The organism is Fulvimarina fulva (genome assembly GCF_039652615.1).
GTDB lineage: Bacteria > Pseudomonadota > Alphaproteobacteria > Rhizobiales > Rhizobiaceae > Fulvimarina.
The window spans coordinates 1-111,913 of sequence record NZ_JBDJAC010000012.1 but is presented as its reverse complement, the minus strand read 5'-3'; the positions used below and the strand labels follow the sequence as shown (position 1 = coordinate 111,913).

112 protein-coding genes (1 of these 112 cut by a window edge) are annotated in these 111,913 nt (G+C 63.5%); 76 read left to right on the top strand and 36 right to left on the bottom strand.

What is annotated here, in order from left to right; all coding sequences use genetic code 11:
- Both ABDX79_RS15940 and ABDX79_RS15935 read left to right on the top strand, forming a co-directional pair.
- Window positions 1-301, top strand: the 3' portion of a protein-coding gene (locus ABDX79_RS15940; protein WP_346221293.1) for a putative pterin-binding protein. The gene continues 212 nt to the left of window position 1, outside the view; only the last 301 of its 513 coding nucleotides appear in the window; its start codon lies off the left edge, out of view; the stop codon is at window positions 299-301.
- 20 nt (window positions 302-321) lie between these two features.
- Window positions 322-1,494 (top strand): GGDEF domain-containing protein, encoded by a 1,173-nt coding sequence (locus ABDX79_RS15935; RefSeq protein ID WP_346221292.1) that lies wholly within the window; start codon window positions 322-324, stop codon window positions 1,492-1,494.
- 68 nt (window positions 1,495-1,562) lie between these two features.
- Here ABDX79_RS15935 and ureC read toward each other — a convergent pair whose 3' ends face one another.
- On the bottom strand, window positions 1,563-3,275 hold the full coding sequence (gene ureC / locus ABDX79_RS15930) for an urease subunit alpha (protein WP_346221291.1): 1,713 nt from the start codon (window positions 3,273-3,275) through the stop codon (window positions 1,563-1,565).
- 334 nt (window positions 3,276-3,609) lie between these two features.
- Between ureC and ABDX79_RS15925 the strand changes: the two genes are divergently transcribed.
- From ABDX79_RS15925 to typA, 3 genes are all read left to right on the top strand, one after another.
- Window positions 3,610-4,083, top strand: a complete 474-nt coding sequence (locus ABDX79_RS15925) for a hypothetical protein (RefSeq protein WP_346221290.1) — start codon at window positions 3,610-3,612, stop codon at window positions 4,081-4,083.
- A 418-nt stretch (window positions 4,084-4,501) separates the two neighbouring features.
- Window positions 4,502-5,068: a hypothetical protein gene (locus tag ABDX79_RS15920; protein WP_346221289.1), complete on the top strand. Its 567-nt coding sequence runs from the start codon at window positions 4,502-4,504 to the stop codon at window positions 5,066-5,068.
- A gap of 241 nt (window positions 5,069-5,309) precedes the next feature.
- Window positions 5,310-7,136 carry a translational GTPase TypA gene (gene typA / locus ABDX79_RS15915; RefSeq protein WP_346221288.1) on the top strand — a complete coding sequence of 609 codons (1,827 nt, stop codon included), beginning with the start codon at window positions 5,310-5,312 and terminating at the stop codon, window positions 7,134-7,136.
- 99 nt (window positions 7,137-7,235) lie between these two features.
- Here the strand turns inward: typA and ABDX79_RS15910 are convergent, their stop codons facing one another.
- Complete coding sequence (locus tag ABDX79_RS15910) at window positions 7,236-7,820, bottom strand: Uma2 family endonuclease (RefSeq protein WP_346221287.1); 585 nt, start codon at window positions 7,818-7,820, stop codon at window positions 7,236-7,238.
- A 239-nt stretch (window positions 7,821-8,059) separates the two neighbouring features.
- Here ABDX79_RS15910 and mnmG point away from each other — a divergent pair, with 239 nt between their 5' ends.
- The 4 genes from mnmG (at window position 8,060) to ABDX79_RS15890 (ending at window position 12,716) form a co-directional block, all read left to right on the top strand.
- On the top strand, window positions 8,060-9,955 hold the full coding sequence (gene mnmG / locus ABDX79_RS15905; RefSeq protein ID WP_346221286.1) for a tRNA uridine-5-carboxymethylaminomethyl(34) synthesis enzyme MnmG: 1,896 nt from the start codon (window positions 8,060-8,062) through the stop codon (window positions 9,953-9,955).
- A 91-nt stretch (window positions 9,956-10,046) separates the two neighbouring features.
- A complete protein-coding gene (gene rsmG / locus ABDX79_RS15900; protein WP_346221285.1) occupies window positions 10,047-10,691 on the top strand; it encodes a 16S rRNA (guanine(527)-N(7))-methyltransferase RsmG in 645 nt (214 codons plus the stop codon).
- 259 nt (window positions 10,692-10,950) lie between these two features.
- Complete coding sequence (locus ABDX79_RS15895) at window positions 10,951-11,736, top strand: ParA family protein (RefSeq protein WP_346221310.1); 786 nt, start codon at window positions 10,951-10,953, stop codon at window positions 11,734-11,736.
- Window positions 11,733-12,716, top strand: coding sequence for a ParB/RepB/Spo0J family partition protein (locus ABDX79_RS15890; RefSeq protein ID WP_346221284.1), 984 nt, complete (start codon window positions 11,733-11,735; stop codon window positions 12,714-12,716). Before ABDX79_RS15895 ends, ABDX79_RS15890 begins: the two co-directional genes overlap by 4 nt.
- A gap of 165 nt (window positions 12,717-12,881) precedes the next feature.
- On the opposite strand, the gene ABDX79_RS15885 is transcribed toward ABDX79_RS15890, so the two are convergent.
- From ABDX79_RS15885 to ABDX79_RS15870, 4 genes are all read right to left on the bottom strand, one after another.
- The gene (locus ABDX79_RS15885; protein ID WP_346221283.1) at window positions 12,882-13,139 is read right to left on the bottom strand and encodes a hypothetical protein; all 258 of its coding nucleotides are present in this window, start codon (window positions 13,137-13,139) and stop codon (window positions 12,882-12,884) included.
- A gap of 143 nt (window positions 13,140-13,282) precedes the next feature.
- A complete protein-coding gene (locus ABDX79_RS15880; RefSeq protein ID WP_346221282.1) occupies window positions 13,283-13,891 on the bottom strand; it encodes a LysE family translocator in 609 nt (202 codons plus the stop codon).
- A gap of 95 nt (window positions 13,892-13,986) precedes the next feature.
- Complete coding sequence (locus tag ABDX79_RS15875; protein ID WP_346221281.1) at window positions 13,987-15,948, bottom strand: putative bifunctional diguanylate cyclase/phosphodiesterase; 1,962 nt, start codon at window positions 15,946-15,948, stop codon at window positions 13,987-13,989.
- Entirely contained in the window at window positions 15,945-16,454 is a 510-nt protein-coding gene (locus ABDX79_RS15870) for a putative pterin-binding protein (protein ID WP_346221280.1), read from the bottom strand. Before ABDX79_RS15870 ends, ABDX79_RS15875 begins: the two co-directional genes overlap by 4 nt.
- 524 nt (window positions 16,455-16,978) lie before the next feature.
- Here ABDX79_RS15870 and ABDX79_RS15865 point away from each other — a divergent pair.
- Genes ABDX79_RS15865 through ABDX79_RS15850 form a run of 4 tightly spaced genes read left to right on the top strand, consistent with a single transcriptional unit; the run spans window position 16,979 to window position 20,401 of the window.
- On the top strand, window positions 16,979-18,091 hold the full coding sequence (locus ABDX79_RS15865; RefSeq protein ID WP_346221279.1) for an ABC transporter ATP-binding protein: 1,113 nt from the start codon (window positions 16,979-16,981) through the stop codon (window positions 18,089-18,091).
- The gene (locus ABDX79_RS15860; RefSeq protein WP_346221278.1) at window positions 18,088-18,732 is read left to right on the top strand and encodes an ABC transporter permease; all 645 of its coding nucleotides are present in this window, start codon (window positions 18,088-18,090) and stop codon (window positions 18,730-18,732) included. Before ABDX79_RS15865 ends, ABDX79_RS15860 begins: the two co-directional genes overlap by 4 nt.
- Complete coding sequence (locus ABDX79_RS15855) at window positions 18,729-19,454, top strand: ABC transporter permease (protein WP_346221277.1); 726 nt, start codon at window positions 18,729-18,731, stop codon at window positions 19,452-19,454. Before ABDX79_RS15860 ends, ABDX79_RS15855 begins: the two co-directional genes overlap by 4 nt.
- A 32-nt stretch (window positions 19,455-19,486) precedes the next feature.
- On the top strand, window positions 19,487-20,401 hold the full coding sequence (locus ABDX79_RS15850; RefSeq protein ID WP_346221276.1) for an ABC transporter substrate-binding protein: 915 nt from the start codon (window positions 19,487-19,489) through the stop codon (window positions 20,399-20,401).
- Between the two features lie 100 nt (window positions 20,402-20,501).
- On the opposite strand, the gene ABDX79_RS15845 is transcribed toward ABDX79_RS15850, so the two are convergent.
- The 3 genes from ABDX79_RS15845 to ABDX79_RS15835 all read right to left on the bottom strand — a co-directional run bounded on the left by ABDX79_RS15845 (window position 20,502) and on the right by ABDX79_RS15835 (window position 22,668).
- A complete protein-coding gene (locus tag ABDX79_RS15845) occupies window positions 20,502-20,864 on the bottom strand; it encodes a hypothetical protein (RefSeq protein ID WP_346221309.1) in 363 nt (120 codons plus the stop codon).
- A gap of 182 nt (window positions 20,865-21,046) precedes the next feature.
- A complete protein-coding gene (locus ABDX79_RS15840; RefSeq protein ID WP_346221275.1) occupies window positions 21,047-22,060 on the bottom strand; it encodes a glutaminyl-peptide cyclotransferase in 1,014 nt (337 codons plus the stop codon).
- A 71-nt stretch (window positions 22,061-22,131) separates the two neighbouring features.
- The gene (locus ABDX79_RS15835; RefSeq protein WP_346221274.1) at window positions 22,132-22,668 is read right to left on the bottom strand and encodes an SRPBCC family protein; all 537 of its coding nucleotides are present in this window, start codon (window positions 22,666-22,668) and stop codon (window positions 22,132-22,134) included.
- A gap of 227 nt (window positions 22,669-22,895) precedes the next feature.
- Here ABDX79_RS15835 and ggt point away from each other — a divergent pair, with 227 nt between their 5' ends.
- A complete protein-coding gene (gene ggt, locus ABDX79_RS15830) occupies window positions 22,896-24,677 on the top strand; it encodes a gamma-glutamyltransferase (RefSeq protein WP_346221273.1) in 1,782 nt (593 codons plus the stop codon).
- Window positions 24,678-24,979: 302 nt separating this feature from the next.
- Here ggt and ABDX79_RS15825 read toward each other — a convergent pair whose 3' ends face one another.
- Window positions 24,980-25,465 carry a MarR family winged helix-turn-helix transcriptional regulator gene (locus tag ABDX79_RS15825; RefSeq protein WP_346221272.1) on the bottom strand — a complete coding sequence of 162 codons (486 nt, stop codon included), beginning with the start codon at window positions 25,463-25,465 and terminating at the stop codon, window positions 24,980-24,982.
- A gap of 117 nt (window positions 25,466-25,582) precedes the next feature.
- Window positions 25,583-26,485, bottom strand: coding sequence for a histone deacetylase family protein (locus ABDX79_RS15820; RefSeq protein ID WP_346221271.1), 903 nt, complete (start codon window positions 26,483-26,485; stop codon window positions 25,583-25,585).
- A gap of 292 nt (window positions 26,486-26,777) precedes the next feature.
- Between ABDX79_RS15820 and ABDX79_RS15815 the strand changes: the two genes are divergently transcribed.
- Together ABDX79_RS15815 and ABDX79_RS15810 are read left to right on the top strand one after the other, a co-directional pair.
- On the top strand, window positions 26,778-28,070 hold the full coding sequence (locus ABDX79_RS15815) for an MATE family efflux transporter (RefSeq protein ID WP_346221308.1): 1,293 nt from the start codon (window positions 26,778-26,780) through the stop codon (window positions 28,068-28,070).
- A gap of 134 nt (window positions 28,071-28,204) precedes the next feature.
- The gene (locus ABDX79_RS15810) at window positions 28,205-28,558 is read left to right on the top strand and encodes a DUF427 domain-containing protein (protein ID WP_346221270.1); all 354 of its coding nucleotides are present in this window, start codon (window positions 28,205-28,207) and stop codon (window positions 28,556-28,558) included.
- A gap of 117 nt (window positions 28,559-28,675) precedes the next feature.
- Here the strand turns inward: ABDX79_RS15810 and ABDX79_RS15805 are convergent, their stop codons facing one another.
- Both ABDX79_RS15805 and ABDX79_RS15800 read right to left on the bottom strand, forming a co-directional pair.
- Window positions 28,676-29,596, bottom strand: a complete 921-nt coding sequence (locus ABDX79_RS15805; RefSeq protein WP_346221269.1) for a YfdX family protein — start codon at window positions 29,594-29,596, stop codon at window positions 28,676-28,678.
- A 133-nt stretch (window positions 29,597-29,729) separates the two neighbouring features.
- Window positions 29,730-30,035, bottom strand: coding sequence for an Rdx family protein (locus ABDX79_RS15800; RefSeq protein ID WP_346221268.1), 306 nt, complete (start codon window positions 30,033-30,035; stop codon window positions 29,730-29,732).
- Window positions 30,036-30,157: 122 nt separating this feature from the next.
- On the opposite strand from ABDX79_RS15800, the gene ABDX79_RS15795 reads away from it, so the two are divergent.
- The 15 genes from ABDX79_RS15795 (at window position 30,158) to ABDX79_RS15725 (ending at window position 45,911) form a co-directional block, all read left to right on the top strand.
- Window positions 30,158-31,117 (top strand): ion channel, encoded by a 960-nt coding sequence (locus tag ABDX79_RS15795; RefSeq protein ID WP_346221267.1) that lies wholly within the window; start codon window positions 30,158-30,160, stop codon window positions 31,115-31,117.
- 104 nt (window positions 31,118-31,221) lie between these two features.
- Entirely contained in the window at window positions 31,222-31,584 is a 363-nt protein-coding gene (locus tag ABDX79_RS15790; RefSeq protein WP_346221266.1) for an ArsR/SmtB family transcription factor, read from the top strand.
- The gene (locus ABDX79_RS15785) at window positions 31,581-32,102 is read left to right on the top strand and encodes an arsenate reductase ArsC (protein ID WP_346221265.1); all 522 of its coding nucleotides are present in this window, start codon (window positions 31,581-31,583) and stop codon (window positions 32,100-32,102) included. Before ABDX79_RS15790 ends, ABDX79_RS15785 begins: the two co-directional genes overlap by 4 nt.
- A gap of 23 nt (window positions 32,103-32,125) precedes the next feature.
- Window positions 32,126-32,842 (top strand): MIP/aquaporin family protein, encoded by a 717-nt coding sequence (locus ABDX79_RS15780; protein WP_346221264.1) that lies wholly within the window; start codon window positions 32,126-32,128, stop codon window positions 32,840-32,842.
- 34 nt (window positions 32,843-32,876) lie between these two features.
- Complete coding sequence (gene arsC / locus ABDX79_RS15775; RefSeq protein ID WP_346221263.1) at window positions 32,877-33,293, top strand: arsenate reductase (glutaredoxin); 417 nt, start codon at window positions 32,877-32,879, stop codon at window positions 33,291-33,293.
- Window positions 33,290-34,021: an arsenical resistance protein ArsH gene (arsH, locus tag ABDX79_RS15770; RefSeq protein WP_346221261.1), complete on the top strand. Its 732-nt coding sequence runs from the start codon at window positions 33,290-33,292 to the stop codon at window positions 34,019-34,021. The genes arsC and arsH overlap by 4 nt, the downstream gene beginning before the upstream one ends.
- A 285-nt stretch (window positions 34,022-34,306) precedes the next feature.
- Window positions 34,307-37,282, top strand: coding sequence for an isoleucine--tRNA ligase (gene ileS, locus ABDX79_RS15765; protein ID WP_346221260.1), 2,976 nt, complete (start codon window positions 34,307-34,309; stop codon window positions 37,280-37,282).
- A gap of 204 nt (window positions 37,283-37,486) precedes the next feature.
- Entirely contained in the window at window positions 37,487-38,167 is a 681-nt protein-coding gene (locus tag ABDX79_RS15760; RefSeq protein WP_346221307.1) for a hypothetical protein, read from the top strand.
- A gap of 88 nt (window positions 38,168-38,255) precedes the next feature.
- Window positions 38,256-39,320: a D-alanyl-D-alanine carboxypeptidase family protein gene (locus tag ABDX79_RS15755; RefSeq protein ID WP_346221258.1), complete on the top strand. Its 1,065-nt coding sequence runs from the start codon at window positions 38,256-38,258 to the stop codon at window positions 39,318-39,320.
- 142 nt (window positions 39,321-39,462) lie between these two features.
- Window positions 39,463-40,512, top strand: coding sequence for a cytochrome c oxidase subunit II (locus ABDX79_RS15750; RefSeq protein WP_346221257.1), 1,050 nt, complete (start codon window positions 39,463-39,465; stop codon window positions 40,510-40,512).
- An 86-nt stretch (window positions 40,513-40,598) separates the two neighbouring features.
- A complete protein-coding gene (gene ctaD / locus ABDX79_RS15745; RefSeq protein WP_346221306.1) occupies window positions 40,599-43,136 on the top strand; it encodes a cytochrome c oxidase subunit I in 2,538 nt (845 codons plus the stop codon).
- A 15-nt stretch (window positions 43,137-43,151) separates the two neighbouring features.
- Window positions 43,152-43,532 (top strand): hypothetical protein, encoded by a 381-nt coding sequence (locus tag ABDX79_RS15740; RefSeq protein ID WP_346221256.1) that lies wholly within the window; start codon window positions 43,152-43,154, stop codon window positions 43,530-43,532.
- Window positions 43,532-44,215, top strand: coding sequence for a cytochrome c oxidase assembly protein (locus tag ABDX79_RS15735; RefSeq protein ID WP_346221255.1), 684 nt, complete (start codon window positions 43,532-43,534; stop codon window positions 44,213-44,215). Before ABDX79_RS15740 ends, ABDX79_RS15735 begins: the two co-directional genes overlap by 1 nt.
- Entirely contained in the window at window positions 44,212-45,519 is a 1,308-nt protein-coding gene (locus tag ABDX79_RS15730; RefSeq protein WP_346221254.1) for a c-type cytochrome, read from the top strand. Before ABDX79_RS15735 ends, ABDX79_RS15730 begins: the two co-directional genes overlap by 4 nt.
- Window positions 45,520-45,593: 74 nt before the next feature.
- The gene (locus tag ABDX79_RS15725) at window positions 45,594-45,911 is read left to right on the top strand and encodes a hypothetical protein (protein ID WP_346221253.1); all 318 of its coding nucleotides are present in this window, start codon (window positions 45,594-45,596) and stop codon (window positions 45,909-45,911) included.
- On the opposite strand, the gene ABDX79_RS15720 is transcribed toward ABDX79_RS15725, so the two are convergent.
- The gene (locus ABDX79_RS15720; RefSeq protein ID WP_346221252.1) at window positions 45,908-46,501 is read right to left on the bottom strand and encodes a hypothetical protein; all 594 of its coding nucleotides are present in this window, start codon (window positions 46,499-46,501) and stop codon (window positions 45,908-45,910) included. The genes ABDX79_RS15725 and ABDX79_RS15720 overlap by 4 nt on opposite strands.
- Window positions 46,502-46,576: 75 nt before the next feature.
- Here ABDX79_RS15720 and ABDX79_RS15715 point away from each other — a divergent pair, with 75 nt between their 5' ends.
- The gene (locus ABDX79_RS15715) at window positions 46,577-46,984 is read left to right on the top strand and encodes a metallopeptidase family protein (protein ID WP_346221251.1); all 408 of its coding nucleotides are present in this window, start codon (window positions 46,577-46,579) and stop codon (window positions 46,982-46,984) included.
- Between the two features lie 33 nt (window positions 46,985-47,017).
- Here ABDX79_RS15715 and minE read toward each other — a convergent pair whose 3' ends face one another.
- From minE to ABDX79_RS15695, 4 genes are all read right to left on the bottom strand, one after another.
- A complete protein-coding gene (gene minE, locus ABDX79_RS15710; RefSeq protein WP_346221250.1) occupies window positions 47,018-47,284 on the bottom strand; it encodes a cell division topological specificity factor MinE in 267 nt (88 codons plus the stop codon).
- A complete protein-coding gene (minD, locus tag ABDX79_RS15705; protein WP_346221249.1) occupies window positions 47,281-48,096 on the bottom strand; it encodes a septum site-determining protein MinD in 816 nt (271 codons plus the stop codon). The genes minE and minD overlap by 4 nt, the downstream gene beginning before the upstream one ends.
- Window positions 48,097-48,139: 43 nt before the next feature.
- Window positions 48,140-48,925 carry a septum site-determining protein MinC gene (gene minC / locus ABDX79_RS15700; protein WP_346221248.1) on the bottom strand — a complete coding sequence of 262 codons (786 nt, stop codon included), beginning with the start codon at window positions 48,923-48,925 and terminating at the stop codon, window positions 48,140-48,142.
- 229 nt (window positions 48,926-49,154) lie between these two features.
- Window positions 49,155-49,601, bottom strand: coding sequence for a nucleoside deaminase (locus tag ABDX79_RS15695; RefSeq protein WP_346221247.1), 447 nt, complete (start codon window positions 49,599-49,601; stop codon window positions 49,155-49,157).
- A gap of 181 nt (window positions 49,602-49,782) precedes the next feature.
- On the opposite strand from ABDX79_RS15695, the gene ABDX79_RS15690 reads away from it, so the two are divergent.
- From ABDX79_RS15690 to ABDX79_RS15670, 5 genes are all read left to right on the top strand, one after another.
- Window positions 49,783-51,729, top strand: a complete 1,947-nt coding sequence (locus ABDX79_RS15690) for a pseudouridine synthase (protein WP_346221246.1) — start codon at window positions 49,783-49,785, stop codon at window positions 51,727-51,729.
- A 3-nt stretch (window positions 51,730-51,732) separates the two neighbouring features.
- On the top strand, window positions 51,733-52,290 hold the full coding sequence (gene rsmD, locus ABDX79_RS15685; RefSeq protein WP_346221245.1) for a 16S rRNA (guanine(966)-N(2))-methyltransferase RsmD: 558 nt from the start codon (window positions 51,733-51,735) through the stop codon (window positions 52,288-52,290).
- A gap of 149 nt (window positions 52,291-52,439) precedes the next feature.
- The gene (locus ABDX79_RS15680) at window positions 52,440-53,984 is read left to right on the top strand and encodes a M16 family metallopeptidase (protein ID WP_346221244.1); all 1,545 of its coding nucleotides are present in this window, start codon (window positions 52,440-52,442) and stop codon (window positions 53,982-53,984) included.
- A gap of 92 nt (window positions 53,985-54,076) precedes the next feature.
- Entirely contained in the window at window positions 54,077-55,396 is a 1,320-nt protein-coding gene (locus ABDX79_RS15675) for a M16 family metallopeptidase (protein WP_346221243.1), read from the top strand.
- A gap of 8 nt (window positions 55,397-55,404) precedes the next feature.
- Entirely contained in the window at window positions 55,405-56,319 is a 915-nt protein-coding gene (locus ABDX79_RS15670) for a patatin-like phospholipase family protein (RefSeq protein WP_346221242.1), read from the top strand.
- A 23-nt stretch (window positions 56,320-56,342) separates the two neighbouring features.
- Here the strand turns inward: ABDX79_RS15670 and ABDX79_RS15665 are convergent, their stop codons facing one another.
- Window positions 56,343-57,383, bottom strand: a complete 1,041-nt coding sequence (locus ABDX79_RS15665) for a DNA topoisomerase IB (protein ID WP_346221241.1) — start codon at window positions 57,381-57,383, stop codon at window positions 56,343-56,345.
- A gap of 206 nt (window positions 57,384-57,589) precedes the next feature.
- Here ABDX79_RS15665 and ABDX79_RS15660 point away from each other — a divergent pair, with 206 nt between their 5' ends.
- Entirely contained in the window at window positions 57,590-57,811 is a 222-nt protein-coding gene (locus ABDX79_RS15660; RefSeq protein WP_346221240.1) for a hypervirulence associated TUDOR domain-containing protein, read from the top strand.
- 65 nt (window positions 57,812-57,876) lie between these two features.
- On the opposite strand, the gene ABDX79_RS15655 is transcribed toward ABDX79_RS15660, so the two are convergent.
- Together ABDX79_RS15655 and ABDX79_RS15650 are read right to left on the bottom strand one after the other, a co-directional pair.
- Complete coding sequence (locus ABDX79_RS15655; RefSeq protein ID WP_346221239.1) at window positions 57,877-58,167, bottom strand: hypothetical protein; 291 nt, start codon at window positions 58,165-58,167, stop codon at window positions 57,877-57,879.
- An 88-nt stretch (window positions 58,168-58,255) separates the two neighbouring features.
- Window positions 58,256-60,154 (bottom strand): monovalent cation:proton antiporter-2 (CPA2) family protein, encoded by a 1,899-nt coding sequence (locus ABDX79_RS15650; RefSeq protein ID WP_346221238.1) that lies wholly within the window; start codon window positions 60,152-60,154, stop codon window positions 58,256-58,258.
- Between the two features lie 109 nt (window positions 60,155-60,263).
- On the opposite strand from ABDX79_RS15650, the gene ABDX79_RS15645 reads away from it, so the two are divergent.
- The 6 genes from ABDX79_RS15645 (at window position 60,264) to lpxK (ending at window position 65,928) form a co-directional block, all read left to right on the top strand.
- Window positions 60,264-61,619 carry a TldD/PmbA family protein gene (locus tag ABDX79_RS15645; RefSeq protein ID WP_463671187.1) on the top strand — a complete coding sequence of 452 codons (1,356 nt, stop codon included), beginning with the start codon at window positions 60,264-60,266 and terminating at the stop codon, window positions 61,617-61,619.
- Window positions 61,620-61,627: 8 nt separating this feature from the next.
- Entirely contained in the window at window positions 61,628-62,437 is an 810-nt protein-coding gene (locus tag ABDX79_RS15640; RefSeq protein WP_346221237.1) for a 3'(2'),5'-bisphosphate nucleotidase CysQ, read from the top strand.
- Between the two features lie 92 nt (window positions 62,438-62,529).
- Window positions 62,530-62,763 (top strand): DUF4170 domain-containing protein, encoded by a 234-nt coding sequence (locus ABDX79_RS15635; RefSeq protein WP_346221236.1) that lies wholly within the window; start codon window positions 62,530-62,532, stop codon window positions 62,761-62,763.
- Window positions 62,764-62,789: 26 nt separating this feature from the next.
- Window positions 62,790-63,578 (top strand): lysophospholipid acyltransferase family protein, encoded by a 789-nt coding sequence (locus tag ABDX79_RS15630; protein ID WP_346221235.1) that lies wholly within the window; start codon window positions 62,790-62,792, stop codon window positions 63,576-63,578.
- The gene (locus tag ABDX79_RS15625) at window positions 63,575-64,906 is read left to right on the top strand and encodes a 3-deoxy-D-manno-octulosonic acid transferase (RefSeq protein WP_346221234.1); all 1,332 of its coding nucleotides are present in this window, start codon (window positions 63,575-63,577) and stop codon (window positions 64,904-64,906) included. The genes ABDX79_RS15630 and ABDX79_RS15625 overlap by 4 nt, the downstream gene beginning before the upstream one ends.
- Complete coding sequence (gene lpxK, locus ABDX79_RS15620; protein WP_346221233.1) at window positions 64,903-65,928, top strand: tetraacyldisaccharide 4'-kinase; 1,026 nt, start codon at window positions 64,903-64,905, stop codon at window positions 65,926-65,928. Before ABDX79_RS15625 ends, lpxK begins: the two co-directional genes overlap by 4 nt.
- A gap of 22 nt (window positions 65,929-65,950) precedes the next feature.
- Here the strand turns inward: lpxK and ABDX79_RS15615 are convergent, their stop codons facing one another.
- Window positions 65,951-66,163 carry a DUF2093 domain-containing protein gene (locus tag ABDX79_RS15615; protein ID WP_346221232.1) on the bottom strand — a complete coding sequence of 71 codons (213 nt, stop codon included), beginning with the start codon at window positions 66,161-66,163 and terminating at the stop codon, window positions 65,951-65,953.
- 272 nt (window positions 66,164-66,435) lie between these two features.
- On the opposite strand from ABDX79_RS15615, the gene ABDX79_RS15610 reads away from it, so the two are divergent.
- Window positions 66,436-67,386 carry a calcium/sodium antiporter gene (locus ABDX79_RS15610; RefSeq protein ID WP_346221231.1) on the top strand — a complete coding sequence of 317 codons (951 nt, stop codon included), beginning with the start codon at window positions 66,436-66,438 and terminating at the stop codon, window positions 67,384-67,386.
- Between the two features lie 9 nt (window positions 67,387-67,395).
- On the opposite strand, the gene mutL is transcribed toward ABDX79_RS15610, so the two are convergent.
- Complete coding sequence (gene mutL, locus ABDX79_RS15605) at window positions 67,396-69,336, bottom strand: DNA mismatch repair endonuclease MutL (protein WP_346221230.1); 1,941 nt, start codon at window positions 69,334-69,336, stop codon at window positions 67,396-67,398.
- 226 nt (window positions 69,337-69,562) lie between these two features.
- Here mutL and ABDX79_RS15600 point away from each other — a divergent pair, with 226 nt between their 5' ends.
- The gene (locus tag ABDX79_RS15600) at window positions 69,563-70,141 is read left to right on the top strand and encodes a hypothetical protein (protein ID WP_346221229.1); all 579 of its coding nucleotides are present in this window, start codon (window positions 69,563-69,565) and stop codon (window positions 70,139-70,141) included.
- 13 nt (window positions 70,142-70,154) lie between these two features.
- Here the strand turns inward: ABDX79_RS15600 and ABDX79_RS15595 are convergent, their stop codons facing one another.
- Entirely contained in the window at window positions 70,155-70,595 is a 441-nt protein-coding gene (locus ABDX79_RS15595; protein ID WP_346221228.1) for a Fur family transcriptional regulator, read from the bottom strand.
- Window positions 70,596-70,794: 199 nt separating this feature from the next.
- Here ABDX79_RS15595 and ABDX79_RS15590 point away from each other — a divergent pair, with 199 nt between their 5' ends.
- The 5 genes from ABDX79_RS15590 to ABDX79_RS15570 all read left to right on the top strand — a co-directional run bounded on the left by ABDX79_RS15590 (window position 70,795) and on the right by ABDX79_RS15570 (window position 75,628).
- Window positions 70,795-71,697 (top strand): metal ABC transporter substrate-binding protein, encoded by a 903-nt coding sequence (locus ABDX79_RS15590; RefSeq protein WP_463671186.1) that lies wholly within the window; start codon window positions 70,795-70,797, stop codon window positions 71,695-71,697.
- Window positions 71,682-72,578, top strand: a complete 897-nt coding sequence (locus tag ABDX79_RS15585; protein ID WP_346221227.1) for a manganese/iron ABC transporter ATP-binding protein — start codon at window positions 71,682-71,684, stop codon at window positions 72,576-72,578. The genes ABDX79_RS15590 and ABDX79_RS15585 overlap by 16 nt, the downstream gene beginning before the upstream one ends.
- Window positions 72,575-73,459, top strand: a complete 885-nt coding sequence (locus tag ABDX79_RS15580; protein ID WP_346221226.1) for a metal ABC transporter permease — start codon at window positions 72,575-72,577, stop codon at window positions 73,457-73,459. The genes ABDX79_RS15585 and ABDX79_RS15580 overlap by 4 nt, the downstream gene beginning before the upstream one ends.
- Window positions 73,460-73,464: 5 nt before the next feature.
- Entirely contained in the window at window positions 73,465-74,337 is an 873-nt protein-coding gene (locus ABDX79_RS15575; RefSeq protein WP_346221303.1) for a metal ABC transporter permease, read from the top strand.
- Window positions 74,338-74,494: 157 nt separating this feature from the next.
- Window positions 74,495-75,628, top strand: a complete 1,134-nt coding sequence (locus tag ABDX79_RS15570; RefSeq protein ID WP_346221225.1) for a carboxylate-amine ligase — start codon at window positions 74,495-74,497, stop codon at window positions 75,626-75,628.
- A gap of 5 nt (window positions 75,629-75,633) precedes the next feature.
- On the opposite strand, the gene ABDX79_RS15565 is transcribed toward ABDX79_RS15570, so the two are convergent.
- Together ABDX79_RS15565 and ABDX79_RS15560 are read right to left on the bottom strand one after the other, a co-directional pair.
- Complete coding sequence (locus tag ABDX79_RS15565; protein ID WP_346221224.1) at window positions 75,634-76,887, bottom strand: serine hydrolase domain-containing protein; 1,254 nt, start codon at window positions 76,885-76,887, stop codon at window positions 75,634-75,636.
- A gap of 147 nt (window positions 76,888-77,034) precedes the next feature.
- Window positions 77,035-77,568 (bottom strand): O-acetyl-ADP-ribose deacetylase, encoded by a 534-nt coding sequence (locus tag ABDX79_RS15560; RefSeq protein WP_346221223.1) that lies wholly within the window; start codon window positions 77,566-77,568, stop codon window positions 77,035-77,037.
- A 236-nt stretch (window positions 77,569-77,804) separates the two neighbouring features.
- On the opposite strand from ABDX79_RS15560, the gene ABDX79_RS15555 reads away from it, so the two are divergent.
- Window positions 77,805-79,085 (top strand): DUF3422 family protein, encoded by a 1,281-nt coding sequence (locus tag ABDX79_RS15555; protein ID WP_346221222.1) that lies wholly within the window; start codon window positions 77,805-77,807, stop codon window positions 79,083-79,085.
- A 255-nt stretch (window positions 79,086-79,340) separates the two neighbouring features.
- Here ABDX79_RS15555 and ABDX79_RS15550 read toward each other — a convergent pair whose 3' ends face one another.
- The 3 genes from ABDX79_RS15550 to groES all read right to left on the bottom strand — a co-directional run bounded on the left by ABDX79_RS15550 (window position 79,341) and on the right by groES (window position 81,912).
- Entirely contained in the window at window positions 79,341-79,640 is a 300-nt protein-coding gene (locus ABDX79_RS15550) for a hypothetical protein (protein WP_346221221.1), read from the bottom strand.
- 237 nt (window positions 79,641-79,877) lie between these two features.
- Window positions 79,878-81,530 carry a chaperonin GroEL gene (gene groL, locus ABDX79_RS15545; RefSeq protein WP_346221220.1) on the bottom strand — a complete coding sequence of 551 codons (1,653 nt, stop codon included), beginning with the start codon at window positions 81,528-81,530 and terminating at the stop codon, window positions 79,878-79,880.
- 85 nt (window positions 81,531-81,615) lie between these two features.
- Entirely contained in the window at window positions 81,616-81,912 is a 297-nt protein-coding gene (gene groES / locus ABDX79_RS15540) for a co-chaperone GroES (protein WP_346221302.1), read from the bottom strand.
- Between the two features lie 270 nt (window positions 81,913-82,182).
- Here groES and ABDX79_RS15535 point away from each other — a divergent pair, with 270 nt between their 5' ends.
- From ABDX79_RS15535 to ABDX79_RS15490, 10 genes are all read left to right on the top strand, one after another.
- On the top strand, window positions 82,183-83,043 hold the full coding sequence (locus ABDX79_RS15535; RefSeq protein ID WP_346221219.1) for a TIGR01459 family HAD-type hydrolase: 861 nt from the start codon (window positions 82,183-82,185) through the stop codon (window positions 83,041-83,043).
- Window positions 83,043-84,032: a bifunctional riboflavin kinase/FAD synthetase gene (locus tag ABDX79_RS15530; RefSeq protein ID WP_346221218.1), complete on the top strand. Its 990-nt coding sequence runs from the start codon at window positions 83,043-83,045 to the stop codon at window positions 84,030-84,032. Before ABDX79_RS15535 ends, ABDX79_RS15530 begins: the two co-directional genes overlap by 1 nt.
- Complete coding sequence (locus ABDX79_RS15525) at window positions 84,029-84,742, top strand: SDR family NAD(P)-dependent oxidoreductase (protein ID WP_346221217.1); 714 nt, start codon at window positions 84,029-84,031, stop codon at window positions 84,740-84,742. The genes ABDX79_RS15530 and ABDX79_RS15525 overlap by 4 nt, the downstream gene beginning before the upstream one ends.
- Window positions 84,739-85,473 carry an SDR family NAD(P)-dependent oxidoreductase gene (locus ABDX79_RS15520; protein ID WP_346221216.1) on the top strand — a complete coding sequence of 245 codons (735 nt, stop codon included), beginning with the start codon at window positions 84,739-84,741 and terminating at the stop codon, window positions 85,471-85,473. Before ABDX79_RS15525 ends, ABDX79_RS15520 begins: the two co-directional genes overlap by 4 nt.
- A 187-nt stretch (window positions 85,474-85,660) precedes the next feature.
- Window positions 85,661-87,193 (top strand): acyl-CoA carboxylase subunit beta, encoded by a 1,533-nt coding sequence (locus tag ABDX79_RS15515; RefSeq protein WP_346221215.1) that lies wholly within the window; start codon window positions 85,661-85,663, stop codon window positions 87,191-87,193.
- 135 nt (window positions 87,194-87,328) lie between these two features.
- Entirely contained in the window at window positions 87,329-88,246 is a 918-nt protein-coding gene (gene yghU / locus ABDX79_RS15510; RefSeq protein ID WP_346221214.1) for a glutathione-dependent disulfide-bond oxidoreductase, read from the top strand.
- A gap of 480 nt (window positions 88,247-88,726) precedes the next feature.
- The gene (locus ABDX79_RS15505) at window positions 88,727-89,587 is read left to right on the top strand and encodes an Abi-alpha family protein (RefSeq protein WP_346221213.1); all 861 of its coding nucleotides are present in this window, start codon (window positions 88,727-88,729) and stop codon (window positions 89,585-89,587) included.
- 3 nt (window positions 89,588-89,590) lie between these two features.
- Window positions 89,591-91,594 (top strand): acetyl/propionyl/methylcrotonyl-CoA carboxylase subunit alpha, encoded by a 2,004-nt coding sequence (locus tag ABDX79_RS15500; RefSeq protein WP_346221212.1) that lies wholly within the window; start codon window positions 89,591-89,593, stop codon window positions 91,592-91,594.
- A gap of 166 nt (window positions 91,595-91,760) precedes the next feature.
- Window positions 91,761-93,989, top strand: a complete 2,229-nt coding sequence (scpA, locus tag ABDX79_RS15495) for a methylmalonyl-CoA mutase (RefSeq protein ID WP_346221211.1) — start codon at window positions 91,761-91,763, stop codon at window positions 93,987-93,989.
- Window positions 93,990-94,016: 27 nt separating this feature from the next.
- Window positions 94,017-95,012, top strand: a complete 996-nt coding sequence (locus tag ABDX79_RS15490) for an NADPH:quinone oxidoreductase family protein (RefSeq protein ID WP_346221210.1) — start codon at window positions 94,017-94,019, stop codon at window positions 95,010-95,012.
- Between the two features lie 24 nt (window positions 95,013-95,036).
- On the opposite strand, the gene rirA is transcribed toward ABDX79_RS15490, so the two are convergent.
- Window positions 95,037-95,486 (bottom strand): iron-responsive transcriptional regulator RirA, encoded by a 450-nt coding sequence (gene rirA / locus ABDX79_RS15485; protein ID WP_346221209.1) that lies wholly within the window; start codon window positions 95,484-95,486, stop codon window positions 95,037-95,039.
- 157 nt (window positions 95,487-95,643) lie between these two features.
- Here rirA and murB point away from each other — a divergent pair, with 157 nt between their 5' ends.
- A complete protein-coding gene (murB, locus tag ABDX79_RS15480) occupies window positions 95,644-96,681 on the top strand; it encodes a UDP-N-acetylmuramate dehydrogenase (protein ID WP_346221208.1) in 1,038 nt (345 codons plus the stop codon).
- A gap of 46 nt (window positions 96,682-96,727) precedes the next feature.
- Here murB and phnF read toward each other — a convergent pair whose 3' ends face one another.
- The gene (phnF, locus tag ABDX79_RS15475) at window positions 96,728-97,498 is read right to left on the bottom strand and encodes a phosphonate metabolism transcriptional regulator PhnF (protein WP_346221207.1); all 771 of its coding nucleotides are present in this window, start codon (window positions 97,496-97,498) and stop codon (window positions 96,728-96,730) included.
- Window positions 97,499-97,650: 152 nt separating this feature from the next.
- Between phnF and phnG the strand changes: the two genes are divergently transcribed.
- The 3 genes from phnG to ABDX79_RS15460 are packed head-to-tail and all read left to right on the top strand — an operon-like array spanning window position 97,651 to window position 99,853.
- Window positions 97,651-98,136, top strand: a complete 486-nt coding sequence (phnG, locus tag ABDX79_RS15470) for a phosphonate C-P lyase system protein PhnG (protein WP_346221206.1) — start codon at window positions 97,651-97,653, stop codon at window positions 98,134-98,136.
- Window positions 98,136-98,741 carry a phosphonate C-P lyase system protein PhnH gene (phnH, locus tag ABDX79_RS15465; protein ID WP_346221205.1) on the top strand — a complete coding sequence of 202 codons (606 nt, stop codon included), beginning with the start codon at window positions 98,136-98,138 and terminating at the stop codon, window positions 98,739-98,741. Before phnG ends, phnH begins: the two co-directional genes overlap by 1 nt.
- A gap of 5 nt (window positions 98,742-98,746) precedes the next feature.
- Entirely contained in the window at window positions 98,747-99,853 is a 1,107-nt protein-coding gene (locus ABDX79_RS15460; protein WP_346221204.1) for a carbon-phosphorus lyase complex subunit, read from the top strand.
- 14 nt (window positions 99,854-99,867) lie between these two features.
- On the opposite strand, the gene ABDX79_RS15455 is transcribed toward ABDX79_RS15460, so the two are convergent.
- Entirely contained in the window at window positions 99,868-100,032 is a 165-nt protein-coding gene (locus ABDX79_RS15455) for a hypothetical protein (RefSeq protein ID WP_346221203.1), read from the bottom strand.
- 56 nt (window positions 100,033-100,088) lie between these two features.
- Between ABDX79_RS15455 and ABDX79_RS15450 the strand changes: the two genes are divergently transcribed.
- The 10 genes from ABDX79_RS15450 to phnN all read left to right on the top strand — a co-directional run bounded on the left by ABDX79_RS15450 (window position 100,089) and on the right by phnN (window position 108,594).
- The gene (locus ABDX79_RS15450; protein WP_346221202.1) at window positions 100,089-100,949 is read left to right on the top strand and encodes an alpha-D-ribose 1-methylphosphonate 5-phosphate C-P-lyase PhnJ; all 861 of its coding nucleotides are present in this window, start codon (window positions 100,089-100,091) and stop codon (window positions 100,947-100,949) included.
- Window positions 100,946-101,725: a phosphonate C-P lyase system protein PhnK gene (gene phnK, locus ABDX79_RS15445; RefSeq protein WP_346221201.1), complete on the top strand. Its 780-nt coding sequence runs from the start codon at window positions 100,946-100,948 to the stop codon at window positions 101,723-101,725. The genes ABDX79_RS15450 and phnK overlap by 4 nt, the downstream gene beginning before the upstream one ends.
- Complete coding sequence (gene phnL, locus ABDX79_RS15440; RefSeq protein ID WP_346221200.1) at window positions 101,725-102,456, top strand: phosphonate C-P lyase system protein PhnL; 732 nt, start codon at window positions 101,725-101,727, stop codon at window positions 102,454-102,456. The genes phnK and phnL overlap by 1 nt, the downstream gene beginning before the upstream one ends.
- Window positions 102,456-103,094, top strand: coding sequence for a DapH/DapD/GlmU-related protein (locus ABDX79_RS15435; protein ID WP_346221199.1), 639 nt, complete (start codon window positions 102,456-102,458; stop codon window positions 103,092-103,094). Before phnL ends, ABDX79_RS15435 begins: the two co-directional genes overlap by 1 nt.
- A 199-nt stretch (window positions 103,095-103,293) precedes the next feature.
- Window positions 103,294-104,157, top strand: coding sequence for a phosphonate ABC transporter ATP-binding protein (phnC, locus tag ABDX79_RS15430; protein WP_346221198.1), 864 nt, complete (start codon window positions 103,294-103,296; stop codon window positions 104,155-104,157).
- Between the two features lie 56 nt (window positions 104,158-104,213).
- Window positions 104,214-105,230 (top strand): phosphonate ABC transporter substrate-binding protein, encoded by a 1,017-nt coding sequence (gene phnD / locus ABDX79_RS15425; protein WP_346221197.1) that lies wholly within the window; start codon window positions 104,214-104,216, stop codon window positions 105,228-105,230.
- A gap of 115 nt (window positions 105,231-105,345) precedes the next feature.
- Window positions 105,346-106,170, top strand: a complete 825-nt coding sequence (gene phnE, locus ABDX79_RS15420; protein WP_346221196.1) for a phosphonate ABC transporter, permease protein PhnE — start codon at window positions 105,346-105,348, stop codon at window positions 106,168-106,170.
- 31 nt (window positions 106,171-106,201) lie between these two features.
- Window positions 106,202-106,891: a DUF1045 domain-containing protein gene (locus ABDX79_RS15415; protein ID WP_346221195.1), complete on the top strand. Its 690-nt coding sequence runs from the start codon at window positions 106,202-106,204 to the stop codon at window positions 106,889-106,891.
- A complete protein-coding gene (locus ABDX79_RS15410) occupies window positions 106,884-108,017 on the top strand; it encodes an alpha-D-ribose 1-methylphosphonate 5-triphosphate diphosphatase (protein WP_346221194.1) in 1,134 nt (377 codons plus the stop codon). The genes ABDX79_RS15415 and ABDX79_RS15410 overlap by 8 nt, the downstream gene beginning before the upstream one ends.
- Complete coding sequence (phnN, locus tag ABDX79_RS15405; RefSeq protein ID WP_346221193.1) at window positions 108,007-108,594, top strand: phosphonate metabolism protein/1,5-bisphosphokinase (PRPP-forming) PhnN; 588 nt, start codon at window positions 108,007-108,009, stop codon at window positions 108,592-108,594. Before ABDX79_RS15410 ends, phnN begins: the two co-directional genes overlap by 11 nt.
- Before the next feature lie 14 nt (window positions 108,595-108,608).
- Here phnN and ABDX79_RS15400 read toward each other — a convergent pair whose 3' ends face one another.
- The 4 genes from ABDX79_RS15400 to ABDX79_RS15385 all read right to left on the bottom strand — a co-directional run.
- Entirely contained in the window at window positions 108,609-108,791 is a 183-nt protein-coding gene (locus ABDX79_RS15400) for a hypothetical protein (RefSeq protein WP_346221192.1), read from the bottom strand.
- 164 nt (window positions 108,792-108,955) lie between these two features.
- Window positions 108,956-109,999 carry an AbrB family transcriptional regulator gene (locus tag ABDX79_RS15395; RefSeq protein WP_346221191.1) on the bottom strand — a complete coding sequence of 348 codons (1,044 nt, stop codon included), beginning with the start codon at window positions 109,997-109,999 and terminating at the stop codon, window positions 108,956-108,958.
- A gap of 2 nt (window positions 110,000-110,001) precedes the next feature.
- The gene (locus tag ABDX79_RS15390; RefSeq protein ID WP_346221190.1) at window positions 110,002-111,537 is read right to left on the bottom strand and encodes a tripartite tricarboxylate transporter permease; all 1,536 of its coding nucleotides are present in this window, start codon (window positions 111,535-111,537) and stop codon (window positions 110,002-110,004) included.
- A gap of 11 nt (window positions 111,538-111,548) precedes the next feature.
- A partial coding sequence (locus tag ABDX79_RS15385; RefSeq protein ID WP_346221189.1) for a tripartite tricarboxylate transporter TctB family protein occupies window positions 111,549-111,913 on the bottom strand: 365 nt, incomplete at its 5' end.

The following is a 111,913-nucleotide window of genomic DNA, read 5'->3' as shown; positions in this document are numbered from 1 at the left end:
CGGCGAGACGGCACATGTCGAAGGCCCGTCAATCGCCGATCTTGTGCGCAGCGTGGACCCGAAAGGCGAGGCGAAGAGGATCGAGATTGAGGCCCTGGACGGTTTTGTGGTCGCCGCCGATATCGAACAGCTCGTTGCCGATGGAGCGATCCTCGCCCTTCGTCAGGACGGCGAACTTCTGCCCGTGTCGCGTAAGGGCCCTGCCTTCCTGATGTTTCCCTTCGATGATCGGCCCGATGTGAAGGACCAGTTTCGCTTCGGCCAGTGCATCTGGCAAATAACACGTATCGAACTGTCATGATCCGAGGTCTGTCGAAGACTTTGGGCCGGTTTGACCGCCTGACCGGAACGCTGCTCGTCGCGACGATCGTCTGCGCGGGGTTTGCCGTTGCCACCAGCATCCGCCTTCAGCTGAACCAGCAGAAGATCATCGAAATCTCGAATTACAATCTTCAATATTCCTATGCGCGCACGCAGCTCGAAATCATGCGGCTCCAGGGCGCCATTCGGGATATCATCGGCGACCGCACCAACCTGACGAAGGCGAGCCTGCAACTGGCGGTTCTCGAAGGCCGGGTCGAGACGATACCACCGCGGCTGGGTTCCCGGGATATACCCGAGGCGGTGGAAGCGCGCGAAAGCCTCAGGACGTCGCTCGAGCGGATCAAGCCGCTCCTGCCGCTTCTTTCTCAGCCGGATCGGGCGCGTGCGGTTCTCGACCATCTCGATGACCGGGTCCGGGAATTCACGCGGCTCGGCGCCATCGCCAATTCGCGGCAGACGGAGCTCGCGAGCTATGAGCGGGACGTGCTTGCGAGCACGATGGTCTGGCTCAGCGTCAACCTGTTCGTTCTTTGCGCGATGGGCTTCCTGCTTCTCGTCATCGTCTTCAAGCAGCGACGACATCTTGGTCGGCTCGCCGTCACGGACCCGTTGACCGGCCTTGCCAACCGGGCCGCCATTCAGGGCTGGGTCTCGCCCGGCGGGCGGGCCACGAACCTTTCGCTCGCGATCGTCGACGTCGACCATTTCAAGTCGATCAACGACGAGTTCGGCCATGCGGCGGGCGACGAGCTTTTGCAGCTGATCGCCGATATTCTGAAACGCCATGCGGGCGAGGGCGCTCTGCCGGCCCGGATAGGCGGCGACGAGTTCGTCGTGCTCTTCGTCGGAGCCGGGGCGCAGGCGGCGGCAGAGCGCTGCTCGGCAATTACCGAAACCTTCCGCAAGGAGGCGCGCCTCCTTGGATTCACCGAAGTGGATCTCAGCATCGGCCTTGTGCAAGGCCTTGCGCGGACCGGCGACGACCTGCGCCCGCTCATGCAAGAGGCCGATGCTGCGATGTACAAGGCCAAAGAGGTGGGTGGAAGCCGACGGCAGGCGCGAGGCGACCGGGCGCGGCGCGGTCCGCTGCGCATCGTTCCGGGCGATATCGTCGTGGCGGACGAGGCTTCAAACGGGTCGCCGACGCCGACGCCGATGATGAGCGCCTGAGCCTTTTTTAAAGGGAAAACGGGCGGGCTCCGTCTCCTCGTCTTGCCTCGCGCGGCCCGCGCCCCCGATCAGAACAGGAAGTAGCGCTGGGCCATGGCGAGTTCCTTCGCCGGCTCGCAGGTGAGGAGTTCGCCATTGGCGCGCACCTCGTAGGTTTCCGGATTGACCTCGACTTCCGGCGTCATGTCGTTCAGCACCATGGAGGCCTTGGAGATGCCGCCGCGCGTGTTTTCGACGGCAAGGAACGTCTTGTCGCAGCCGAGCTGTTCACGCAGGCCCGCATCGAGTGCGGCCCGTGAGACGAAGGTCGCGCCGGTTGCGCCGACTGCCTTGCCGAAGGCGCCGAACATCGGGCGGTAATGCACCGGCTGGGGCGTCGGTATGGAGGCGTTGGGATCGCCCATGGGGGCGGCCGCAATCATGCCGCCGATCAGCACCATCATCGGTTTGACACCGAAGAAGGCCGGGTCCCACAGCACGAGATCGGCCCGTTTGCCGACCTCGATCGAGCCGATTTCCTTCGACATGCCCTGCGCGATCGCCGGATTGATCGTGTATTTCGCCACATAACGGCGCGCGCGCAGATTATCGTTGTCACCCGTTTCGTCGGGAAGGCGTCCCCGCTGGCGCTTCATCTTGTCGGCCGTCTGCCATGTGCGGATGATCACCTCGCCGACGCGGCCCATGGCCTGGCTGTCGGATGCGATGATCGAGAAGGCACCCATGTCGTGCAGGATGTCTTCGGCGGCGATCGTTTCCTTGCGGATCCGGCTTTCGGCAAAGGCGATGTCCTCGGGGATCGAGGCGTCGAGGTGGTGGCACACCATGAGCATGTCGAGATGCTCTTCGAGCGTGTTCACCGTGTAGGGCCGCGTCGGATTGGTGGAGGAGGGGAGGACATTGGAAAGGCCGCAGACCTTGATGATGTCCGGCGCATGGCCGCCTCCTGCGCCCTCCGTGTGGAAGGCGTGGATCGTGCGGCCCTTGAAAGCGTCCACCGTGTTCTCGACGAAGCCGGACTCGTTGAGCGTATCGGTATGGATCAGCACCTGAATGTCGTAATCGTCGGCGACGGAAAGGCAATTGTCGATCGCCGCCGGCGTCGTGCCCCAGTCCTCGTGCAGCTTCAGCGCGCAGGCGCCGCCCTTGATCATTTCTTCAAGTGGAGCGGGAAGCGAGGCGTTGCCCTTGCCGGAGAAACCGATATTCATTGGAAACCCGTCGACCGCCTGCAGCATCCGCCCAAGGTGCCACGGCCCCGGCGTGCAGGTGGTCGCGAGCGTGCCATGAGCCGGGCCCGTGCCGCCGCCGAGCATGGTGGTGACGCCGGAAAACAGCGCTTCCTCGATCTGCTGGGGACAGATGAAGTGGATGTGGCTGTCGAAGCCGCCGGCGGTGACGATCTTGCCTTCCGCCGCGATCGCCTCCGTGCCGGGGCCGATGACGATGTCCACATTCGGCTGGGTGTCCGGGTTGCCGGCCTTGCCGATCTTGACGATCCGCCCGTCCTTGAGCCCGATATCGGCCTTGTAGATGCCCGTATGGTCGAGGATAAGCGCATTGGTGACGACCGTATCGACCGCGCCGTCCGCCCGCGAATGCTGGGACTGGCCCATGCCGTCTCTGATCACCTTGCCGCCACCGAACTTCACCTCCTCGCCATAGGTGGTGAGGTCCTTTTCCACCTCGATGAAGAGCTCCGTATCGGCGAGCCGCACCTTGTCGCCGGTGGTGGGGCCGAACATTGCGGCATAGGACGAGCGGGAGATTTTGGCGGGCATGGCATGCACCTCGTCGAGAGTATGGGACGCTCGCCGATCCCAAGGCGCTTGCCTGAGGCGCTCCGTCGAGCCGGCGAGTACCGCCCGAAGCGGCGGAGGGGTTGAACTTTGTCGGCCCGCAAAGGCCCTTGATGCGAAAGGTTAGCGCCAATCGGCGTGGCGAGGAAAGGGTGTGGTTTCAAAGCGGTTGCCTAAAGACAAGGCAGCCGTGCCTGTGTTTGGAGCGCTGCGGCGCGCCCGGCCTGAGGCCTCATGCTCGAATTGCGTTGCGCCGAAGACGAACGCGGTTATGCTAAGCATCTGACACCATTTTCAAAAATCGATGTCGTCACCCATGTTTGCTCGCCTGTTCTCCCAACTTGCCATCTGTTCCGGCGCCATTTTGGCCGTCGGACTTTTTTCCGGTGAAAGCCTTGCCCAGCCTTATGGACCGGGCCCTGCCGGCACCTTGCCGGGGACCTCGATGGCCGGCGCGCGGATCGTCGGCGCGCCGACGCAATCGCCTGGAATAGAAGGCGCGCGCATCTTCGGAGACACGAATGCCGAACGCCAGTTCGGCAAGCCCTTCAACGACAGCTATCTGCGGCCGAAGGTGATCCAGCCCGAAGCCGGCAATTCGGCCGCGAGACAGGCGGTCGAAGGCCGCTCCGATCTCAATGGCATTTCGGCGGGAAGATTTGCCCGTGAGGGGGCCACCGCGATCGGCCGCAGCAGCGTGACGCGCGGACAGAGCATGGGGCGCCGTCCGGTCGCGCCGCAGCCGAAGGGCCATCCGGCGCGCGGCGGCCGGGCGATCATCCGGCGGTGAAGGCGCTCCGCAATCCGGTCGATCGTCCCACGCGCCCCACCTGAAGCCGGAAGAATACGGCGCACGGCACTTTGCTCGATTTCGGCAAGTCAGGTTAATGTTGCCCGCTCGATCACGAAGCCTTTTGAACGAAGGCGTTTATCCTCTCTGAGCGGCCCTGTCCGCGGTTCTTCCAAAAGCCAAAAAATCCATTTATTTCAGATATTTGTAATGACGCTCTGGCTTTCGGAACGAAGCCAGCGATGACGAAGCGCCGATTGAGACCATGCTCCGAGGGGCGGCGGCACGTTGAGGCGAGCACCGTGTCGTGACCTGTGCAAGGGCCGGGAAAGCGCTGGAAAGGACTGACTTTGCTTGATTTCCGGGTGAAAACCCGCACATTGGTCGACGACGCCAATCGATCGGTGGATTTCAAGCCATGCGTTCCGTTTCCAGCATATCCCTCATTGCCCTCGCAATCGCGGGATCGCTCGCTGCACTGCCTGCGGGCGCGCAGACGCTCGGCAATCCGTCGTCGGGAGCTGGTTCGACCACCGGTTCCTTCGGCACAGGCACAGGGACGACCTCCGGGTCGTTCTCGTCCGGTATAGGCGGCAGCTCGCTTGAGAACAGCGGCGCAGCCGGCGGTCTCGACTCCATGCCGGAGCCCAATATCGGCTCTTCAGGCTCCTCCGGTATCGGCTCGGAGTCCGCGATCGGAAGCAACACCACGGAGCAAGCGACGGAAGGATCGTCCACGATCAACTCGGTCAATTCAGGCGACTTTGCCCGTTCCGGCAATATCGGCACCTCCGACGTGACCGGTTTCGGCGGTGAGGAGAACTCGTTGGCCTCTTCAGGCGGGAGTGGGCAGTCCTATACGCCAGGCGCCGGGAATGCGGCGCAGTATCGGATTTCTTCGCCGCCCGTTGGTATCGATCTCTCGGCCATCCGCGCTGGCCTGCGCAATGCGCCGAGCGCAACCCCGAAGGCCAGCGGGGACTGACTCCAAAAACTCCGCGATCGCGAAGCGACGAACCGTCTTTCGAACGGGCTTTGCGTGATCTCGCAAGCGAACGCGATCGTGACCCTTTCGTGACAGGGGCCATGACGCCTTTCGCAGATGCGAAATATGCTGTATAGACGCGTTCAAACAACAATCGAGCGGCACTCCGGTCGGGGCGACATTCTCGCAGCCCGGCCTTTTCGTTCGTTGATATCTTATTCGTACCTGATCCGGTGACATCATGAAGCTCCGCAATATCGCGATCATCGCGCACGTCGACCATGGCAAGACGACCCTCGTGGACAAGCTCCTCGCCCAGTCGGGCACCTTCCGCGAGAACCAGCGCACCGAAGAGCGCGCCATGGACTCCAACGATCTGGAAAAGGAGCGTGGCATCACGATCCTCGCCAAGGCGACCTCGGTGGAGTGGAAGGACACCCGGATCAACATCGTCGACACGCCGGGCCACGCCGATTTCGGCGGCGAGGTCGAGCGTATTCTCAACATGGTGGATGGCGCGGTGATCCTCGTCGATGCCGCCGAGGGCCCGATGCCGCAGACCAAGTTCGTGCTCGGCAAGGCCTTGAAGGTCGGTTTGAAGCCGATCGTCGCGATCAACAAGATCGACCGCTCGGACGAGCGCCACAAGGAAGTTCTCGACGAGATCTTCGATCTGTTCGTTGCGCTCGATGCGAGCGAAGAACAGCTCGATTTCCCGGTTCTCTATGGGTCTGGTCGCGGCGGCTGGCTGGCTTCTGAGCCGGACGGACCGCAGGATCAGGGTCTGACGCCGCTCTTCGATCTCATCCTCGACCACGTTCCGGAGCCGGACACGGCGAACGTCAACGAGCCGTTCAAGATGATCGGCACGATCCTCGAAGCCAACCCCTTCCTCGGTCGTCTGATCACGGGCCGCATCCAGTCCGGTTCGATCAAACCGAACCAAGCGGTCAAGGTTCTCTCGCGGGACGGCTCGCAGATCGAGACCGGCCGCATCTCGAAGATCCTGGCCTTTCGTGGGCTCGATCGCGTGCCGCTGGAATCGGCCCAGTCCGGTGACATCGTCGCGATCGCGGGCCTCTCCAAGGGCACCGTCGCGGATACCTTCTGCGACCCGTCCGTTACCGAGCCGCTGGAAGCCCAGCCGATCGATCCGCCGACGGTGACGATGAGCTTCATCGTCAACGACTCCCCGCTGGCCGGAACCGAAGGCGACAAGGTGACGAGCCGCGTCATCCGCGATCGTCTCCTGAAGGAGGCCGAAGGCAATGTGGCGCTGGAGATTACCGAGGCGGCGGACAAGGATTCGTTCTACGTGTCCGGACGCGGCGAGCTTCAGCTGGCCGTCCTGATCGAGACCATGCGCCGTGAAGGCTTTGAACTCGGCATCTCGCGCCCGCGCGTCGTCATGAAAGAGGGCGAGAACGGCCAGATGCTGGAGCCCATCGAAGAGGTCGTCATCGACGTCGACGAGGAGCATTCCGGCGTCGTCGTGCAGAAGATGAGCGAGCGCAAAGCCGAGATGATCGAGCTCCGCCCCTCGGGTGGCGATCGTCAGCGGCTGGTCTTCCACGCCCCGACGCGTGGCCTGATCGGCTATCAGTCGGAACTTCTCACCGATACGCGCGGCACGGCGATCATGAACCGCCTGTTCCACTCCTATCAGCCTTTCAAGGGCGAGCTCGCGGGCCGCAACAACGGCGTTCTGATCTCCTCGGAAGACGGTGAGAGCGTCGCCTACGCGATGTTCAATCTTGAGGATCGCGGTCCGATGGTGATCGATGCGGGCGTCAAGGTCTATGCCGGCATGATCATCGGCATCCATACCCGCGAGAACGATCTGGAAGTGAACGTTCTGAAGGGCAAGAAGCTCACCAATATGCGTGCGTCCGGCAAGGACGAGGCCGTGAAGCTGACCCCGCCGATCCGCATGACGCTGGACCGGGCTCTTTCCTGGATCCAGGACGACGAGCTGGTCGAGGTGACGCCGAAGAACATCCGTCTTCGCAAACTCTATCTCGACCCCCACGAACGCAAGCGCTTCGAAAAGGCCCGCAAGGCGGCCTGATCGGATTTCGCAAGAGACAAGAGGGCAGGGTGCTTAAGAGCATCCTGCCCTCGCTCGCGCGTTTCACGTGAAACATTATATTTCAGAAGGAATGGCCCATCAGGGTTTCGGCGGGTCCGAAAGTTCCGCGCCGGCATAGATTTCCGAAAGCGGCAGCTCGATCCCCGCTCCGGTCAGCGCCAGCACCCGATCCATCTCGTTCGTGATCTCCGTCTGCCATGCTTCGTCTTCTGACGTGCGAGAGACATGGATGACGCCGACGAATTTCGGCTCGACGATCACGATATGTCGCATCGTCGGAACGTGCTTGTACTTTTCGAGCTTGCGGATGCGATCGAAGTCCCGCGTCGTCGGCGACAACACCTCGAAGACGACGGTTGGCGATTTCGCCTTGAAGTCTTCCGGACCGGTCGGACCGCAATCGATGCCGACATCCGGTCTCCTGACCTGATTGGGAAGCGTTTCGACGGAACCGTCTGCCGTAAAGGTCTCGCATGGCGAGCCGGAGAGGCGTCGCTCCAGTGCGACTATGATCTTGACGACCATTCGGTCATGACGACGGGAAACTCCCGTCATCATCTTGAGCGGGAAGCCGCCGACGAGTTCATAGCGTTCGCTCTGTCCCTGCTGCCAGGCAAAGAACTGCTCTTTCGTCCAGGGCTCGAAATCTCGAAGGCTACTCATCGCTCGCTCCATGGGCGGCCATCCCGTTGCCGCCATAGTCGAGCATCACTATAGAGGGTGGCAAGGCGAAATTGAATGCGCGAGACGAACGCCGAAACGATGCTGTTTCCCGCCGTTTCGTGAGATCCTATGCGTAGACTATCGGCTGCAGCCGATCGCCGCAGATGAATTCGAGACCATGAACAACGGCGCTCCTCAATCGTCAGAAGGCGGACGGGAAGCGCCGACGGGACAGTGACATGACCAATCCGCACGCCCATCACGGCTTTCCCGAATGCGCAGACGTCGTCGTTATCGGCGGCGGCCATGCCGGCTGCGAGGCTGCGAGCGCTGCCGCGCGGTTTGGCGCGGATACGGTTCTCGTCACTCACCGCTTCGATACGATCGGCGCCATGAGCTGCAATCCGGCGATCGGCGGGATCGGCAAGGGCCATCTCGTGCGCGAGATCGATGCGCTTGGGGGACTGATGGGGGAGGTCGCGGATGCGGCCGGGATTCAGTTCCGCATGCTCAACCGGTCCAAGGGACCCGCTGTGCACGGGCCGCGAACCCAGGCCGACCGCAAACTCTATGCCGGGGCCATGCAGGCGAAGATCGCTGGTCATGACAATCTTTCGGTCGTGGAGGGTGATGTCTTCGACCTGGACCTCGATCCGGATGGCAGTGTTCAGGGCGTGATCTTCGCCGATGGGCGACGCTTGGCCTGCGGCTCCGTGGTGCTGACGACGGGCACGTTTCTCTCCGGCCTCATCCATATCGGCATGCAGCGGATACCCGCAGGCCGAATGGGAGAGGACCCTTCCGTCGGTCTTTCAGGAACGCTGAAGCGCCTCGGTCTCTCGCTGGGCCGGCTCAAGACGGGCACCCCCGCGCGGCTTGACGGGCGCACGATCGATTGGGCGAGCATAGAAAGCCAGGCAGCGGACGATGAGCCGGTACCCTTTTCCTATCTGACGGACCGGATCACCAACCGGCAGATCGCATGCGGCGTGACGCGCACGACGCCCGAGACCCATCGCGTCATTCGCGACAATATCGGTCAGTCTGCCCTTTATTCCGGGCAGATCGAGGGGGTCGGTCCACGCTACTGTCCATCCATCGAGGACAAGATCGTCAAGTTCGGCGATCGCGACGGCCATCAGGTGTTTCTGGAACCGGAAGGGCTCGACGACCACACCGTCTATCCGAACGGGCTGTCGACCTCTTTGCCCGAAACGGTTCAGCTCGCCTTCCTGCGCTCGATTCCGGGCCTCGAAAAGGTGGAGATTTTGAAGGCCGGCTATGCGATCGAGTATGATCACGTCGACCCGCGCGAACTCGACCGGCATCTTGCCGTGCGAAAGGCGAGGGGGCTTTATCTCGCAGGCCAGATCAACGGCACGACGGGCTATGAAGAAGCCGGCGCCCAGGGCTTGTTAGCCGGCTTAAACGCTGCGTGCTTTGCCGGGAAAGCCACGCCTGTCGCGGTCGGCCGGGCCGACGCCTATCTCGGCGTCATGGTGGACGACCTGACCCGGACGGGCGTCACCGAGCCCTATCGCATGTTCACATCGCGCGCCGAATTCCGCCTCTCCCTTCGTGCCGATAATGCCGATCGCCGTCTGACGCCGCTCGCGATCGAACTGGGTATCGCAGGGGCGGAGCGGACGGAGCGCTTCCTGAGAAGCGAGGAGGATCTGGCAAAGGCACGCGCGCTTCTGGAGGAGCGGACGCTGACGCCGAACGAAGCTGCACGGCACGGTCTCTCCCTCAACAAGGATGGGCGCCGCCGTTCGGCCTGGCAGCTGTTGTCGCAGGCTGACATCGATCTGGGCCGGCTTTCGGCGATCTGGCCGGAGCTTTCTGAGATCGCGGGCAACACCCGCGCCCGCACCGCGATCGAGGCTGCCTATGATGTCTATCTGGAACGCCAGAAAAAGGATCAGGATCGGCTGCGCCGCGACGAGAACCGGATGATCCCCGCCGATCTCGATCTCGACCGTCTTCCGGGCCTCTCCAATGAGCTGCGCCAGAAGCTTGCGGCTCGGCGTCCGCAGACGCTTGCGGAAGCCGAGCGGATCGACGGCATGACGCCGGCGGCGCTCGCTCTCATTCTGGTTGCGATCCGCCGGAGCGAAGTCAAGCATGCGGCCTGATCATTCGCGCAGAACCAGCGAGAGCCGATCGCCTTCGACGCGCACTCAACCGGCTGCCACGTCCTCACCACGCGCGCCCAAATCTCTCGGTATGGAACCGGAAGAGCTTGCGCGCCTGCAGGCAGAGGATCGCGCGGGGTTCTGCGAACGCTTAGATGTTTCACGTGAAACACTTCAAAAACTCGATCGCTATGTCGCCATGCTGACTGAGTGGCAGACGCGGATGAACCTCGTCGCGCCGTCCACGCTCGGACATGTCTGGGAGCGGCATATCGCTGATTCGCTGCAGCTCGATGCATTGCTTCCGCCGTTCGAGACGGGCTGCGATCTCGGCTCCGGCGGCGGTCTGCCGGGCATCGTGGTTGCAATCATGCGGCCGGATGCGAAGGTGCATCTGGTGGAAAGCGTGGGCAAGAAGGCGAGTTTCCTTCGTGCGGTCGCCGATGATCTCGGCCTCAACACCCATGTCCATGCGCGGCGGATTGAGGCTTCGGGACAGGCGCTGAAGCGCTCCGAGGTGGTCACGGCACGGGCACTTGCAGCGCTCGACAAGCTCTGCGGGCTCGTCTCGCCCCATATCGAACCGCAGACGCGCTGCTTTTTTGCCAAGGGCGCGAGCCATGAGTCGGAGATCGCGGCGGCACGTGAGCGTTGGTCTTTCAACCTCAAGATCCATGGCTCGTCCCTCGCCGAGGGGTCCGTCATCCTCGAACTGAGTGAGATCCGGGCGCTTTGACCAGTGTCTCTTTCCTCAAAGGCGAAGGGGAATCCGGGCGATAAACGGTGGATGACGCTGCGTCCGGGATTTTGTCGCAGTTTGATGGCGGCTATGGTTTTTGATTGAAGACCGGTAAAACGAATGGCGGCATGGCATCATCGAATCCGATGTTGTAGAGCCACCTTGCGAATGAGACCGAGGACGCCGCGCTTGTCCAGCCAGCTTGCGGCCAGGAATTCAATCCTTGGTCTGGACCGATGAGGACGATGAAAACGCCATGCGCGTCATCACGATAGCCAATCAGAAGGGCGGAGTGGGCAAGACCACCACGGCCATCAATCTGGCGACGGCGCTCGCCGCCATCGGCAAGCGGGTGCTGCTCGTCGATCTCGATCCCCAGGGCAATGCCTCGACCGGGCTCGGCGTCGAGAAGGACGATCGCGAGGTCTCCTCCTACGACGTTCTCACGCAGCGGGCCTCGATCGAAGAGGCCGCGATCCCGACCGTCGTGCCCGAACTCTCGATCATCCCCTCGACGCTCGATCTTCTTGGCCTCGAAATGGAAATCTCCAGCGCCGACCGGCGGGCCTACCGGCTGCGTGACGCGCTGCGCCAGCATGAAAAGCAAAGCGACCGGTTCGACTTCGTGCTGATGGATTGCCCGCCATCCCTCAACCTTCTGACCATCAATGCGATGGCCGCCGCCGATTCCGTTCTGGTGCCGCTGCAATGCGAATTCTTCGCGCTGGAGGGCCTCAGCCAGCTTCTTCAGACGGTGGAAGAGGTCCGTGACGGCCTCAACCCGGCCCTCGATCTCCACGGCATCGTGCTGACCATGTTCGACGGGCGCAACAATCTGGCGGCGCAGGTGGTGCGGGATGTGCGCGCCTATATGGGCGAGAGCGTCTACCAGACCGTGATTCCGCGCAATGTGCGCGTTTCGGAGGCGCCGTCCTTCGGCAAGCCGGCCATTCTCTACGATATGAAATGTCCTGGCAGCCAAGCCTATATCGCGCTGGCTTCCGAGGTCATCCAACGTGAAAAGAGGCTTGCGGCGGCATGACGAAGGCACCCCAGCAGGCTGTCCGCAAAGACGACGGAACGACAGGAATGAGCGAAGATCGATCACGCCAGCGCCTCGGCCGGGGACTTGCTGCTCTTATCGGTGGCGGGGAGACCCATAGCGGTTTCCAGCCGAGCCGCCGCGAGCGTGAAGAGGCGGTGAGTCCTGACCGGCAGGTGCCGGTGGACGCGGTCTTTGCCAATCCCAACAATCCTCGCCGCACCTTCAGCGAAGAGGATATCGCCGATCTCGCCCAGTCGGTGAAGAAGCACGGCATCGTGCAGCCGCTTCTGGTGCGCCCGAACCCGGACCAGCCGGATACCTACGAGATCGTCGCCGGCGAGCGCCGCTTCCGGGCGGCGAAGGCAGCGGGTCTGGAAAATATTCCTGTTGTCGTGCGCGATATCGACGATCGCCAGTCAATCGAGATCGCTCTCATCGAGAACGTCCAGCGCACCGATCTCAATGCAATCGAGGAAGCGCTGGCCTATGAGCGGCTGATCGACGAGCACGGCTATACCCAGGCCGATCTCGCCGAGGCGCTGGCCAAGAGCCGCAGTCATGTGGCCAACATGCTGCGCCTGCTGAACCTGCCCGATGCGGTTCGCAAGATGGTGGTGGACGGCGAGCTGTCGGCGGGCGCCGCGCGCACGCTGATCGGCTCGGACGATCCGGAGACGGTGGCGCGGCTCATCGTCAAGGATGGTCTCAGCGTCCGCGAGGCCGAGGCGATCGCCCGGGAAACCTCGCATGCCAATTCCGGCGAACCGGTCAACGATCTCGGCGAGGGCGCGGATGCGCCCTCCGCCCGAAATCGGACGACGTCGGCGGAAATGGCGGATATCGAGCAGCGTCTTGCCGATCATCTTTCGATGAATGTCACGTTGAAGGGCAAGCGGTCCAAGGGGAGCCTGAAGATCGACTATCGGTCACAGGAGGAGCTGGACGCGATCCTGGAGCGGTTGGGGCTGGCCGAATAGTCCCCCGCTTACCGCAAGGCCGGTTGTTTGGTTTGTCGTGTCGCGTGAGGCCAGTCGGCGCGATGGCTTAACGAACCCCATGCCCTCTATTCGGTCGAGCGCTCCGAACGCTGCTGCGGCTCGAGATCGACACTCGAAAGCGATGCGTTCGAATGACGGACGATATCAGCGGTAGCAGCCGATCGAGCGCATGATCTCGATCACCTGCTCGCGCGACGAGCAGAGATTCTCGCACGGAATGCCGTCATTATCTCGATCGGCCCCCCGGTGCCGGCCTGCACACCAGTTTTCCACGGCTTGCCGACAGGTCGAATAGTCGGTGCATCGCGCAGCGAGGGCTGGTGCGGCGCTCGACATCAGTGTGAGCGCGGCGAGGGCAACCCGCAGGAGACGGGCTTTGCGGGGTGCGTCGGATATCGGCATGGGGATGGTGCTTTCGATGCGTCTGATGAGAACTCAACCTAAAGACGCATCTGGACTTAGACAATCGCAAAGAGTGTTCGCAATCAAACCCATCTAACACGGATTGCGAGTGAAGCCGCTGGAATGAAATCCGTTTGATCGCTTCAGGCGACCAGCATCCAGATGGAGACACCCGCCAAGAGGAGTGCGAAGACCCGATTGAGCCGGCGGGCACGGCGCGGATTGCGCCAGCGCGCGGCCAGCCGGTCGGAAAGGGCGGCATAGAGCGAAAAGGCCGCGCAGTTGTTGAGGGTAAAGAGGATGCTGATCGCAAGAATGCGCGCGGTATCGCCCGATCCCGGCGTAAGGAACTGGGAGAACATCAGCCCGATGATGACATAGGCCTTCGGATTGAGGATGAGGAGGATGGCACCATCGAGGGCATTTGCCGGTTGTGCCTCGCCGCTCTCTCCAGATGCCGCACCTGCTTTCCACAGGCCGAAGGCGAGCCAGATAACATAAGCGCTGCCCGCATAGCGGATGAACTGGAAGAGGCTAGGCGCCATACCAGCCATCTGGCCAAAGCCGAGCCCGATGGCGAGCGTCACGATAAGGGTCGCGACATGGTAGCCGAGATTGGCGGGGAGGGTGGCCGCGAAGCCGAACCGGGCCCCGTTCGCGGAGAAGAACAGATTGCCCGGCCCGGGACTATAGGCCAGTGGTGCGAGGAAGATCAGAAGTGGAAGGGCGAGATCGGTCATGTCCAGAGACAAGCTGGCGATAGCCTGCCTGGCCACCCGGATTTACGGCCCGGTCTCGGATACCGGCCTCATGCCCAATCCGTTGGTTTCGAAGAGGTCGGCCGGTCTCACGCCGCATGGGCGACACGCGAGCCTCTCGCGCCTTTGCCTCTGGATTGTGTCGGGCAATTTGGGTCTCGCATGGCCAGATTAAACTGCGCCGTTGCGAGGAATGTCTCCACGTCGGCTTGGCGCATCGGCTTGGCGAAGAGATAGCCCTGACCATGGGTGCAACCGGCACTTATCGCGAGCGCCAGATGCTCGTCGGTCTCGATGCCCTCGGCAACGATGTCGGAGCCGATATCCGTTCCGAGGCTGCAAATGGCCCGAACGATCGCCTGGGCGTTGCAGGGGCTCGCCAGGGCCGAGACGAAGGATTTGTCGATTTTGATCTTGTCGAAGGTATGATCGCGCAGATAGCTCATCGAAGCATATCCCGTGCCGAAATCGTCGAGTGAGATCGCAACGCCCATCGCCTGAAAGGCTTTGACGATCTCCTGGGAATGATCGCCGCGCACGAGGACGCTCTCGGTGATTTCCAGCGTCAAACGCGCTGGATCGATACCATATTGCTGAAGAAGACCGCGAACGGTCTCGACGAGAAGCGGATCATAGAGCTGCATTGCCGAGACATTGACGCTGACGCTGATCGCCTCCGGCCAACGCGCCGTCTCCGCGATGGCCTGCTCCAGCACGAATCTGCCGATGCGCAGAATCTCCCCTTCTTCCTCGGCCAGGGGAATGAAGACGTCGGGTGACACCGGGCCCAGATCGGGATGGTCCCACCGAAGGAGGCTTTCGAAGCTCTGGACGCGGCCGGTCGATAAATCGACGATCGGTTGATAGACGAGGAACATCTGACCGCCATCAATGGCGGAACCGAGGTCGCGCAACAGGCATTTGCGGTCGCCGGATTGGCGCAGAAGGGTGTCGGATGCGACGACCACCTTGCCGCGCCCGGTTCGCTTGGCTTCATACAGCGCGACATCGGCATTCGACATGACCGCTTCGATGTCGTGTGCCTTTACGCTCGATGATGCGGCAATGCCGATCGAAAGGGACGATCGTTCGGTTTCCGGGTGATAGGCGCAGTGCTGCCGGAACTGGCGCTCGATCATGTGACAGAGGCCGACGAGACGCGACTGGGCGGAGGCGCCCGAAGCGAGAATCGCGAATTCGTCGCCGCCAAGGCGCAGGGCGTAGTCTTTCTTGCCGATCGCTGAGGTGAGGAGGGCGCTCAGAGAGCGCAGCACCTCGTCGCCTGCCGCATGGCCATTCAGATCGTTGATCTCCTTGAAGCGGTCGATATCGATCGCCGCGAAGGCGACTTCCTGGGCTTTCTCGACAGCCGGAATCATGGCCTTGAGCGCTGCGCGATTGGCAAGCCCGGTCAGGTCGTCCGTCAAGGCCTGGCGCGCAAGGCGCCGCTTCTGAAGAAGCAGGACCACGGTCAGCGCGACACCCAGCGCCGCGAGGCCAAAGGTGAACATGCTGACGTAGGACATCAGGCGGGCAAGACTCTGACGACGTTCCTCGATGACGTCACCCTGGAGAACATTCGCGAGCATGGCGATGCGGCCATGCTCACGTGCATGGCGATTGAATGTCTCCCACCAAGCCTTTGTCTCCGCCTCGCTGAGTTCGACCGCGCTTTGCGTGAATTGGGCAAGGGTCGTATCCAGTTTGTCGATCGTGGCCTTTGCCAACGGGAAAGGTTTGGAGCCAATCTCGGACGGCAGCGTCTTCAGCCTTGTTTTCAGCACGCCGAGCTGTGTCTGAATGGCGGGAGACGACAGAATGTCCGGTCCCTTGTGCTCTGCAATCAGGTCGCGAAGCTGAAGGATCTCGACTTCGCCACGCGTGAAGTCGAAGGTGGCGTCATAGCTCCCCGCCTTCATGATTTCGCCTTGGTAGCGCCGCACCAGAATATAGTTCGCGATCGCTTGGACCGTGATGATCAGCGCGGTCAGGAAGATCAGGCCAAGGAACTTGTCCCGTGTTATTCTGCGGGCGAAGCCGTTCGCGTTCATGCGGCCTCGATTTCCACGAGCTGCCAGACGCAGCGCGAATAGTGCATCTGGTTATTCATCTCGGGATGCTCGGAGAACGGGAAGACGATGAAGACCGGACCCTTGTTGTCGATGGACAGAAAGGCGTCGTTCTCCTTGATCGCGAAGACTGCGCCGCTGTCGCGAAAAAACGAGACCGTACCCGTCGCCAAATAGTCGTTCACCGCCGTCAGATAGAGGTCGTCCGACGGATCGACATCGTCTCCCAGAAGATCGTCGATCGTAGGCCCGGTAAAACGGGTGGGCTCACCGTGCCACGGTGTTTTGGTGAGGATGCTTTTTTGGGGAAGCGCCGCAAGTTCCTGCTGCGTGCGTTCGCTCACGATGGCGCCGCCCTTGCGGACCTTCAGTGAGGGCAGATCAAAGGTCTGCATCTGTGCGTGCGCCTGATTGAGCAGCGGGAATGCGGTGCAGGCGGCGGTTGAGACAAGAGCCATGATAGCACCGCGTCGCGTGATAAGGGCCATGATGACTGTTCCTGCGAAAGAGTTGCTTCTACTCGCGCAGTTTTGATTGGAGAGTATTAAGATCGTTTTTCCAACGAAGCTTTACGGAACGTAAAATCACTTTCGTCGCAATCGATAAGGCCGCTTTGCAGATGAGATGGTTATCGTCACGCGATTTGGGGTTTTCATCAAGCGCGTTTCCATCGCTTTTCTCCCCACATTGTTGACGCGTGCGGTTGCGAAGACCCCAAGCACTCAAAGGATGGCCGTCTCAATGACCCGTCTCCGGCTGTCCGGCGACGACGCGCTGGCATTCGATAGGGTTCGGCGTGTTCAGCTGAGAGTGTTTTCAAGGCTGCGACAGGATGGCCCAAAATCCCTTTGTACGGTGGAAAACTTCGCGAGCGGCCATATCATTCCGCGGATAGGCCGGCGAGAAGTCCTCGCTTGCGCCCCCCGCAGTGATCGGCCCTTGTCCCTTTATCAGGTGCAGATGGTCACGGTTTTGTGCAAACGCCCATGTGAACGGCACAGAGACGGTAGCGATGATTGCATTCGAAGGCGTGACGAAGCTCTATGACGGCAAAGCCGCCGTCGCCGATCTCGATCTCGTCGCGCCCACCGGCAAGCTCACCGTTCTCGTCGGCCCGTCAGGCTGCGGCAAGACGACCACGCTGCGGATGGTCAACCGTCTGATCAAGCCAACATCCGGCCAGATCACGCTCGATGGTGAACCAACCAACGCCATGAACGTCTCGCGGCTGCGCCGGCGGATCGGCTATGTGATCCAGCATGCCGGCCTGTTTCCCCATCGCACAGTCGCCCAGAATGTCGCGGCGACGGCGCGTCTTGCCGGCATATCGCGCGGTGACGCCCGCAAGCAGGCGATGGACCTACTCGAAAAGGTCGGGCTCTCCGTCGATCTCGCCGACCGTTTCCCCTGGCAGCTTTCCGGTGGGCAGCAGCAGCGCGTCGGCGTTGCGCGGGCGCTCGCCGCGGACCCGAAATTCATGCTGATGGACGAGCCGTTCAGTGCCGTCGATCCCATCGTCCGCGCCCAGCTGCAGGACGAGTTCCTGCGCCTGCAGCGCGAGATGGGCAAGACGATCATCATGGTCACCCATGATATCGACGAGGCGCTGAAGCTCGGCGATCAGGTGGCGGTGCTGCGCGAGGGCGGCAGGCTTGCCCAGGTTGCCTCGCCGCAGGAATTGCTCTCGCGACCGGCCGATGGCTTCGTCGCCGATTTCGTCGGACGCGACCGGGGCTATCGCCGGCTCGATTTCGCGGCGATGGGCGAGGATCTTTCCCTGGCACGCGAGCCTGTCGGCTCGCTTGGCATGGCGCCGGACGAGGCGGCGGCGATCGCTCTCGACGACTGGCTGCTCGTCACCGACGATGACGATCGGCCGATCGGCTGGGTTCGTCCAAAGGAGCTTCGGGCGCCGATCCGGGACGGCGATCTCAACCTCTCGGCAACGCTCGCAACGGCCGGCGGCACCATGCGCCATCTTCTCGACGCGGCGCTGAGTTCGCCCTCGGGGCGCGGCGTGGTCGTCGAGGAGACCGGCTCCCTTCGGGGCACGATCGCCCTGTCCGATCTCGTGTCCCATCTGGGGCAGGGGAGCGTGACGACGCTTTCGAGGGCGAGCGCATGAATCTCGACTGGCTCCTGCGCGAGCACGACATGATCTTCGATCTGTTCCTGCGCCATCTCTGGCTTTCGGTCGTGCCGGTGGCGATCGGACTCGCCCTCGCCCTGCCCATCGGCTGGGCCGTTCAACGCAGCGGCCGCTGGAAGGGTCCGATTCTCAATCTGGTGGGCCTTCTCTTCACCATTCCTTCGCTCGCTTTGTTCGTGCTTCTGCCCTGGTTTCTCGGAACCCGGATCCTTGACCCGATCAACGTCATCGTCGCGTTGACGATCTATGTGCTGGCGCTTCTGGTCAGGACCGTGAGCGATGGACTGGATGCCGTTTCACGTGAAACATTGCAGGCGGCAAACGCCATGGGCTATCGGCCCCTGCGCCGTCTTCTCACGGTGGAGCTGCCGCTTGCGATCCCGGTGATCTCCGGTGGCCTTCGCGTTGCCCTTGTCTCCAACATCTCCATCGTCTCGGTTTCGGCCCTTGTCGGCACGCGCCAGCTCGGCTCTCTCTTCACGCAAGGCCTGCAGCTGCAGTTCCTGACGCCGATCATCGCCGGGATCGTCCTCAGCGTCTTCCTGGCGGCAACCCTCGACGCAATGGTGCTCTATACCTCGCGTCGCCTGACACCCTGGGAGCGGCGGCCCTCGTGATCCTCTTCAACTGGCTTCTCGATCCGGCCAACTGGTCCGGCCCATACGGTGTCCCGACGCTCGTCTTCGAACATATCCTCTATACGCTCGCCGCCATGCTCGCGGCGGCGATCATCGCCATGCCGGTCGGGCTTTTCGTGGGCCATACCGGGCGCGGCGAGCTCGTCATCGCGGGGGCTGCGAACGTGTTGAGGGCGCTGCCGAGCCTCGGGCTCATCGTTCTTCTCGTCATCCTGTTCGCGCCGGTCTTCGCCTCCGATCTCGCCTTCGTCGTGCCGAGCCTCATCGTGCTGGTGCTTCTGGCGGTGCCGCCGATCATGACGGGAACCTATTCGGGCATCGCCAATGCCAACAAGGCGGCGGTCGATGCGGCGAAGGGCATGGGCTACACGCCGATGCAGGTGCTGATGCGGGTGGAACTGCCTTGCGCCCTGCCGCTGATCTTCTCGGGGCTGCGTAGCGCGACCCTGCAGGTGATCTCGACGGCAACGATCGCCGCCTATGTTTCCCTCGGCGGCCTCGGCCGGCTGATCATCGACGGGCGAGCCCAGAACGATTACAGTCAGATGGCCGCCGGCGCGATCCTCGTCGGTCTTCTGGCGCTTTTCGTCGATCTTTTCATCGAGCTCGTCGCCACTCTTTCGGTATCGCGCGGCCTGACACGCCAAGAGCCTCGCGGCATCATCCGCTGGGGGCGCCGCCTCAATCCCTTTCGCACCTGAACACCAGAACCAGAACCGGAGCTTTTGTGCCCATGTCGTCCATCACTCGCAGCGCGGTCTTCGCGCTTTCGCTCTTCACGGTCCTGCCCGCCTTCGCGCAGGACAACAACCCCCTTGCCGCGCCCCCGTCCGAGGGCTCGTCGGGCAGCCAGACGGTGATCGTCGGCTCGGCCGATTTCCCCGAGAGCCAACTTCTGGCGACGATCTATGCCAAGGCCCTTCAGGCCGATGGCCTGGAGGTGCAGACGCGCCTCAATATCGGCAGCCGCGAGGTCTACATCCCGGCCCTGCTCGATGGCTCGATCGACCTTCTGCCGGAATATGCCGGCGCGCTTCTCAGCTATTTCGACAAGGACTCCTCGGCCCATGCGCCTGCGGAGGTGACGGAAGCCCTCGGCAAGGCGCTTCCCGACGGCATCACCATGCTGACGCCGTCGGACGCCCAGAACAGCGACACGCTCTCCGTGACGCGGGCGACGGCGAACGAATACAATCTCACGACCATCGAGGATCTCAAGCCTGTCGCCGGTGAGATGGTCGTCGGAGCGCCGCCGGAATGGCGGACCCGTCATGAGGGACTCGCCGGCCTTCAGGAGGTCTACGGCATCGATTTTCAGTCCATGAAGCCGCTGGATGTCGGGGGCCCGCTGACCGTCTCGGCTCTCGCCAACGGCCAGGTTCAGGCGGCGAACCTCTTCTCCACCGATCCGGCGATCGCCGAGAACGATTTCGTGGCGCTCGAGGACAACAGGAATCTCTTCTCGGCCCAGAACATCGTTCCGGTCATCAATGAGAGCAAGCTGACGGACGAGATCCAGTCGGTACTCGACGAGGTCTCCGAAAAGCTCACCACGGAGGATCTGGTGGTCATGAACGGCCGCCTCGCCAACCACGAGGGATATGATGCGGTGGCCGAAGACTGGCTGTCCGAGAACGGCATGAACTGATCTCGACGCAACATAAGCGACACGTCAAATCAAAGGCCGGCCATTCGGGAGAATGGCCGGCCTTTGTCGTTCGAATGGTCTGATTTGCTGACGCCGCGCGCTACTCGAAGCAGCGGATCTCGGCTTCCGCCTGAGCCCGTCTCAGATTGCCGACGGATTCTTTTGCCTGGGCGCTCGACTTGAAGAGAACGCCCTTTTCGCCGGTGACCTGTCCCATGGAGAGGAAGGTCGAGGCATCGACATAGTCCTTGTAGGAAATCAGCGAGGCGACGACGTCGAAGGAACAGGAGCACTGTTCGAGCGCCGTGCGGGTCTGGCCGTTCGTCGCCATGCAGCCGAAGACGTAATCGGCGGAGACGACCGTCGGGTAGTCGGCGGTCGAGGCGCTTGGCGTTTGACCCGGCAGGACGGGGCTCGCCGGGCCGCCGGACCCGACGACGGTCGAACGCGGGGCCGTCGCCATGCCCGGTTGCTGCTGGGCCCCCGGCCGAGTGTTGGGCTGCGAGTTGGGCTGAGGGTTCGTTGCCCCCGGCTGGACGCTGGTCGCCCCTTGCGCAAAGCCGGAGGCGGTCGGGGCGAGGATCAGCGCGGATGCGCCCGCAAGAGCGAGGGCTGCCCGCAAGGAGGCCCGTCTGGTCGATGATGTCATTTGTCCGTTCCCTTTTCATGCGGCTTGCCGGCGATGAAGTTTCCGAAGGCGCGCGGACCGCTGCCGACGTCGATGGTGGCGGTCACGTCGAGCGTTTCGGTGTCGACCCTGGCAAGGGTGTTGTCGAACCAGTTGGCGACATAGACGAAGCGGCCGTCGGCGCTCGCCTCGATGCCCTCGGGATATTCGCCGATGACGATCTCGTCGATCGGCTCGAAGGTTTTCGCGTCGAAGACCGAGAGCGTTCCGCCATATTGATCCGTGACGAAGACGCGTTCGTTGGCTTCGGCCGCCGCGTAAGGGTGGGAGCCGACGGGCACCGTCGCGAGGGTCTCGTGGGTGGCCATGTCGATCACCGTGACGTCGTCGCTGCCGACATTCACCGCATAGACACGGGCCTGATCGGGCGAGATCGTGACGCCGAAGGGCCGTTCGCCGACGCTCACGCGGGCCTTGGCCTCTCCGGTCGCGGTCTCGATGAAGGAGACCTGATTGGAATCCCGGTCGGCGGTGACGACCGTGGTGCCGTCCGCCGAAACCGCGACGCCTGAGGGCGATTCACCGGTCTCGAATTTCCCCGTCACTGTCCTCGTTTCAGGATCGACGACGAGCAGGGAATGGGAAAACCAGTCGGCAACATAGACCGGGCTGCCGGTAGGATGGACCGCGATGCCGAGCGGCCCGCCGCCGACATCGATCTCCGGCAGGGCCTTGCCCGTTTTGAGATCGATGACGCCGACCGCCTTCGCCTCGGGACGCGAGACATAGGCGAAGCGATCGGAAATCGCGATGCCCGCCGGCTTGCCCGGCATCTCGACAGAGCCTGTCACCGCCATGGTATCCAGATCGACGATCGAGACGGTCTCACCGTCCTGATTGGTGACGAAGGCCCGCTCTCCTGAAAGAGCAGGCCCAGTCACCGCGATCGCGGCAGCGAGCGTCAGGATCCCGAGAGCGAAATGCGACAAGACGGAATCGACATTTCGCTCCGAGACTTTGTTTTTCCGCATGATGTGATCCGAAAAGTCCTGCAACTTTTCGGCATCATGCTCGAGAGCTCGCGCCGCGATGGCCTTGCGGATCACGATCCGGATTCGACGGTCTTTTTCAGGCCGTCGAGACCCTCGGTGATATACGCGTTGACGCCTTCGACAGCGGCTTCGTCGTTGAGGTCGGCCGGCGGATCATTGTTCGGATAGCCGCGATAGAAGGCCGCGCTCCAGGTGACTTCCGAGGTGCCGTCGCTGTCGCCCGGTTTCACCATCACATTGGACGAATAGTTCGTCGCCGGGATCACCTTGATGTTCGTATGGCCGACGAATGTGCCGAAGCGCATGCGGTCCGCGTCGTAGCGCGACAGCTCTTCTTCCATCGTCTCACCGGACTTGTAGGTGATCGTCCGGACCGAACCCTTGTTGTTTCCATCGGTCGCCTCGACCGATTCCACGAGCGGATCCCAGGACATGTCCGTGAAATCGCCGAGAACCGCCCAGACCTTTTCGGGCGCGGCGTTGATCTCGATGCTTTCGCTCGTCTTCTGGCGCGTGGGACCATGGGCGAAGGCGATGGACGGGATGACCACACAGGCGGCCGCGATACTCAACAAACGTCTGGACACGTATTCCTCCTCATTGGGCTGACGGCGCGGGACCAGATTTCCACCTTTTGACCCGGCGCCGATGCTGCGGCGGACAATATCGGCAAAGTGGCGGCGAAGAAAAGGCGAAGGGTTCAAATCCTCACGGGATCGGGAAGATATCCGCTCAACTCCGTCCTTGACGCCGTCGGCCTCACGGTGAACCCTCCCGACGTCCGGCCTGCCGCCGGTTCTCGAAAGGGTCCGCCATGCGCCTTCCAAACTGCCTTCGCCAGGCAGCCCTTGCCGTTCTGATCGCCGGGACCGTGCCCGCCTTCGGGCAGGATCAGTCGAGCGATCGGGTGCAGCCCGAACAGGGCACGGCCTCCGCGAGCGTGGCGGACGGGAAACGCGAGGCGGTCCGGGCGGGCAAGCATATGGTGGTCGCCGCCAATCCGCTGGCCGCCGAGGCCGGTCTCAAGATGCTGCGCGCCGGCGGCAACGCCATCGATGCGATGGTCGCGACCCAGTTCGTTCTTGGGCTCGTCGAACCCCAGTCATCGGGTGTCGGAGGCGGCGCATTTCTCGTCTATTTCGATGGCGAGGACGGCGTGCTGACGACCTTCGACGGCCGCGAGACCGCCCCGGCGCTCGCGACGCCGACGCTTTTCCTCGATGAAGCGGGTGATCCGCTCCAGTTCTTCGATGCCGTGGTCGGCGGACGCTCGGTGGGAACGCCCGGCACGGTGATGCTGATGGCGGGCGTTCACGAGCGCTATGGCAAACTTGACTGGCGCACGGTTCTCGAGCCGGCGATCGAGCTGGCCCTTGAAGGCTTCGAGGTCTCCCCGCGACTTGTCGGAGCGATCGCCGACGACGAGGAGCGTTTGTCGCGCTATCCGGGAACGCGCAGGTACTTCTTCCATGGCGATGGAACGCCGCTTCAGGCAGGCGAGCGGCTGACAAACGTGCCCTATGCGGCAACGCTCCGACTGATCGCGGAGGAGGGACCGAATGCCTTTTACCGCGGGCCGCTGGCCGACAAGATCGTCGAGACGGTTCGCGGCGCTAAGGGCAATCCCGGTGTTCTGTCCCGTTCCGACCTCGAAAACTACCGGATCGTCGAGCGCGAGCCGGTCTGCGTGACCTATCGCGCGCACGAGGTCTGCGGCATGGGGCCGCCGTCCTCCGGCGCGCTCACCGTCGGCCAGATCCTGAAACTGGTCGAGCCCTTCGATCTCGCCGGTCTTGGCTTCATGAACGCCGAGAGCTGGCGCGTCATCGGCGAGGCCTCTCGGCTCGCCTTTGCCGATCGCGGCCGTTACATCGCCGACACCGATCATGTGGCCGTGCCCGTGAAGGGCCTCATCGACGAGGACTATCTGAGCGAGCGCTCGGCGCTGATCGAGGACGGGGGCATTCTGGGCGAGAGCGCCGTCCAGCCCGGAAATCCGCCCTGGGATCATGCGCGGCTGCAGGGCGACGACGCCTCGATCGAACTGCCCTCGACGAGCCATATCTCGATCGCCGACGAAGACGGAAACGTCGTCTCCCTGACGACCACGATCGAGAACGGCTTCGGCTCGCGTTTGATGGTCGGCGGCTTCCTGCTCAACAACGAGCTCACCGACTTCTCCTTCAAGACCCACGAGGACGGGATGCCGATCGCCAATGCCGTGGCGCCGGGCAAGCGGCCACGTTCCTCCATGGCGCCAACCATTGTCATGCGAGAGGGCCGGCCCGTCTATGCCGTCGGATCGCCCGGCGGCAGCCGCATCATCGGCTATGTGGCGCAGGCGCTGATCGGCCTGATCGACTGGGATCTCGATCCGCAAGGGGCGGCGAGCCTGCCCCATCTCGTCAACCGGTTCGGCGTTTATGATGTGGAGGAGGACAGCGAGGCAGCCGATCTTGCAGCTCCGCTCGTTGAGCTCGGCTACGAGGTGACCGTGCGCGATCTCAATTCCGGCCTTCACATCATCGAAATGACGCCGGAGGGATTTGTCGGCGGGGCAGATCCCCGGCGGGAGGGCGTCGCGATCGGCGACTGAGGCTTTCTGCCGCAAGCTCCCGCGACGTTCCGATAGCCAGCGTTCGCCTTGTTTGACCTACCGCCGGCAGCTTCGGCGGCGGTTGGGTCGTCCGGTGAAACTAAGCCGGCTTAAACCGAGGCTTCTCGAAAGCATCACTTCGAAGAACCGCGCGGCGGTTGAGCGTTCTTCAAATCCGCTATCACGAAGTGATCAAGCGGATTTCGTAACAGTGAGAAATTCGATGGGTCGAGATCGACGGTTCGCTCTCAATGATCTTGATTGCTCAAGATGGCGTCCGAAACCTCATGAACGGTCCGCCGTCATGATCTCACATCGCTGTAGCGTGTTCGGGCCTTTTGGGGCGCACTATAGGGGCCTGGCTCGCAGAGATTGTCCGACATCTTCAGCAGCATGGACAGGAACAGTTTCTGTTGCTCCTCGTCGAAATCCTTGAGGGCCTGTCGCAGGACATTTTGGCCTAGACCCAGGATTTCCTCCTGCTTCGAGCGCGAATGGGCCGTGAGGTAAAGACTGCGCAGCCGGCGGTCGTGGGCTTCGGTGCGCCGTTCGATCAAACCGAGGTCGACGAGGCGATCGACCTGACGCGAGATCGTCATGGCATCGAATTCGAGCTGGGCACCGAGCTCCGACTGGGCAATGCCCTCCTGAGCATAGATCCGGCTCATGATCCGGATCTGTGGCCAGGTCATCTTCATATCGCTGAAAGCATGTTCGAACGCTTCGCGCAACAGACGTGCCGCATCCACCAATGCGAGACTAATCCGCTGATTTACAAAGAGATCCATCACGCCTCCCTCAACGCCATTATTATAACTAATGCAGTATTAATAATACTACAAGACAGTCCGATCCGCAGATAGACTACGTGTGATGCTCTGCCTAGACGCATTGTTCACAAATGGTCAAGTGAAGCTCATTGCAATTCGATGAATGATCGTGTGGCGACGGGCCAGCGTCTCTATATCCCGCGAATAACCGCCCCCGATGACGCAGGCGACCGGAACTCGCCTGTCGCGAAAATACCCGATGACCTGCCGGTCGCGTTCGGCGAGCCCCTCGTCGCTCAAGGCAAGGCGGCCGAGCCGGTCGTCCGTGTGGGGATCGACGCCGGCATTGTAGAAGACGAGGTCGGGTTTTGCCTGTTCGAAGGCTGACTTTAGCGCAGGCATCAGCGCGTCGAGATAGGCGGCATCCCCCGTGCGGTCGGGGAGAGGGAGATCGAGGTCCGAGACGGCTTTTTCGGGCGGATAGTTCTTCTCGCCATGAACCGAAAAGGTGAAGACGCGGGGATCGTCCGCGAAGATCCGCGCGGTGCCGTCGCCCTGATGGACGTCGCAGTCGACGATCAGGATCTTCGACACGTCGCCATCGGCAAGAAGCACTTTGGCCGCAACCGCGACATCGTTGAAAACCGAAAACCCGGCGCCGCCTGACCGGCTGGCATGGTGGCTGCCACCGGCCGTGTTGCAGGCAAGACCCTCGCCGAGGGCAAGGCGGGCCGTCAGCACGGTCCCGCCGGTCGCGGTGCGCGAGCGAAGGGCGACGGACTGATCGACCGGAAAGCCGATCGCCTTTTCGAACGCCGCCGGCACGTTCGCGCCCAGCACCTGATCGACATAGCGCGCATCATGGGCCAGCTGCAGCCAGGCCGGCAGGGCGGGCGCCGGAATGAAGAAGCCGTTCGGTCCCGACAGGCCATCCTCGACGAGGATCTGCGCGAGACGGGAGAATTTCGACATGGGAAACCGATGGGCTTCGTCGAAATGGGCGTCGAAGGCGGGATGGTGAACGATCGGCAGGCTCATGGGGCCTCAGATAGCGTTTCCTTGGACGCGGCCGAACTGTGGCATCGCGGCGCGCCGGATGATGCTGATGGTGCCATGCCGGACAGGGCGGAATGCCGGGCGTCCGTCACCCTATCTACGGTGACGTCAGGTCTTGAGATGCACCGCTACCGCAAGAGACCGTCGCTCGCTATAACGGCGCCGGTTGCGTTGCGAATGGAATGGTGAAGCCTTGGCAGAATCGAGCGAAGACAGTGGGGGCGTCGCACACGGTTCTTCGCAGCGCACGCGCCCCTTCACCGTCACCAACCGCATGGTCTGGGCGATCACCATTCCCATGACCTTCGCCTTCCTGACGACGCCGCTTCTTGGCCTGACGGATGTCGCGGTCGTCGGCCGTGTCGGCGATGCGGCGGCCCTCGGCGGCTTGATGGTCGGCGCGCTGATCTTCGATTTCGCCTTCGCCACCTGCAATTTCATCCGCTCGGGAACGACCGGCCTCACGGCGCAGGCCTTCGGCGCGGACGATGGACGGGAAGGGCAGGCCGTGTTCTGGCGCGCGACGATCCTCGCCCTCGGGATCGGGATCATCCTGATTCTCGCAGAGCCGCTGGTCGTCTGGCTTGGCCTTCTTGCGGTCTCGCCCGGAGAGGCGGTGGCGGGCACCGTGCGGGAATATGTGTTCGTACGGATGTTTTCCGCGCCCTTCGCGCTGATGAACTACGCGATCCTCGGCTATGTGCTCGGCCTTGGGCGGGGCACTTTGGGGCTTGCGCTGCAGATCGTCGTCAATGGCGTCAACATCGCCCTGTCTGTGCTGCTCGGTCTCGTCTTCGGCTGGGGCATTTTCGGGGTCGCGCTGGGGACGGTCTGCGGCGAGGCGGCGGGCGCGCTCGTCGGCCTGATCATCGTTCTTCGCGGTTTCGAGCCGAGCGAGAAGCCCTCGCTCCAGCGGGTTCTCGATCGCACAGGGTTTTCGCGAATGATCGGGGTCAACCGGGATATCATGATCCGCTCCTTCTGCCTCCTGTCCGCGTTTACCCTCTTTGCCCGCTTCGGTGCGGGGTTCGGCGCGGTGACGCTTGCGGCGAACGGCATCCTGATGAACTTCTTCCTGGTCGGCAGCTATTTCCTCGACGGCATGGCGACCGCCTCCGAGCAGCTTGCAGGACGCGCGATCGGCGCGAACTGGCGGCCGGCCTTCGAGCGGACCGTGAAGCTCACCATCTCATGGGGCTTCATGCTGTCGGGTATCATGGCAGTCATCTTCCTTTTCGGCGGCGAGGCGCTGATCGCCTTCCTGACGACCGACACGGCCGTGCGAGAGGAGGCGTCGATGTTTCTCGTCTTTGCAAGCCTGACGCCAGTCGCCGGCACGCTCGCCTTCATCATGGACGGCATCTTCATCGGCGCAACATGGTCGCGGACCATGAGGGACATGATGCTGGCTTCGCTCGCGGTCTTCGTGGTCGGAACCTATTTGCTGGTGCCAGTCTTCGGCAATACGGGACTTTGGGTGATGATGCTCGTGTTTCTCGGCTCGCGTGGCCTGTTGCTTCTCGCCCTGATGCCGCGCAATCGCGACCGGGCCTTCGCCGGCGCGTGAGCCACTCCGTCAGGTCGGGGCGATCCAACGCCGCAGGCGATGCAGCATTCGGTCGCGGTGCGGAACGATGCGGGGAAGGCGGGCCTTCAACTGGCACGACAAACGCCGAACCAAAGCGAAGAAAGGATGCTGCGATGAAGAATACGAACGAGCGGATCACGATCGAAAAGGCCAAGGGCCCGGTCAACGTCACCTTCAATGGTGCGGTGCTGGCCAGCACCCGTGACGCGCTGATCCTGCGCGAGACCGGCTACGACCCGGTCTACTATGTCCCGAAGGACCATGTCGCCATGGCTTTCCTGAAGGAGAGCGACACGGTAACGACTTGCCCCCACAAGGGCGATGCCCGCTACTGGAACATTTCCGCCGAGGGACAGGCAGCCCAGGACGCGGTCTGGGCCTATGACGAGCCCCATGCCGATGTGAAGGACATCGCCGGCACGGTTGCGTTCGATCGCTCGAAGGTGACGATCGACGACGGTGCGTAAGCGCCTTCGAAATTCGCTTTCGCCGAGCTGTCCGACCGATTCCGTCTTGCTCACAAAAGAACGGCGGGGGATGCCCGCCGTTCTTGAGGTTTGCCCTGTAAACCGGGGTTAGCCAGCTTAGTTGTTGGTCGACGAGGACCGAGACTGCGTGTCGCCGGTCTTGCTCATTGCGGTCTTCTGGGCGGACTGACCATTCATGGCCGACGAATGGTTCTTGCTGTCGCTGGCGTTTGCCGCGTGATCGTTCGACTGGGGAACGCCGATCGCGTCGGCTTCGGCAATCACGATGCTGTCCTGGACCTTCTTCAGATCGAGGTTCGCCTCGTAGAACTTGCCTGCGTTCAGATCCGACTGGGCCTGCTGAACGTCTTGCATGGTCTGGTCGAGCGGCACCAGAGCGACCGCGAAGGAGACGTCGACGCCGGCAAGCTTGAGCTGCTCGTTGGCCGTCTTCATATCGCCGTTCTTCATCGCCTTGTTGGCGTCCTGAAGCGCCTTCGCATTGGCGTCGGAGACCTGATAGTCGGCGCCCAGCATCACCTGTCCGTCGATCGGCAGCCAGGTCTTGGTCTGGTCGGACGAATTCGTGTTCGACGCCGTGTCGTTGGACGATCCGGTCTTCGTGCTGTCGGACGACTTGCCGTTCGCGCTCTGATCCATCTTGGCGTTCGACATGCTCTGCGAGCCCTGGTTCATCGGCATCTTCAGCTGGCTTGCGGCCTTGTCGAACGTGCTGCCATCCGTCTGGGCCGTCTTCAGCTGGCTAACGGCCTTGTCGACGAGCGATTTCGCCTGATCGGTCTTGCCGTCGAAGATGGCGAGGCGTGCCGTCTGGATATTGCGGAAGGCCTGGAAGCCGTCCTGCGAGAGTTTCTGAAAATCCCTGGCGGCCTGGATATCGGCCTTCGAGTTGGAGGCGCTCTGGTCCATGCTCTGGGTGCTGGTCTGGGACGCCGCGGTCGACGATGCCGCATATGCGGCAGGGCTGAAGGCGGTTGCACCGGCGAGAGCGATAGCGATTGCAGCTGTCTTGAACATGGGATTGTTCCCTTTGTCGCCGGATCGGCTGCGGGGTCCCGTCTCTGGGGCCGGGCTCAAGTCATCCGACACCGCAATAACCGCGCCATGCTGTCTAGGTTTCGTTACAAACAGGTCATGACCGATTTGTAATTCACGCCCGTCCCGGCCGGTCGCTGTGGCCGAGATCGCGGTCCGGATCGAGCCGGTCGCGCACGCGCTGCTTCAGGATCTTGGCCTCGGGAAAGCCGCCATCGGCCTTCCGCTCCCAGAGCGTCTCGCCCTCATAGGTGATCTCGAAGTGTCCGCCGGTGGAGGGGCGCAGGGTGACACCGCCAAGATCCGCTCCGAAGGTCGAGAGCAGTTCCTGGGCCATCCAGGCGGCCCGCAACAGCCATTGGCACTGGGTGCAATAGAAAATCTCGATCTCGGGCCGGGCCGGGTGGTCATCGTGGCGCATCGGCGTATCTCCCTTTTTAAGGCGAAGCTGGGGCTTATCCCTCTTAAGTCTCAATATCAGCGATGCGGCGCCAGTGCTGACCGAAGGCAACGGCGCTCTCGAACGTGGATGAAAGAAACCGGATGACGAATTCCGAGACCGGTGACCGGAATGAGAGCGACGAGACGGAGACCGAGGGCGACGAGGCGACGGTTGAAAACGACTCCCTGAAGGCCGGAGACGAGGAAAAGCCCGCAGACGAAAATTGTCCGGACGAGGATGAAGAGGCTGAAGAGGGCGCGGACGGCAGCGAGCCCGTGCGCGAGACCCGGCGGACCGCGTTCGGTCGCATACGCCTCAAGCTTCGCAAGCTCTATCACGGGCGCAGCCGGCCCGCGGTTCGCTTCCAGGCCATCATCCTGTGCGTCGACCTTGCCATCATCGCGCTCTTCGTCGTCTCGCCGATCATTCGGGGAACGCAATATTTCCTGCCGATCGATTATGCTGTCGCCGTCATTCTCGCGCTCGACATCGCCGCGCGGGCGATCGCGACCCGGAACCTCACGCGCTGGGCCCGGCAGCCCTTCGTGCTGCTCGACATCCTCATCCTCGTCACGCTGGTCTTTCCCCAAACCTTCATCAATTTCGGCTTCCTTCGCATCGTCCGGCTCTGGTCGCTGTCGCGCAGCGGCATGCTGTGGCGGCCCCTGAGGCGCTCGAAATACGCCGAATACGAGCTGGCGCTGAAGGCGGTCGTCAACCTCGTCACCTTTCTCTTCCTGGCGACCGGGTTCATCTACACCTTCTTCTTCCGCCAGACCTCCGGGCTCGAAGGCTATCTCGACGCGCTGTATTTCACCGTCGCCTCCGTGACGACGACGGGCTATGGCGACATCACGCTCGATGGCCCCGGCGGAAAGCTGACCGCGATCATCATCATGATCATCGGGATCTCGCTCTTCTTCAATCTGGCGCAGGCCGTCTTCAAGCCGCCCAAGGTGCAGTACCAATGCCCCAATTGCGGTCTTCAGCGGCATGATCCCGATGCCGTGCACTGCAAGGCCTGCGGCGAACAGCTGAACATTCCGAACCCGGAAGATTGAGACGCGGAACCGCCGGACGCCGGACGGGCAACAGACCCGGAAGACGGGTCTCTCGGTCGTAAGTTCAAGTTGCAATCCTACAAGGATACTTGTAGGGTTAGTGTATGGAAACCGCGCGCACCGTCGAACAGCTGGCAGCCCTTGCCCATACCGATCGCCTTTCGGCGTTCCGCCTTCTCGTCGGCGAGGGGCCTGAAGGCATGGCGTCCGGTGCGATCGCCGAGGCGCTGGATATCGCACCGACCCGCATGAGCTTTCATCTGGCGACGCTCGACCGCGCCGGGCTTCTCCAATCCCGGCGGGACGGCCGGCACATTCGCTATGCGGCGAATTTCGAGGCGATGCGCGGGCTCCTGGCTTTTCTCACGAAGGATTGCTGCGGGGGCAGGCCGGAGATTTGCGGCTATGGCGGAGAACCGTTCGAAGCCGCGTCGTCCTGCGACACCCGAAAGGCCACCGCGCGATGAGGAACGTCCTCTTTCTCTGCACACACAACTCGGCGCGCTCGGTGCTGGCCGAGGCCGTGATGAACGCCGAATGCGAGGGCCGGTTCGATGCGTTCTCGGCCGGCAGCAGCCCCGGCGGCAGGGTTCATCCGGTGGCGCTCGAGGTGCTGAGGGAGGCCGGTTATTCGACGGCGGGCCTCGCCTCGAAATCCTGGGATACCTTCGCCGAGCGGGATGCGCCGGACATGCATTTCGTCATCACCGTCTGCGATAATGCGGCTGGTGAGAGCTGCCCGGTCTGGCCGGGCGCGCCGGCCCATGGCCATTGGGGCATCGCCGATCCCTCACGCGCCGAGGGGAGCGAGGACGAACAGCGGGCGGCGTTCCGCGCTGCGCTTGCGCAGATCGAGGCGCGCATTCTCGCCTTCCGGTCCTTGCCAGTGGAGAACATGACCAAGAGCGCCCTCCGCTACGCGATGGAAACGATCGGCACGATGGAGGGCGCAAGCCCCATGGCCGCCAATCCCGAATGGGACTGACAGGAAGGGGCGACCGGACGACGATGAGCGACAAGCCGACATTCGATATGCCGCGCCGGCTCACCGCCGAAGCGCTCGGCACCGGCATTCTCGTCGCGGCCGTGGTCGGTTCGGGCATCATGGCCGAACGCCTGACAGAAGATGTGGCGCTGGCGCTTCTTGCCAACACGATCGCGACGGGGGCGATCCTCGTCGTTCTCATCACCGTTCTCGGGCCGATCTCCGGCGCGCACTTCAATCCGGCCGTCACCCTCGCAATGGTCCTGAGGGGTGCGATCGGTGGGCGGGCGGCACTGGCCTATGTCGCCGTTCAGATCGTCGGCGGCATCGTTGGCGCAGTCGCGGCCCATCTGATGTTCGAGCTTCCGCCGCTGATGCTGTCCGGCCATGTGCGGACCGGGCCCTCCCAATGGTGGGCGGAGATCGTCGCGAGTTTCGGCCTCGTCGGCTTCATCCTCGGCGGGCTTCGCTTTGCCCCGCACACGATCCCCTGGCTGGTCGGGCTCTTCATCACCGCCGCCTACTGGTTCACCGCCTCGACGAGCTTCGCCAACCCGGCCGTCGCGATTGCGCGCGCCTTTACCGACACCTTCTCCGGCATCCGCCCGCTGGATGTGCCGGGCTTCATCCTCGCCCAATGCGTGGGCGCGGTGCTTGCCGTCATCCTCTTCGAATGGCTTCTCAATCCCGGCCAGAAGCTGACCATCCGCTTTTCGATGGCAGCCGATAAGCCGGACTAAGGCGGCGCTTTTGTCTGCAAGAATGGACTGATCCATGACCGTCACGATTTACCACAACCCGAAATGCGGCACCTCCCGCAACGTGCTCGCCATGATCCGCGAGGCCGGCGAAGAGCCGGAGGTGATCGAGTATCTCGAGACCCCGCCGAGCCGGGAGCGCCTCGTGGACCTCCTCGGCAAGATGGAGATGACGCCGCGCTCGCTGCTTCGCCAGAAGGGCACGCCCTATGACGAGCTGGGCCTTGGCGACGAGAGCCTGACGGACGATCAGCTGATCGATGCGATGATGGCCCATCCGATCCTCATCAACCGGCCGATCGTGGTGACGGAGAAAGGCGTGAAGCTCTGCCGTCCTTCCGAAACGGTGCTGGAGCTCCTGCCCGAGGGGGCGGTCCGAAATTTCACCAAGGAAGACGGCGAAGTGGTCGTTCCGGGCGGGGCGAAGTCATGACCTTCGATGACATCACGGTGGCCGACCTTCCGAATATCGACCCCGACCAGCTGACGCCGATCGACCCCGCGCTCTATGCGCCGGCGGACGATCCGGGTCATCCGCCGCGCATTCTCCTTCTGCACGGCTCGACGCGGGAGCGTTCCTATTCGCGGCTGCTGAAGGAAGAGGCCGGCCGGCTGCTCGCCTGGTATGGCTGCGAAGTGAGAAGCTTCGATCCGTCCGGCCTGCCGCTTCCCGACGACGCGCCGGTCGATCATCCGAAAGTCGCCGAACTGCGGGAGCTTGCCCAGTGGGCCGAGGGAATGGGCTGGTTCAGCCCCGAGCGGCACGGCGCGATGAGCGGCATCATGAAGGCGCAGATCGACTGGATTCCCCTGTCGCTCGGCGCGGTGCGGCCCTCCCAGGGCAAGACCCTCGCGCTCTTTCAGGTCTGCGGTGGATCCCAAAGCTTCAACGCGGTCAATCAGATGCGCATTCTCGGCCGCTGGATGCGCATGGTGACGATCCCCAACCAGTCCTCGGTCGCCAAAGCCTTCAACGAGTTCGACGAGGCCGGCCGCATGCTGCCGTCCGCCTATTACCGGCGGGTGGTGGATGTCTGCGAGGAACTGGTGAAGTTCACCTATATGACCCGCGCCCGCTCGGCCGCCCTGACGGATCGCTATTCCGAACGGGTGGAAAGCGCCGAGGAACTGTCGAAGCGCGTGAACCAGAAGGCCATCTGAGCACGCCGCGCCGACATCTTCTGTCAGGCGGGCACGGCAACCATGTTCTTTTCAAGCGCGCCCGCCCTTGCTAAAGGCTGGGCTATGTTAAAGCTGCGCGCGATCATTCACTCGATACGAATTAGCCGCCCGGCCCTCTGAACGCCGCCCGACAAGAGCGACGAGGGACCGGGACGAAGCCGCGCGTGATCTGCGTCCTCAAGCCGGCGCAGCGAGATATTTTCCATGCGCCATGAGCCGCCCCAGATGCGAGACGTGGCCGCGAATTCGGATCGAAGACAAACCATGAGCGAGACGAAGACCCCGAGCGCAGAAACGCCGGACACCGTCGACTACTCCACCACCCTGTTCCTGCCGCAGACGGATTTTCCGATGCGCGCCGGGCTTCCCAAGGTCGAGCCGGAATGGATCGCCAAATGGGACCAGATGGACCTTTACGGCGAGATGCGGAAGGCGGGCGAGGGGCGGCCGAAATACGTGCTGCACGATGGCCCGCCCTATGCCAATGGAAATCTCCATATCGGCCATGCGCTGAACAAGGTGCTGAAGGACGTCATCACCCGCTCGTTCCAGATGCGGGGGTATGACGCGAACTATGTGCCCGGCTGGGACTGCCATGGCCTGCCGATCGAGTGGAAGATCGAGGAGCAGTACCGCGCCAAGGGGCTCAACAAGGACGAGGTGCCGATCAACGAGTTCCGGCAGGAATGCCGTGATTTCGCGACCCACTGGATCGGCGTCCAGACCGAAGAGTTCCGCAGGCTCGGTGTCGAGGGCGATTTTACCAGGCCCTACCTCACGATGAATTTCGATTCCGAGGCGGTCATCGCGGGCGAGCTTCTGAAATTCGCCATGAGCGGACAGCTCTATCGCGGCTCCAAGCCGGTGATGTGGTCGGTGGTGGAAAAAACCGCGCTCGCGGAGGCCGAGGTCGAATATCACGACCATGAGTCCGACACGATCTGGGCGGCATTTCCGGTCAGGGGCGACGGCCCGCTCGCCGGTGCCTCCGTCGTCATCTGGACGACGACGCCCTGGACCATCCCCGGCAACCGGGCGATCGCCTATTCGCCGCGTATCCCATACGGCCTCTATGAGGTGACTTCGGCCGAGAACGATTTCGGACCGCAGCCGGGCGCGAAATACGTCCTCGCCGATGCGCTTGCCGCCAGCGTCTTCGAAAAGGCCAAGCTGCAGGCGAACCGCGTCTCGGATGTTTCGGCCTCCGATCTTGAAGGTCTTGTCTGCGACCATCCGCTCAAGGGCCTTTCCGGCGGCTATGACTTCTCCGTTCCGCTCCTCGCCGGCGACCACGTGACCGACGATGCGGGTACGGGATTCGTCCACACCGCGCCCGGCCATGGCCGCGAGGATTTCGACGCCTGGATGGACATGCGCCGCGATCTCGAAAAGCGCGGCATCGACACGGCGATCCCCTTCACCGTCGATGACGACGGCTTCTACACCAAGGACGCGCCCGGCTTCGATGCGGCGTCGGAAGGCGGCGCGGCCCGCGTCATCGACGACAAGGGCAAGAAGGGCGATGCCAACAAACGGGTCATCGCGGCGCTGATCGAGCACGGCAATCTCGTCGCGCGCGGCCGGCTGAAGCACTCCTACCCCCATTCCTGGCGCTCCAAGAAGCCGGTCATCTTCCGCAACACGCCGCAATGGTTCGTGGAGATGGACAAGGATCTCGGAGGCTATGGTTTGGATACGGCCGGTCAGGCTGCCGGCGAGGATACGCTCCGCAACCGCGCCCTCAATGCCATCGACCAGACGCGCTTCGTGCCGGCCTCCGGCCAGAACCGCCTTCGCGGCATGATCGCCGACAGGCCCGACTGGGTTCTGTCCCGCCAGCGCGCCTGGGGCGTGCCGATCTGCGTCTTCGTCGACGAGGACGGCAACATCCTGAAGGACGAGGCGGTCAACCAACGCATCCTCGAAGCCTTCGAGGCGGAAGGGGCCGATGCCTGGTTTGCCGAAGGCGCGCGCGAGCGCTTTCTCGGCTCGAAGGCGAACGAGAACTGGTCCATGGTTCGCGACATCCTCGATGTCTGGTTCGATTCCGGTTCGACCCACGCCTTCTGCCTTGAAAAGCGCCCCGACCTGAAATGGCCGGCGGACCTTTATCTCGAAGGCTCCGACCAGCATCGCGGCTGGTTCCATTCCTCGCTTCTGGAGGCCTGCGGCACGCGCGGCAGGGCGCCTTACAACGCGGTCCTCACCCATGGCTTCGTCATGGACGAGGAGGGGCGCAAGATGTCGAAGTCCCTCGGCAACGTCGTCACGCCTCAGGAAGTGATCAAGCAGTCGGGCGCAGACATCCTGCGGCTCTGGGTGGTGTCGTCGGATTATTCGGAGGATCTGCGCCTCGGCAAGACCATCCTTCAGACCAATGTCGACAGCTACCGCAAGCTCAGGAACACGGTTCGCTGGATGCTCGGCACGCTCGCCCATGATCGCGGAGAGACGGTGCCTTATGGCGAGATGCCGGAACTCGAACGCCTGATGCTCCACCGCCTTGCCGAACTCGACGAGCAGGTAGCCAAGGGCTATGACGGGTTCGACTTCAAGCGCATCGCCCGCGCGCTGCTCGACTTCGTCGTGACCGAATTGTCGGCCTTCTATTTCGATGTCCGCAAGGATTCGCTTTATTGCGATCCGCCATCCGCGACCCGCCGCAAGGCCTCGCTTCAGGTAGTCCGGCTGATCTTCGACCGGCTGGTGACCTGGCTCGCGCCCATGCTGCCCTTCACGATGGAAGAAGCCTGGCTGTCGCGCTATCCGGAGGCGAAATCCGTTCATCTCGAACAGTTCTTCAAGAGCGATCCGGCCTGGCGTGACGATGCGCTTGCGGCCCGCTGGCGGGAAATCCGGCAGGTTCGCCGCGTGGTCATGGGCGCGCTCGAACAAAAGCGCCGGGACAAGGTGATCGGCTCCTCGCTCGAAGCCTGGCCGACGGTTCATATCGCCGACGACAAGCTGCGCGCGCTCGCCGAAACGGTGGATTTCGCCGAGATCGCCATCACCTCGGGCCTGAAGATTGAGGCGGGCGAAGGGCCGTCGGATGCCTTCCGCTTGCCGGAGGTCGTGGGCGTTTCCGTCGTCTTCGACAAGGCGCATGGCGCGAAATGCGCCAGATCCTGGAAGATCACTGGCGATGTGGGCTCCGACCCGGAATACCCGGATGTATCGGTGCGCGATGCCGAGGCCCTTCGCGAGCTGAAGGCGGAAGGACGGCTGACCTCGGCCGCCTGATAGCCTGATCGGAAGCGATGATGCAGGGCGGCGGGCGTCGCCGCCTTGCCACAGCTGGCAACGAAGTTTTAAAGCTTGGCGCAAGGGATTGACGAAACGGCGCATTGTCGCCTGATTCCACTGACATGAGCCGGTAGAGGGTGCGCGGACGCGAGGGGTCCGATCGCGCGCCACAAGGGGACGAAGGCCGAGGGGGCCATCTTGATGATTTCGACCGACACACGCCGTATCGTGATGAAACGCGTCAGCCAGGCCGCGATGCTCGCGGGCGTTGCCGCTCTGTCGGGCTGTCTCGGACCGACCTACGGCACCGGCAAGAGCCAGGGCGCGATGCTGTTCGACGATCTGAACAACATGGTCGCGCTCGGCGGTTCGGGCGATGCCGAGCCGATCGCCTATACCGAGCGGGAGGCTTTGCGCCAGCCGGACAACACATCCGTTCTGCCGGCACCGCGCGCGCCCGCGCCGCGTCAGGAGACGGCGGCCGAAAGGCGCGCCCGCATCCAGGCGGCCGCCTATCAGGGCGACGGCCCCGTGCCCGCCGGCCAGATGAGCGGTGGCAACCCTTATGTCACGCAGGACTATCTCGACAAGACGCGGGGCGATGGGTTCAGCTTCGACGAGGTGCGCCGCCGCGATGAAGCGGGCCTTCTCTCGCCGGCCGAGCTCGCCAGCCGCTCCGAACGCGTGAAAAAGCTTGTCGCCGAGCAGAACGCCGCGAGCCGCACGACGCGAAAAATGCTGTCCGAGCCTCCGCTCGATTATCGTCAGCCGTCTGCGGCAGCCCCCGTCGGCGATCCCGGCGTGGACGAAGCCACCAAGGAGCGGCGCATGAAGGGGTCGAAATCCCTCCTCTCCAAGGTGGGCGAATACCTGCCCTTCTAAAATATATGCTCTTTTGATGGTCCGGTCCCGATATTCGCTTGGCGTCATGGCGAAGCGATCAGGCAAATCTCCTATGAAGCATACCGTGATGCGTGGATTTCGCCGGCCTCTGGTGCTTGCCGCAGTCGGCGTTTCGCTGCTTCTTGCTGCGCCCGCCGCGAATGCGGCCGGGACTGAAACCCCCGCACTCGTCGTCGATGCCGAGACGCATGCCGTCCTCCTTGCGGAGGACGCCGGCCATCCCTGGTATCCGGCTTCGACCACGAAGCTGATGACGGCATATGTCACCTTCGAAGCCTTGCGGGCCGGTGAGGTGTCCCTCGACACGCCCGTGACGATCTCCAAACGCGCCATGACCCAGGCCTCGCTTCATGCGGGCCTCAAGGTCGGGCGCGCCATGCGGCTGGAAGATGCGCTCTTCGCCATGGTCGTCGGCTCGGCCAACGAGGTCGCGATTTCGCTGGCAGAAACGGTTGCCGGAAGCGTGGAAGCCTTTGCCGGGCGGATGAACGAAACGGCGTCCCGCCTCGGCATGACGGCGACCCATTTCGACAATCCCAACGGCCTTTTCGCCGCAAGCCAGCATACGACCGCCCGTGACCTTGCGATCCTCGGCCTCGCCGCCACGCGGGATTTTCCGCAATACGGCAGGCTGTTCACGACTTCCGTGGTCGTCATCGACGGCAAGAGCCTCGAAACCGAGAACGTGCTTCTGACGGATTTTCCCGGCACGCTGGGCCTGAAGACCGGGTTCCTCTGTGCTTCGGGCCGCAATATCGTGGCCCTGGCCGAGCGCGACGGTCGCCGAATCCTGGTCGTGCTCCTTGGCGCCACCACGGGGCGCGAGCGCGCCGAGCGCGCCGCCAAGCTGATGAGCGAAGCCTTCGCGGGGGCGCTCCGCCCGACGGGCACCAATCTGGAGGCACTTCGGAACCAGCCGGACGTTCCGCCCGAAGACATGCGTATGCGCGTCTGCAGCGCCGAGACCGCAGCCTACGAGGCGCGGCGCAACCAGCTCTATCCCATGGGCCTGCCGGGCGAGACGAGCTATCTTCAGCCCTCGTCCGAGCCGGAGCGTTATGCCTTCGAGACGCGTACCGGCGCTGCGCTCTTCAATGTCCCGCGTCCCACATGGCGGCCGGAGCGGCCCTGAACGACAAACCTTTTGCCGGCGAGCCATTTGTCGCTGCCTATCGTCGCCTTAGCCGTCATAGGCTCTTCCCCTCGTGGAAATTCGCTACAATTATGCGAAATCATAGTGGCGGGGCGTCCGCTTCTCTCGACGATAGCAGGCAATGGGACGAAGCAACTTTTTCCGACTCTTCGCATCCGCAAGATGTCTTGCAACCGTCCGTCCGAAGGGCCTGATCGCCGCCCTTCTTCCGCTGATTTTTCTGACAGCCTGCAGCGGCCCCCAATCGACCCTTACCGGCGCGGGGCTCGAGGCGAGCAAGGTCGAGCATCTGTTCTGGATCATGCTCGTGGGCGCGGTCGTGATCTGGTTCGTCACCATCGGCCTGTCGATCTACGCGACGCGGGTAAGACCCGGACGGCACAGCGAAAAGACCGGAACGCGCCTCATCGTCTGGGGCGGCGCGGTGTTTCCGACAGTGGTTCTCACCGCGCTTCTCGTCTACGGCCTCGAAATGATGCCGGAGTTCCGCGCCGAGGCGAACGGCCCGACGATCGCGGTGTCCGGCGAACGCTTCTGGTTCCGCGTTGCCTACGGCGTCGAAGGTGAGCCGGGCGTGGTCAAGAGCCTGCCGCCGGGGGGCGTCGAAAGCGCCAACGAGATCTGGCTGCCGGTCGGCCAGCGCACGGAACTGCTGCTCGGCAGCCCCGATGTGGTCCATTCCTTCTGGGTGCCCGCGATTGCCGGCAAGATGGACATGATCCCCGGCCGCGTGAACCGGCTGGTGGTCGAGCCCACCAAAGAGGGCGTCTATAACGGCGTCTGCACCGAATTTTGCGGCGATGCCCATGGCCAGATGGGCTTTCGCGTCGTGGTCGTCTCGCCCGAGGATTACGCGGCCCATGTCGCGGCTGAGAGCGAGCCGGCCAGGGTGACATCCGGGGTTGGCCATGACGCCTTCATGCAGAATGGCTGCGATGCCTGTCATGCCGTGCGCGGAACGTCTGCCGACGGCGCGGTGGGCCCGGACCTCACCCATATGGGCTCGCGCCGAACCATCGCGGCGGGGCTTCTCGACAACACGCCGGAGAACATCGCCGAGTTCATCCGGGCGACGAACCATGTGAAGCAGGGTGTCGAGATGCCGTCCTACGGCATGCTGCCCGACGCAGAGATCATTGCCATCGCGGCCTGGCTGGAGCAGCTGAAATGAGCGACTTGCCCGCTGGCGGCGCAGCCTCCGTCGACGCCTTCGATTATTCCGATCCCGCGACCCCGAAATATCCCGATCCGCCCGAGATGCAGACGATCGGCGCGAGCCACGTGGATCAGGAGGACCCGGCGGTTCGCGATGCCCAGGCGAAACGCCTGATCTGGGTCTGGGAAGCGCCGAAGGGCTGGAAATACTGGTCCGCCGTCAACAACACGGAAGTCGGCGTCTGGTACACCTCGACCGCCTTCATCTTCATGCTGTTTGCCGGCGTTCTCGGCCTGATGGTGCGCGTCCAGCTCGCCGTGCCGGAGAACGACTTCCTCACCGCCAGCTTCTACAATCAGGTCTATACCCTCCACGGCACGGTGATGATGTTCCTCTTCGCCGTCCCGATCTTCGAGGCGATGGCGATCATCCTTCTGCCGGAGATGCTGGGCGCGCGAGACCTGCCGTTCCCGCGCCTGTCCGCCTTCGGCTACTGGTGCTTCCTCATCGGCGGCGTCTTCGTCTGCGGTTCGATCTTCTTCTCCTCCGCGCCCGCGAGCGGCTGGTTCATGTATCCGCCGCTGACGACGCAGGAGCGGTTCACGCCGGGCTACGGCGCCGATATCTGGCTGCTTGGCCTCTCCTTCATCGAGGTCGCCTCGATCGCGGCCGCCGTCGAGCTCATCGTCGGTTCGCTGAAATGCCGCCCGCCGGGCATGCGCCTCAACCTGATGCCGCTCTATGCCTGGTACGTGCTGGTGGTGGCCGGCATGATCCTCTTCGCCTTCCCGCCGCTGATCGCGGGCGACATCCTGTTCGAGATGGAACGGCTGTTCAACTGGCCGTTCTTCGACCCCGAGCGCGGCGGCGATCCAATGCTCTGGCAGCACCTGTTCTGGATCTTCGGCCACCCGGAGGTCTACATCGTCTTCCTGCCGGCGATCGCGCTGATCGCGATGATCGTGCCGACCTTCGCGCGGCGGCCCATCGTCGGCTATTCTTGGATCGTGCTCGCCGCCGTCGGAACGGGGTTCCTCTCCTTCGGCCTGTGGGTTCACCACATGTTCGCGACGGGCCTGCCCTCGATCTCGCTCAGCTTCTTTTCAGCCGCCTCCGAGGCGGTGGCGATTCCGACGGGCGTGCAGATCTTCGTCTTCCTTGCAACGCTGCTCGTCGGGCGCGTCGTCTTCTCGGTGCCCATGCTCTTCGTGTCGGGTTCGCTCGCGATCTTCGTCATCGGCGGCCTCACCGGCGTCATGGTCGCCCTCGCGCCCTTCGACTGGCAGGCCCACGACACCTATTTCGTCGTCGCCCATCTCCATTACGTCCTCATGGGCGGCATGCTTTTCCCGATCGTTGCCGGCATCTATTACTGGTGGCCGATCCTCGGGGGACGGGCCCTGTCGGACAGGCTCGGCAAGATCGCCTTCTGGCTGATGTTCACCGGCTTCAATGTCGGCTTCTTCCCGATGCATTTTTCCGGCCTCATGGGCATGCCTCGCCGGGTCTGGACCTATCCGACCGGCCTCGGCCTCGACCTGCCGAACCTCGTATCCACCGTCGGCGCCTTCGTTTTCGCGGCCGGCTTCCTCGTCTTCGTCGCCGATGTCCTGAGGCCGCGCGGGCATCTGCCCTATGCCAAGCGCAACTACTGGAACGCCGGCACGCTGGAATGGCTGTCGGAGCCGGAGGACAAGGGCTGGGGCGTGCGCTCCATCCCGATCATCAAGTCGCGCTATCCGATCTGGGATCAGCCGAACTTTCTCGACGATGTGGACAATGGCCGGTTCTACATGCCGGACGCCGAGGAGCTGAAGCGCGAGACCATGGTGACGAGCGTTCTCGACGCCGAGCCGATCCAGGTCCTGCGGGTGCCGGGTCCGACCTTCATGACCATGTGGGCCGCCGGCCTGCTGGGTGCGGTCTTCATCTTCGCCACGTTCCACTGGTGGTACATGACGATCGCCGCCATGGTTCTCGCGACCGGCGCGATCCTCGTCTGGGTCTGGCGGGGCACGGCGATCATCCCGGAAAAGCACGAGAAGGATGTGGGGCTCGGCCTCACGCTGCCGCTCTATGTCTCGGGACCGAAGGCGGTCGGCTGGTGGGCGATGTTCATCACCATGATCGGCGATGGCACCGCCTTCATGTCGCTGATCTTCGGCTATTTCTTCTATCTGACGATCCATGCCCAGTTCCCGCCTGCCGGGACGACCGGGCCCGGCGTCTTCTGGCCGGTCGCGGCTTTCGTCGTCTTCGCCGGTACCTGGGGTCTCGCCTTTGCGGCCCGCAAGCTGAACGCTTCGGGGCAGGTGCTTTTGGCGCAGCTGGCGATGGGCGCTGGCGGCGTGGTTGCGCTCATTGCCGGCGGGGTGATGCTTCTCGGCCCTTATCTGTCCGGCCTCGATCCGGTGAGCCACGTCTATCCGGCGACGGTCTGGATCATCGCGATCTGGACGGCGGTTCATGCCGCGGCCGGTGCCCTGATGCTGTTCTACTGCCTCGCGCGCTCGCTCTTCGGGCATCTGACGCCGGTCTACGACGCCGACATCCAGAATGTCGCGCTCTACTGGCATTTCGCGCTTGCAACGGCCTTCGTCACGGTGGCGACGCTGGCCTTCGCGCCGCTAGCGGGTTGAGGGGAGGGTTCGACCATGTTCGCAAACGGCGGCCAGACCCGCGACAACCTCATCACCCTCATCGCCGCACCGGCGATCTGGGCGGCGCATTTCCTCGCCTCCTATATCGTCGCCTCGGTGGATTGCGCGCCCAACGAGACGATCTTCGAACAGATCACCTTCGCACGCTGGCTGATCTTCGGGCTCACGATCCTCGCGCTCGCCCTCATCGCCCTGATCTTCCGCCGCTCCTACAATGAATGGCGCGGCCACGGCTCCGGCACCATCAACGACGAGGATACGCCGCTTGCCCGCGAGCGCTTCCTCGAATTCTCGACCGTCCTTCTCGCGGGGCTTTCCTTCATCGCCGTCGTCTTCGTCGCGCTTCCGGCCTATTTCAACGTGGATTGCCGCTGATGGCCGAGGTCGTTCTGGAAAGAGACGGCGGACGAAGCAGAGAGGCCGGTCTATTCCGCCTCTGGCCTCTGGCGCTCGCCGCCGTGCTGCTTGCCGCCGTCTGGCTCGGGCCCCTGCCGGCCCGCGCGGGCGGCTCCTTCGCAAGCCACATGGTCATGCACATGACGGTCGTCGCGCTGGCCGCGCCGCTTGTTGCGATCGGCCTAGCCCGGGGCCTGCCGCATCTTGCGAACCGCATCACGCCCGCTGTCGCGATCCTCGCCTCCTTCGCCGAATTCGTCATCGTCTGGGGCTGGCACGCGCCCGGCCCGCACGATCTCGCGCGCACCGACGGGCTCATCTTCACCGTGGAGCAGGCCTCGTTTCTTTTTGCCGGCGTTCTCGTCTGGCTGAGCGCGCTCGGCCCCTCAGGCGAAGGCCGCCTCAAGGCGCGGGCGGCGGGCGTCGTCGGCCTTCTCGTCACCTCCATGCATATGACGCTCCTCGGCGCGCTCCTCCTCCTCAGCCCGCGCACGCTCTATGCCTGCGCCGAGCTTTGCGCGCCGGCTGCGACCATGACGCCCCTTGGCGATCAGCAGGCCGGCGGTGTCATCATGCTCATTATCGGGGGCGCGGCCTATCTCGTCGGCGGTCTCGCCTGCCTTGCGTCCATCCTGAACGCCCCATCGAGGACGGCCCCATGAAGAAGCGGATCGCCCTGGATTTCGTTCTCACCTGGAAGAAGCTCGCGGCGGCGGGGCTCGGCGCCGTTGTTCTCGCGCTCACGGTTTCCTTCTCCGGCATGGTCTCTATCGCGGCCTCCTCCGGACATTACGGGCCGGTCGGCTGGTTCCTGCATTGGACGATGCAGAACGTGGTCGATCGCCAATCCATCGGCCTTGCCCCGCCTCAGGGCGTCGATCTTTCCGATCCATCCCTCGTCCAGCGGGCGGCCGGCCATTTCGCCACCGGCTGCGCGCCCTGCCACGGCGCGCCGGGCGTCACCCAGTCGCCGGTGGTGGAATCCATGATGCCACCACCGCCGCGCCTCGAAGGCAAGGTGGGCGAATGGAAGGACCGGGAGCTTTACTGGATCGGCCTTCACGGCATCAAATATTCCGGCATGCCGGCCTGGCCGGCCCAGACCAGAGACGACGAGGTCTGGTCGATCGTCGCCTTCCTGCGCGCTCTGCCCGACATGGACCCCGAGACCTATGCCGATCTCGCCCTTGGCGGCGAGCAGCAGACGATCCGCTTACAGGCGGGCGGTGAGCAGACGGCCGGCCTCAACGGCGTCGTCGAAGGGGCGCTGTCGGACTGCGCCCGCTGTCATGGGCGGAACGGGCTGGGCCGGGGCGAGGGAAAGAGCGCTGGCGCCTTCCCGGTGATCGCCGGCCAGCCGGAGGTCTATCTCGCAGCGACATTGAAGGCCTATAGCGAAGGCCATCGCCATTCGGGCTATATGCAGCCGCCCGCCTCGCGCTATCCGGAGGATGTCCTGAACCAGCTTGCGGCGTGGTATGCCAAGCAGCCGGTTGCGGGCGCAGGGGATGGGGACGCGGCCTTGCAGGCGCAGGCGGATACCCCGGACCTTCAGCCTGTATCGGCCGCTGCGGACGGCATTCCGCCGCAGATCTTCCCGACCGCCAACAGGTCCGAGGCGGCTTATTCGATCGATATCGCGGCGGGCGGCGTTCCGTTGGAGGCCACGGACTCCATGCTGGCCCTTGGCCGCCTGATCGCCGAAAAGGGCATCGCGGCCCGCAAGATCCCTGCCTGCGACAGCTGCCACGCCGAAAAGGGACGCGCCAAGAACGGCCACTATCCCTATCTCGCCGGGCAGCCGGCCTGGTACGTCAAGACACAGCTGGAGCTCTGGAAGGATCACGACATCACGCGGGGCGGTACCCGCTTTGCCCACCTGATGACGCCGATCGCGAAGAACCTCACCGAGGAGCAGATCGAGGCAGTCGCCGCCTGGTATGCGAGCAGGCCGGTGGGGGAGTAAGCTGTTTGCCATACTTATTGACGTTGCGTGAAAGTAGTGTCATTTCTACCGCATAACGTGCGGTGGAGCATAGAATGCCTGATAGCAATAATCGTACTACGGAAGCGGAACTGTCATTTGCGATTTTGGGGATATTGCGCGGCGAAAATCCGCCAGAATTGAGTGTTCAAGAGCTTATTAATCGTATTCCAGCTGTGTTGAAACTGACGAATGAAGATCAGCAGCAGTCTGCGACGCGCCCAGGCGAGGAGATTTGGGAGCAACGGGTGCGTAATATTAAATCGCACCACGATGTTTCTGGGAATTACTTACAAGAAGGATATTTGGAATATATTCCGGGTGGATTGCGGCTAACTCAAGCGGGGCGGATACATTGGGAGGAAAACATTTAAGCGTATGCCTTCTTATATCCCGGCTTGAACCATTTAAGCTCGGTTCTGTTTGGTGCATCCTTATCCCAAACAAACCAAGCGTAAGCGGTCGTGCCGCTTCCTTTTTGGGTAGCTCCAGCCATATAAAAGGTGATCCTTTCGCTGAATACCCACACTCGGCTGGGCGGAGTACTGCTAAAGATAGTATTTGCGCGGTTTGCGCCCTCTAAAAAAGCAAGGCGCAGAAGAAGTGCAAACTTTTTTTCCGCTAGCTCTACCCCCTGTTTAACAAATGCCTCCGCGCTATTGTAGGGAGGGTTAGTTATAATATTATTTGCTCGATCTTTTGTCGTTGTAAAATCGATCCCAGCTTCTCCAAAGCCGCGATCATATAAGTCTGTGCTTCTAACCTTTTGTCCTGTGCTTGCTAGAACTTTTGTCATGGCTCCGTCACCACAGGCGCATTCCCATATGTCGCCATCGAACTGCTCATTGTCGATCAGAGCATGGGTTGCCCAAGCCGGAGTGGGAAAGAAATCTGGCCCTGCTAAATCTGCGGACCTCTTTAAGGTTGGCTTGTAGCTGCCATAAAGATGATAAGTCGGGTCCAAGGTCGATCTCCGTGCGAAGAGGAGCGCTATATCTGCTCCGAGCGAATTGTTTGTTCCACCGCGTGAAAGTGACTCATGCAGAAAAAGTGGCAAGAGCAACGGTCGCCATCGCTCGCAGAATTCGAGGCGATGGCGAATGCCGCCTATCGTGATCTGCCGGAAGAATTCCGCCGGCTCTGCGGCGAAATTCACTTCTTCGTCGCGGAATTTCCCGAGGACGATGTCGTGAAGGAGATGGGGCTCGAAAGCCCGTTCGATATTCTGGGGCTCTTCGAGGGGCGCGGCATCGGCGATCTGGCTTCACCTGCGACCGGTGATATGCCCAATCGCATCCTGATCTATCGCCGTCCGATTCTCGACTACTGGGCCGACCACGACGAGCGGCTGGGCGATATCGTGCGCCATGTCGTCATCCACGAGATCGGCCACCATTTCGGCCTGTCCGACGACGATATGGAAGCGATCGAGGCGCGGGCGGAGTGAACGCCCCGGCGCCGCAATGCCAAAAGGCGGCTGTTAAGCCGCCTTCTTGCGTTCCAGCTTGGCCGGAAGTTCGATATCGACCTCCAGCGTGGAGAACTTGTCTCCCTTGTCCATCTTGACGGCGACCTTCTCGCCGTCGACGCTCACATGCTTGGCGATCACCTGGATGATCTCCTCGCGAAGGAGATTGACGAGATCGGAATGCTCGCCATTCGTCCTCTCGTGAGCGAGCAGGATCTGCAGCCTTTCACGCGCGGCTGGCGCGCTCGTTTGCTTCTGGAAAAAACTGAAAAGGCTCATGCGGCCCTCCGGCCGAAGAACTTGCCGAAGAGGCCCCGCTTCTCGCCCGGGATCGTCATGGGAACGTCTTCGCCGCAAAGGCGTCTGGCAGCGTTCGAATAGGCGATGGAGGGCGCGGAGTTGTTGTCCGACATGGTGACCGGCGTGCCGAGGTTCGAGGCGCGCAGGACTTCGAGGCTTTCCGGAATGATGCCGAGAAGCGGGATCGAGAGGATTTCCAGAACGTCCTCGACCTTCAGCATGTCGCCGCGATCGGCCCGGCTCGGGTCGTAGCGGGTGAGAAGGAGATGCTTTTCGATCCGCTCGCCGTTTTCCGCCTTCGCCGTCTTGGAATCGAGAAGGCCGATGATGCGGTCGGAATCGCGCACCGAGGAGACTTCCGGATTGGTGACGACGACGGCGATATCGGCATGGCGCATGGCGAGCGTCGCGCCGCGCTCGATGCCGGCCGGCGAGTCGCAGACGATCCAGTCGAAGTCCTTGCGGAGCTCTTCCATGACCTTCTCGACGCCTTCGGCGGTGAGATTGTCCTTGTCGCGGGTCTGCGAGGCCGGCAGCAGGAAAAGGGTCTCGCAGCGCTTGTCGCGGATCAGCGCCTGCGGCAGCTTCGCATCGCCCTGCACCACGTTGATGAGGTCGAACACGACGCGGCGTTCGGCGCCCATGACGAGATCGAGGTTGCGCAGTCCGACGTCAAAATCGACGACGGCCACCTTCTCGCCCCGCTGGGCAAGCGCCGCGCCGAGCGCAGCGGTCGACGTCGTCTTGCCGACGCCTCCCTTGCCCGATGTCACAACGATGGTCTTTGCCATATTCAGTCTCTCCTGTTCCACGGCTCCCGGGCCGGGATGGTCTTCAGATTTTGTCGGCGCGAATGGTTTCGCCATCGAGCCAGATTGTGACCGCCTGGCCGACGAGCCCGGCATCGAGATCGTCGGGCATCTTGTAGAGCCCATCGATCGCCACGAGTTCCGCTTCGAGCTTCGAGCAGAAGATGCGGGCGTTGGAATTGCCCACCGATCCAGCCAACGCACGGCCCCGAAGCGCGCCGTAGATGTGGATCGAGCCGCCGGCGACGATCTCGGCGCCGGAGGAGACCGAACCGACGACGGTGACGTCGCCTTCCGGGAAGATGATCGACTGGCCGGACCGCACAGGGCGGTCGACGACCATGGAGGGTAGCTGCGCGGCTTCGGCCACCACCACGGGGGCGGGTGCGGGTTTTGCCTTTTCGGCGACGCTTGCCGCGCCTGCTGCCGCTGCGAGAGGCAGAGCGGGCCCGGCGTCGGGCTCGTTCTCGCCCTCCTTCGGCGGTTCGACATCGGCAGCCGGGCGTCCGCCCTTCATGGCCGGCGGCATGCCGAGGCCGAGGATCGAGGGTTTGGCGCCTTCGATGCCCATGATGCGGACCGAGCGTTCGCCCAGTTCGCCGATGAGATCCTTCAGCTGCTCCTTCGTGATGTCGAGACCCTCGACATCGAGAACGATCGGGCGGCCGAGGAAGAAGCCGGTGGAGCGTTTGGCGAGATCGTCGAGCCGTTCGAGCCAGTTGGCGAAGGGCAGTTCGGGCGATAGCTGGATCGCCAGAAAGGATCTCCCTTTCAATCGGATCGGCCGCTTGTCGGTCTGGCTCTCGGACATTCTGTCGTCTGTTTCCGCTTGGTTTCCGGTCTCTCATGGACCGGGTGGAGGTGTCGGTTGCGTCTTTTCGCGCCGAAAGCACGAGAAGGTTGAGAAGACGTTATCGGCCAAGGCCTGCGTAAAGCTGACGTTTTCAAGGGTTTTTCCGATCCGGCCGATGGCTGTCGCAAGGCGCGGGCGCGCGTTCGGCAATGCCGGCGGCACGCGCCGATCAACGCCGGGAATGGTTTCAGGCCCGCTTGTCGGCGAAGAACCTCTTCAGGAGTTCGGCACTCGCCGTCTCCGAGAGCCCGGAATAGACTTCCGGGGCGTGATGGCAGGTCGGCTGAGAAAAGAAGCGGGCGCCATGGTCCACCGCGCCGCCCTTTTCGTCCGATGCTCCGAAATAAAGCCGCCGGATTCGGGAAAACGAGATCGCGCCCGCGCACATGGCGCAAGGCTCGAGCGTCACATAGAGATCGCAGCCAATGAGGCGCTCGGCCTCAAGGACGAGACAGGCCCGGCGAATGGCGAGGATTTCGGCATGGGCCGTCGGATCGTTTCCTGCGCGGGTCTCGTTGCCGGCCCTCGACACGATCACGCCATTGCGCACGATGACCGCGCCGACGGGAACCTCGCCGTGTGTCGCCGCGCGCCGGGCCTCCTTTAAGGCTTCTTCCATGAAACGCGGTGTCATGGGGCGCTGCGATCCTTCATCCACTCGTTGCCGTTTCTCTCGCCAAGCGACATGCGACCTGATAGAGCGCACCGCAAGCAAGCGCCATAGATGCGCTGGAAACGGATTTGGGCGGCTTGAAGGCGCGCCCTACGTAAGGGCACGCGCTTTCACGCGCCGGTAGCCCGCAGGACACGACGACATGAGCGACGACGAACAGGACAAGCGCGGCGGAAAAACCGGCCGGCCGGCCGGTGGCGGTTTCAAACGCGGCGGCAAGACGGGAGACGGCGGCAAGAAGCCGTTCGTGCCCAAGAGCCGGGGCATGAAGTCCCATGGCGGGGCGCGCGACGGCGAGGCTCCACGCAAGCCGAAGAGCTATGGCACGCGCAGCGCCGATGCGGCGAGCGGCTCTGGCGAACGTTCGTTCCGGCCGAAACCTGCCGGCGACAGGCCGCGCGGGGAAAACCGCGACTGGCAGAAGCGCGGTGAAGGCCGTGACGGCGCGCGCGATGGTGGCGGCGAGCGTCGTCGCTCCTTTGGCGAGAGGCCGGTGCGTGGCGATGGCGAGGGCGGCAAGCGCCCGGATCGGGACTTCAAGCCGAGAGATTCCAGCCAGCGCGATTTCAAGCCACGGGGCGATCGGCCGGAGCGTTCCGGTGATCGGCCGAACAAGCGCTACGAAAAGCGGGACGATCGCGGGGGGGCGAGGAGTCGGGACGATCAGCGCCGCGAGCGCCGCCCCGTCGAGGACGAGGCCTCGGCCGGCCAGCAAACGGATATGCGCATCGCGCGCCGGCTCGCCCGCGCCGGTGTCGCCTCGCGCCGCGATGCCGAGGCGATGATCGTCGACGGCCGCGTGAAGGTGAACGGCAAGATTATCGATTCCCCGGCGCTCGACGTGAAGCCGACCGACCGGATCGAGGTGGATGGCGCGCCGCTACCCCAGGCCGAGCGCACCCGGCTCTGGCTGTTCCACAAGCCGGGCGGCACGGTGACGACGAACAAGGACCCGGAAGGGCGCCGTACGGTCTTCGACCTGATGCCCGACGACATGCCGCGGGTGCTTTCCATCGGCCGGCTCGACATCAACACCGAGGGGCTTTTGCTCCTGACCAATGACGGTGGTCTGTCGCGCGTTCTGGAACTCCCCTCCACCGGCTGGCTGCGCCGCTACCGCGTTCGTGCCCATGGAGCGATTACGCAGGCGAAACTCGACGAGCTGCGCGACGGCATCTCCGTCGACGGCGTCTTCTACGGCGCGATCGAGGCGACGCTCGACCGCGAGCAGGGCTCCAATGTCTGGCTCACGCTGGGCCTGCGCGAAGGCAAGAACCGCGAGGTGAAGAACGTTCTCGGCGCGCTCGGCCTCGAGGTGAACCGCCTGATCCGGCTTTCCTACGGGCCGTTCCAGCTCGGCGATCTGCCAGAGGGCTCGGTGCGCGAGGTCAAGGGCCGGACCCTGCGCGACCAGCTGGGCGAGCGTCTGGTGGAGGAAGCCGGCGTCGATTTCGACGGGCCGATCACCAATCCGTTCTCCAATGCGCCCGTCGAGGGCCGCAAGGACGACAAGCCTGCGAAGAAGAGCGACTGGGTTTCGGCCGGCGGCCGGGTCGATCGCAAGACCTTCGGCGAGCGCAAGCGCGAGGACGCGCTTAGCCGGCTGGATACCAAACCGCGCGGCAAGTTCGGCGACAAGCCCAGAGGTGACAGGCCCAGAGGTGACAGGCCCAGAGGTGACAGGCCTAGCGAGAGACCGGGCGGCGAGCGCCGGGACGACGGGCCGAAGCGCACCTTCGGCGGCGATCGGGACAGCAAGCCCGGTAACCGCTTCGAGAAGGGTGACAGGGGCGAGAGGGGCGATAAGCGCGAGCGTTTCGGCGGCGAAGGTGATCGCCCCGCGCGCAAGCCCGAAACCCAAGGACGCCGCATGTCGAATGTCTGGATGGCGCCGGGCAACAGGCCCGAACGCGATCCGGGCGGACGCCCCGAGCACAGCGAGGATGCTGGCGGACGGGGAAGCAAGCGGTCCGCGCTCGCCGATCCGAAGCGCCGGGTCTCGCGCCCGCCCTCCGTTGCCGGCAAAGGCAAGGGCAAGCCGTTCCGTCCCAGCGGTCCGCGCAGACCCTCCGGCCCGAAAAAGGGCTAGGCGATGCGGATCGTCGGCGGAGAGTTTCGCGGCCGCAAGCTGAGCGTTCCGGCGACCCAGGACATTCGCCCGACGACGGACCGGACCCGCGAGACGCTGTTCAACATCCTGTCCCATCATCCGGGCGTGACCCTCGATGGGGCCCGGGTGCTCGATGTCTTCGCGGGCACCGGGGCGCTCGGCTGCGAGGCTTTGTCGCGCGGGGCCCGCTTCTGCGTCTTCATCGAGGAAGGCGTCGAGGGGCGGGGGCTCATCCGCCAGAACGTCGAAACGTTCGGGCTTCAGGGCCGGACCAAGATCTACCGGCGCGATGCGACGAAGCTCGGCGCCGTCGGCACCTTCGAGCCCTTCGACCTCCTCTTCGCCGACCCGCCCTATGGCAAGGGTCTTGGGGAGAGGGTCCTTATTTCGGCTCGCGATGGCGGCTGGCTGAAGCCGGGCGCGCTCCTGGTGGTCGAGGAAGCGGCGTCGAGCGCATTCGACCTGCCCGAGGGCTTTGAGGTTTCAGACGAGCGCCGGATCGGCGAGAGCGTACTGCGGTTTTTGACGCTCTCGTCGTGACCTGACCCGCCAATGATTGAATTCAACGGGTTAGATCGTGGTGCGACCATTTCGACATAGAACGATCTAACGAAACCGTAACTGGCATCCGGGCGGTGCGAGGGTCATATCTCAACGACGAAATTTGATCTGCATATGAGGACCGTCCTTTGATCGCTGCGACCCTGCGCCGAACTCTCGTCCCCGCCCTTGCCCTTTCCGTCGCCTTCGCGCCGGGCGCGTTCGCAAAGGACGGTGAGGCCGGGACCTCACAGACCAAAAGCGCTGCGTCCGACGTTCAGGACGTCGCCGTTCCGGACGAGCGGGTGACGAGCTTCACCCTCGACAACGGGCTTCAGGTGGTGGTGCTGCCGGACCGGCGCGCGCCGGTCGTTACCCAGATGATCTATTACAAGGTCGGCGCGGCGGACGAGGCGCCGGGCGAGAGCGGCGTCGCCCACTTCCTCGAGCACCTGATGTTCAAGGGAACGAAAAACTATCCCGAGGGCGAATTCTCCCAGAAGGTCGCGGCGGTCGGTGGCCAGGAAAACGCCTTCACCACCGACGACTACACCGGCTATTACCAGCAGGTCGCCTCCGATCAGCTCGAAATGATCATGACCTACGAGGCGGACCGGATGAGCAATCTGGTGCTCACCGACGACGTGGTCCTGCCCGAGCGGGACGTGATCCTGGAAGAACGCCGGATGCGCGTCGGCAACGAGCCGGGCGCCCAGTTGTCCGAAATCGTTCAGGCGACGCTTTACGCCAATTCGCCCTACGGCACGCCGGTGATCGGCTGGGAGGACGAAATCTCCTCCCTGACGCGCGAGGACGCGATCGCCTTCTACGACAAATACTATACGCCCTCGAACGCCATTCTCCTCATTGCCGGCGACGTGACGGTGGACGAGGTGCGTGAGCTTGCCGAAAAGACCTATGGCAAGATCGAGCAGCGGGCCGAGATCGGCGCGCGCGATCGCCCGGTTGAACCCGAGCCGCGCGCCGAACGCACCGTGACCCTTCGCGATGCGCGGGTCACGCAACCCTCCTTCAACACCTCCTATCTCGTGCCCTCCGAAACGACGGCCGACGAGGGCGAGGCGGCGGCTCTCGACGTTCTGTCCGACGTTCTCGGCGGCGGAACGACCAGCCGGCTCTATCGCGATCTCATCGTGGAGAAGGGCATCGCGGCGGGGGCCGGAGCCTATTATCGCAGTTCCGCGCTGAAAGAGGGCGTGTTCGTCGTCTATGGCACGCCGCGCGGCGGCGCGAGCCTCGATGCGGTGGAGGACGCGGTGAAGGCCGAGATCGAGGATCTGATCGAAAACGGCATCACCGAGGACGAGCTGGAGCGCGCCAAGAACCGGGTGCGCAAGGGCGTCATCTTCCTGCGCGACAGCCAGACGGCGATGGCGCAGCGCTTTGCCACCGCGCTTGCGACTGGACGCACGATCGAGGATGTCGAGACCTGGCCGGACCGGATCGAGGCCGTGACCACCGAAGACGTGCAGGCCGTTGCCAGGAAATACCTCAAGCCGCAACGCTCGGTGACCGGCTATCTCCTGCCCGAGAAAACCGAGAGCGCTAAAGCCGCGACGCCGGACAATGCGCCCGACAGTGCGACAGGCAAGCAGGATTCCTCGGCTGCGCAGCCATCTTCGACGCCATCGATGCCGGCGGGAGGAGCGGTGCTGGAAGAGAGCCCGTCCTGACGCGGGGCCGGCCCTTTCAAGCCGACTGCGAGGCGGGCGACACGCCGACCGATCGACATGAGCCAAGACCATTTCCGGACGGGATCCGACTGATGAATTTCTTCAAGACCTCCACCATCGCGGGTGCCGCGACGATCGCCCTCTCGCTTGTCCTGCCCGCGACGGCCGAGGCCGTCGACATTCAGAGGGTGACGAGCGAGGGCGGCATCGAGGCGCTTCTCGTGGAGGATCACACCAATCCGCTGATCGCGATGGATTTCGCCTTCAAGGGGGCGGGCTCCGTGCAGGACCCCCAGGACAAGGCGGGCCTTGCCAACCTCCTCTCCGGCCTTCTCGACGAGGGTGCGGGCGATATCGAGAGCGCCGAATTCCAGCAGCGTCTCGACGATCTCGGCGTATCGCTGAGCTTCGACGCGAGCCGCGACGAGTTCAAGGGCTCGATCAACGCCATCACGGAGTTTTCGGACGAGGCCTTCGATCTCGCCAATCTCGCCCTGAGCGAGCCGCGCTTCGACGAGGAGCCGGTCTCGCGCATTCGCGGACAGATCGTGACCGGTATCCGGGCCAATGAGAACGATCCCGGCACGCTCGCCTCCGAAGCCTTTCGCGAGACTCTGTTCCCTGACCATCCCTATGGGCGCGACAGCGAGGGCACGGTCGACAGCCTTCAAAGCATCAAGGCGAGCGATCTCGATCGCTTCGTCGACGAGAAGTTCGCCAAGGACAATCTCATTGTCGGCGTCGTCGGCGATATCACGCCGGAGCGGCTGAAGACCGTTCTCGACCAGGTGTTCGGCGATCTGCCGGACACCGCGCAGTTGACCGAGGTGGCCGATATCGAGCCGGACTTCGGCGAGCGAGTCGCGATCGATCTCGCTGTCCCCCAAACGACGATCCAGTTCGCCCTGCCGGGCGTGAAGCGCGACGATCCGGAGTTCTTCGCTGCCTATCTGATGAACCACGTGCTTGGCGGCGGCTCCTTCACCTCGCGGCTCTATGAGGAAATCCGCGAAAAGCGCGGCCTTGCCTATGGCGCGGGTTCCTGGCTCGCAAGCTATGAGCACGCAGCCGTCCTCGGCGCCTCAACGGCAACGCGCGCCGATGCCGCCGAAGAGAGCATCCGCATCATCCGCGAGGAACTGAAGCGTATGGCCGAGGAGGGGCCGACGGAGGAGGAACTTGCCCAGGCGAAGACCTATGTGAAGGGCTCTTACGCCGTGCGCAATCTCGATTCTTCCAGCGCCATCGCCTCGACACTGGTCGGGATCCAGCTTGACGATCTTGGCATGGACTATATCGATACGCGACAGGACCAGATCGACGCGGTGACCATGGAACAGGTGAAGGCAGCAGCGCAGAAACTGCTCTCGGTCGAGCCGACGGTGATCACCGTCGGTCCCGCCGGAGCCTGAGGAATAGGATGGCGCGCATCGGTCTTGCCCTTGGCGGCGGCGGTGCGCGCGGCATCGCGCATATTCACGTTCTTTCAGCCTTCGATGAGCTGGGCCTGAAGCCGGTCCGGGTTGTCGGCTCCTCGATCGGCGCGATCATCGGCGCCGGATACTGCTCCGGGCTCGATGCGCGCGAGATCGGCGAATTCATCGTCGGCTCCTTTGCCCATCGCCGGGACATCGTCGCCAAGCTCTGGCAGACGCGGCCTTCCAGCCTGCGCGACTTTCTCGACGATGGCGGCTTTCGCATCGGCCAGCTCAATGTCGAGCGGATCGTCGCGGCCTTCCTGCCGGCCAACGTTCCCAAAACGTTCGACGATCTCAAACTGCCGCTCGGCGTGATGGCGACGGATTATTACCGCCGTCTGGAATGCGAACTCGATAGCGGTGAGATCGTCTCGGCGCTCGCCGCCTCTTCCGCCTTGCCTGCGATCTTCCGGCCCGTGCGCCGGGAAGGGCGCATCCTCGTCGATGGCGGGATCTACAATCCCATTCCCTATGACCGGCTGAAGGGCCGCTGCGAGATCACCGTCGCGGTGGACGTCAATGGCGGGCCGGAGGGCGACCCGAGCATCGTTCCCGCGGCCATGGAGGCGATGATCGGCTCGTCCCAGCTGATGATGCAGTCGGTGATCGATCTGAAGATCCGGTCCGATCCGCCGAGCGTTCTCGTCCGGCCCCGCGTTTCGCCCTACAAGGTGCTCGATTTCCTGAAGGCACAGGAGATTCTCGATGCGACCCGCCCGATCAAGGACGACGTGAAGCGCGCCATCGAGAACGCGGTCGCAACTGCGGAAAGCGGCATCGAGACCGGGGCTTTCGTCGAGGTGATCGGCACCGATCCGACCTGCATGAGCCACGAGAATTCCGCCGTCGCGCGGTAATATGCCCGCTCTCACGCTGGAAATCAGCGGTGCGTCGTTTCCTCCAGAAACCGCATCAAACCTGTCTCTTCCTGGTTGAGACCCTTGCGCAGTCGTCCCTTCATCAGGTCGGGCGAGAGCCCGCCATCCTCGTAAGCCGTGACGATCCGAGGATGGACGTAGGACGAGCGCGCAACGGCCGGGGTATTGCGCAATCGCTCCGAGACCGACCGCATGGCGGCCGCGACAGCCTTGCGGCGCTTGCTTTCGCTTGTCGCCTCCAGCGCGGTGTCCTCGGTGCAGAGGAAACGCAGGGCTTCGGCCGAACCGTGGAAGGTACGGAAATCCTTGGCCGAAATGCGCTTGCCCGAGGCCTCCCGCATATAGGTATTGAGGACGCCGGCGGTCATCGTCTGGCTTTTCGCCTTCTTGCCGGGAAACTTGAAGAGGCGCGATCCCTTGCCCCTGCGCACCTGTTGGAGGTTTTTCACAAGCGACCTGTCTCGGATCTCGATCTCGTGCCGTTTGCCGGATTTGCCCGTGAATTTCAGCTTGGCGACCCGGCCTTTCGAGATGCGGAGATTTTTCCGACGGAGCGATGCGACGCCCCGCCCGCCATCGGCTGCGTATTTTTCGTGGCCGGGACGCATGGCTGCGAGATCGACGAGCCGGGTCGCGGTTGCGGCGGCAAATCGCTTGTCGTGCTTGCGCCGTTTCATGTCGCGGGAAACGACCGACCGCAGCTTCGGCAGCGCGCGGCCGAACCGCATGAGGCGTTCTGCCTTGACCGCGTTGCGCACGTCCACCCAGCGATCGTGATAGCGGTATTGCAGCCGGCCCTTCTCATCCCGCCCGATCGCCTGGATATGGCCTTTACCGTCGATACAGATGCGTACGTCGTCCCAGGCGGGCGGCAGGACGAGGTCTTCGATCCGCTGCTTCAGTCGTTCGTCCTGCACATCCTCCCCGGAGAGAAAGCAGATTCGATGGCCGTCATCGAGCTTCTGGCGCTCGATCTCGAACGTCTCGGGATCGACGATCGCAAGTCCGACGATCTCGGCGTGATGGGCAAGGCGGGCATCCATGGAAATTTCGTCGCGTGTCCCTGAACGTGGTCGAAGCGAGACTCCAAACCTCCAAGAAACGCCGCCAGTTCCAGAACGCTACCAAATGCCGCGTTCGGGTTGAGGAGACTGATTTCGGACGGCTGCGGCAAAGCGCGCCGTTCACGGAACGATCGGAAGCAGATCCCGCTTTTCCAGCCGATCAACAACGAAAGGTACGGAACACGATGGTCGCATTTCAGAAAGGGCAATACGTCGCCTGGGACTGGGGCAATGGCGAGGCGAAGGGCAAGGTGCAGGATCACTGGGCCGAGAGCGTGACGAAGACGATCGACGGCTCCGAGATCACCCGGCACGGCGAAGAGGGTAACGAAGCCTACCTCATCGAGCAGGACGACGGTTCACAGGTCTTGAAGCTCGCTTCCGAGCTGCACGAACCGAAGGACTGATCCCAGCCAGGTTCAGCCTGTGCGGTACGCCCGAATATCCGTCCGCGAGCGCATCGCCGGAACGTTCAATGGCGCTTGTCGGCGGGCGCTCTTTGCGGGACCGGCTTGCGCTGAAGGCGGCAGACCTTGGTCTTCGAACCATCGCGGTTCTGCCGGATCACGCATCCGGCCTTCTTCGGCTTTGTATCGTAGAGGATGTATTCGCCACGCTTGTCACGCGTGAAGGTCTGGTTCGAGGCGTCGTGTCCGCCAATGCGGACATTGTCGCCGAACCGAACATCGGCCATCGCGTTTTGGGTTAGGGCGAGGGTCGCGATAAGGCTTGCGGCGATCGCGAGGGTGACAAGGCGGTTCATGATCGGCATGCTCCTCGCGGTTAGGCTCGATATATCAGACACATGATATCGGGAGAAGGCGACCGGGCTCCGGCTGTTCGGGTCGACCTTATCGCCGGGCCTGTTTCCTGAAGGTAAGACGCCGTCCCCTGAACGGGCGGCCCCGCCGTCGGCGCTTCGGTCCGCCGTCATCGACCATGTCGTCCTGGCTCTCCGAGCCATCGCCGGCATTTTCGACGGCCTGGAGGGCGGCGTGGGGCTCGACGAGGGGCTCCGGCTTCACGGCCTGGGTCATCACCATGTCCGCACCCGCCATCGTCCCTTCGGATTCCTGCAGCTTCAGCCGTTTCGCATCCCGGCTTCGCACATCGGCGATGATCCGCCGTGCCAGCTGTTCCTCGACACCGAGGGATGTCAGCGTCGCGCCGCCGAAGGCGAGCGCCGATTCCACCGTCTCGCGGATCTCGTAGTCGACGCCGCGCGCTCTCAGCGTCAGGGCGTGGTTGCGATCATATGCGCGCACATAGAGTTTCACGTTCGGAAACTCCTCGCGGATGAGATCGACGACGCGGTTCGTCGTCTCCTGCTTGTTGGTGCACACCGCGACGAGTTTGGCGCGGCGGATGCCCGCCGCCTCCAGCACGTCCTTGCGCATCCCCGAGCCGAAGAAGATGCGAAAGCCGAACTTGGTCGCCGTTCTGATGCGCTCCGCCGAGGAGTCGAGAATCGTCACCTCGCGGCCGCTCGAAAGCAGAACCTGTGCCACCATCTGGCCGAAGCGGGAGAAGCCGATCATGAGGACATCGGAGCCGGCGCCCTCGAAATCCTCGTCCATCTGTTCCTCTTCCTCGTCCTCACCCCGGTTGAGGGCGCGCCGGGCGAGATAGGTGGCGAGGGGCGTCAAGGCCATCGACAGCGTCGTAACGGCGATGAGGAGCGAGGACACCTCGCCGGTGAACACCCTGTCCGCAGCTGCCGCCGAGAAGATCACGAAGCCGAATTCACCGGCCTGGGAGAGAAGGCCGGAGACGCGCACGGCGCTGTCATGGCCTTCGCCGAAGAGGCGCGACAGACCGTAGAGCAGCGCGGCCTTCGAGATCATGAGGGCTGGCGCGGCCAGGAGAACGATCTGCCAGTTGTCGATCAGGACCGCGACGTCGATCGAAAGGCCGACGCCGATGAAGAACAGGCCGAGAAGCAGGCCGCGAAACGGCTCGATATTGGCTTCGAGTTCGTGCCGGTAGGAAGATTCCGCCAGAAGCACGCCGGCGATGAAAGCACCCATGGCCATGGAGAAGCCGGCTGCCGCCATCATCATGGCCGAGCCGAGGACGACGAAGAGCGCCGCGCCCAGCATCACCTCGCGCGCGCCGGACGACGCCATGATGCGGAACAGCGGGTTGAGGAGGAAGCGCCCTCCGATGATGAGGGCTGCGACGGCGCTGACCGAGACCGCGATCTGGACAAGGTCGATTCCCGTGTCTGAGGAATAGGGCGCGAGAAACGGAATGATCGCTAGGATGGGGACGACGGCAAGGTCCTGGAACAGAAGCACCGAGAAGGCTGCCTGGCCGTGCCGCGTATTGGTTTCGCCCTGTTCTTCGAGAATTTGCAGGCCGAACGCCGTGGAGGACAGGGCGAGGCCGAAGCCGATGACGATCGCGGCGGGGATCGAAAAACCCAGAAGATAGGTGACGCCCCCGATAATCAGGGCGGTGACCAGCACCTGCGCCGCGCCCAGACCGAAGATCTGCCGGCGGAGCGCCCAGAGCCGCGAGAGCTTCAGTTCGAGGCCGATGATGAAGAGCAGGAAGACGACGCCGAGTTCGCCGATATGAAGGATTTCCTCTCCCTCGTGGATCAGGCCGAAGAGCGGGCCCATGACGATGCCGGCCATCAGATAGCCGAGAACCGTGCCGAGACCGATTCGCTTGAACAGCGTTCCCGCGACGATGCCGCCGCCCAGAAGCAGAATGATTTCGAGGAAATAGCCGCTTGCCTGTTCCAAAACGCATCCGTCGATTCGAGGGGTAGAGACTTATTCTAGACGTCCTTGACGGGAAAGGCGAAGCCTTGATGGCAGACGGTCTGGACAATAGATGCGTAATGATTGCCTCATGACGGATCGCATTTCCATGGACCAGAATACGACGCGGCTCTTGAACGTCGCCGAACGCCTGCTCGACCGGGTGAAACAGGCCGGTGCCGACGCCGCCGATGTCGCGGTCGCCACCGCGACGAGCAAGGGTGTCGAGGTTCGGCTCGGCAAGGTCGAGGAGACTGAGAGTTCCGAAACCGAAAGCGTCTCCCTCAGGGTCTTCGTCGGCAATCGGGTGGCGAGCGTTTCGGGCGATACGCGCTCCGATCTTTCCATGCTGGCCGAACGGGCGGTCGCCATGGCGAAGGTGTCGCCGCCGGACGACTATGCGAGCCTTGCCGATCCCGATCGCCTTGCGAAGGATCTCCTCGATCTCGATCAGTTCGATCCGACCGAGGTCTCCTCCGATGAATTGCGCGATGCGGCCCTTGCCATGGAAGACGCCGCCCGCGCCGTTCCGGGCGTCACCAATTCCGGCGGCGCGAGCGCGGGCTCGGGAAGCGTGAGCCTCGTTCTTGCGACGACGACCGGCTTTCGCGGCCATCGCACCCGCTCGTCCTTCTCGCGTTCGGTGAGCGTGGTGGGCGGCGAGGGCACGCGCATGCAGCGCGACTACGACTTCGACAGCCGCCTCCATTACGGCGATCTCGACGACCCCGAGGCGATCGGGAGACGAGCCGGCGAACGCGTGGTTCGGCGTCTCGACCCCGGCGGCATGGAGACCGGACGGTTGCCCGTGATCTTCGATCCGCGCGTCTCGCGCGGGCTGATCGCGAGCCTCGTTTCGGCGATCAACGGCGCGGCGATCGCGCGTGGCACGAGCTTCCTGAAGTGGAAGATGGGCGAGCAGGTTCTGCCCGAGACGATGACGCTCACCGACGAGCCGACCCTGAAACGCCGTCCGGGCTCAAGGCCCTTCGATGGCGAGGGCGTTGCCGGCGAACCGCTGACGCTGGTCGAGAACGGCATCCTGAAGACCTGGCTGCTCGATACGGCGACCGCGAAGGAGCTCGGGCTTACGACCAACGGGCGCGCCTCCCGCTCCGGCGCGGGGCTGTCGCCATCGGCAACCAACGTGATCCTGACGCCCGGCGCGATGTCGCCGGACGAGCTGATCGCCGAGACCGGCACGGGGCTTTATGTGGACGAGATGATCGGCCACGGCGCCAATCTCGTCACCGGCGATTACAGCCGGGGCGCGTCGGGCTTCCTGATCGAGAACGGCAAGCTCACCCGGCCGGTCTCCGAGATCACCATCGCGGGCAACCTCAAGGACATGCTTCTGTCGCTGACGGCTGCCGACGATCTCGATACGCGCTTTTCCGTCGTCGCGCCCACCTTGCGCGTTGCGCAGATGACGATCGCGGGGCGTTGACGAAGACCGTGGACCGATCTTTTCCCACCGAAGACGCCGAACTGGACCTTCTGGAAAACGCTGCCCGCGAGGCTGGCCGTGTCGCCATGTCCTATTTTCGCAAGGACCCGGAAATCTGGTGGAAGGAGAACAATTCGCCGGTTTCCGAAGGCGATTACGCCGTCGACCGCTATCTGAAGGAGACGCTGCTCGGTGCCCGCGCCCATTACGGCTGGGTCTCCGAAGAGAGCGTCGTGGAAGGCGATGCGCCGGCCGACCGCGAGGATCGCTTCTTCGTGGTCGATCCCATCGACGGCACCCGCGCCTATCTCAGGGGCGAAGCGACCTGGTGCGTTTCGATCGCGCTGATTTCCGGAGATCGGCCGATCGCGGGGGCGATCTATGCGCCGGTTTCGGACGAGATGTTCACGGCGACCCGCTCGGGCGCTGCCTGCCTCGATGGCGGCCGGCTCATGAACGGTGACGAGGCGAAGACCCGTCTCTCGATCGGGATGCCGGACAGTTTCCGCAAGGCCTATTCGCGCCTCGAGCGATCGGGTGAGCGGCCTGTCGATCCAGAGCGCGGCGCGCCCTCGCTGGCCTATCGTCTCTGCCAGGTCGCGGCCGGACGGATCGATGCGACGCTGATTCGCCCGCGTGCGAACGACTGGGACGTCGCGGCCGGCGATCTTCTGCTTGAGAAGGCAAATGGGGCGCTCGCGACCGAAGGCGGCGGTCCCATCCTTTACACACGCCATCCGAAACGGCACGGACTTCTCGTTGCGGCCTCGAATGCGGCGATGGCGGATGCCCGCGCCCTTGCGCACGCTCTCATGTGAGACTGCCGCGAAATCGCCTTACCGGCTGGCAATAGACGCGGCGAGTACGATAATGTCCGCCGAACCCAACACGAACATGGCGAATAGGTCTTATGGAAGAGCAGAAACCTGAGCAGTTGCTTCATCTCGTCTTCGGCGGCGAGCTGGACGATCTTCAGTCGGTCACCTTCAAGGATCTCGAGGATCTCGATATCGTCGGGATCTTTCCGAACTATTCGAGCGCCCTGTCCGCCTGGCGGTCCAAGGCCCAGCAGACGGTCGATAACGCGGCCATGCGCTATTTCATCGTTCACATGCACAAGCTGCTGACGCCGGAAAGGGCCTGAGCACGGGCGGAACCGGTATCAAGAGCATGGATGAGGGACGTGGCGAGGTTGCAGAAACGCGCGCGAATCGGTCTTCGCCGAGCGGGCTCTTGAAGCGTGTGCGTCAACTTCGCCGCAAGACCCTCAAGACCATCGGTCGCTCCAGAGCGGCCAATTGGGTCTCTGGTGCCGCGATCTACAGGCTCATGCGGTTCGTCGAGCGAACCCAATCCCCGGCGACCGATTTCGAGGCCGCCCGGGCGAAGATCTTCGAACATCATCCGGCGATCGTGGGAATGTGGCATGGACAGCATCTCCTCGCGCCGATCTTCCGGCCTGTCGAGCTCCCTTATGTGGCGCTTCTTTCCCGCAATGCCGACGCCGAGATCAACGCCCAGGTCGTGGCCCGCTTCGGCATCGACACCGTGCGCGGCTCGGGCGGACGCGAGGGCGGAACGAAGTCGGACAAGGGCGGGGCACGGGCGGTGATCGCCCTGCGCAAGGCACTCAAAAGCGGCTCCGGCGTCTGTATGATCGCCGACGTGCCGAAGGGCGTGCCGCGTGACGCGGGCTACGGCATCGTGACGCTGGCGCGTATCTCCGGACGCCCGATCCTGCCGAGCGCCGCCGTGACCAGCCGGCGTCATGTGGTTGCATCCTCCTGGGACAAGACGACAGTGCCGCTGCCCTTCGGCCGGATGGCGGTCGTCGTAGGCGATCCGATTCACGTGCCGGCCGATGCCGACGAGGCCATGCTCGAGGAAAAGCGGATCGAAGTGACGAAGGCAATCGAGGCCGCCAACGAACAGGCGATGCGCAGTGTGAGCGCGGCATGAGCGCAGGCAAGGCACGCGCCGCCCTGTCGGCCTACAAGCTCATCGGCTCCATCGTCTCGCCGGTGCTTCACCCCTACCTCGTCTATCGCACGCGGCAGGGAAAAGAGGACGGTATCCGCAAGCGCGAGCGCTTCGGCTATGCCGGTGCCGCGAGGCCCGAAGGCGTGCCGCTGGTCTGGCTGCATGCCGCGAGCGTCGGCGAGACCCTCGCCGTTGCGCCCATCGCCCGGCAGATCGCCGCCGACGGCGTGTCGGTGCTGATGACGACGGGAACGCGCACCTCGGCCGATATCGTGGAACAGCGCCTGTCGGACTGCGTGATCCATCAATATGTGCCGCTCGACGTGAAGTCGGCCGTGCGGCGCTTTCTCGACCACTGGCAGCCGGATCTGGCGATTTTCGCCGAAAGCGAACTCTGGCCGATGACCCTGCGCCAGCTGTCGGAGCGCAATATTCCGCAGGTCCTCGTCAACGCACGGCTCTCCGACCGCTCCTTCGAGCGCTGGAAGAAAGCGCACTGGTTCGCCGAGGCGCTGATCGAGAATTTCGCGCTGATCATCGCCCAATCGGAGATCGATGCCGAGCGCTATCGCCTGCTCGGGGCCGGCTCCGTCAGCGTCGCGGGCAATCTGAAGGCCGATTCCGAGGCACCGGACGCGGACCCTGCGGCGCTTTCGGAGCTTCTCGGCGCGATCGGTGACCGGCCCATCTGGGCGGCGCTCTCGACCCATGCCGGGGAGGAACTCGCCGCCGCCGCCTGCCATATCGGGCTGAAGCGCCGGCATAAGGGGCTTCTCACGGTCATTGTGCCCCGCCATGCGAATCGCGGAAACGCGATCGCGGAGGATCTGCGTTCGACGGGCCTTCGGGTTGTCCAGCGTTCGACGGGGAGCGTGCCGACCGATGCGACGGACATCTTCCTCGGTGATACGATGGGCGAGATGGGGCTTTACCTCAGGCTTTCCGATATCGCCTTCATCGGCAAGTCCCTGACTGGCGAAGGCGGGCAGAACCCGATGGAGCCGGCCGTTCTCGGTCGGGCCATTGTCAGTGGCCGCTATGTGCAGAACTTCCGGGATGTCTATCAGAGACTGCTGGAGGACGGTGCCTGCGTGATCGTCAAGGACGAGGCGGGGCTGACCCGAGAGGTCGACGGGCTTCTCGATGACGCCGGCCGGCGGGCCGCCATGGGTGCGGCGGGCCGGGACACCGTTGCCTCCATGCGCGGCGCCCAGGAGCGGACGATGAAGGCGCTGTCGCCTTATCTCAATCCGCTTCGTCTCGCCATCAGCCTCGAAAGGCGTTCCCAGAGCGGGCGGATATCGTGAAGGCGCCGGCATTCTGGTGGCAGGCGCCCTCGACGCAATCGACCCTTCTGTCGCCGCTCGGCTATCTCTATGGCCTGATCGCTTCGCGCAACCTTAAGAACGGCAAGCGGGCGGCCTTGCCGGTGCCCGTCATCTGTGTGGGAAATCTCACCGTCGGCGGGGCCGGCAAGACGCCAACGGCGCTTGCCCTTGCGAAGGCCGCGATGGCGCTCGGGCGCAAGCCCGGCTTCGTGTCGCGCGGCTACAAGCGGCGGAGCCGCAAACCGCTTCTCGTCGATCTTCAGACCCATGATGCGGAGACGGTCGGCGACGAACCGCTGCTTCTCGCCCAAGTGGCCCCGACGGCCGTCTGCGCGAACCGGAAGAAGGCCGCCGATCTGCTGATCGAGACGGCGGGCTGCGATCTCGTCATCATGGACGACGGCTTCCAGAGTGCCCAGCTCCAGACGGACCATGCGCTTCTGGTGGTGGACGCGCGGCGCGGGCTCGGCAACTGGGATGTGTTTCCGGCCGGCCCCCTGCGCGCGCCCCTCAAGGCCCAGTTCGCCCACCTCTCCTCGGTTCTTCTGATCGGCAAGGGCGAGGCGGGCTCTGCGGTCGTCAGCGAGGCTGCCCGGTCGAACCATGCGGTCCATCGCGCCCATCTCGTCGCCGAGAATGGCGCACGGTTTGACGGCTTGCGGGTTCTCGCCTTTGCCGGGATCGGCGATCCGCAGAAATTCGTCGAGAGCCTGAAGGCCTGCGGGGCGAGGGTGGAGCGGAGCCGGGCCTTCCCGGACCATCATCGCTACACCGCACAGAATATCGCCGCCCTCTCCGGCGAAGCCTGGAAGAGCGGGCTGCAGCTGGTGACGACGGCGAAGGATGCGGCGCGTCTTTCGACAGGCGATGAGGCGGCGCGACTTTTCCTGAAGGAATGCGAGGTTCTGGACGTGACGCTCGCCTTCGAGGGCGAGATGACGGCGACGGCGATCGTGCGACAGGCGCTCGCAGCCTTCCACCGCCGCCGCTACGGCGTTTGATGCCTTTGCGAAAAAGGAATGCTCAGGCCTTGCCGGCGCGGACCTGCTTTTCCCGCTCGAAGACGGCATCCGCGTCGCGATAGGCTTCCTGACGTTCGACGCTCCAGTATTTCAGGAGATCGAGGGGGATCGGTTCGCCGGTCACGGCGCAGCACACATAGGCACCCGACCGCACGACCTGAAAATCGGGCGTTCCGTATTTCAGCTTGGCTTCGCCGCCGTCCATGCGGTTCATCGAAGGACTCCGTTGCCTGGTCTCGGACTTTCGAGGCGCTAACGCCTTTTGCCCGTGAAGGCAAATGCGACGACGTCGCGCCGGTCAGCCGGCCTAGTCGATCTTGCCCCAGCGCATGCGAGCGAACGCCCGGTCCTTCGCCATCCGGGGTCGCATTTGGCCCGGTTTCGACCGGTTTCGGTGCGTCAGCGTCTACCATTGCCGCGTTTTTGTTCCCATCTGCCTTCCCGAAGCTAAGAAAATGACGTGCAGGCGAAGGGATATTAAGCCAAGTGGATGTGTTCATCGATATCGCGCTATTGATCGGCGGGCTCGTTTTTCTGTTCATCGGCGGTGAAGGCCTCGTGCGAGGCAGCACATCGATCGCAGAGCGCTTCGGCTTCTCCCGGCTCATTGTCGGCCTCGTGATCGTCGGTTTCGGCACCAGCGCGCCGGAGCTTCTCGTTTCCGTGCAGGCCGCGCTCGACGGCGCACCGGACATTGCGATCGGCAATGTCGTCGGCTCGAACATCGCCAATATCCTGCTCATCGTCGGGGTCGGGGCGGCCATGGTGCCGATCGCCAACGACGATCCGGCGATCCGGCGCGATCTCCTGGTCATGCTCGCATCGGCCGCGCTGATCGTTCTGATCTTCCAGTTCGGCACGATCGGACGGATTGCGGGCGCTGCGATGTTCGCCCTGCTGATCGTCTATCTGACGGTGAGCTACCTTGCCGAGCGCCGCCGGCTGGCCCGATCGAAAGGGGCGGAGACCGAAATTGCCGCGCCCGAGCTGAAGCCGCTGATCGCCACCATCGCCGTTGTCGCGGGCATCGTCATGCTGGTTCTCGGCGCGCGGCTGATGGTCGACGGGGCAACCTCGCTCGCCCGCCACATCGGCGTATCCGAAGCGGTGATCGGGCTGACCATCGTCGCCATCGGCACCTCCCTGCCGGAGCTTGCCACCGTGTTTATCGCCGCCCGCAAGGGCGAGGCCGACGTCATCCTCGGCAATGTCGTCGGCTCGAACATCTTCAACATTCTCTGCATCCTGGGCGTCACGGCGATGATCACCCCGATCGGGGTCGCCGATCGCTTCGCCACGATCGACGGACCGCTGATGCTGGCGCTGTTCTTCGCAAGCATCGTCGTCCTCTTCGCCTATCAGCGGATCGGGCGGTTCGCAGGTGTCGCGATGCTGGTGCTATATGCCGCCTATATCGGCGCTCAGAATACGCTTTGAGGCGCTAGCTTAACGCCCGAACAGGGCTTCGAGATCGGCACGCTTCAATTCGATGAAGGTGGGGCGGCCGTGATTGCAGGTGCCCGAGCCGGGCGTTGCCTCCATCTCTCGCAGAAGCGCGTTCATCTCGTCCGGCTTGAGCCTCCGTCCGGTGCGCACAGAGCCGTGACAGGCGATGGTCGCGGCGACATAATCGATACGCGAGCGCACGCTGTCGCCGGTTCCGAACTCGGCGAGCTCCTCGGCAAGATCCTTGACCAGCCGTTTGATGTCGCACTGGCCGAGGATCGCCGGCGTTTCGCGCACCGCGATCGCGCCGGGCCCGAAGCGTTCGATGTGGAGGCCGAGTGCTGAAAGCCCGCTTGAAGCCTCCGCGAGGCGGTCGGCGTCGTCCTCGGGAAGATCGACGACCTCCGGGATCAGCAGCATCTGCGAAGCGATGGGCTTGCCGTGCAGCGCGGCCTTCAGGCGTTCGTAGACGAGACGCTCATGGGCGGCATGGCCGTCGACGAGGACGAGCCCGTCCTCTGTTTCCGAAAGAATGAAATTCTCGAAGAGGTGGGCCTTCGCTGCGCCGAGGGGATAGGCGGTCTCACGGGGCGTGCCTGCGGCATCCTGATGGCCGTGCGTTGCCGGGCCGGCCTCGAACGCCGTCTGGCCGGTCTCGGCAAATCCCGAGCTGGCCGGTCGCTCCACGGCCGGCGTGCCGGCGGCATCCACCGCGACCTTGCCGTCCAGCGGACGATAGGCGGCGTGCGCCACATCGAAGGGCGTCTTCGGGCGTTCGGGAGCCTGATAGCCGGAAAACTGCGAGCCTGCGAACGGCTGGCGCGGCTTCATCGCAAGGTCGGGCGCGCCGGGCGAAAAACCGTCAAAGTGCCGTGCCGGCTCCTGAGGCGCTTGCTGTCCGCCACCGGAAAACCGTGCCATCAGGCCGCTCGTCGCCGTCGTCGTGCCGCGCACGCCCTCATTCGCCATCGCCTCGCGGATCGCGCCGATGATCAACCCCCTCACCAGCTGGGGATCGCGGAAGCGCACATCGGCCTTAGCCGGATGCACATTGACGTCCACAAGGGCGGGATCGAGCTCGACGAAGAGGACGACGACCGGATAGCGGCCCTTGGCCATCATATCCGAATAGGCGCCTTGCAGGGCCGAAATCAGCATCTTGTCGCGCACGGGACGGCCGTTGACATAGAAATACTGAGCCAGCGAATTGCCGCGATCAAAGCTTGGTAAGCCGGCAAATCCTGAAAGATAGACATCCTCACGCGCCGCCTCGATGGCGACCGCGTTGTCCGCAAAATCCTTGCCGACCACGTCGCCGATGCGGGCAAGCGCATCGTCGGGCGAAGCTGCTTCCAGAACGAGACGCGAGCGGTCGGGACCGTCCAGTTCGAAACGCACGCCCGGAAAGGCGATGGCAAGGCGTTTGACGATGTCCGTGATGGCGGAGGTTTCGGCGCGCTCGCTTTTCAGGAATTTCAGCCGGGCCGGCACGGACTGGAAGAGGTCCCGCACCTCGACGACGGTGCCTTTCGAAAGCCCCGCCGGCATCGGTCCCTCGCAGTGGCCGGCCTCGACGCGCACCTCGAACGCTTCGCCAGCCCCTTGCGCCCGCGAGGCGAGGGAAAGCCGTGCGACCGAGCCGATCGAGGGGAGGGCCTCGCCGCGAAAGCCGAGGCTCATGATCTTGTCGAGACCGCCGGAGAGTTTCGAGGTGCAGTGGCGCCTGACCGCAAGGCGAAGTTCGTCCTTCGGAACGCCCTTGCCGTCGTCGGTGACCCGGATCAGCGTCTTGCCGCCCCCGGCGGTCGCGATCTGGATGCGCCGGGCGCCGGCGTCGAGGGCGTTTTCGAGAAGTTCCTTCACGACGCTCGCCGGCCGCTCGACCACCTCGCCGGCGGCGATCTGGTCGATCAGGAATTCATCGAGCTGGACGATGGGCATGAGGCATCCGGGCGATCGTTATAAGGCGTGATCAAGCATTCTGGGTATCGATAAAGGTAGGGTCGGACAAGTCGCCAGAAGACGTGTTGCGCAAGTGTCCACCATGGTTTTTACAAAAGTGGTCGACACCATCATTGTTGCAGTCTTCTGCCGTTAGGGAATATAGTGATTTTGCGATCGCAGATCGCTTGTATCGATACCGGCCTTGAGAACAACGGTGGATCCGATGATGCAGAAGCTTCGTGTTCTTTTTTTGCGAAACTGGATCAGCAAGGGTTCATCGGCTCTCGTCTTCGCGATCTCTCTCTCGATGTTGATGACAGGGATAACGCTAGCTCAGGATGGGTCGACACTACCGACGAACCTGGTTCCCCCGCCTTGGTATTTTTACGCAGTGGCAGTCGTCGTCGTCGGTGTTTCCGTTTGGGTCGCCTATCTGGTGAATAATGCATTGCTCAAGTCGCCGGACTGGTCATTCGCCAAGGCGCTGTCGGAAAAGGCAGTCGTGCCGCTCTTCGATAAGGAAGGCAAACCGATCCAGAACGCCACCAATGCCACGCATAGAAATGAGTATCAGACGAGTACGACGCGATTGATCGCGTTCGTCGGCGCAATTGTTATTTTGATTTTCTTCTCGGGTTTCGGACTGCTGGCCATGCACAAGTTCGCGTATGGGGGCTTGAACTGGGAGCATCTTGAACCGGTCTTCTATTACCTGCTCTCCGGCATGATCTTGTTCGTGCCCTACGCGATAAACAGGCTCTCTGGGCTCGTAGGGGGCTGGCTCGGCAAGCCGAAAGCCTAGCCAGGTATGAGCATCACCCCGGCTTCTTCTTCCGTGCCTCGATGATCGTCACACAGCGCACCACCTCGTAGCCGCGATCGGCGGCGATCGCCTCGAAGCGGGCGGTGAGGGCGCCATCCTCGAATTCCACGATCGAGCCGTCGTCGAGATCGACGATATGGCCGTGATCCTCGCTGTTGCAGAGCTCGTAGCGGGCAGGGGAATTTTCGAGCGACAGCTTCCGTATGAGGCCGAGCTCTTCGAGGACGCTCAAGGTGCGGTAGACCGTTGCGAAGGAGATCGTCTTGTCGAGTTCGCGCGCCTTGCCGGTGATCTCCTCGGCGGTCGGATGATCCTCCGCGCCTGACAGCGTTCGCATGATGGCAACCCGCTGATTGGTCACGCGCAGGCCTGCATCGCGCAGGAGGTCCGCGAAGGTGTCGGATGTCTCGTGAGTGTCGGGGCTGCGCGTCATGGAGCGATGTAATCCGTAATCCGGCACGAGCGCAATCGGGAGCCCCGGGCGTTCTGTGTTCGCGAAAAGACCGCTTTCATGGGCAGTTCGCCGGTTTGTCTTGACTTAATGAGAATGATTTGCAACTGCATAAGGCCGATGCCACGCTGTTTTTCAACAAGCCGATGCCGTTTTGTTCGAGCAAGGAGTGCGCCCGCTTATGCCCATGTCGAGATCGACGCCCCTCCTGGCTGCCGCCAGCCTGTTCGCGCTTTTGAGCGCGCCGGCCAATGCGCAGGATGGCGAGAAGCTGAAGGCCGTCACAACCTTCACCGTGATCGCGGACATGGCGCGCAACGTTGCCGGCGATGCCGCGACCGTCACCTCGATCACCAAGCCGGGTTCGGAGATCCACAACTACCAGCCGACGCCGGGCGATCTCGTCGGGGCGGGGGATGCTGATCTCATCCTCGCCAACGGGCTGGGGCTGGAGCGCTGGTTCGAGCGCTTTCTCGCCAATCTCGGCGATATCCCGACCGTGACCGTCTCCGATGGCGTCGAGCCGTTGGGGATCTCCGAGGGCCCCTATGACGGCAAGCCGAACCCCCATGCCTGGATGTCGCTCGAAGCGGCGAAAATCTATGTCGACAACATCGCCGAAGGCTTTGCGGCCGAGGACCCGGACAATGCCGAGACCTACCGGGCGAACGCGGCTGCCTACAAGGGCGAACTCGAGGCCGCGATCGGTCCGATCCGCGAGGAGATCGCCGCGATCCCCGAAGGCCGCCGCTGGCTTGCGACGAGCGAGGGCGCCTTCACCTATCTCGCCCGCGATTACGGGCTGAAGGAACTCTACCTCTGGCCGATCAACGCCGATCAGCAGGGAACGCCCCAGCAGGTGCGCAAGGTGATCGACACGATCGGGGCCGAGGATGTGCCTTGCATCTTTTCCGAATCGACGGTCTCGGCAAAGCCCGCCGAGCAGATCGCGCGGGAGACCGGCGCACGCTATGGCGGCGTCCTCTACGTCGATTCCTTGAGTGAGGAAGGCGGGCCCGTGCCCACCTATATCGATCTCATCCGCGTCACGAGCGAGACGATTGCCGCATGCTTGACCGAGTGAGTCCTCGCGAGGCCGAAACGAAACGTGCCGAGCCGGCGGTGGGCCTCAGGGTGACGAACGCCTCCGTCACCTATCGCAACGGGCTGACGGCGCTGAAATCGGCGAGCTTTGCCGTGCCGCACGGCTCGATCGCCGCGCTCGTCGGCGTCAACGGCTCGGGCAAGTCGACGCTTTTCAAGGCGATCATGGGTTTTGCGCCGCTTTCCGAAGGAGAAATCGAGATCCTGGGCGGAAGCGTTTCGGATGCGCTGAAGGCCAATCAGGTCGCCTATGTGCCCCAGAGCGAGGAGGTCGACTGGAACTTTCCGGTCCTCGTCGAAGACGTCGTGATGATGGGCCGTTACGGCGAGATGGGCTTTTTCCGCAGGCCTTCGAAGGCCGACCGTGACGCGGTGAGCAAGGCGCTGGAACGCGTTGCCATGGCGGATTATCGCGGCCGGCAGATCGGGGAGCTTTCCGGCGGGCAGAAAAAGCGGGTCTTTCTTGCCCGCGCGCTCGCCCAGGACGGCCGGGTGATCCTGCTCGACGAGCCCTTTACGGGCGTCGATGTCGGCACCGAGGACGCCATCGTGAAGCTTTTGAAGGAGCTTGCCGCCGAAGGCCGGGTAATGCTTGTTTCGACTCACAATCTCGGCTCTGTGCCGGAATTTTGCGATTATACGGTGCTCGTGAAACGCACGGTGCTGGCCAGCGGCCCGACATCGGAAGTGTTCACGCGCGCAAATCTCGAAGAGGCGTTCGGCGGCGTGCTTCGCCATTTCGACCTGTCGGACCGCGCAAGCGCCGGGGCGACGGGTATTCTCACCGACGACGAGCGACCCTTCGTGGTCTATCCGGACGCCGAGATCGGCGAACCTGAGCCGGACGGGGAGGGGCGATGAGCCTCCTGCTCGATCCCTTCACCTATGGCTACATGGTCAATGCGATGGTCGTGAGCGGTCTCGTCGGTGCGACCTGCGCGTTCCTGTCGGCCTATCTCATGCTGAAAGGCTGGTCGCTGATCGGCGATGCGCTGTCTCATGCCATCGTACCGGGTGTCGCGGGTGCCTACATGATCGGGCTTCCCTTCGCCTTCGGGGCGTTTTTGTCCGGCGGGCTGGCGGCGGCGGCAATGCTCTTCCTGAACCAGCGCACGAAGCTGAAGGAAGATGCGATCATCGGCCTGATCTTCACCTCCTTCTTCGGCCTCGGCCTCTTCATGGTCTCGCTCTCGCCGACCTCGGTCGACGTCAACACCATCGTTCTCGGCAATGTTCTCGCGATCACGCCGGCCGACACCTGGCAGCTTCTGATCATCTCCGGCGTCACGCTCACCGTCCTCTCGGTGAAGTGGAAGGACATGCTGGCGACCTTCTTCGACGAGAACCATGCGCGCACGGTGGGCATTCCGGTGACCACCATGAAGGTCGTCTTCTTCGCGCTGCTTGCCGCATCGACCGTTGCCGCGCTCCAGACCGTCGGCGCATTTCTGGTGATCGCCCTGGTCGTCACCCCCGGCGCGACGGCCTATCTCCTGACCGACCGGTTCCAGCGGCTGGTTCTCATCGCCGTCGCGATCGGGGCCGGGACGAGCGTCGTCGGGGCCTATGTCAGCTTCTTCGTCAACGGCGCGACCGGCGGCGTCATCATCTGCCTTCAGACGCTGATTTTCCTCACCGCCTTCGTCTTTGCGCCCAAGCACGGCCGGCTCGCCGCCCGGCGCAAGCGGCGCGCGGGCCTTGCGGGAGAGGCGGACAGCTTTGTGAGCGAGGAGCGGGCATGATCGGCATGCTCTTCGAAAACCCGCTGATGCCGTTCAGCTTTCCCTTCATGCGCGAAGCGATGCTGATCGCGGTTCTCGTCGCGGTGCCGACGGCGCTTCTGTCCTGCTTTCTCGTCCTCAAGGGCTGGTCGCTGATGGGCGATGCGATCTCTCATGCGGTGCTGCCGGGCATCGTTCTCGCCTATATCTTCTCCCTGCCGCTGGCGCTTGGGGCCTTCGTCGCCGGCATGGTGTGCGCCGGGGCGACCGGCTATCTGGCGGAAAACAGCCGGGTGAAGGAGGATACGGTGATGGGCATCGTCTTCTCCGGCATGTTCGGCTTCGGGCTGGTGCTTTACACCAAGATCGAATCCGAGGTTCACCTCGACCACATCCTCTTCGGCGACATGCTGGGCATCCTGCCCTTCGATCTCTGGCAGGCCGCCGTCATCACGGTTGCGACCAGCCTGATCGTCCTCTTCAAGTGGCGCGACCTCCTGCTCCACACCTTCGATCCGATGCATGCCCGCGCGATCGGCCTGCCGGTGCGGCTGATCCATTACGGGCTCCTGACGGTGCTTTCCCTCACCATCGTTGCGGCGCTGAAGGCGACGGGCATCATTTTGACGATCGCGCTCCTGATCGCGCCCGGCGCAATCGCCTTTCTTCTCGCCCGGCGTTTCTCGATGATGCTCTTGACGGCGGTGGCGATCTCGGTCGGCTGCTCGCTCTTCGGCGTTTATGCGAGCTTCTTCATCGACAGCGCCCCGGCGCCGACGATCGTGCTTTCGATGACGGTGGTCTTCATCGCGGCGTTCACGCTCCGCAGCATCAGACCGGAACGGCGACGGCGGCGCGTGACAAGCGAGGCCCCAGAGGCGCCCGCGTCCAGCCGGTAGACCCAAGCACCTGAAAAGAGACAGCTCTTGCCTTTGCGGCCCCGAGCCGCAAGTCTCATGAGACACGATCCGGTCCGGCAGGGCCAGAGGCCCGAAAGAGGCTGCCTGCCGCATCATCGGATCGCCGGCAGCCGTGACGGCGGGAGGGTTGAAGGCCATGCGGGAGGACCCTCCGAGCTTTTCGCTCGGGATCGAGGAGGAGTATCTTCTCGTCGACTGCGACACGCTCGATCTCGCTTCGGTGCCGGATGGGGTGTTCTCCGAATGCGAGGCCGAACTCGGCGATCAGGTCACCCAGGAATTCCTGAAATGCCAGCTTGAGATCGGCACCCGTGTCTGCGCCACCATCGCGGACGCGCGCAAGGATCTCGGCCACCTGCGCCGGACCGTGAAGGCCGTCGCCGGACGTTATGGCCTGGCCCCGCTCGCCGTCTCGACCCATCCCTTCGCCAAATGGGACGATCAGCGCTTTACCGAAAAGGAGCGCTATCGCGGGCTGGAGGAGGATCTCGCCGCGGTTGCCCGGCGCATGCTGATCTGCGGCACGCATGTTCATGTAGGGATCGAAGACGATGATCTGCGCATCGATCTCCTCAGCCAGTTTTCCTATTTCCTGCCCCATCTTCTGGCGTTGTCCACCTCCTCGCCCTTCTGGCAGGGGCATGACACCGGGCTGAAATCCTACCGCCTCACGGTGTTCGACAACCTGCCGCGCACCGGCCTGCCGCCAAGCTTCAAGAGCTGGGCGGACTATCAGCGATCCGCAGGGATCATCGTCAGGACGGGGATGATCGAGGACTGTTCGAAGATCTGGTGGGATGTTCGCCCGTCCGAGAATTTTCCGACGCTGGAATCGCGCATCTGCGACGTGATGCCGAGGATGGAGGATACGCTCGCCGTTGCGGCGCTCACCCAGTCGCTGTTCCGACTCCTTTATTCGCTGCGCGCGAAAAACATGTCCTGGCGCCGCTATGATCGTTTTCTGGTTCAGGAAAACCGCTGGCGCGCCTTGCGCTACGGCATGGCCGAGGGCCTGATCGACTTCGGGATCGGCGAGGTGGTGCCCTTTTCGGACCTCGCAGAGGAGTTGATCGACCTCACGCGGCCCCATGCCGAGGAACTGGGATGTTTACCAGAGGTCGAGCATATCCGTGCGATCGCGGCGGAGGGCACGAGCGCCGACCGGCAGACGCGGCTCATCCAGAGGCTAAAGGGCGAGGGCGCAAGCCATGACGAAGCCATACGCGGCGTCGTCTCCGCCCTTATCGAGGAGTTCGCCGAGGGGCTTTGAGGTTTCTACTCGCTCGGTGCGACGAATTCGGTCACCGCTTCGAGGAAGCTGTATTCGCTGACGGGGTTCGAATAGAGCGGTTTGGGCTGGGCGGCCCACATGGCGATGACCACGTTGCGGGCCGGGTTGATATAGACATGCTGGCCGAAGATGCCGATGGCGGCGAAGGCCTCATCGTCCTTGAAAGCTTCGCCCTTGGCGACAGGCCACCACATCTGGCCGTATTCCGTCATCTTGCCGCCGATCTCGCGGGGCTGGCCGGCCGCCGGGAACCACCCTTCGGGCACGACCCGTTCCCCGTCGATCACCCCGCCCTCCAGAACGAACTGGCCGAAGCGGGCATAATCGCGAAGGGTTGCGGAAAGCCCGCTGCCCCCGATCTCGACCCCATCCGGCGCATCGAGCCACCATGTGGCGTCGCTCTCCATGCCGTAGGGCTTCCAGATCTTCTCGGACAAGTAGTCGGAGACCGTCATGCCGGTCGCCGCCGCGACGAGTTCGGAGGCGACGGAGGTCTCGCCGGTCGAGTAGTTCCACACGGTTCCGGGCTCGGTCGCGCGCGGCAGGGAGGCCATGAAATCGAGGATCGCGCCCGGCTCCTGGGCGATCTGAAGATCGAGCATCTCGCGGCGATCGGACGAGGGATCGGTATAGGTCTCGTTCCACTGGACACCCGACGACATGGTAAGAAGCTGGGCGACGGTGACCGGGCCGTAAGCCGAGTCTTCCAGTTCCGGCATGTATTTCGACAGGGGATCGTCGATGCTCTCGATCGAACCGTCCGCGATGGCCGCGGCGATCAGGGTGGAGACGATCGACTTCACCACCGACATCGACATCCAGCGCGTGTCCCGGTCATTGCCGAGTTCGTAATCTTCGAAAACGATCTTCCCGTCCTTCAGGACGAGAAGACCTGAAATGCGGTTGACGCTCATGGTCTCGAAGAGATCGTATCGCTCGTCCCCGACGGTGAATTCGAGATCGGTGAGGTCCGCCGGTTCGCCATCGGGAAGGGGGTGCGGTGTGTCGCCGGCCTTTACCGTGCGCGTCGGAAACAGCTTGTCGATGTTCCGGAAGGTGCGAACCTGAATATCCGGCAGGAGTCGCCCGTCATAGATCTCGCGAACCGTTCCGATCTCGCCATTCGGCGTCGATGCCGCGTCCTGGGCGAGAGTGGAGGACGGCGAGAGGGCGAAGAGGAGTGACAAGGTGACGGCGCCCGGCAGAGCGCCCCCGATCGACCGTTTCGCATGACCCATTCCCGTCTCTCCTCGTTTTCGTCTGCTTGAAAAAGGAGATGGCGCATCAGGACCTGAGTGACAGGTCGCTCATCGTCTCTGGATAGGCCGGCTCGATCAACCGACGATCACGATAGGGAGCGCCATGGGCCGATATGGTGCCGGGATTTAGGCCTCTTCATTGAGCGCTTCGGCGTAAACCGCCGTATCGCCATCGGAAAAGCAGCAGAGAACGATGCGTCGCACGTGGCCCTGATCGGCGGCGGCAAGGCATTCGCGCGCGGCGATCCGGGCAGCTTGATCCCTCGGAAAGCCGTAGACGCCGGTGGAAATCGCCGGAAAGGCGATCGAGGACAGGCCGTTCTTTTGCGCGAGGGCGAAGCTTTCGCGATAGGCGCTGGCGAGGAGGTCGCGTTCCCCGTCACGCCCGCCATGCCAGACGGGGCCGACCGTGTGGATGACGTGGCGGGCCGGAAGATCATAGCCGTTCGTGATCCGCGCCTCGCCCGTGGGGCAGCCGCCGATCGTGCGGCATTCCTCCAGAAGCTTAGGGCCTGCCGCACGATGGATTGCGCCGTCGACACCGCCGCCACCAAGCAGGCTTTCATTCGCCGCATTGACGATCGCATCGGTTTCGAGCGCGGTGAGATCGCCGGTCAGAACCTCTATCGTCGCGCCGTTCCGTTCGATCCGGCCGGTCATGATGCGCCTCCAAAGCATGGCCGAAAGACAGCGGCGTCCGGTGCCTTTGCCGAGGCCGAGCGGTTATCGGGACTATCGGGGGGCATGGTCTGCCTGTTCCTCGTCTGTGTCAGCGCACGTTATCATGCATCCGGTTCGATCTGAATGTGGCGCGCCCGCCCAAAAAGCGCAAACAAGATGGACTCGGCAGCAGGTTTGCCTCTATCGCTTTCGACCAAGGGGAAGCGGAGAGAGCGATGAACGACAGGACGTTGCGAGAGATGGGGCGGGACCGGTTTCCGACCGATCCGAGACGTGCGACCGTTCTCGGCGAAATTCATGCGCGTCCGTTTCCGCTGATCAATCTACCGCGCGTCATCGTCACCATCGCCTTCATGACCGAAGACGGCGGCGAACGCGACCGTGCGGCCCTGTCCGAACTCTCGCGCAGGCAGGGCGTGCCGCCGCCGGCAACGGATGCCCGCACCCATTCCATCGTCTTTGGACGCGGAAGGTTGCGCTGGGAAAGCCATACGGAATTTTCGACCTATTCCTGGGACGGTCCGCCGCCCGATCGTTTTGGCGAAACGGTGGAGGGCCACCCCTTCGGCGCGGAATTCGACGCCCCAGGCCCGATGATCGCCGGCGTTCACCTGGAGATCCGGCCCAAGGACGACGACAGCGAGAGCGCGCTTGGCCAGTTCGACAGGACGAGCTTCTGCTATTCGGAGATGGAGGGCGGCCTTGCCTATGCCGGGACCGATTTCCGGCAGGATTCCGACGGTCTCACACGTGTTCTGGTTCTCAGCGACGGTCTGACGCCTTCGCGCGCCGGCGCGCTCGCCATGCGGCTGATCGATATCGAGGTCTATCGCACCCTGTCCCTTCTCGGCCTGCCGCTCGCCCACGAGATCGGTCCGACGGTGCAGCATCTGGAAGAACAGCTCGTCCACATCACCAACGAGATGAAGGGCGGCGCTGACGACAGCCGCGGGCTTTTACAGGAAATGACGCTTGCCGCCGCCGAGGTGGAAGCGGCGGCCGCGCGTGTTCTCTATCGCTTCGGCGCGAGCAAGGCCTATGACGAGATCGTGCGCGAGCGCCTGTCTTCGGTCGGCGAGCAGCCGGTGCCGGGTTCTGAAAGCTGGAGCGCGTTCCTGCAACGGCGCACAGCGCCCGCGATGCGCACCTGCCAGTCGATCGAACGGCGGTTGGCGACGCTTTCCGAAAAGCTCTCTCGCGCCGCCAATCTTCTGCGCACGCGGATCGATGTGGAACTGGAGCATCAGAATCGCGACCTTCTGACCTCAATGGACCGGCGCGCGCGCCTTCAGCTGCGATTGCAGCAGACCGTCGAAGGTCTCTCGGTCGCGGCGATCGGCTATTATGTCGTCGGACTGTTCGGTTATCTTGCCAAAGCGCTGGAGAAGGAAGGCTTTCCGGTATCCGCAACCGTGATGACGGCAGCGTTCGTCCCGGTCGCGCTTCTGGCCGTCTGGCTCGTCGTGCAACGCATTCGCAAGCACCACGCCGATTAAGGCATGATGGCGAAAAATTGCATGACGTTTCGGATGACATCATGCGCAAAAACAAACATTTAGAGCGAAGTGACGACTCCGGCTTCTCGCATTTCGCCTAGCTGTGGAGCCTCATCAGGTCGTTCCGGTCCAGGCCCCATCGGCTGATGGGGGTGGTCGAGTGATTGCGCCCTGCGGCCGATGCCAATTGTCGCTTTCGAGCATCCCGGTCGTCGACAGTATCGACGCCCTGTCTTCGAAGCGGCCAGCGTCCTCTTAGCTTGGTCGGTCAGCGATCCGCGCGAGGAGCTCATCGAGAATCAGGCGCTCGCCGGGCGAGAGCGTCTCGACGTCATTAAGATGGGCACGCAATCCCAGTGCGAGCGAGGTGACGCCAGCGGTCGAGTGGACCGATGGGTCCAGAGTGATGGACGCGAGGACGGCTTCGCCTGCGAGGTGCGAAAGGCTTGGGTCGCGCTCGTCTTCGGGCGTCGCAAGCAGCGATGCGACGGTTCCCAGCCCTGCTGCATGGACAAGGCCGACCGCGCGCTCGATGGGACCGTCATCGAGCGGCATGAGGTGGGCGAGGGCGGCTGACTTCCTTACCTAAGCGAGCGCCGACAAGCAGGCTGTACACTTTCCAAACGAAAAGGGCGGCCCCGAAGGACCGCCCCATATTGATCAGGTGCGATGTGCGCTTGAGCGAATGGCTTCTTAGAAGTCCATACCGCCACCTGAAACCGGGCCTGCCCGGTTTCAGCACTTATTTCAGAATGGGCGGTTTCATGAACTTCCTGGAAGCCGGATGGCTTCTTAGAAGTCCATACCGCCCATGCCACCCATGCCGCCCATGCCGCCGGCCGGCATTCCGCCGCCGCCGTTGTCCTTCTTCGGCGCTTCCGAGATCATGGCCTCGGTGGTGACGAGAAGGCCAGCAACCGAAGCTGCATCCTGCAGGGCCGAACGGACGACCTTGACCGGATCGACGATGCCCATCTGGATCATGTCGCCATATTCGCCGGTCTGGGCGTTGTAGCCGAAGGAGGTGGACTCGTTCTCGAGGATCTTGCCGACAACGATCGAGCCTTCGCCGCCCGCGTTCTGCACGATCTGACGGATCGGAGCCTGCAGCGCCTTGCGGACGATGGAGATACCGGCGTCCTGATCGGCGTTGGCACCCGTGATGTCGAGGGCGTGGGACGCACGCAGCAGCGCGACGCCGCCGCCGGCCACGATACCTTCTTCAACGGCCGCGCGGGTCGCGTTGAGGGCGTCGTCGACGCGGTCCTTCTTTTCTTTCACTTCGACTTCCGTCGAACCGCCGACGCGGATGACCGCAACGCCGCCTGCGAGCTTGGCGAGACGCTCCTGGAGCTTCTCACGGTCGTAGTCCGAGGTGGTTTCCTCGATCTGCGCCTTGATCTGGCCGACACGGGCCTTGATCTGCTCGGCTTCACCGGCACCATCGACGATCGTGGTGTTTTCCTTGGTGATCGAGACCTTCTTGGCGCGGCCGAGCATGTCGAGGGTGACGTTCTCGAGCTTGATGCCGACGTCTTCCGAGACAACCGTGCCGCCCGTGAGGATCGCGATGTCCTCGAGCATGGCCTTGCGGCGATCGCCGAAGCCCGGTGCCTTTACGGCAGCGATCTTCAGGCCGCCACGGAGCTTGTTGACGACGAGCGTTGCGAGCGCTTCGCCTTCGACGTCCTCACCGATGATGACGAGCGGCTTCGAGGACTGAACGACCGATTCCAGAACCGGCAGCATGGCCTGAAGGTTGGAGAGCTTCTTCTCGTGAAGGAGAATGTAAGCGTCTTCCAGCTCGGCGACCATCTTCTCGCCGTTGGTCACGAAGTACGGCGACAGGTAGCCGCGGTCGAACTGCATGCCTTCGACGACTTCGAGCTCTGTCTCGGCGGTCTTGGCTTCCTCGACGGTGATAACACCTTCGTTGCCGACCTTCTGCATGGCGGCGGCGATCATCTCGCCGATTTCCTTCTCGCCATTGGCAGAGATCGTGCCAACCTGCGCGACCTCGTCAGAGGTGTCGATCGAGCGGGCACTGGAACCGAGCGCGTCGACGACCTTGGCGACGGCCGCGTCGATGCCGCGCTTGACGTCCATCGGGTTCATGCCGGCTGCAACGGCCTTGGCACCTTCGCGAACGATCGCCTGGGCGAGAACGGTCGCGGTGGTCGTGCCGTCACCGGCCTTGTCGTTGGTCTTCGAGGCCACTTCGCGCACCATCTGCGCGCCCATGTTCTCGAACTTGTCCTCGAGCTCGATTTCCTTGGCGACCGAAACGCCGTCCTTGGTGATGCGCGGAGCGCCGAAGGACTTGTCGATCACGACGTTACGACCCTTCGGGCCGAGCGTCACCTTCACCGCGTCGGCGAGGATGTCGACGCCGCGCAGCATGCGTTCGCGGGCGTCGCGGCCGAACTTGACTTCTTTAGCTGCCATGTGGGTTTCTCCTCAGCGTGCCGTCAAAGGCCACGCTTTGTTGAATTGAATTGGGAAGAGTTCGAAAGGCTTGAGGGCCGGCTGTTCAGCCGACGATGCCCATGATGTCGGACTCTTTCATGATGAGCAGGTCTTCGCCGTTCAGCTTGACCTCGGTGCCCGACCACTTGCCGAAGAGGACGCGGTCGCCCTTCTTGACGTCGAGTTCGATGATCTTGCCGCTGTCGTCGCGCGCGCCGGAACCGACGGCGACGATCTCGCCTTCCTGCGGCTTTTCCTTCGCCGTGTCCGGGATGATGATCCCGCCGGCGGTCTTTGCTTCGGACTCGACGCGGCGAACGAGCACGCGGTCGTGAAGCGGACGGAAGTTCGCATCTGCCATGTTCTTAGAACCCTTGTTGTGCGACATGCCGGACCCTTTTTGAAGGTTTAGGCATCCGGCTCGGTAAACTTTTAGCACTCACCAGAGGCGAGTGCTAACGGCGGCGGAGATAGGGGAGGAAGCGCGGTCCCGTCAAGCGGTGTGGTGCAAAAAATGTCGCAGCCCGCCCCGGATGTGGAGGCCACGGCCCCGAACCACAAGTGCCAGCCTTGACCCGGCTCTCCATATGCCCCTAACGCCAAGGGGACACACCGGAACAAAGGAACCGTGATGGCCGACGCGACCGCCGAAAACAGCCGGAGGATCGAGACGCTGATGGACGTCGCCCACGGGTATGGCGCCATCATCTGCGACGTCTGGGGGGTCGTTCACAACGGAGTTGCGAAATTCCCCGCCGCCGAGGAGGCCCTGCTTTCGGCGCGGCACAAGGGCTTGAAGGTGGTGCTTCTCACCAATTCGCCGCGCCCCCGTGACGGCGTCGTCGCCCAGCTCGCTGGCATGGGCTTCGACGAGAACGCCTATGACCATATCGTGACCTCGGGCGATGCGACGCGCGAGCTGATTGCCAAGGGCGAGGGCCCGATCCATCATATCGGGCCGGAGCGTGATCTCGACCTCTTCGCCGATCTGGGCGTCGAGCGTGTGGCGCTGGAAGAGGCGACGCGTGTGGTGGTGACAGGCCTCTTCGACGACGAGAACGAGACGCCCGACGACTATCGCAAACTGTTGAGGGAGCTGCGCGATCGCGAGCTGCCGATGATCTGCGCCAATCCAGACATCGTGGTGCAGCGCGGCGAGAAGATGATCTATTGCGCCGGGTCGATCGCCCGCGAATATGCATCGCTGGGCGGCGAGGTTGCCTTTGCCGGCAAACCCCATACGCCGATCTATGAACTTGCCGCCGAGCGGATCGGCTTCGACAAGAACGCGCGGCACCGGATCCTGGCGATCGGCGACGGCATGCCCACCGATATCCGCGGCGCGCAGTCCTTCGGCGTCGATGTCCTCTTCATTACGCTCGGCATTCATAGCGAGGAGCTGGATTCGACGGATCCGAGCGCAGACAGCGTGACGCGGCTGATGGAGAAGAATTGCCTGACCGCGCGCTATTTCATGCCGGCTCTGAGGTAATGTCGACTGTGCGTTCCGAAGCAATACGGCGCCTCGGTTCGGTGGCGGACTGCCCCGAAACCCTGAAGGGCGGTGTCGTCGCCATCGGCAATTTCGATGGCGTTCACCGGGGGCATCGGGCGGTCCTGGAAAAGGCCGCCGAGATCGGCGCGGCGGAGGACCGTCCGCTCCTGTGCCTCACTTTCGAGCCTCATCCGCGCACGGTGTTCGTGCCGGACAAGCCGGTCGCCCGGATCACGCCGGCGCCGATGAAGGCGCATATTCTCGAAATTCTCGGCTTCGACGCGGTGATCGAGCAGCCATTCACGAAGGATTTCGCCGGTATCGCGCCGGAAGCCTTCGAACAGGACATTCTTCTCGATGCGCTGGGCGCGGCCCATGTGGTGGCCGGCTTCGATTTCCATTACGGCGCGAAACGGTCGGGCACGCCGGAAAGCCTTGGGCGGGCAGGGCTCAAGCACGGCTTCGGCGCAACGCTGGTGCCGGCCTTCGAGGACGAGGGCGGCGAGACCGTGTCTTCGAGCCGTATCCGGGCAGCGCTCGGCGAGGGTAGGGTGGAAGACGCGGCGGGCCTACTCGGCTATCGTTTCACCATCCAGGGCGAGGTCGTTCACGGCAAGAAACTCGGTCGAACGCTCGGCTATCCGACGGCGAACCTCGTTCTGGAGGACGAGCTTCTCGCCCACGGCATTTATGCGGTGCGCTTTCGCCGGGCCGACGGAACGCTGCTCGATGGCGTCGCGAGCTATGGGCGGCGTCCGACCTTCGACGATGGCGCGGCCCTGTTCGAGACCTTCGTCTTCGATTTTACCGGCGATCTCTACGGTGAGACGGTCGAGGTTTCGGTGGTCTCGCGCCTGCGCGGCGAGGTGAAGTTCGACAGTGCCGAGGCGCTGGTTGCGCAGATGGACAAGGATGCCGAGGAGGCGCGGGCAGTGCTTGCCGGTATCGCGCCGCTGTCGCCGCTCGACCGGGCGCTTTGCTTTTGAATGATGGCCAGGCCGGCAAGCCGGTCGCGCTGATCACGGGGGCAAGTTCTGGGCTGGGGCTCGCGCTGGCACGCCGCTGGGCCGGGCGTTACCGGCTCGTTCTGACGGGGCGGCGTGAGGAGTTTCTCGAGGCACTGCCTGAGGATGCCCTCTATGTCTCGGCCGATCTTGCGAAGGCGGAAGAGGCTGCGGCCCTTCTCATGGCCGCGCTGGACGACGCCGGCCTCGAAAGGCTTGATCTCGCGGTTCTGAACGCCGGGACCGGCCTCTATGGCGATCCGTTCGCGGAGGATGCCGAAAGCCTTCGCGAGACATTGGCCGTCAATCTCACAGCGCCCGTTCTTTTGGCCCACAGCCTCTTTCCTCGCCTCAAAAGGTCCGGCGGGCGGCTCGTTCTGGTCGGCTCGGTCGCCCATCGCGGCTCCGGCAATCTTGCGACCTACGCGGCCTCGAAAGGGGGGCTCGACGCGTTTGCCCGCGCACTGCGGGAAGAATGGCGCGGCCGGGTCGGCGTCTCGATGATCCATCCGGGGCCGATCGCGACCGCCATGCACGAAAAGGCAGGGTTCGATCCGAAGGGCCTGCGGCGGATCTTCGCCTCGCCGGACCGGATGGCCGCGATGGTCGAGAGAGCAGCGGCGAGGGAGCGGACAGTTCTGGGCCTTGGCCGCGTATTCGCGCACAAGCTGCGCCACGGAGGCCGGTTTTGAAGCGCGCATTCGTGACCGGCGCTGCGGCCGGGCTCGGACGAGCTACGGCAGAACAGCTTGCCCGCGAGGGCTGGGAGATCGTCGGCCTCGACCGGGACCAGGGCGAGCATGTTTCGATCCGGGCCGATCTTTCCGACCGGCGCGAGGTTCTCCGCGCGCTGGACGAGGCGATCGCTGCCGGCCCCTATGATCTTGCCCTTCTCAATGCAGGCATTTCGGCCACCGGCCGGTTCGAGGCCATTCCCGCCGAAGCCCATGAGCGGGTGCTCGCGGTTAACGCCGAAGCGCCGATCCTCTTTGCCAATGGCCTCGTCAGGGCAGAGGCGTTGAAGCGGGGCGCGCGCCTCGTCTTCGTCTCCTCGCTCTCCCACTTCGTCGGCTATCCGGGGGCGGCGAGCTATGCCGCCTCGAAATCGGCTGTCGCGATCTATGCCAAGAGCATCCGCAAGGCGATGACCGCCCGGGGGTATTCGGTGACGCTCGCTTGTCCCGGCCCGATGAGAACCGCGCAGGCCGAACGCCATGCACCGCCGGATGCGAAGGTGGACAAGCGCATGAGCGCCGAGGCCGCCGCGCGCATTATCCTGAAGGCGGCGTTCGCGGGACGTTTCCTGACCGTTCCCGGCGTCTCGAACCGTGCGGCCTCGCTCTTCGGGCGTCTTGCGCCGCGTTTTGCGACCCGCGCGATGCACCGGCTGATCTACGAAAAGCTCGACCGCGACGTCTGGTGAGGACCGGTCAGGCGGTGGTTCTGCGACAGGTTTTCCTCCTCACGGATGGCCCATCCGCTTGGTTCGATTTTACGGCATACCTTGGCTTCGCGTGATCGAGCCTAATTGAAAGGGTTGGTCTGCCAAGAGCCAGGGGCGAACCCGACAGGATGTCGTCCCGCTCACTAAGAGAACGAGAGTGCCGCCGATGCTGGAAATCGTCGAACGACTGGAAGAAAAGCGCGCCGAGGCACGGCTCGGCGGAGGGCAGGCGCGGATCGACAAGCAGCACGAGAAGGGCAAGCTGACGGCCCGCGAGCGGCTCGACGTGCTGCTCGATCCCGGCTCTTTCGAGGAATACGACACCTTCAAGACCCATCGTGCCACCGATTTCGGCATGCAAAGCCAGCAATATCCGGGCGATGGCGTGGTCACCGGCTGGGGCACGATCAATGGCCGGCCCACTTACGTCTTTTCCCAGGATTTCACGGTCTTCGGCGGCTCCCTGTCGGAGACCCATGCCGAGAAGATCTGCAAGGTGATGGATCTTGCCGTCCAGAACGGCATCCCGCTGATCGGCCTCAACGATTCCGGCGGCGCGCGCATCCAGGAGGGCGTTGCCTCGCTCGGCGGCTATGCCGAGGTGTTCTGGCGCAATGTGCAGGCCTCCGGCGTCGTGCCGCAGATTTCCGTCATCATGGGCCCCTGCGCGGGCGGCGCGGTCTATTCGCCGGCCATGACGGACTTTACCTATATGGTCCGAGACACCTCCTACATGTTCGTCACCGGCCCGGACGTTGTGAAGACGGTCACCGGCGAGGTCGTGACGGCCGAGGAACTGGGCGGCGCGACCACCCACACCAAGAAGAGCTCGGTCGCGGACGCTGCCTTCGACAACGATGTCGAAGCCCTGATGGAAGTGCGCCGGCTGTTCGACTTCCTGCCGTCCTCCTCGCGAGAAACAGCGCCGACCCTCGATGTCGCCGACGATCCGAACCGGCTCGAAGACTCGCTCGATACGCTCGTGCCGGCCAATGCGAACACGCCCTACGACATGCGCGAGGTGATCGAGAAGATCGCCGACGAGGGCGATTTCCTCGAAATCCAGAAGGATTTCGCCGGCAATATCCTCGTCGGCTTCATTCGCATGAACGGCCAGTCCGTCGGCGTCGTCGCCAACCAGCCCATGGTGCTCGCCGGCTGTCTCGACATCGATTCCTCGCGCAAGGCCGCGCGCTTCGTGCGCTTCTGCGATGCCTTCAACATTCCGATCCTGACCCTTGTGGACGTGCCGGGTTTCCTGCCGGGCGTCAGTCAGGAATATGGCGGCATCATCAAGCACGGCGCGAAGCTGCTCTTTGCCTATGCGCAAGCCACCGTTCCGAAGGTCACCGTCATCACTCGCAAGGCCTATGGCGGCGCCTACGACGTGATGGCCTCCAAGCATATCCGCGCCGACGTGAACTATGCCTGGCCCTCGGCCCAGATCGCCGTGATGGGCGCGAAGGGCGCATCCGAGATCATCCACCGCAAGGATGCGGGCGACGCCGACAAGCTCGCCGCGCACACCAAGGAATATGAGGATCGCTTTGCCAACCCGTTCATCGCTGCCCAGCGGGGCTTCATCGACGAGGTGATCATGCCCCATTCGACGCGGCGCCGCGTGCTGAGGGCCCTGGAAATCCTGAAGACGAAGGACGTGCCCGAGCCCATGCGTAAGCACGACAACATTCCGCTGTGAGGCGCAGTACCCGCTCAACGCGTCATCCGGTCGACGGACCGTTGCGGCTCGCAGTTGGCACGCGCATCAATATGTAACCTCATGCGATGCGTCGCATCGCCCTCGCGATTTTGAACCAGGACAGGTCGATCCATCATGGCCGACGAAACCAAGTTTCCCCCCGAAAAGAACCTTCCCGCAGGCTACGTGCCGGCAAAGGTCTGGAACCCGGACGTCGAATCCGGCGGCACCTTCGCCTCGATCAACCGGCCGACCGCCGGTGCGCGGGAGGAAAAGGAGCTGCCGGTCGGCAAGCATCCGTTGCAGCTCTATTCCATGGGCACGCCCAACGGCGTCAAGGTGACGATGATGCTGGAGGAGCTTCTCGCCGCCGGGCATTCGGACGCAGAATACGACGCTTGGCTGATCCGCATCCACAAGGGCGACCAGTTCGGCTCGGGCTTCGTGTCGATCAATCCGAATTCCAAGATCCCGGCGATGATGGATCACAAGCCGAAAGGCGGCGGCGACCCGGTGCGCCTCTTCGAATCCGGCTCGATCCTTCTCTACCTCGCGGAAAAGTTCGGCGCCTTCCTGCCGAGCGACGTACGCGGACGTACCGAAACGCTCAATTGGCTGTTCTGGCAGATGGGCGCGGGCCCGTTCCTCGGCGGCGGCTTCGGCCATTTCTACGCCTATGCGCCGATCAAGATCGAATATGCGATCGATCGTTTCGCCATGGAGGTGAAGCGCCAGCTCGATCTTCTCGACAAGCAGTTGAAGGACAACGAATATATCGCGGGCAGCGACTACACGATCGCGGACATGGCGATCTGGCCCTGGTACGGACGCCTTGCGGCCCACGGCGCCTATGACGATGCCGGCACCTTCCTCGCCGTCGACGAATACGAGCATCTCCAGCGCTGGCAGAAACAGATCGCCGCGCGCCATGCCGCCAAGCGCGGTTCGATGGTGAATTCCACCAGCGGCGATCCCTCGACCCAGCTCCACGAGCGCCACGACGCCTCCGACTTCGAGACGAAGACTGAGGACAAGATCGGGGACGGCGAATAGTGGCGGTACGCCCCGCCATGACCGAGTGCTCAGGCAGTCCTTCGGGACGGCCGCGGAATAGCCTGCAGTTCGTCCTTTGTCGCGCCGGTCCGAACGGCGCGACGAGAAACATTAAGCGCAAGTGCCTTTTAGACCGAGCGACAAACGAACGGTTTGGCGGCACCGCTGTTCTGCGGATGCGCCGCCATTTGGTACGTACGGAGCCGTCTGACCCGATCTTCTCCACAAATCCACTGCGCGTCGACGAGACCGTCGCCCGCAAGACATATTCCGATGCGTTCTGGGAGGTCTTGAAGTATGACGAAAAGATCAAAAGAAATAGGCTTTAACGTTGCTATTCAGCGCAGAAACAAGTGGCTGGTAACGCCGTACAGCAAGCCCCAAAGACGAAAGTCCACAGAACTTTCTTTGCTTCTGCGCTCGCTCATATGATCCTATTTTTTACTGTTTAGCGACAGCTGCAATAGCGCCTGAGGTTGAATGACAAACCAGCACAATTCCGATTTGAAGCTCGACGTCGGCCTCGGAGCAAGGGCTGAATTGAAAGCAGAGGTGCCACCATCTAGCATGGGACGTTTGGTGGACGCGCTGACCGACGCTATTAGACCTTTCACCGAGCAGCGTGGTCTGAATGCCGACCGGGTGAGACTTCAACGCGAAGAAGTTTTGATCGAGATAGCTAAAAAAGCGCGGCAACGGCTGGAGATCGAAGGCAGAAAGATCGATCCAATTCCCCTTCGGGTCTTACATCCTTTGCTAGAAAAAGCCTCTTTAACCGAAAATGAGGATGAGATATTCATCGAGACATGGGCAAATATACTGTACTCTGCCTCACGATATAAGCGCCCTAATCACTTGATATTTATCGACTTACTCAGCAAGCTCGACGCGCCTCATTTGAGATATTTGGAATATTTGTGTGACACAGACCGAAAAGGTCCTGCGGACGAATTTCTGTTAGTAGACAGGGATAGTCAGGAAATACTAACTCAAATAATAGATAGCAATCTTTCACTTACCAAGTACACCGAAGAAAACCATCAATCCATCGAAGAATCTATTTGGGAAGATTTTAGGGTCAAAGGTTTATCTCCTATCGCTGGCTCTATAAATTTCAGCGTTGATACTGACTATTTTTTCGACTGGTCTGCTAACTTCGCGGGAAATCCCGACAGCATTGGTAGCGCACTGGAGACGCTGAACTTGGTCAAGAGATCTACCATCTCTAATAGTGAAATCATTGGAATTAGCGCATGGCTGGATTATCACTGTATGACGATGTTTGGGCTAGAATTCTTCTACACCTGCCAAGGTAGATCATCAGTTATCGAGGTAGACTAAGTTATGTTCTCCAAAATCCTCATCGCCAACCGGGGCGAGATCGCCTGCCGGGTCATGAAGACCGCCAAGGAGATGGGCATCGCCACGGTCGCGGTCTATTCCGATGCGGACCGGGATGCCGTCCACAAACTGATGGCGGACGAGGCGGTGCATATCGGGCCGGCGCAGGCGAACCAGTCCTATCTGGTGGCCGATAAAATTATCGCCGCCTGCAAGGAGACTGGGGCGGAGGCCGTCCATCCGGGCTACGGCTTCCTGTCGGAGAACGCGAAGTTTTGCGAAAAGCTGGAAGCGGCCGGCATCACCTTCATCGGTCCGAAGCCCAGGGCCATCGAGGCGATGGGCGACAAGATCACGTCCAAGAAGATCGCGGCGGAGGCGGGCGTTTCCACCGTGCCCGGCCATATGGGCCTGATCGAGGATGCCGAGGAAGCCGCGAAGATCGCCGCCGAGATCGGCTATCCGGTGATGATCAAGGCGTCGGCCGGCGGCGGCGGCAAGGGCATGCGGATCGCCTGGAACGACGAGGAGGCCAAGGAAGGCTTCGCGCGTTCGAAATCGGAGGCCGCGTCCTCCTTCGGCGATGATCGCATCTTCATCGAGAAGTTCGTCGAGGAGCCCCGGCATATCGAAATTCAGGTTCTGGCCGACGCCCATGGCAACTGCATCTATCTGAACGAGCGGGAATGCTCGATCCAGCGGCGCAACCAGAAGGTAATCGAGGAGGCCCCGTCGCCCTTCCTCGACGAAGAAACCCGCAAAAAGATGGGCGAGCAGGCGGTGGCGCTGGCAAAGGCTGTCGATTACCAGAGCGCCGGTACGGTCGAGTTCATCGTCGACAAGAACCGCAACTTCTATTTCCTCGAAATGAACACGCGGCTGCAGGTGGAGCATCCGGTGACGGAGCTGATCACCGGCGTCGATCTCGTCGAAGAGATGATCAGGGTCGCGGCCGGCGAGACACTGTCGCGGACCCAGGCCGATGTCGGCATCAGGGGTTGGGCGATCGAATCTCGCATCTATGCCGAAAATCCCTATCGCGGGTTCCTGCCCTCGACGGGCCGGCTCACCCGCTACCGCCCGCCTGAAGAGGGCGCGGCGGAAAACGGAACGATCATCCGCAACGACACCGGCGTCACCGAAGGCTCGGTGATCTCGATGTTCTACGATCCGATGATCGCAAAACTCTGCACCTGGGGTGAGACGCGGGAGGAGGCGATCGACGCAATGTCCGATGCGCTCGATGCGTTCGTGGTCGACGGTATCGAGCACAATGTGCCGTTCCTTTCGGCTATCCAGCGCCATCCGCGCTGGCGCTCGGGCGAGATTTCGACGGGCTTCATCGCCGAGGAATATCCGGACGGCTTTGAGAACGTGGAGCCGGACGAGGAGACCTTCACCCGGATGGCCGTTGCCGCGACGCTGATGGCGAAAGCGGGCGAGCGCCTGCCTCAGGATGCGAGCGGCCAGCGGCTGGAAAAGCTCCTGCCGAAACAGGGCGATTTCACCCGCGTCGTGATGGTGCCCCTGGGGACGAGCGAGCGCAGGGTCACGATCACGGAGGACGGCGTTTCGGTGGACGGCGCGGACCCGGTAAAGGCCGAGATCCGGTGGCATCCGGGCGCGCTGACCGCCGAACTGACCTATGATGGCCGCACGACGATCACCCGCGCGAGCGCCATCACATCCGGCTTCCGCTTGCGCGGCGCGGGCTATGATGTGGCGCTCAAGGTCTATCCGCCCCATGTCGCGCCGCTTGCACGGCTCATGCCGGAAAAACTGCCGCCGGACCTGTCGAAATTCCTGATCTCGCCCATGCCGGCGGTCGTCATGACGCTCTCCGCCAAAGAGGGCGACGAGGTGCATGAGGGCCAGATCCTCGCGGTGATCGAGGCCATGAAGATGGAAAATGTGCTAAGAGCCGAACGCAGCGGCACGGTCTCGAAGGTCGCCGTCTCGGAAGGCGACAGCCTTGCGGTGGACGACGTCATCATGGAATTCGAGTAGGGGCGGGCGGGGACCCGCGCTCTCTTGGGGCCGGACGCCTGAATTGACGTGGAGGGTCAGTTCACGTCTGGCGAAGGGCTAAAAGTGCCCGCTCGGGCTGCCGGAAGACATTCTTTCCCATGTCGTCCGGTATCAATCGACTTTCGAACGGAGGAGTTCGAACGACATGGACGACAAACCGGCAACCGATCTCGATCTCAACGCGGCTGCGGCAAGCGACGGGCCTTCGTGGCAGGAGATCGCGAAGAAGGAGCTGAAAGGCCGCGATATTCTGGATCTGTCGACGAGGACACCGGACGGGCTGACGATCAAGCCGCTTTATGGACCGGAGGATCTGCCCGAGGGCGTCGGCGCGGCGCTGCCCGGCGTCTTCCCCTTCATGCGCGGGCCCCGCGCGACCATGTATGCCGGCCAGCCCTGGACGATCCGCCAATATGCGGGCTTTTCGACAGCCGAGGAATCCAACGCCTTCTACAAGCGCAATCTCGCCGCCGGCCAGAAGGGCCTGTCGGTCGCCTTCGATCTCGCGACCCATCGCGGCTATGATTCCGATCATCCGCGCGTCGCCGGCGATGTGGGCAAGGCGGGTGTCGCGATCGACAGCGTCGAGGACATGAAGATCCTCTTCGACGAGATCCCGCTCGACCAGATGAGCGTGTCCATGACCATGAACGGCGCGGTGATCCCGACGCTCGCAATGTTCATCGTCGCGGCCGAAGAGCAGGGCGTCGACAAGGCCAAGCTCACCGGGACCATTCAGAACGACATCCTGAAGGAGTTCATGGTCCGCAACACCTATATCTATGCGCCCGAACCCTCTATGCGGATCGTCGCGGACATCATCGCCTATACGGCCGCCGAGATGCCGAAGTTCAACTCGATCTCCATCTCCGGCTATCACATGCAGGAAGCCGGCGCGACGACGGCCCAGGAGCTGGCCTATACGCTCGCCGACGGCATGGAATATGTGCGGGCCGCGATGGCGAAGGGTTTGAGCGTCGACAAGTTCGCCCCGCGCCTCTCCTTCTTCTTCTGCATCGGCATGGATTTCTTCAAGGAGGTCGCGAAGCTGCGGGCCGCGCGCATGCTGTGGGCGAAGATCATGGAGGATTTCGGCGCAACTGACGACCGCTCGAAGATGCTGCGCACCCATTGCCAGACGTCCGGCGTCTCCCTGACCGAGCAGGACCCGTACAACAATATCGTGCGCACCGCCTATGAGGCGCTGTCGGCGGTACTCGGCGGCACCCAGTCCTTGCACACCAACGGCTATGACGAGGCGATCGCGCTGCCGACGGAGTTCTCCGCGCGCATCGCCCGCAACACCCAGCTCATCCTCCAGCACGAGACCGGCGTTACCCGCACGGTCGATCCGCTCGGCGGCTCATACTATGTGGAAGCGCTGACCAAGCAGCTCGCCGACAAGGCGCTGGAGCTGATCGAGGAGATCGAACAGGCCGGCGGCATGACCAAGGCCGTCGAGGCGGGCATTCCGAAATCGCGCATCGAGGAATCCGCCGCGGCCCGTCAGGCCCGCATCGACAAGGGCGAGGACGTGGTTGTCGGCGTCAACCGCTACCGGCTGGAGAACGAGGACGCGATCGATTTCCTCGTTGTCGATACCGAGGATGTCCGCAATCAGCAGGTCAAGCGCCTGAAAAAGGTGCGGGAGACGCGCTCCAGGCGCGATTGCGAGGCGGCGCTGTCGAAACTGGAAGATCTCGCCCGCTCCGGCGAAGGCAATCTTCTGGAGGCGGCCGTGGAAGCGGCGCGCGCGCGGGCTTCCCTCGGCGAAATCTCGACCGCCATGGAGCAGGGCTTTGGCGGGCGGCACGTCGCGACCCACAGGCTGAACAGGGGCGTCTATGCCGATGCCTATGCCGGCGACCCGGAATACGACATCCTGAAGAAGCGCATCGCCGACCATGTGGAGACGACGGGCCGGACCCCGAAAGTGCTCGTCGCCAAGCTCGGCCAGGACGGCCACGATCGCGGCGCCAAGATCATCGCTTCGGCCTTTTCCGATCTCGGCTTCGAGGTGGAACTGTCGGACCTCTTCGCAAGTCCCCAGGATGCCGCGAAACGCGCCGCAGACCTCGGCGTCGACGTCGTCGGCGTCTCGACGCTCGCGGCCGGCCATCTGACCCTCGTTCCCCAGTTAATCGAGGCACTGAAGGCCATGGGCAAGGACGAGATTCAGGTCGTCTGCGGCGGCGTTATCCCGGCGCGGGACTATCAACCGCTCTTCGATGCGGGCGTCGCGGAGGTTTTCGGCCCCGGCACCAATGTGCTGGATGCTGGCCGCGCCCTTCTCGGTGTCATTCAGGGTGAGCGCCGCAACACGCGCGTGCCTTTGAGCGAACAGACGAAGGACGGCTCGCGGGGTGGGGCGTAAGCACATGGCGAGCGGAGACTACGCAAAATGAAAGCCCTGTTGAGCGAAGCACCCGGCGGGCCGCAAACCCTGAGCTCCAAGGACATCGACACGCCGGAGCCGGCACCCGGCGAAATCCGCATCCGCATGGAAGCGGTCGGGGTCAACTATCCCGATATGCTGATCATCGAGGATCGCTATCAGATCCGCCCCGAGCGGCCGTTCGCACCGGGTGGCGAGGTCGCGGGGACGGTCGAGGCGATCGGGGCCGATGTGACGGGATTTTCGATCGGCGATCGGGTGATGGCCGTGCCGCTTCACGGCATGATGGCCGAGAGCGTCTGCGTGAAGGCCGCGCTCTGCCATCGCTTTCCCGATGACATGCCGTTCGAGACGGCGGCCTCGCTTCAGATGACCTATGGCACCGCCCTTTACGCGCTGGCCGAGCGGGGCGCGTGCCAACCGGGTGAGAACGTTCTGGTACTCGGGGCTGCCGGCGGCGTCGGTCTTGCCGCCGTCGAACTCGCCAAGGCGCTCGGCGCGCGGGTCGTCGCAGCAGCCTCGTCCAAGGAAAAAGTCGCAATCGCAGTCGAACACGGCGCGGAGAACGGCATCGTCTATCCGAAGGGCGACCTCGACAAGCAGGCCTCCAAATCCCTCGGCACGGCGTTCAAATCCGCGTTTGGCGGCGAGGGGCCGGATATCGTCGTCGATATCGTCGGCGGCGCCTATAGCGAGCCTGCGCTGAGATCCCTCAGATGGGAGGGGCGCCATCTGGTGGTCGGATTTCCCGCAGGAATCGCGTCGATCCCGCTCAATCTGCCGCTCCTGAAAAGCTGCGACATCCGGGGGATCTTCTGGGGCGAAGCGGTTTCACGAGACCCGGACGCCCATCACGCGGCGATGGACCGTCTTATCGAATTTGCCCGCACCGGCGCGATCAAGCCGCGTATCCACGCGACCTATCCTCTGGCCGAAGGTGCCGAGGCGATCGCGGCGCTCGGCTCGCGCGGCATCATCGGCAAGGTCGTCGTCGTCCGCTAGCGCTCAGGCGCGCGAGCGGCGTCTTCAGGCCGCGGCCTCCGCCTCGTCGATCCCGAGGGTGCGATGGAGATAGCCCTTGTTCTTCGTCAGGTCGGCGATGGTGTAGCGGCCGAGCGTTGAAAGAAACGCCTCCAGCGCCTGACGCAGCGCGGCATTGAGCTCGCAGCTGTAGATCAGCGGACAATCGGCACCGGCCTCGAAACATTCGGCCATCTGGAAGTTTTCTTCCGTCAGCTCCACGACCTCGCGCAGATTGATCTCGGAGGCTTTGCGCGCAAGGCGGATACCGCCATTGCGGCCCCGGACCGTTTCCACGAAGCCCGCCGAAACCAGCGGGTTCAGGATCTTGAACATGAAGGGTTCGGGTGCGGAATAGGATTTTGCGATCTCGCCAAGCCGGCTCAGCCGGTCTGGATTGACCGCGAGATACATCAGGATACGGATCGCGTAATTCGTCTGCCGTGTGAGGCGCATGAACGGTCCCGTCTAAACAAGAGCTTCGAACTCCAATTTAGAATGTTTCCAGACTGATGTGAAGGGGCATGCCGGATGCGTTTTGCCGCGCCCCTGTGGACCCATGACATAGGCATGGGGCCGGTCGTCGTGATAAGCCGCTGAAGACAAATCCAACATGATCGCGAGAAACGAGACGCGGATGATCAGTGCCGATCCGAAGACTGTGGACGTTCAGGTGGGCTTCGACCTCACCCCGCGCAATACGCTCGGACTGGCCGCGAAAGCCCGCTTCGGTGCCCTCGTCAAAGAGGCGGACGAGATAGAACCGCTCGTCCGGTTCGCCGAGAGCGAGCAGCTTCCCCTCGTGGTGCTCGGTGGCGGCAGCAATGTCGTGCTCGGTCCCGAGATCGAGGCTGTGATCGCGGTTTTCGTGTCCAAGGGGCGCAAGATCGAACGCCGGGACGACGGCAGCATCCTTCTGACCGCGCAGGCCGGCGAGGACTGGCCGGATCTTGTGCGCTGGAGCGTCGAACAGGGATTTGGCGGGCTCGAAAACCTGGCCGGCATCCCCGGAACCGTGGGGGCCGCGCCGGTTCAGAACATCGGCGCCTATGGCGTTGAGCTTGCCGATCGCTTCGAGGCCCTGACCGCCTTCGACCGGGTGGAAAAGCGGTTCTGCGTCTTCCGCAAGGCGGATTGCCGCTTCCGCTATCGCCAGAGCGCGTTCAAGGACGAGCCGGGCCGATATATCATCGCGGAGGTCACGTTTCGCCTGCCCGGCGACTGGCGGCCGATCCTCGGCTATTCCGGTCTCGACAGGCTGCCGGAAACGGCCGATCCAAAGACAATCATGGAACGGGTGCTTGCCCTTCGCGGCGGCAAGTTGCCCGACTGGCGGCTTATCGGAAACGCCGGATCCTTCTTCCACAATCCGATCGTCTCGCAAGATGTGGCGGACGGGATCGAGGGCGTTCCGAAATATCCCCAGGCCGATGGCGCCGTGAAGCTATCGGCTGGGTGGCTTATCGAGAGCTGCGGCCTGAAAGGCTACCGGTCCGGCAAGGCAGGCGTCTACGAGAACCATGCCCTGATCCTCGTCAATCACGGTCAGGCCGACGCGAACGACATCGACGCCCTGTCGCGGATTATCAGGACTGCGGTGGAGGATCGCTACGGCATCGTGCTGCACCAGGAGCCGCTGGATATTCGCTAGTTTTTGCCGGCTTAGTGATCAATTTGCCGGCAAAATTGATGCCGTTTTAGGTGGTTTCCTCTTTCGAAGGCGCGGTTTTCTCGTCCTTCGTGTGATCGAAGAGAAGCTCGATCCGATCGGCCGCAAATCGGGTGCGGGCGGTCAGGATCGGCTCTCCCGAGAGGTCCACATCCACGCTCACCGTCACGAGAAGGGGCGCATGAGGCGCACAGCGCAGACGCTCGGCATCGCGCGGATCGGCGCTCTCGGCCGTCACCGCCGTGCGCAGCCGGCGATAGGCCGGAATGCCGCATTTCTCGAGCGCGCCGCTGATCGTCCCCGTCTCGGCATAGCCGCCGACAAGACCTGAGAACCGGCGTTCCACGCACCAGATGGTCGAGACGAGCACCGGCGCCTCGTCGGCGACCCGCAGCATCTCCAGCTTGATCAGCGGCTCGCCGACCGGGCATCCGAGTCGCGCCGAAACGTCGAAGGAGGCCCGTTCCCTGCCGCTTGCGACGAGCCGCCCGCCGGGCTCTTTCGCTGCCGCCCCGATCGTTTCCGTGAAGCGCGTCGTCGCGCCGACCGGATAGGACAAGCGGTTCGCCTGGGACGCCTCGACGAAGGTGCCCCGCCCGCGCTCTGCCCGCACGAGGCCCTTTTGCGATAGCGCCTGAAGGGCGCGGCGAACCGTATGGCGGTTTGCGGCAAAGCGCGCCGCGAGCCGGCTCTCCGGTTCGAGCATCCCGTCGATCCGCCCGGTCAGGATGTCGCTCTCCAGATGATCTGCGATGCGACGCCAGAGCGCCACGCCGTCGTCATGGGTTTGGTTTGTCATCGCACCTGTCACACGCCCGTCATCGCCCGCAGGCTAAACCAATAATCGAAGTTGTCTATACAAGTAGACAAATTTTGTCGGTAGGATCGGCCATAGGCGGCATCACGCCGTCGCCAAACGACAGAGCGCAGAGCATGGAAAGAGACGGGCCCATGGACGAGACGGAAAAGGGCGGAGCGAGCGATCCCGCGATCGCCGCGCGAAGGCGCGCGATGGCAGCGTTCGCGCAAGGGCCGACGGACTTTCTGGGCGAGGCCTGGGCGCGTCTCGGATCGCACCATGAGCTGAAACCCGTTCGAGGACCGGAGGTGGGGCTCGTCATGATCCGGGGCCGGATCGGTGGGGGCGGTGCGCCCTTCAATCTCGGCGAGGCAAGCGTCACGCGGGCCAGCATCCGATGCGGCGAGGGGGAGGCGGCCGTCGTCGGCCACGCGATGATCCTTGGCCGCGATACCGGGAAGGCCCGTCTGGCCGCGGCCTTCGATGCGCTCTGGCAGATGGACGACCAGCGTGAAACGGTCGAGAGCGACGTGGTGGCGCCGATCGAGGCGCTCCTTACGGCTGCCGAAACGAAGACGGCTGAGGAGACGGAGGCGACCCGCGTCGATTTCTTCACCATGGTTCGGGGCGAGGATTGATGAGCGCGCAGGCGATGTCCATGTCCGCAAACGTGGTCGAGGGCGGGTTCTCAGATCCGGTCTTCGATGCCCAGTCGGTCTTTTCGAGCCTCCTGCGCGCCATGAGCCGTCCGGGCGAGATCGCGCGGCTCGATCCGGGCTGCGCGCCGCCGGCACCGCTTTCTGCGGCGCAAGGAGCGATCCTGCTTGCGCTCGCCGACGCGGAAACGCCCGTTTTCATCGGCGTGCCCTCACCGACCCTCAAACGCTGGCTCGCTTTTCACACCGGTGCCCGCCTCGATGATGGCGAGCGCGCGGACTACGCGGTCGTCCAGCACCTCGATGCCGCGCTTTTCGATCGTTTGCCGCTCGGAACGCTCACCTATCCCGATCGCTCCGCAACGGTGCTGTGCGAGGTCGGGAGCCTGACCGACGGGCCTTCATACGAACTGACGGGACCGGGAATCGACGGCACGCGGATCATTTCGCCGCGCGGCCTTTCCGAAGGTTTTGCCGCGTTCAGGACCATGAATCGCGCGCTTTTTCCCTGCGGGCTCGATCTCGTCCTTACCTGCGGCCCCGACGTCCTCGCGCTGCCGCGCTCCACGACTGTCCGGGAGGTCTGATCCCCATGTATGTTGCGGTAAAAGGCGGCGAAAAGGCCATCGCGAACGCCCACCGGCTTCTCGACGACCGGCGGCGCGGCGATCGCTCGGTGCCGGCGCTGACCCTCGAACAGATCACGCAGCAGCTGGCGCTGTCCGTCGATCGCGTGATGGCGGAGGGCTCGCTCTACGATCCGGAGCTTGCCGCGATGGCTGTCAAGCAGGCGCGCGGCGATCTCATCGAGGCGATTTTTCTTTTGAGGGCCTATCGCACGACCCTTCCGCGCTTTGCGGCCTCGCGGCCGGTCGATACCGCGAATATGCGTCTCGAACGGCGGATCTCCGCCACCTACAAGGATCTGCCCGGCGGGCAGCTTCTCGGGCCGACGTTCGACTACACCCATCGTCTGATCGATCCGGCCATGGCAACGGACGAGATCGTACCGGAACCGGATGTGCGCGAGCGCGAGGAAGCGGGCTCCGCCCCTCGCGTGACCGATATTCTCGGCGCCGATGCGATGATCGAGGCCGATCCCCAGGCCCCGGACGATGCCGAGCCCGCCGACCTGACCCGCGCGCCGCGCGCCTATCCGGGTGATCGGGACATGCGGCTTCAGGCGCTCGCGCGCGGCGACGAGGGCTTTCTCCTTGCTCTCGGCTATTCGACCCAGCGCGGTTATGGCCGCAACCATCCTTTCGTCGGCGAGGTGCGGATCGGCGAGGTCGATGTGGAGGTGGACCTGCCCGAACTCGGCTTTGCGGTCACCATCGGCCACATCAAGGTCACCGAATGCCAGATGGTGTCGCAGTTCAAGGGATCGAAGAGCGAGCCGCCGCAATTCACGCGGGGCTATGGCCTCGTCTTCGGCCAGTCAGAGCGCAAGGCGATGGCGATGAGCCTCGTCGACCGGGCGCTGAGGGCGGACGAATTCGACGAGGAGCGGAGCGCTCCCGCGCAGGACGAGGAGTTCGTTCTTGCCCATGCGGACAATGTGCAGGCGACGGGCTTCGTCGAGCATCTGAAACTGCCCCATTACGTGGATTTTCAGGCCGAACTCGACCTTCTGCGCACCATGCGGCGGGACCAGAAAAACGAGGCTCCGGCCGAAGAGCGCCAGGAGGCCGCGGAATGAGAAACGACGTGCCTTTACGCCCGACCGTCCCGCCTGGCGGCGGCCTTTTCCGCCTTCTCGCGCCGACGCTTCTCCCGCTTCTCGATCTCGTACGGGTTCTTGTGGATCTGATAATACCAGAGAAGGGCAAGGCCGACGAGAACCATCAGCGGCTCGATCAGTCCGTACCAGTTCTCCACTGTGCCAATCCTCCAGGTCGCATTCGCTTGCGGGTCGAACAGGGAGCGTGCCGGCCATGACGCTCGCTCTTCCAGCCTATAACTTCGCCTATCTCGACGAAGAGACCAAGCGGATGATCCGGCGCGCGATTCTCAAGGCCGTCGCGATCCCCGGCTATCAGGTGCCCTTTGCAAGCCGCGAAATGCCCATGCCCTATGGCTGGGGCACTGGCGGCGTGCAGGTGACGGCCTCGGTGATCGGCCCGGACGACATCCTGAAGGTGATCGATCAGGGCTCCGACGATACGACCAATGCGGTCTCGATCCGCGCCTTTTTCGCCAAGGTCGCGAATGTCGCAGTCACGACGAAGACCCGTGAGGCGACCGTCATCCAGACCCGCCACCGGATTCCGGAAACGCCGCTGACGGACGGGCAGATCCTCGTCTATCAGGTGCCGATCCCCGAACCCTTACGCTTTCTCGAACCGCGAGAGACCGAAACGCGGATCATGCACGCACTGGAGGAATACGGGCTGATGCATGTGAAACTCTACGAGGACATCGCCCGCAACGGTCATATCGCGACCACCTACGCCTATCCGGTGATGGTCGAGGGCCGCTATGTGATGGACCCGTCCCCGATCCCGAAATTCGACAATCCGAAAATGCACGACAGCCCGGCCCTACAGCTCTTCGGCGCCGGGCGCGAGCAGCGCATCTATGCGATCCCGCCCCATACGCGGATCGAAAGTCTCGACTTTGAGGATCATCCGTTCCGCATCCAGGCGTTCGACCAGCCCTGCGGTCTGTGCGGTGCCGAGGGCGTCTATCTCGACGAGATCGTCATGGATGATCGCGGCGGCCGGATGTTCGCCTGCTCGGACACGGACTTCTGCGAGGAGCGGCGGGCCGCCGGCCATGTGGGAGCGGACGCATGACGAGCGACGAGCCCCTTCTCATCGCCAGCGGCGTCACCCGACATTACGGCGCGCGCATTGGCTGCGAAGACATCTCCTTCGAGCTTTATCCCGGCGAAATCCTTGCGATCGTCGGCGAATCGGGCTCTGGCAAGACGACCTTGCTCAATGCGCTCTCGTGCCGGCTGACTTTGAGCGGCGGAACGGTCTCCTACCGGATGCGGGATGGCGCTTTACGCGATCTTGCAACGCTGACGGAAGCCGAGCGCCGCTTCCTCATGCGCACCGACTGGGGCTTCGTCCATCAGAACCCGGCCGATGGCCTGCGTCTCGGCGTTTCGGCCGGCGCGAATATCGGCGAGCGGCTGATGGCGGTCGGCGATCGTCACTATGGCCGGATCCGTCAGACGGCAACGGACTGGCTCGGCCGCGTCGAGATCGCCGAAACCCGTCTCGACGACCGGCCCCAGATGTTTTCGGGCGGCATGCGCCAGCGCCTCCAGATCGCCCGCAATCTGGTGACGAGCCCGCGCCTCATGTTCATGGACGAGCCGACCGGCGGGCTCGACGTTTCGGTTCAGGCCCGGCTTCTCGATCTCCTGCGCGGTCTCGTTTCCGAAATGGGGCTCGCGGCCATCGTGGTGACCCACGACCTTGCCGTTGCCCGGCTTCTGTCGACGCGGATGATCGTCATGAAGGACGGCCATATTGTCGAGCATGGCCTGACCGACCGCGTGCTCGACGATCCGCGCCATCCCTATACCCAGCTACTCGTCGCTTCGATCCTGGAGGTGTGATGAGCAATATGGCCGAACAACCGACCCTGCTCCGCCTCGACGGCGTCGCCAAGAGCTTCACGAACCATCTCCTCGGCGCGGTTCACCTGCCGGTGGTGGATGAGGCCGCCTTCGAGGTGAGGGCCGGCGAGATCGCCGTCCTCGACGGTCCCTCGGGCGTCGGCAAGTCCTCGATCCTTCGGATGATCTACGGCAATTACGGGATCGACGCGGGGACCATCCTCGTTCGCGGCTCGGGCGAGGAGCATTTCATCGATCTTGGCTCTGCGCCGCCCCGTCTGGTGGCGCGACTTCGCGGCTCCGTCCTCGGCTATGTCAGCCAGTTCCTGCGCGCGATCCCTCGCGTTTCGTCCGTCGATATCGTCGCAGCGCCCCTGATCGAGCGCGGCATCGCGGCGGAGGAGGCACGGGAAAGGGCCCGCGCGCTTCTGTCCCGGCTCAACCTGCCGGTCTCGCTCTTCGATCTGCCGCCGGCCACGTTTTCCGGCGGGGAAAAGCAGCGCGTCAACATCGCGCGCGGCTTCATCGCCGAGCGGCCGATCCTCCTTCTCGACGAACCGACCGCGTCCCTCGACAAGGCCAATCGCGAGGTCGTCTGTCAGATGATCGAGGAGCGGCGCGTATCGGGAACAGCGATCCTCGGCATCTTTCACGATGGCGATGTCCGGGCAGCGCTTGCGCCGCGGTTCATCGACGTGTCGCACTTTTCCAGCCGCCGGAAAGCCGCGTGATGACGAAACTTTCCGAAACGCCGCTGATCCATCCGAGCGCCGAGGTGGAGGCGTCCGATCTCGGCCGCTATACCGAGATCTCCGAGCGGTGCCGCGTCGTCGAGACCCGGCTCGGCGACTATTCCTACATGATGCAGGACTGCGGCGTCTGGCGCGCCGAAATCGGCAAGTTCGTCAACATCGCGGCTGCCGTCAGGATCAACGCGACGAACCATCCGGTCTGGCGGGCGAGCCTGCATCACTTCACCTATCGGGCGGGCGATTATTTCGAGGGCGAGAGCGACGAGGCGGAATTCTTCGACTGGCGTCGCTCCCACACGGTGACGATCGGACACGATGTCTGGATCGGCCACGGCGCGACGATCCTGCCGGGTGTCACCATCGGCAATGGCGCGGCGATCGGTGCCGGCGCCGTCGTCTCTAAGGATGTCGCGCCCTATACGATCGTTGGCGGCGTGCCGGCGAAGCTCATCCGGCGGCGTTTTCCCGAGGATGTCGCGGAGGAGATGGAGGCGCTTTCCTGGTGGAACTGGCCCCATGAGCAACTCCACCGTGCACTCGCCGATTTTCGTACTCTCGATGCCGCCGCCTTCGTCGAGAAATATCGCGGAATTCCCCTCCAAAGCCCTGATTCATAAGGGTCTGGAATGTCATCGAACGGTCGTGGGACTGTCATCGGACTCACACCGACGGAGGTTAATCCAGAGGACAGAAACGAACTTTGAGCGCGACGGCCTTCGATGACGTCGAATGCCGCGTTGCATGCCTCTTATTCGCAGGACGCCGGCGAAAACCCGGTGCCCACGTTTCCTCCTCCTGCTCTAGCGGAGCCCCTCGATGTCAGCGATCCTCGTTGAGAATCTCTCGAAGCATTTCGGCAAGACGGCAGCTCTCAAGGGCGTCTCGCTTTCGATCGAGGAAGGTGAGATGGTGGCGCTCATCGGTGCGTCCGGCTCCGGCAAGTCGACGCTCATGCGCCATTTGTCCGGCCTCGAAAAAGGCGACGCGAACGGCTCGACGATCCGTCTCTTCGGCGAGATGGTGCAGAAGAACGGACGGCTCGGCACGAAGGCCCGCGATCTGCGCAGCGACATCGGCGTCATCTTCCAGCAGTTCAATCTGGTGAACCGGCTGCCGGTGATCATGAATGTCCTCGTCGGCAAGCTCGGACAGATCTCCGGCTGGCGCGGCACGTTCGGTTTCTTCTCGGACGACGAGAAGCGCGAGGCCATTCGCGCCCTGTCGCGCGTCGGCATTCCCCAGCTTGCATGGCAGCGCGCATCGACCCTTTCGGGCGGCCAGCAGCAACGTGCCGCGATCGCCCGGACCCTGCTTCAGCGCTCTCGCATCCTTCTTGCCGACGAGCCGATCGCCTCGCTCGATCCGGCTTCCGCCCGCCGGGTGATGGACGTTCTCGCCACCATCAACCGCGAGGAGAAGATGACCATTCTCGTCTCGCTCCATCAGGTCGAATATGCCCGGGTCTACTGCCCGCGCACCATCGCCCTTCGCGGCGGAGAGGTCGTCTATGACGGTCCGTCCAAGGCTCTTTCCAACGAATTCCTGACCGAACTCTACGGGTCGGCTTCGGAAGAGCTCGTCCTTCCGGCGGAACTTCCCGTCGAGAGCGCGCGGCCTGCGCAAGACAAGCCGGGCCACGCCGTGTCCAAGCCCAGGCTTGGTGAACTCGCGCCGGCCTGATCCGCGTCGGCGTCCCCACCCTCAAAATCATGCCTCCAACAGGGAAACGATCGATCATGAACGCATTCTTGAAGACGCTCGCCGCAGGCGCCGTCGCCACGACGCTTGCCGGTCCGGCTTTTGCCCAGGACAGCCAGCCGACGGAAATCAATTTCGGCATCATCTCCACGGAGAGCCAGCAGCAGCTGCGTCCGAAGTGGGAGCCCTTCCTCGAAGACATGGAAGAGCAGACCGGCCTCACCGTCAATCCGTTCTTCGCGTCAGACTATGCCGGCGTCATCGAGGGCATGCGCTTCGGCAAGGTGGACGTCGCCTGGTTCGGCAACAAGTCGGCTATGGAAGCTGTCGACCGTGCCGGCGGCGAAATCTTCGCCCAGACCGTCGATGTCTCCGGCAATCCCGGCTATTGGGGCCTCGTCCTCGCCCCTGCCGATTCCGATCTCAATTCGCTTGAGGATCTGTTGAAGTGCGACCAGTCGCTCGACTTCGGCATCGGTGATCCGAACTCGACCTCCGGCTATCTCGTGCCGATGACCTTCGTCTTCGCCAAGAACGGTGTCGACCCGAAGTCGTGCTTCAAGACGGTCCGCAACGCCAATCACGAGACCAATGCCATGGCCGTCGCCAACGGCCAGGTCGATGCGGCCGCGAACAACACCGAGAGCCTCGCGCTCATCGAAGAGAATAATCCGGAAGCGTTCAAGAAGATCAAGGTGATCTGGAAGTCGCCGCTGATCCCGTCCGACCCGCTCGTCATCAAGGGCGATCTTCCGACCGAGACCAAGAACAAGATCGAAGACTTCATCCTGTCCTACGGCAAGCCAGAAACGTCCGGTGACGCGGCCTCGGAAAAGGATGTTCTCGCCGGTCTCGAATGGGCTCCCTTCCGCAAGTCCACCAATGATCAGCTCCTGCCGATCCGTGTGATGGAAATCTCCAAGAACATCGCTCTGGTCGAAGGCGACTCCACGATGGGTGAGGACGAGAAGTCGGCGAAGATCGCCGAGCTCGAAAAGCAGAAGGCCGAGTATCAGGCGAAGATCGACGCCAACAGCCAGAATTCGGGCTCGTAACGAGCTTTCCCAACGCCCGGTACGCCGGGCGCGCCGAACGATCGCGAGCGGCCTTCGTTGAAACGGCCGCTCGTTTCATGTCCGTTTCCACCTCTTTTCAGGCAGCAAGACGCCGATGAGCACGACGACCGCAAGCGAGCAATCCGACAGCGCCCGCATCGACGTCAACGCGGGGCGCGACTGGTCGCGAACCTACTGGAATATCGGGATTGGCGTAGCCCTTGTCGCCCTCCTCGCCTTCAGCTGGGGACCGGCGGAGATGGAGCGCTGGACCTATCTCTTTTCCGATGCCGGCAACATGGTGGAGTACGCCGCCGGCTTCTTCGATCCGAACTTCGCCCAATGGCGGTACTATGCCAGCGAAATGCTGGTGACGCTTCAGATCGCCCTCTGGGGCACCGTCCTGTCGCTTGTCGTCTCGGTGCCGTTCGCGATCCTGTCGGCCCGCAACATGGTGCCGTGGTACATCCTCCATCCGGTCCGCCGGCTGATGGATTTCTTTCGCGCGATCCACGAACTCGTCTGGGCCGTGCTCTTCGTCGTCGCCGTGGGCCTTGGGCCGTTCGCGGGCGTGATGGCGCTCTTCATCCACAACACCGGCATCATGGCGAAGCTTTTCTCGGAGGCCGTGGAATCGATCGATCCGAGGCCGGTCGAGGGCATCCGCGCGACCGGCGCCTCGCGGGTTCAGGAAGTCGTCTACGGCGTCATCCCGCAGGTGCTCCCCCTCTGGGTGTCCTATTTCCTCTATCGCTTCGAGACCAATGTGCGCTCGGCGACGATTCTCGGGGTGATCGGTGCCGGCGGCATCGGGCAGGTTCTGTTCGAATCGATCCGCGGTTTCTATTATGCCGAATCGGCGGCTATCCTGATCATCGTCGTCGTGACGGTCGTCCTGACCGATCTGTTGTCACAGCAGCTCCGCAAGTTCGTTTCCTGATGCAGACCCTTTCGATCGACGCCGGTTCTTGATGCGAATTGCCATCTACTACACGCCCACCCCGGATCAGCCGCTGGCGCAGGCCGGCGCAAGCTGGCTCGGACGCGATGCGTTTTCGGGTGCGCTCCGTCAGCCAGGTCTGCCAGACGAGCAGATCGCCTCGGCCCGGCGTTACGGGTTTCACGCAACGATCCGCGCTCCCTTCCGTCCGATCGAGGGTGTCTCGATCGACATGGCCGACGGGCGGCTGGCGGACCTCTGCCGGACCTGCCCGCCCGCCGTCATCACGCGCCTGACCCTTGCCCGCCTCGGCAGCTTCCTCGCTCTCGTGCCGGATCGCCCCGAGCCCTCTCTCGAAACGCTGCAGCGTTCGGTTCTCGAAGGGTTCGAGCCTATACGTCGTCCGCTCGAGCCGGACGAGCGCGCCCGTCGTCGGCCGGAGCGTCTGTCCGAGGTCGAGCGGCGCTTTCTCGACGAATGGGGCTACCCTTATGTTCTGGATGCCTTCCGGTTTCACCTGACGCTGACCGATGCACTCGACGATGCGGCGCTGGACAAGGCCGAGCTTTTGGCCCGGTCTCACTTCGCCCAGTTTATCGACCGCCCGCTGACCATCGACCGGCTCGCGCTCTTCGTCGAGCCGGACGCCGGAGCCGCCTTCCGGGTCCATGGCAGCCACACCCTTTCCAAGATTCTCCAACCGATCGAAGACCATGCCTGAAATCACATTCACCAATGCCCGCATCGTTCTCGACGACGAGATCCTCGAGGGCCATCTGGTCCTGCGTGACGGAAAGATCGCCGAGATCGGCTCGGGCCCCGCGTCCGGCATCGATATCGGCGGCGACCTCCTGATCCCAGGTTTGGTCGAGCTTCACACCGACCATCTCGAGGGCCATTATATCCCGCGTCCGAAGGTCTACTGGAACAAGTTCGCGGCCATTCAGGCCCACGATGCCCAGATCGCCGCGGCCGGCATCACCACCGTCTTCGACGCGGTTCGCGTTGGAACGGATGAGGACGAGACGCTTCGCTCCGAGGACATGGTCGAGCTTGGGCGCGCAATCTGCGAGTCCGTTAAGACCGGGCGGACGCGGGCCGACCACTTCATTCATCTGAGGTGCGAGGTATCGGCGGCGGACGTGGTCGACGGTTTCGAGCGGTTTTCGGGCAATGAGCGGTTGAAGCTCGTATCCCTGATGGATCACGCGCCGGGTCAGCGTCAGTTCGTCAATCTCGACGCCTACCGCCTCTATTATCAGAAGAAGAAGGGGATGACGGAGGAGGAATTCCAGGCGTTCAGCGCGAAGCGGCTCGCCGATTCCGAACGATATGCCGATCACAGCCGCAAGGCGATCTCGCAAGCGGCCGCCGAGTGGGGCCTCACCATCGCGTCCCATGACGATGCGACGGCGGACCATGTGGCCGAAGCCGTTGCCTATGGCGCTGCGATCGCCGAGTTTCCGACTACGCTTGAAGCGGCGGAAGCCTCGCGCAAGGCCGGTCTCGCCGTTCTGATGGGCGCGCCCAACGTTGTGCGTGGCGGCTCCCATTCCGGCAATGTCTCTGCGATCGATCTGGTGAAAAGCGACCGGCTGAACATCCTGTCCTCCGATTATGTCCCGTTCTCGCTGCTTCAGGCCGCCTTCCAGCTGGCGGCGGAGGCGGTCCTGACCCTTCCCGAAGCGATCCGGACGATCACGAGCGCGCCGGCCAAGGCGGTCGCCTTGTCCGATCGCGGCGAGATCGCCGTTGGCAAGCGCGCCGATCTGGTCCGCATCGAGGTCGCGGACGGCTTGCCGCCGCTCGTCAGGTCGGTCTGGCGGGAGGGCGAGCGTGTCGCCTGACACTGCGATTGGCGTCCGCACCGGCGCGTTCGTGGCCGTTGTGGGCCCGAGCGGCGCCGGGAAGGATACGGTCATCCGCAAGGCGTGCGAACGGCTGGAGGACGACCATCGGTTTCATTTCGTCCGCCGGATCGTGACGCGGCCGGCTGAACCCGAGGCCGAGGATCACGAGACGCTGGGGCAGGCGGCGTTCGATCGGTACGAGGCCGAGGGCCGGTTCTCCCTGTCCTGGCGCGCCCATGGGCTTGCCTATGGCCTTCCGGCCTCGGCCGTCCAGAAGGTCGAGACGGGCGCGGTGGTCGTCGCCAATATCTCACGCCATTCGATCGCGTCCGCGATCGAAGCCTTTCCCGCGGTCGTTGCGGTGACGGTGACCGCCGAACCGGATATCCTGATCGAGCGGATCGTCGCGCGGGGGCGGGAAGATCGCGCCGCAGCTCTCGAACGGCTCTCGCGAAGCGCGCCCGCCACGGGCGTGAACGGGCTGGCCGGGGCCTTTACGATCGACAATTCCGGGCCGGTGGACGCTGCCGTCGACCGGTTCTGTTCGATCCTCAACGAGATGCTGCCGGAATAGGGGGCGTCTTTCGCTCAGAAGACCCCGATATACCAAAGCACCCCGACGAGAATGATGGCGCCAAAGATAAGAAGCCACGCGCCGGCGCCCTTTCCGAGGCTGACCCGCTCGTCGGCGATCGGCATTCCGTCGTCGAGGGCGGATGGCGCCTTGGGATCGCTGCTGGTGACGGTGTCGGTGTGCTGGTCGTCTGACATAGAACGGTGTCCCTCAAGGCGCTGATTGCGTGTCTCAGCTTCCATCGACTTAAAGCGCGGACCTCTACAAGCAATGTTCCACGCGATCCCATACCATGCATAGTGCGCGAGCGGTCCGGCGCTTCGTCCGGCGCAGGACCGATGCGGGTTCAGGCTCCCACCCTTCAACTCTTCTCAGGCCGTTTCGAAGACCGCAGGAAAAGCGGGAGCAGGGCGATGATGAGAAGAAGCCGGAAGATGTGGTGGGTCGCCACATAGGCCGGGTCGTAGCCGAGCGACAGGGCCATGGCGCTCATGCCCTCGACGCCGCCCGGCGCATAGGAGACCCAGACCTGGCCGAAGGGCAGCTCCAGAAGCGCGGCCATCGCGAAGCTGATCAACCCCGAAAGACCGATCGCGACGCCCGTTGCCACAAGGCCGGAAATCCCGAGGGTTCGCACCTCTGCGAGCGTGATCTTCGCAAAGCGCGAGCCGATGACGGCGCCGGCGAGGGAAAAGCCGATAAAGGTGAGAATAGTGGCAGGGCGGCCCTCCAGGAGGCCAATCCCGTGACCGACGCCGCTGAGGAGGACGCCCGCGAGAAGATAGGCGGCCGGAACGCGCAGCTTTGCGCCGAGCGCGCCGAGACAAGCGGAGGCCGCGATCAGCGCGAAGCTCACAGGCAGATTGAGGGGGTGGGCCGTGGCGGCGGCTGGCGTCGCATGATGGCCCGCCGCGCCATCGACGATGGCGATCACCGGCGGCAGGAGAACGGTGATGAGGAGAAGCCGGAGGCTCTGGAGCACCATCACCATCTTGGTGTCGACGTTCGACTTTTCTCCCTCGGTCGAGAGCGACAGGGCATAGGAGAGAGCGCCCGGCGAGGTGGCGAGTACCGAGGTCGCGCGATCGGTTCCGAAAAGCCGGCGCAAGATGAAGCTCGAAATGACCATCACCAGTAAGATGGTGAGGGTGAGCGCGGCAAGGCTCAACGGAAAGCGCGCGAGATCGGAAAGGAAGGTCGGCGAAATGCCGGCGCCGAGCGTCACGCCGATGGTGGTGAAGCCGAGATCGCGCAAGAGCGTCGGAACGGCGGGTTTCAGCCTGGCGGCGGAGGCGATGGTGACGAAGATCGTGGAGCCCACGAGCGCGCCTGCCGGCACGCCGAGGAACGAGAAGAGGGCCGCGCCTGACAGCGCGGCCCCCAGGGCTATGATGGTTGCCTTCACGGTCAGGACTTTGCTGCGTCGGACGCTTCCCCGCCGTCTCCTTCGGCGCGGCTTGTCTTGTAGCGGCCGTAGACCAGCGGCACTGCGATGATCGCGATGGTGAGGATGTAGAGGGCGACGGAGTTCCATGAGGTGACGAGGATTGTCCAGTCGCCTCCGGAGATCGAGAGCGCCCGGCGCAGGTTGTTCTCGAAGAGACCGCCGAGGACGAAGCCCAGGATGACGGGTGCCAGCGAGAAGCCGAGCTTGCGCATGACCCAGCCGAACACGCCGAGAAGCGTGATCATGTAGAGATCGTGCGGGTTGGAGACGATCGAGTAGACGCCGATGAAGGCGAGGACCGCGATCAGCGGCGTGAGATATTGCTGCGGGATGGTCAGCATGCGGGCGAAGAGGCCGACCAGCGGCAGGTTGATGACGAGCAGCGCGATATTGCCGATATACATCGACGCGATCAGGCCCCAGGCGATCTCCGGCCGCTGCTCGAACATGAGCGGACCCGGCGTGACGTTGAAGAGGAGCAGGGCGCCGAGCAGGATGGCGGTGGTGCCGGAGCCCGGAATGCCGAGGGTCAGCATCGGCACCATGGCGCCGCCGGCGGCCGCGTTGTTGGCCGCTTCCGGTGCCGCAAGCCCGCGGACATCGCCCTTGCCGAAGGTATCGGGATTGTTGCAGGCCCGCTTTTCCGCGCCGTATGCGACGGCCGAGGCGACCGATGCGCCGGTGCCGGGCAGGATGCCGATGAAGAAACCGATCATCGAGGAGCGCAGGATCGTCCACTTCGTCCTTGCAAGATCCGCCATGGTGACGAAGCTCTTGTCGATCTTCAGCGTCTTCAGGGAGCCGCGCGCCTGCTGTTCGACGAGATGGATCAGCTCGGCCATGCCGAACAGGCCGATGACGACGACGAGGAAGTCGATGCCGGCGAGGATATCGGGAATGCCGAAGGTGTAGCGGGCAACGCCGGTATTGGCGTCGATGCCGACCGAGGCGAGGATCAGGCCGATGACCGCGCCGAGCAGTGTCTTCACCGGGTTCGCGCCGACCAGCGATGCGAGGGAGGCGAAGGCGAAGACCATCAGCGCGACATAGTCGGACGGCGAGAAGGTGACGGCATAGGCGGCAAGCAGGGGCCCGAACAGGCTCATCAGGATGACGGCGAAGGTGCCGCCCACGAAGGAGGCGACGGCCGAGAGGGAGAGTGCCTTGCCGGCCTCGCCGTTGCGGGCCATCGGATTGCCGTCGAGGGTCGTCATCACCGCGCCGGCGTCGCCGGGCACGTTGAGCAGGATCGAGGAGATACGCCCGCCATATTCGGCGCCGTAATAGATGCCGGCGAGGAGGATGATCGCCGACTCAGGCTTGAAGCCGAGGCTGTAGGCGATGGGCAGGAGGATGGCGACGCCGTTGATGGGGCCGATGCCGGGCAAGGCGCCGATCAGCGTGCCGGCGAAGCAGCCCACCAGGACGAGCATGAGGTTGAAGGGGTCGAGGGCGGTCGCGAAACCGGAAGCCAGACCCGAGAAGACAGCGTCCATCGAGACACTCCTTAGAACAGCGCCCGGACGATGGGTCCGGCTGGCAGGTTGAGTTCGAGAAGCACCGTGCAGACGAAATAGCCGACGACGCCGGTCGCAACGCCGAAGAGGAGCGCGGAGACCGGTTTTGCTCCCAGCATCAGCGACAGGGCGACGCAGAACACGAAGGTGGAGATGATGAAGCCGAGCGGCTGGTAGAGCCAGGCATAGCCCATCAGCATCACGAAGAGGGCGAGGATCCGAAGGCCGGTCTTGTAGGGCAGGTCGAAGCGATCCTTGTCCGGCCTGATGAAGACATAGGCAAGGCACAGGAGGGCGACGACGCCGAGGATCTGCGGCCAGCTTTCCGGTCCGAGGGGATCGTATTGAAAGGGCG

Bases quoted from the DNA above. Each gene is read 5' to 3' on its own strand.
- ureC (WP_346221291.1), bottom strand. From the start codon at position 3,275: ATGCCCGCCAAAATCTCCCGCTCGTCCTATGCCGCAATGTTCGGCCCC.
- ABDX79_RS15925 (WP_346221290.1), top strand. From the start codon at position 3,610: ATGTTTGCTCGCCTGTTCTCCCAACTTGCCATCTGTTCCGGCGCCATT.
- ABDX79_RS15920 (WP_346221289.1), top strand. From the start codon at position 4,502: ATGCGTTCCGTTTCCAGCATATCCCTCATTGCCCTCGCAATCGCGGGA.
- typA (WP_346221288.1), top strand. From the start codon at position 5,310: ATGAAGCTCCGCAATATCGCGATCATCGCGCACGTCGACCATGGCAAG.
- ABDX79_RS15910 (WP_346221287.1), bottom strand. From the start codon at position 7,820: ATGAGTAGCCTTCGAGATTTCGAGCCCTGGACGAAAGAGCAGTTCTTT.
- mnmG (WP_346221286.1), top strand. From the start codon at position 8,060: ATGACCAATCCGCACGCCCATCACGGCTTTCCCGAATGCGCAGACGTC.
- rsmG (WP_346221285.1), top strand. From the start codon at position 10,047: ATGGAACCGGAAGAGCTTGCGCGCCTGCAGGCAGAGGATCGCGCGGGG.
- ABDX79_RS15895 (WP_346221310.1), top strand. From the start codon at position 10,951: ATGCGCGTCATCACGATAGCCAATCAGAAGGGCGGAGTGGGCAAGACC.
- ABDX79_RS15890 (WP_346221284.1), top strand. From the start codon at position 11,733: ATGACGAAGGCACCCCAGCAGGCTGTCCGCAAAGACGACGGAACGACA.
- ABDX79_RS15885 (WP_346221283.1), bottom strand. From the start codon at position 13,139: ATGCCGATATCCGACGCACCCCGCAAAGCCCGTCTCCTGCGGGTTGCC.
- ABDX79_RS15875 (WP_346221281.1), bottom strand. From the start codon at position 15,948: ATGAACGCGAACGGCTTCGCCCGCAGAATAACACGGGACAAGTTCCTT.
- ABDX79_RS15870 (WP_346221280.1), bottom strand. From the start codon at position 16,454: ATGGCCCTTATCACGCGACGCGGTGCTATCATGGCTCTTGTCTCAACC.
- ABDX79_RS15865 (WP_346221279.1), top strand. From the start codon at position 16,979: ATGATTGCATTCGAAGGCGTGACGAAGCTCTATGACGGCAAAGCCGCC.
- ABDX79_RS15860 (WP_346221278.1), top strand. From the start codon at position 18,088: ATGAATCTCGACTGGCTCCTGCGCGAGCACGACATGATCTTCGATCTG.
- ABDX79_RS15850 (WP_346221276.1), top strand. From the start codon at position 19,487: ATGTCGTCCATCACTCGCAGCGCGGTCTTCGCGCTTTCGCTCTTCACG.
- ABDX79_RS15845 (WP_346221309.1), bottom strand. From the start codon at position 20,864: ATGGCGACGGCCCCGCGTTCGACCGTCGTCGGGTCCGGCGGCCCGGCG.
- ABDX79_RS15840 (WP_346221275.1), bottom strand. From the start codon at position 22,060: ATGCGGAAAAACAAAGTCTCGGAGCGAAATGTCGATTCCGTCTTGTCG.
- ggt (WP_346221273.1), top strand. From the start codon at position 22,896: ATGCGCCTTCCAAACTGCCTTCGCCAGGCAGCCCTTGCCGTTCTGATC.
- ABDX79_RS15825 (WP_346221272.1), bottom strand. From the start codon at position 25,465: ATGGATCTCTTTGTAAATCAGCGGATTAGTCTCGCATTGGTGGATGCG.
- ABDX79_RS15820 (WP_346221271.1), bottom strand. From the start codon at position 26,485: ATGAGCCTGCCGATCGTTCACCATCCCGCCTTCGACGCCCATTTCGAC.
- ABDX79_RS15815 (WP_346221308.1), top strand. From the start codon at position 26,778: ATGGTCTGGGCGATCACCATTCCCATGACCTTCGCCTTCCTGACGACG.
- ABDX79_RS15810 (WP_346221270.1), top strand. From the start codon at position 28,205: ATGAAGAATACGAACGAGCGGATCACGATCGAAAAGGCCAAGGGCCCG.
- ABDX79_RS15805 (WP_346221269.1), bottom strand. From the start codon at position 29,596: ATGTTCAAGACAGCTGCAATCGCTATCGCTCTCGCCGGTGCAACCGCC.
- ABDX79_RS15800 (WP_346221268.1), bottom strand. From the start codon at position 30,035: ATGCGCCACGATGACCACCCGGCCCGGCCCGAGATCGAGATTTTCTAT.
- ABDX79_RS15795 (WP_346221267.1), top strand. From the start codon at position 30,158: ATGACGAATTCCGAGACCGGTGACCGGAATGAGAGCGACGAGACGGAG.
- ABDX79_RS15790 (WP_346221266.1), top strand. From the start codon at position 31,222: ATGGAAACCGCGCGCACCGTCGAACAGCTGGCAGCCCTTGCCCATACC.
- ABDX79_RS15785 (WP_346221265.1), top strand. From the start codon at position 31,581: ATGAGGAACGTCCTCTTTCTCTGCACACACAACTCGGCGCGCTCGGTG.
- ABDX79_RS15780 (WP_346221264.1), top strand. From the start codon at position 32,126: ATGAGCGACAAGCCGACATTCGATATGCCGCGCCGGCTCACCGCCGAA.
- arsC (WP_346221263.1), top strand. From the start codon at position 32,877: ATGACCGTCACGATTTACCACAACCCGAAATGCGGCACCTCCCGCAAC.
- arsH (WP_346221261.1), top strand. From the start codon at position 33,290: ATGACCTTCGATGACATCACGGTGGCCGACCTTCCGAATATCGACCCC.
- ileS (WP_346221260.1), top strand. From the start codon at position 34,307: ATGAGCGAGACGAAGACCCCGAGCGCAGAAACGCCGGACACCGTCGAC.
- ABDX79_RS15760 (WP_346221307.1), top strand. From the start codon at position 37,487: ATGATTTCGACCGACACACGCCGTATCGTGATGAAACGCGTCAGCCAG.
- ABDX79_RS15755 (WP_346221258.1), top strand. From the start codon at position 38,256: ATGCGTGGATTTCGCCGGCCTCTGGTGCTTGCCGCAGTCGGCGTTTCG.
- ABDX79_RS15750 (WP_346221257.1), top strand. From the start codon at position 39,463: ATGGGACGAAGCAACTTTTTCCGACTCTTCGCATCCGCAAGATGTCTT.
- ctaD (WP_346221306.1), top strand. From the start codon at position 40,599: ATGCAGACGATCGGCGCGAGCCACGTGGATCAGGAGGACCCGGCGGTT.
- ABDX79_RS15740 (WP_346221256.1), top strand. From the start codon at position 43,152: ATGTTCGCAAACGGCGGCCAGACCCGCGACAACCTCATCACCCTCATC.
- ABDX79_RS15735 (WP_346221255.1), top strand. From the start codon at position 43,532: ATGGCCGAGGTCGTTCTGGAAAGAGACGGCGGACGAAGCAGAGAGGCC.
- ABDX79_RS15730 (WP_346221254.1), top strand. From the start codon at position 44,212: ATGAAGAAGCGGATCGCCCTGGATTTCGTTCTCACCTGGAAGAAGCTC.
- ABDX79_RS15725 (WP_346221253.1), top strand. From the start codon at position 45,594: ATGCCTGATAGCAATAATCGTACTACGGAAGCGGAACTGTCATTTGCG.
- ABDX79_RS15715 (WP_346221251.1), top strand. From the start codon at position 46,577: ATGCAGAAAAAGTGGCAAGAGCAACGGTCGCCATCGCTCGCAGAATTC.
- minE (WP_346221250.1), bottom strand. From the start codon at position 47,284: ATGAGCCTTTTCAGTTTTTTCCAGAAGCAAACGAGCGCGCCAGCCGCG.
- minD (WP_346221249.1), bottom strand. From the start codon at position 48,096: ATGGCAAAGACCATCGTTGTGACATCGGGCAAGGGAGGCGTCGGCAAG.
- minC (WP_346221248.1), bottom strand. From the start codon at position 48,925: ATGTCCGAGAGCCAGACCGACAAGCGGCCGATCCGATTGAAAGGGAGA.
- ABDX79_RS15695 (WP_346221247.1), bottom strand. From the start codon at position 49,601: ATGACACCGCGTTTCATGGAAGAAGCCTTAAAGGAGGCCCGGCGCGCG.
- ABDX79_RS15690 (WP_346221246.1), top strand. From the start codon at position 49,783: ATGAGCGACGACGAACAGGACAAGCGCGGCGGAAAAACCGGCCGGCCG.
- rsmD (WP_346221245.1), top strand. From the start codon at position 51,733: ATGCGGATCGTCGGCGGAGAGTTTCGCGGCCGCAAGCTGAGCGTTCCG.
- ABDX79_RS15675 (WP_346221243.1), top strand. From the start codon at position 54,077: ATGAATTTCTTCAAGACCTCCACCATCGCGGGTGCCGCGACGATCGCC.
- ABDX79_RS15670 (WP_346221242.1), top strand. From the start codon at position 55,405: ATGGCGCGCATCGGTCTTGCCCTTGGCGGCGGCGGTGCGCGCGGCATC.
- ABDX79_RS15665 (WP_346221241.1), bottom strand. From the start codon at position 57,383: ATGGATGCCCGCCTTGCCCATCACGCCGAGATCGTCGGACTTGCGATC.
- ABDX79_RS15660 (WP_346221240.1), top strand. From the start codon at position 57,590: ATGGTCGCATTTCAGAAAGGGCAATACGTCGCCTGGGACTGGGGCAAT.
- ABDX79_RS15655 (WP_346221239.1), bottom strand. From the start codon at position 58,167: ATGAACCGCCTTGTCACCCTCGCGATCGCCGCAAGCCTTATCGCGACC.
- ABDX79_RS15645 (WP_463671187.1), top strand. From the start codon at position 60,264: ATGACGGATCGCATTTCCATGGACCAGAATACGACGCGGCTCTTGAAC.
- ABDX79_RS15635 (WP_346221236.1), top strand. From the start codon at position 62,530: ATGGAAGAGCAGAAACCTGAGCAGTTGCTTCATCTCGTCTTCGGCGGC.
- ABDX79_RS15630 (WP_346221235.1), top strand. From the start codon at position 62,790: ATGGATGAGGGACGTGGCGAGGTTGCAGAAACGCGCGCGAATCGGTCT.
- ABDX79_RS15625 (WP_346221234.1), top strand. From the start codon at position 63,575: ATGAGCGCAGGCAAGGCACGCGCCGCCCTGTCGGCCTACAAGCTCATC.
- ABDX79_RS15615 (WP_346221232.1), bottom strand. From the start codon at position 66,163: ATGAACCGCATGGACGGCGGCGAAGCCAAGCTGAAATACGGAACGCCC.
- mutL (WP_346221230.1), bottom strand. From the start codon at position 69,336: ATGCCCATCGTCCAGCTCGATGAATTCCTGATCGACCAGATCGCCGCC.
- ABDX79_RS15600 (WP_346221229.1), top strand. From the start codon at position 69,563: ATGATGCAGAAGCTTCGTGTTCTTTTTTTGCGAAACTGGATCAGCAAG.
- ABDX79_RS15595 (WP_346221228.1), bottom strand. From the start codon at position 70,595: ATGACGCGCAGCCCCGACACTCACGAGACATCCGACACCTTCGCGGAC.
- ABDX79_RS15590 (WP_463671186.1), top strand. From the start codon at position 70,795: ATGCCCATGTCGAGATCGACGCCCCTCCTGGCTGCCGCCAGCCTGTTC.
- ABDX79_RS15585 (WP_346221227.1), top strand. From the start codon at position 71,682: ATGCTTGACCGAGTGAGTCCTCGCGAGGCCGAAACGAAACGTGCCGAG.
- ABDX79_RS15580 (WP_346221226.1), top strand. From the start codon at position 72,575: ATGAGCCTCCTGCTCGATCCCTTCACCTATGGCTACATGGTCAATGCG.
- ABDX79_RS15575 (WP_346221303.1), top strand. From the start codon at position 73,465: ATGCTCTTCGAAAACCCGCTGATGCCGTTCAGCTTTCCCTTCATGCGC.
- ABDX79_RS15570 (WP_346221225.1), top strand. From the start codon at position 74,495: ATGCGGGAGGACCCTCCGAGCTTTTCGCTCGGGATCGAGGAGGAGTAT.
- ABDX79_RS15565 (WP_346221224.1), bottom strand. From the start codon at position 76,887: ATGGGTCATGCGAAACGGTCGATCGGGGGCGCTCTGCCGGGCGCCGTC.
- ABDX79_RS15560 (WP_346221223.1), bottom strand. From the start codon at position 77,568: ATGACCGGCCGGATCGAACGGAACGGCGCGACGATAGAGGTTCTGACC.
- ABDX79_RS15555 (WP_346221222.1), top strand. From the start codon at position 77,805: ATGAACGACAGGACGTTGCGAGAGATGGGGCGGGACCGGTTTCCGACC.
- ABDX79_RS15550 (WP_346221221.1), bottom strand. From the start codon at position 79,640: ATGCCGCTCGATGACGGTCCCATCGAGCGCGCGGTCGGCCTTGTCCAT.
- groL (WP_346221220.1), bottom strand. From the start codon at position 81,530: ATGGCAGCTAAAGAAGTCAAGTTCGGCCGCGACGCCCGCGAACGCATG.
- groES (WP_346221302.1), bottom strand. From the start codon at position 81,912: ATGGCAGATGCGAACTTCCGTCCGCTTCACGACCGCGTGCTCGTTCGC.
- ABDX79_RS15535 (WP_346221219.1), top strand. From the start codon at position 82,183: ATGGCCGACGCGACCGCCGAAAACAGCCGGAGGATCGAGACGCTGATG.
- ABDX79_RS15530 (WP_346221218.1), top strand. From the start codon at position 83,043: ATGTCGACTGTGCGTTCCGAAGCAATACGGCGCCTCGGTTCGGTGGCG.
- ABDX79_RS15515 (WP_346221215.1), top strand. From the start codon at position 85,661: ATGCTGGAAATCGTCGAACGACTGGAAGAAAAGCGCGCCGAGGCACGG.
- yghU (WP_346221214.1), top strand. From the start codon at position 87,329: ATGGCCGACGAAACCAAGTTTCCCCCCGAAAAGAACCTTCCCGCAGGC.
- ABDX79_RS15505 (WP_346221213.1), top strand. From the start codon at position 88,727: ATGACAAACCAGCACAATTCCGATTTGAAGCTCGACGTCGGCCTCGGA.
- ABDX79_RS15500 (WP_346221212.1), top strand. From the start codon at position 89,591: ATGTTCTCCAAAATCCTCATCGCCAACCGGGGCGAGATCGCCTGCCGG.
- scpA (WP_346221211.1), top strand. From the start codon at position 91,761: ATGGACGACAAACCGGCAACCGATCTCGATCTCAACGCGGCTGCGGCA.
- ABDX79_RS15490 (WP_346221210.1), top strand. From the start codon at position 94,017: ATGAAAGCCCTGTTGAGCGAAGCACCCGGCGGGCCGCAAACCCTGAGC.
- rirA (WP_346221209.1), bottom strand. From the start codon at position 95,486: ATGCGCCTCACACGGCAGACGAATTACGCGATCCGTATCCTGATGTAT.
- murB (WP_346221208.1), top strand. From the start codon at position 95,644: ATGATCGCGAGAAACGAGACGCGGATGATCAGTGCCGATCCGAAGACT.
- phnF (WP_346221207.1), bottom strand. From the start codon at position 97,498: ATGACAAACCAAACCCATGACGACGGCGTGGCGCTCTGGCGTCGCATC.
- phnG (WP_346221206.1), top strand. From the start codon at position 97,651: ATGGACGAGACGGAAAAGGGCGGAGCGAGCGATCCCGCGATCGCCGCG.
- phnH (WP_346221205.1), top strand. From the start codon at position 98,136: ATGAGCGCGCAGGCGATGTCCATGTCCGCAAACGTGGTCGAGGGCGGG.
- ABDX79_RS15460 (WP_346221204.1), top strand. From the start codon at position 98,747: ATGTATGTTGCGGTAAAAGGCGGCGAAAAGGCCATCGCGAACGCCCAC.
- ABDX79_RS15450 (WP_346221202.1), top strand. From the start codon at position 100,089: ATGACGCTCGCTCTTCCAGCCTATAACTTCGCCTATCTCGACGAAGAG.
- phnK (WP_346221201.1), top strand. From the start codon at position 100,946: ATGACGAGCGACGAGCCCCTTCTCATCGCCAGCGGCGTCACCCGACAT.
- phnL (WP_346221200.1), top strand. From the start codon at position 101,725: ATGAGCAATATGGCCGAACAACCGACCCTGCTCCGCCTCGACGGCGTC.
- ABDX79_RS15435 (WP_346221199.1), top strand. From the start codon at position 102,456: ATGACGAAACTTTCCGAAACGCCGCTGATCCATCCGAGCGCCGAGGTG.
- phnC (WP_346221198.1), top strand. From the start codon at position 103,294: ATGTCAGCGATCCTCGTTGAGAATCTCTCGAAGCATTTCGGCAAGACG.
- phnD (WP_346221197.1), top strand. From the start codon at position 104,214: ATGAACGCATTCTTGAAGACGCTCGCCGCAGGCGCCGTCGCCACGACG.
- phnE (WP_346221196.1), top strand. From the start codon at position 105,346: ATGAGCACGACGACCGCAAGCGAGCAATCCGACAGCGCCCGCATCGAC.
- ABDX79_RS15415 (WP_346221195.1), top strand. From the start codon at position 106,202: ATGCGAATTGCCATCTACTACACGCCCACCCCGGATCAGCCGCTGGCG.
- ABDX79_RS15410 (WP_346221194.1), top strand. From the start codon at position 106,884: ATGCCTGAAATCACATTCACCAATGCCCGCATCGTTCTCGACGACGAG.
- ABDX79_RS15400 (WP_346221192.1), bottom strand. From the start codon at position 108,791: ATGTCAGACGACCAGCACACCGACACCGTCACCAGCAGCGATCCCAAG.
- ABDX79_RS15390 (WP_346221190.1), bottom strand. From the start codon at position 111,537: ATGGACGCTGTCTTCTCGGGTCTGGCTTCCGGTTTCGCGACCGCCCTC.